This is a genomic window from Leclercia sp. UBA7405 (genome assembly GCF_037152215.1).
Classification (GTDB): domain Bacteria; phylum Pseudomonadota; class Gammaproteobacteria; order Enterobacterales; family Enterobacteriaceae; genus Enterobacter; species Enterobacter pneumoniae.
The window spans coordinates 2221125-2336467 of record NZ_JBBCMR010000001.1; the positions used below are offsets into that span (position 1 = coordinate 2221125).

Genomic DNA, 115343 nt, shown 5'->3' on the forward strand with positions numbered 1-115343 from the left:
GAAGATTACTTCATCGAAACCCAGGGAGTGGCTCCGCCGGACAGTCGTATAGAGCTAATTAGTGCGGTAAATACCGACTGGAACGCACTTCAGGCTAGTCTGTTGAAGCTTCGTTTAACTTCCGACAACTAACGTTGCCCGGACTTCTTAGCTTAGTAAACGATGATGAAAACACGATTCCCCCAGATAATACTGCTTAATGTCGCTGGCCTGGCGCTCTTCTTCTCATGGTACCTGCCGGTTAACCACGGCTTCTGGTTCCCGCTGGACAGTGGCATCTTCCACTTCTTTAACCATAAGCTGGTGGAGAGTCGTGCCTTCCTGTGGCTGGTCGCCATCACCAATAATCGTGCTTTTGACGGATGTTCGTTACTGGCGATGGGCTGTCTGCTTCTCTGGTTCTGGCGCCAGGCATCGGCAGAAGGACGTCGGCGCATTATTATTATCGGGTTGGTAATGTTATTGATCGCCGTGGTGCTGAATCAACTGGCATCTGCCCTTATTCCGGTGAAACGTTCGAGTCCTACGCTCTGGTTTTCTGATATTTATCGCGTTAGCGAATTGCTGCATATTTCAACGAAAGACGCCTCGAAAGACAGTTTCCCTGGCGATCACGGGATGATGCTGCTTATTTTTGCGGCAGTAGTATGGCGCTATTTCGGTCGTAAAGCCTTTATGGTTGCCCTGATTATCTTTATGGTCTTTGCTTTCCCGCGGGTCATGATTGGCGCCCACTGGTTCACCGATATTGCTGTCGGGTCGCTCTCTGTGGCGCTGATTGGTCTTCCCTGGTGTCTGATGACTCCATTAAGTGATAAATTAATCGCCGTGTTCGATCGTTATTTACCTCATAAATTCAACAAAAATAAAACAAATAACTAACCGAAATTATTAAGCGCCGTCAGGGATCGTTATCGATCCCTGACGATTTAACGGCTGCTTAATTTACATTATGTCATCATGCTGTAACATTAATCGGCTTACAAATGAATCAGTTGTGTGATTTTTAGCCTGATTTCTCCCCTCATTTCCCTTTCCCATCAGCCTGATTTGGCTATCACAAATACTTATAAAAAATTGGCTTTTTTTACTCGCAATGGGTTCGGCAATCGGTTACTCTCAGACTCGTTTTACCCAGCACCGTAATTATTTCTAATGCAGAAAAATTTGTGCGATTCGCCACAGATTTGACCATAAAGAATTGTCTCAAAGTGCGCAGGTAATTAGTCTCGTCACGTTTGGCATTTTTATAACGATATTGATCGTTAAGGACTTCAAGGGAAAATAAACAAAATGGTCAAATCTCAACCGATTTTGAGATATATCTTGCGGGGGATCCCGGCGATTGCAGTTGCGGTTCTGCTTTCTGCTTGTAGCACAACGAATACCGCGAAGAATATGCATCCTGAGACGCGTGTTGTGGGGTCAGAAGACGCCTCTTCACTGCAAGCCTCTCAGGATGAATTTGAGACAATGGTACGTAATCTGGATGTGAAATCCCGACTTATGGACCAGTATGCCAGCTGGAAAGGCGTTCGTTACCGCCTGGGTGGCAGCACCAAAAAAGGTATTGATTGTTCCGGTTTCGTACAGCGTACTTTCCGTGAGCAGTTTGGTTTAGAACTTCCGCGTTCAACCTATGAACAGCAGGAGATGGGCAAGTCGATTTCGCGTACCAGCTTACGCACCGGCGATTTAGTCCTGTTCCGCGCAGGTTCGACCGGCCGACACGTCGGCATCTATATCGGTAATGATCAGTTCGTCCACGCATCCACCAGCAACGGTGTGATGATCTCCAGTATGAACGAGCCTTACTGGAAGAAGCGCTACAATGAAGCGCGCCGTGTACTGACGCGGAGTTAATCGATGCGTGTTGTCCGTTACCCTTGGCTGACAACACGTTGAATAAAGCACTGCTACGGCGGTGCTTTTTTTGTTTCATCGCCAGGCAAGAGAGCGTAACCTTTCTCTGGCAAAGCCAATCCAGGCTATAGTCGTGTAACTGCATGAATTTAGCCGTCATGAAGACGGGGGCGGCAAATCAGGATCTGATGACATCAATGTTCACCCGCTACTTTTCATCCCGCCGTAAGGTGCTGATCATTAGCCTTCTTACCGGCCTGTTTATCGCCCTGCTCTGCGGCGGTTTGCAATTTTTTTCCAGTTACCATAAACGCGCGGTAAGGTTCGATAACCTGATTGTCGATCTTCGACTGTATATGGAGAGCTATTTCACCGAGCTGCGTACCTCTGTCGACCAGTTGCAACCCATGACTTTGAATAGATGTGAGGATGTGGGTTCAGAGCTGACCTCGCGCGCGGCCTTTAGCCTGAACGTTCGCGCATTTCTGCTGGTGAAAGACAAAATCGCTTTTTGCTCTTCGGCCACCGGGCCGATGAACACCCCCCTTGCGGATCTGGTTCCCGAAATTGATCTGAAAAAGCCAATCGATATGGCGCTGGTCCCCGGCACCCCAATGATGCCGAATAAATCCGCCATTGTGCTGTGGTACCGTAACCCGCTGGTAAACGATGGCGGCATTTTTACGTCAATTAACCTCAACCTGACCCCTTACCTTTTATATACCGCCCGTCAGGATGAGTTTGCGGCCATTGCGCTGGTGGTAGGAAACACCGCCTTTTCAACCTATGCCGATCACCTGCTGCATACCAACGAATTAACTACGCCACCCATACGGTCCACCCGCATTGAAGAGTTGCCGCTGCAAATAAATCTCTACGCCGAAGCCTGGACGCGAGAAGACTTGCTGTTTGCATTACTGTTTGGCGTGATTTGCGGCATCAGCAGTGCGGTTGTCTGCTACTACCTGTCGATGGCGCGGGCTAACCCAAGAAAAGAGATCCTGACGGCCATTAAGCAGGATCAGTTTTATGTGGTCTATCAGCCGGTTGTAGATGCCAACGATCTAAAAATGACTGGCGTAGAGGTACTCATGCGCTGGCGTCATCCGGGTGCCGGAGAGATCCCGCCTGATGCTTTTATCAACTTTGCTGAAGCACAAAAGTTGATCGTCCCGCTGACGCTTCACCTCTTTGACCTGATACTGCGCGATGCGCCAATGTTGAAAAAACGGCTACCGCCGGGTGCAAAACTGGGGATCAATATTGCTCCAGGCCACCTGCATGCCGAAAGTTTTAAAGAAGACATGCGCAAATTTGCCGCCTCGCTACCGCCGAATCACTTCCAGGTCGTGCTTGAAATTACCGAGCGCAATATGCTGCAACACAGCGAAGCGGCCCGGCTGTTCGACTGGCTTCATCATGAAGGCTTTGAAGTGGCGATTGATGACTTTGGTACCGGGCATAGCGCGCTCATCTATCTTGAGCGCTTCTCGATGGACTATCTCAAAATCGATCGTGGGTTCGTCAACACCATCGGTATGGAAACGGTTACCTCCCCCGTCCTCGACGCGGTCATTACCCTGGCGCGCCGGCTAAATATGGTCACCGTGGCGGAAGGGGTAGAAACAGTCGAGCAGGCAAAGTGGCTGCGGGAACATGGCGTCAATTTCTTACAAGGATACTGGATTAGTCGCCCTATGCCGCTGGACGCGCTGCTGACGTGGCAAGAAGATCCCGGGCTCAGTCGTGAATAATTGCACAACGGTCGCCTCGTCACTTATTATTCAATGATCATCGGGTGGCCAGTTAATAATAAGGAATGCGTAGCGGAATGATATTGCGCGTAATGATGCTACTGCTTGTAGCGCTGAGTGGATTCTGTCAGGCGCAGACCATCAAAGAGAGCTACGCGTTCGCCGTCATCGGCGAGCCGAAATACGCCATCAATTTCGATCACTACGATTACGTCAACCCGGCGGCGCCAAAAGGGGGAAAGGCTACCCTTTCCGTTATCGGTACCTTTGATAACTTCAACCGCTATGCTCTGCGCGGCGTGGCCGCCGAACGCACTGAATCACTTTACGATCCCCTCTTCACCACCTCCGACGATGAACCCGGCAGCTACTATCCTCTGGTCGCTGAGTTTGCACGCTACGCTGATGATTATTCCTGGGTGGAACTTACAATCAATCCGAAAGCGCGCTTTCATGATGGGACACCGGTCAGCGCCCGTGACGTCGAGTTTACCTTTCATAAATTTATGACTGAAGGGGTCCCCCAGTTCCGACTGGTCTATAAAGGCACCACCGTTAAAGCCATCGCGCCGCTTACGGTGCGTATTGAGCTGGCGAAGCCCAATAAAGAGGATATGCTGAGCCTCTTCTCCCTGCCGGTGATGCCAGAGAAATTCTGGAAAAATCATAAACTCAGCGATCCTATCTCCACGCCGCCGCTGGCCAGCGGCCCGTATCGCATTACCAGCTGGCGTATGGGGCAGTATGTCATCTGGTCACGGGTAAAAGATTACTGGGCCGCCGACCTGCCTGTTAACCGCGGCCGCTGGAACTTCGACACCCTGCGCTATGACTATTATCTGGACGATAATGTCGCCTTTGAGGCCTTCAAGGCCGGGGCATTTGATATGCGCCTTGAGAGCAGCGCCAAAAACTGGGCCACCCGCTACACCGGCAGAAATTTCGAGCGCGGCTATATCGTTAAAGATGAGTTTAAGAGCGATTCGGCGCAGGACACCCGCTGGCTGGCGTTTAATATCCAGCGTCCCGTCTTTACCGACCGACGCGTGCGCGAAGCCATTACCCTCGCCTTCGACTTTGAATGGATGAATAAAGCGCTCTTCTACGGTGCTTACAGCCGGGTGAACAGCTATTTTCAAAATACGGAGTACGCCGCAACAGGGTATCCGGACGCCGCTGAACTGACGCTGCTCGCTCCACTCAAGGGTGAAATCCCGGCCGAGGTCTTTACCTCCGTCTATCAGCCGCCGGTGTCAAAGGGCGACGGCTACGATCGTAACAACCTGCTTAAAGCCAGTAAATTGCTGGATGAGGCAGGCTGGACGCTGAAAAATCAGAAACGCGTTAATATCCAGACCGGGAAACCGCTCACCTTTGAGCTGCTCCTTCCCTCCGGCGGCAATAATCAGTGGGTGTTGCCGTTCCAGCACAATCTCGAACGCCTGGGCGTGACGATGACGATTCGCCAGGTCGATAATTCGCAAATCACTAACCGTATGCGTAGCCGCGATTACGATATGATGCCGCGCCTGTGGCGGGCGATGCCATGGCCAAGCTCCGATCTGCAGCTCTCCTGGGCTTCGGCATATATCGACTCCACCTATAACTCCCCGGGAGTAAAAAGCCCGGCCCTCGACGCGCTTATCGCCCGGATCGTTGACGCCCAGGGCGATAAAGAGAAATTGCTGCCGCTCGGGCGGGCGCTCGACCGGGTTCTGACCTGGAACTATTACATGCTGCCCATGTGGTATATGGCACAGGATCGTGTCGCCAGCTGGGATAAATTTTCTCACCCGGCGGTACGTCCGGTCTACGCCCTCGGTTTTGAAAACTGGTGGTATGACGTGAACAAAGCGGCGAAATTACCCGCCGAGCGACGGTAAGGAATGTTATGGGCGCTTATCTGATTCGTCGCTTATTACTGGTGATCCCCACCCTGTGGGCCATCATAACTATCAACTTTTTTATCGTGCAGATTGCCCCCGGTGGTCCGGTGGATCAGGCCATAGCCGCTATCGAAATGGGTAGCAGCAACAGCCTGCCCGGTGGGGGTGGCGAAGGGATGCGCGCCAGCCATGCCCGTACCGGCGTGGGTAATATCAGTGACAGTCACTATCGCGGCGGATGCGGCCTCGATCCGGAGGTGATCGCCGAGATCACTCAGCGCTACGGTTTCGATAAACCGCTGCATGAACGCTATTTCAAAATGTTGTGGGATTACGCGCGCTTCGATTTTGGTAATAGCCTGTTCCGCAGCGCCTCGGTATTGCAACTGATCAAGGAGAGTCTGCCCGTCTCCATCACCCTGGGGCTATGGGGTACCTTGATTATCTACCTGGTCTCTATCCCGCTGGGTATTCGCAAGGCGGTTTATAACGGCAGCCGTTTCGATACCTGGAGCAGTACCTTTATCATTATCGGCTATGCTATTCCGGCCTTCCTTTTCGCCGTAGTGTTGATCGTCCTCTGTGCCGGAGGCAGCTATTACGACCTTTTCCCGCTGCGCGGGCTGGTCTCGGCGGATTTTGACTCTCTGCCCTGGTACCAGAAAGTGACGGATTACCTCTGGCATATCACCTTGCCGGTGCTGGCCACGGTCATTGGCGGCTTCGCCGCGCTCACCATGCTGACCAAAAACTCGTTTCTTGATGAGATCCGCAAACAGTATGTGGTCACCGCCCGGGCGAAAGGGGTGAGCGAGCGCAAAATTCTGTGGCGGCATATATTTCGCAACGCCATGCTGCTGGTCATCGCCGGTTTTCCGGCCACCTTTATCAGCATGTTCTTCACCGGCTCGCTGCTCATAGAGGTGATGTTCTCCCTGAACGGCCTCGGCCTGCTGGGCTACGAAGCGACGCTCTCCCGTGACTACCCGGTGATGTTCGGCACGCTCTATATCTTCACCCTGATTGGCCTGCTGCTGAATATCATCAGTGATATCAGCTATACGCTGGTCGACCCACGCATCGATTTTGAGGGCCGCTGATGCTACGCCTAAGCCCCATAAACCAGGCCCGCTGGGCCCGTTTTCGCCACAACCGCCGCGGCTACTGGTCGCTGTGGATCTTTGCGGTGATCTTTATTCTGAGCCTGTTCTCTGAACTGGTGGCTAACGACAAGCCACTACTGGTCCATTTTAACGACCGCTGGTATCTGCCAGCGATAAATAACTACAGTGAGAGCGACTTCGGCGGCCCGTTCGCCACCCCGGCAGATTATCAGGATCCGTGGCTACGCGCGCAGCTCGATAACCACGGCTGGGCGCTGTGGGCGCCGGTTCGTTTTGGCGCCACCAGCATTAACTTTGCCACTACCCGTCCCTTTCCTTCTCCCCCCTCCAGTCAGAACTGGTTAGGCACCGATGCCAACGGCGGCGACGTACTGGCTCGCATTCTCTATGGCACCCGCATCTCGATTCTGTTCGGCCTGCTATTAACCCTTTTCTCTAGCGTTCTGGGGATACTGGCGGGCGCCCTTCAGGGCTATTACGGCGGCAAAATCGACCTCTGGGGACAGCGTTTTATTGAGGTGTGGTCGGGCATGCCGACCCTGTTTCTGATCATTCTGCTCTCAAGCGTAGTGCAGCCGAATTTCTGGTGGTTACTCGCCATCACCGTGCTGTTCGGCTGGATGGCGCTGGTCGGCGTAGTACGGGCTGAGTTTTTGCGTACCCGTAATTTTGATTATATCCGTGCCGCGCAGGCGCTGGGCGTGGGCGATCGGGGAATTATTTTCCGCCACATTCTGCCCAATGCGATGGTGGCTACCCTCACCTTCCTGCCGTTTATTATGTGCAGCTCCATCACTACCCTGACCTCTCTCGATTTTCTCGGTTTCGGCCTGCCGCTGGGATCGCCATCGCTGGGGGAACTGTTATTGCAGGGCAAAAATAACCTACAGGCGCCATGGCTTGGGATCACCGCGTTTATCTCGGTGGCATTGCTGCTGTCGTTACTGATCTTTATTGGCGAAGCGGTACGCGATGCCTTCGACCCCAACAAGGCGGTGTAACATGACGCAGCCCCTTCTGCATATTGATAACCTCTCCATCGCTTTTCGTCAGCAGGGCGAAACGCGTCCGGTAGTGAGCGATCTCTCGCTGCATATCGATCCGGGAGAAACGCTGGCGCTGGTGGGTGAGTCGGGCTCGGGGAAGAGCGTTACGGCCCTCTCAGTGCTGCGCCTGCTGCCTTCGCCACCGGCCATCTATCCCCAGGGCGATATCCTCTTTCAGGGGCAGTCACTGCTGCATGCCGATGAACGTACCCTGCGCGGCGTGCGAGGCAATAAAATCGCGATGATCTTCCAGGAGCCGATGGTCTCGCTCAACCCACTGCATACCCTTGAAAAACAGCTGTATGAAGTGCTCTCTCTGCATCGGGGGATGCGTAAAGAGGCCGCGCGCGGCGAGATGCTCGACTGTCTGGAGCGCACCGGCATTCGTCACGCGGCCAAACGGCTCTCTGACTTCCCGCATCAGCTCTCGGGAGGAGAGCGCCAGCGCGTCATGATTGCCATGGCCCTGCTCACCCGCCCTGAACTGCTGATTGCCGATGAACCCACCACGGCGCTGGACGTCACGGTACAGGCGCAGATCCTGCAACTGCTGCGGGAACTGCGCGACGAGCTGAACATGAGCTTGCTGTTTATCACCCACAATCTCAGCATCGTTAAAAAGCTTGCCGATAGGGTGGCGGTAATGCAAAGCGGGCGTTGCGTCGAGCAGAATAGCGCCCCTGCCCTGTTTAGTGCTCCGCAACATCCCTACACGCAGCGACTCCTTGATAGTGAACCCACCGGCGGCCCTGTTCCGCTGGCAGAAAATGCCCCGACGCTACTCACCGTGAATAATTTGTCGGTGGCCTTCCCGATACGTAAGGGTCTTTTACGCCGGGAGGTGGATAGCAAACGGGTGCTGAACAAGGTCAGCTTTACCCTACGTGCAGGTGAAACTCTGGGGCTGGTGGGGGAATCTGGTTCCGGTAAAAGCACCACCGGGCTGGCGCTACTGCGGCTGATTACGTCGCAAGGTGAGATGACTTTCGATGGTAAGACACTGCATGACCGCAATCGCCGTCAGATGCTTTCGTTGCGCCATCGAATGCAGGTGGTTTTCCAGGATCCCAACTCCTCACTCAACCCGCGACTCAATGTTCTGCAGATTATCGAAGAGGGGTTACGCGTACACCAGCCTGCGCTCACCCCGGCGCAGCGAGAAGCCGAGGTGATTCGGGTAATGGGCGAGGTGGGGCTGGATCCCGAAACCCGGCAACGTTATCCGGGGGCCTTTTCCGGCGGTCAACGACAGCGTATCGCCATTGCCCGCGCCTTGATCCTGCGACCGGAGCTGATCATCCTTGATGAACCGACGTCATCGCTGGATCGCACCGTGCAGGCGCAGATTCTGGCGTTACTGAAAGATCTTCAGCAGCAGTATCGGCTGGCGTATATCTTCATTAGCCATGACCTGCAGGTCGTGCAGACGCTTTGCCATCAGGTCATTGTTTTACGTCAGGGAGAGGTTGTCGAGCAGGGAGAGTGTCAGCGCGTGTTTGCCGCGCCGACGCAGGCATATACCCGCCAGCTGTTGGCGTTACGTTGACACTCAGAAAGGATTCTGGCCAGACACCGGCTCAGCAATGGCTACGCCGAAATTTTTCAGGCGGCAGGTGGCGGCAAATTCGTCCTGACTTTTCACGAACAGGCAGGGTTCGCCCTCGCACTCCAGCACGGAGCTGTCGAGTTCAATGTCAGTCAGCGCCTGGCTGAGCTTTTCCATTACCGGCCATGCGTTTTCGTCTTGCGGACTGAGCAATTTAAGCGCCACCAGGCAGTTATCGCAGTTCGTCCCGCTTTGCGGAATCGGTTCAACTTTCGAACCTGCGAAACCCGCCGACCAGCGATAGCTCTGCGGCAAGCGATGGACGATGGAGAGCTGTAATGTATCCACGTTTGTTCCCCGGAAGCAAAATATACTTCACAATCTATTTACATTTATAGTAACACATCATTACTCACCTGCCCTGTTTTTAGTGAGAAAGCGGTTACAGCCAGATATCATCGGCGTTAGCGTCTTATTTCTCAGGGCTTTTTGTATGAGTTTCAGGTTCGCAACGGCGCTATATGTACCCGTTTCTGCGATCTAACTCAACCTTTTTAACTACAACGATGTGACTTTTTACATAAATAGATTTTACATAAAAGAAACAAACAAGGAGACCGGGATGAACGTTTTGGTTGATATGTGTCAAAAAAGGGTTCCTGTGGAACCCTTTTTTGTGCGTCATTTAACCGTTTTTTTGGGTCGGCTGGCATAGAGGTAGAAAAGAATGGAGCCCGTCGCACAGAAAGCGATGGACCAGAGCATCGGCCAGGCACTGTTGAAGGTGGCCATCGACAGTAACGCACCGATAATGGCGCCAATGCCAAAGCGGAAGGTCCCGGCGAGCGACGACGCCGTGCCCGCCATGTGCGGGAACTCATCCAGAATGACCGCCATCGCGTTCGACGAGACCATGGAGACGCAACCGACAAACGCCGCCACGCCCACCACCAGCGACCAGAAGCCCACATCGAAGAATGCCGTCACCACCATCCAGATTGCCATGGCGAACTGGATCCACAGCCCGGCACGGAACATATTCAGCGCCCCAACGCGGCGGACAAAGCGGCTGTTGATCAGCGTCATCACAATCAGGAAGACGATGTTCAGTGCAAAGTAGTAGCCGAAATGCTGCGGTGAGACGTGGTTCAGTTCAATGTAAACAAAGGGCCCGGCGCTCAGGAATGAGAACATCCCCGCGAAGCTGAATCCGCTGGCCAGCATATAGCTCAGCACCCGCTTATGACGAAACAGCGATGCGAAGTTGCCGAGCGTGGTGCGGATGTGGAACTTTTGCCGACGTTCAGGCGGCAAGGTTTCCTTGATAAAGAAGAAGATCATTGCCGACGCCAGCAGCGCCGCAAGCGCCAGGATCCAGAAGATAGCGTGCCAGCTAAACCAGACCAGCACTGCCCCACCCGCCATCGGCGCTATCAACGGCGCCACGGTGGTGACCAGCATGACGAAGGACATCATGCGCGAGAACTCTTCTTTCGGGTAGATATCGCGCATTAGGGCATTAATCACCACGCTGGCAGCGGCGGCGGCCAGCCCGTGGAAGAAACGCATGACAATCAGGTGGTCAATGGTCTGTGCCAGCGCACAGGCAACAGCCGCACCGGCAAACACCAGGGTACCGCCGAGGATAACCGGTTTGCGCCCCAGGCTATCGGCCATCGGCCCGTAGAGCAACTGCCCCACGGCAAAGCCGAGAATATAGGTGCTGAGGGTCATTTGCGCGCTGCCTGCCGGTACGCCGAACTGCTCGGAAATGACCGGCAGTGCGGGCAGGTACATATCGATAGAGAGCGGCATCAGCATGGCCAGCAGGCCAAGGATAAAGACAATGCTAAATGACGAGTGTGGCCTGTTGGTCACAATAAACTCCTGGATTAGCGTGGAGCCAGGCCAACGCTGGCAATTTCTTCATCCGTTAACGGGCGGTATTCACCGGGTTCCAGATCATCATCAAGCTCGATGGCGCCGATACGCTCCCGGTGTAAACCAATCACGTGGTTACCCACCGCGGCGAACATACGTTTTACCTGATGGTAACGCCCTTCGCTGATGGTCAGGCGCACCTCGGTCGGTGTGATCACCTCGAGCGTGGCCGGCCTGGTCAGATCTTTTTCATTATGCAGCTGTACACCCTGCGCGAACTGTTCCGCCGTATTATCGCTCACCGGTGATTCCAGCATCACCCGATACGTTTTTTCACAATGATGGCGTGGTGAGGTAATGCGGTGCGACCACTGACCGTCGTCGGTCATCAGCACCAGTCCGGTAGTGTCGATATCCAGACGCCCGGCGGCGTGTAGCTTGTGCGCCATCGGCTCATCAAGGAAATAGAGAATGGTCGGATGATCCGGATCGTCGGTGGAGCAGACATAACCTTCCGGTTTATTGAGCATGAAATAGCGCGGGCCATTCTGCTGAGTCAGCGAATTACCGTCGTACTCAACCTGATGGTCAGGCTGGAGTTTGAACGCACTATCTTTCACAATATCGCCATCCACGGTAACGCGGCTGGCGCGAATTTCACGCCCGGCAATAGCGCGGCTTACGCCGAGTTGCTGAGCGATAAACTTATCAAGTCGCATGAAGTATTTTTAGCCTTAATGGTGCCAGGAGCCGGACAACACATCCGGAAAAGAGGCAGTCTGAAGAAGCCAGTATAACGGGCTATCTGCGCCACTCAAGGGAAAAAGTTTCGTGGCATACTATATGCGAGATAACCAAACTGAGATCCCATGACATTTACTCTTCGCCCCTATCAGCAGGAAGCGGTTGACGCGACCCTCGCCCACTTTCGCAAGCATAAAGAACCGGCGGCCATTGTGCTCCCTACCGGGGCCGGCAAGAGCCTGGTGATCGCCGAACTGGCCCGGCTGGCGCGCGGGCGCGTGCTGGTGCTGGCGCATGTGAAAGAGCTGGTGGCGCAGAACCATGCCAAGTACCTGGCCCTCGGCCTTGAGGCGGATATCTTTGCCGCCGGTCTGCAGCGTAAAGAGAGCCACGGCAAAGTGGTGTTTGGTAGCGTGCAGTCGGTGGCGCGTAATCTGGATCAGTTCCGCAGCGAATTTTCGCTGTTGATTGTGGACGAGTGTCATCGCATCAGCGATGACGACGACAGCCAGTATCAGCAGATCCTTGCCCATCTGAAAAGCGTTAACCCCTCGATTCGGCTGCTGGGATTAACTGCCACGCCGTTCCGTCTGGGCAAAGGCTGGATTTACCATTTCCACTATCACGGCATGGTGCGCGGCACAGACAAAGCGCTGTTTCGCGACTGTATATACGAGTTACCCCTGCGTTACATGATAAAGCACGGTTACCTCACCCCGCCTGAGCGGCTGGATATGCCGGTGGTGCAGTACGACTTTAGCCGCCTGCAGGTGCAGAGTAATGGCCTGTTTAGCGAAGCGGATCTTAATCGCGAACTCAAAAAACAGGATCGTATTACCCCGCACATCATCAGCCAGATAATGGAATTTGCCGAAACCCGCAAAGGGGTGATGATTTTTGCCGCCACCGTGGAACACGCCCGCGAAATCACCGGGTTGTTGCCCGCTGACGATGCGGCGCTGATCACCGGAGAAACGCCGGGCAGCGAACGCGATCGCTTAATTGAAGCCTTCAAAGCGCAGCAGTTTCGCTATCTGGTGAACGTAGCGGTCCTGACCACCGGTTTTGATGCTCCTCACGTGGATCTGATTGCGATTCTGCGCCCTACCGAATCGGTGAGCCTGTATCAGCAGATCGTCGGCAGGGGGTTGCGTCTGTCGCCGGGTAAAACCGACTGCCTGATTCTGGATTACGCCGGCAACCCCCACGACCTGTATACCCCGGAAGTGGGTACGCCAAAAGGCAAAAGTGACAACGTTCCGGTGCAGGTATTTTGCCCGGGATGCGGCTTCGCCAATACCTTCTGGGGAAAGACAACGGCCGACGGCACCCTTATTGAACATTTTGGCCGACGCTGTCAGGGCTGGCTGGAGGATGACGACGGCCATCGCGAGCAGTGCGATTATCGTTTCCGCTTCAAAAATTGTCCGCAATGCAATGCTGAAAACGACATTGCTGCCCGCCGCTGCCGCGAGTGCGATACGGTGCTGGTCGATCCGGACGATATGTTAAAAGCGGCGCTGAAGCTGAAAGATGCGCTGGTGTTGCGCTGTAGCGGCATGGTGCTGGCCCAGGGGGCGGATGAGAAAGGCGAGTGGTTAAAAATCACCTATTACGATGAAGACGGTGCCGATGTGAGTGAGCGCTTCCGTCTGCACACACCCGCCCAGCGTACCGCTTTCGAACAGCTGTTTATCCGTCCGCATACCCGTACGCCAGGGGTGCCCCTGCGCTGGATCACCGCCGGGGATATCCTTCATCAGCAGGCGTTGCTTCGCCATCCGGACTTTGTGGTGGCCCGCAAAAAAGGGCAGTTCTGGCAGGTGCGCGAGAAGGTGTTTGACTATGAGGGGCGTTACCGCCGGGCGAATGAATTGCGCGGCTAAAGGGAGTTTTCATTGATGTCAGCGCTGATTACGTATAAAATGCCGCCCGCCTCACATCCGTGAAGCAGAACACCTGCCTGCTGCTGGGTCGCCTGTAGCAGGATCTATATACAGAGAGAAATCAATGTTCACTATTAATGCAGAAGCACGTAAAGAGCAGGGTAAGGGTGCGAGCCGCCGCCTGCGCGCAGCTAACAAATTCCCGGCCATCATCTATGGCGGCGAAGCTGCTCCTGTCGCAATCGAACTGGACCACGACAAAGTGTGGAACATGCAGAACAAAGCTGAGTTCTACAGCGAAGTTCTGACTATCGTTGTTGACGGTAAAGAAGAGAAAGTTAAAGCTCAGGCGGTGCAGCGTCACCCGTTCAAGCCAAAACTGTCTCACATCGACTTCGTTCGCGCGTAATCGCTGACAAGTTGAATGAAAAAACCCCGCTCTGCGGGGTTTTTTTATGGCGCTTATTTGCCGCCGGAGGTGCGACGCTGGAGCTGGTCGCGCAGGTTTGGCGGAGTACCTTTGATCGTCAGGGTATCCGTGGCCGGGTCCCAGAAAATGCGCTCACCCAGCAGCAAGGCATCGAAGTTGATCGTCAGCCCGCCGCCGCTCCCGGCAAATTTGGTCAACTGACGCAGGGTGCTACGATCCGCCGGGAAGCTCTCTTCCAGCTCGTAACCTTTGTCAGCCGTAAATTCCTGGAAACTCACTTCACTGACGCCCGCCAGCTCTTTCGATAACGACTCAAGCTCGATCTCTTCCCCCGCCTGCAGCTGTTCGTTGCAGTAGGTGTACACCTGCTGACGCACGGTCTGACGCTCGGATTTATCGAGCTGCGCCTCTGCGGTAAAGTCGTCCACCGCCTGCAGCAAGCCTTTGTTTTGCGCTTTCGCGTTAAGCCCTTCGCTGGCGCCGAGGAAATCCATAAAGAAGTCGGCCACTTTGCGCCCTACCCGCCCTTTAAGGAAGGTGAGGTAGCGTGTGGATTCCGGATTGGTTTCCCACTCGGTAAGGTCAATACGCGCCACAATATCGGCGTGATTGATGTCCAGATAGTGGGTCGAGCTGATGTCCAGCTGCTCATTTACGCGCATGCTGCTTAAGTTGTTCAGCACCGTGACCAGCAGATACTCTACCGCCAGGTAGCGGTACTGACAGAACAGCACGATACCGCCGTCAGCAAAAGGATATTTTGCCAGCTCATCGCGCAGGCGTCCGGTCGCCGCCCGGCTAAAGGCGAGGAACTCCTCTTCGCCCTGACGCTGTAAGCGCAGGCTTTGCGCCAGTTCACTCTCTTCGTTGAACATGCCGTAAGCTTTATTTTTGGCGCTATAGACGCGGTGTAGCTCCGCCATCATGTCCACGACGGTTGGCGTCGGTTCAAGTAACGTATCGCGCAGCACCAGCTCAAGGGTTTGCTCATCACGCTTGATAAGCTGGTGCAGCGCAATCTGGTTGATATCCAGACTCATGATAAACTCTCCTGTTAGACCGGGCGGTATTCAACCATCCCCTGCGCATGTGCGCAATAGAAGATAAAAAAGGGGAAAAAATGCTGTTGCTACGGTACTATGTTGCCCTTTCATCAACGAAATGATTTTGATTTATGCCACAACATTCCCGCTACAGTGACGAACACGTAGAACAGCTTCTGAGTGAGCTGGTTAACGTACTGGAAAAACACAAAACGCCAACCGACCTTTCCCTGATGGTACTGGGGAATATGGTGACCAACCTGATTAATACCAGCGTTGCTCCGGCTCAACGTCAGGCCATTGCGAAATCCTTCGCACAGGCGTTGCAGTCCTCGGTTAACGACGACCCGGCACACTAAGGGAAACGAACGACAGCTTATGGTGACGAATCGTCAGCGCTACCGCGAAAAAGTGTCCCAGATGGTAAGCTGGGGGCACTGGTTTGCCCTGTTCAACATTCTGTTGGCGATGGTGCTTGGCAGCCGCTATCTGTTTGTAGCCGACTGGCCAACCACGCTGGCCGGGCGGATTTACTCCTGGATCAGCGTCATTGGCCATTTTAGCTTTCTGGTTTTCGCCACCTATCTGCTGATTCTGTTTCCACTGACCTTCGTTGTCATGTCGCAGCGGCTTATGCGGTTCATCTCCGCGATTCTGGCCACTGTAGGCATGACGCTGCTGTTAATCGACAGCGAAGTCTTTACCCGTTTCCATCTGCATCTCAATCCCATCGTCTGGGAACTGGTGATTAACCCCGACCAGAACGAAACCGCGCGTGACTGGCAGCTAATGTTTATCAGCGCGCCTATTATCCTGATGATTGAGATGCTTTTTGCCACCTGGAGCTGGCAAAAACTGCGTAGCCTGACGCGTCGCCGTCATTACGCCAAACCCATTGCGGCGCTCTTCTTCGTCGCTTTTATCAGCTCACACGTTATGTATATCTGGGCTGATGCCAACTTCTATCGTCCGGTCACGATGCAGCGCGCCAACCTGCCGCTCTCTTATCCGATGACCGCGCGACGCTTTCTGGAAAAACACGGTCTGCTGGATGCGCAGGAGTATCAGCGCCGTCTTGTCGAGCAGGGCAATCCGGAAGCGGTATCCGTGCAGTATCCACTCAGCCCGCTGCGTTTCCGCGATATGGGCCAGGGCCAGAACGTGCTGTTGATTACCGTCGACGGCCTGAACTACTCGCGCTTCGAAAAACAGATGCCGACGCTGGCCGAATTTGCGGATAAGAACATTAACTTTACGCAGCATATGAGTGCCGGTAATTCGACGGATGCGGGGATCTTTGGCCTGTTCTACGGGATTTCGCCTGCCTATATGGACGGCGTCCTGTCGGCGCGCATCCCTGCGGCCTTGATCACCGCGCTGAATCAGCAGGGCTATCAGCTGGGGCTCTTCTCTTCAGACGGCTTTAGCAGCCCGCTCTATCGCCAGGCGCTGTTGTCCGATTTCTCTCTGCCTACCGCCAAAACGCAAACTGATGCGCAAACCGCCGGGCAGTGGATTAACTGGCTGCAGCGTTATGCGCAGGAAGATAACCGCTGGTTCTCGTGGGTCGCCCTGAACGGCACCGCAATCGACGACAGTCAGCAGAAGGGCTTTAACCAGCGTTACGCGCGCGCGGCTGGTGAGGTCGATGCTCAAATTGCCCGCGTGCTGAACGCCTTACGCGAGTCTGGCAAGCTGGAAAACACCGTGGTGGTGATCACGGCGGGCCATGGCGTGGCGCTGGGTAGCGATCGCGACAGCATGGAGTGGTCTCGCCCTCGCCTGCAGGTACCGCTGGTTATCCACTGGCCGGGCACCCCTTCCCAGCGCATCAACAGGCTTACCGATCATAAAGATGTGATGACCACGCTGATGCAGCGCTTACTGCATGTGAATACGCCAGCTAACGAGTACTCACAGGGGCAGGATCTGTTCAGCGCGACGCGTCGTCATGACTGGGTAACCGCCGCAGACGGCAATACGCTGACCGTGATGACGCCAAATCTGTCGCTGGTGCTAAATAGCAACGGCACCTATAAGACCTATACCCTGAAGGGCGAAAGAATCAACGATCAGAAACCGCAGCTCAGCCTGCTGCTGCAGGTATTGACCGATGAGAAACGCTTCATCGCTAACTGATTAATATTAAATCAGTTAGCGGTCAGGGCGCTTGCAATAGACCGTAAATTGAGTAGTATTAGCTACCAGTGTCGGCACGTAGCGCAGCCTGGTAGCGCACTGTCATGGGGTGTCAGGGGTCGGAGGTTCAAATCCTCTCGTGCCGACCAAAAATTCCAAAGAAACCAACCTTCTACGGTTGGTTTTTTTATGCCTGTAATAAACCCTGGCGCCGATGACAGGAACTCCTCGCTCAGAGTGAGACCAATTCTGGCGGCCTACGCAGCAGGTAAACGAGCGTTACCAGCGCCCCGATCTGAAAGGTATACCCCGCCCCCCAGCTTTCCCGGATGACACCTGCGCCAGGGGACGACGCCGCCTACCAGAGTGAACAGGCCAAAATGGTGAAATTTGAAAACGCGACCGGGTATCGTTAATTCATCAGGCACGTTTTTCAGAGGTAAAAAAACCAGCCCGTGGGCTGGTCTGGGGTATTACCGTGCGGGGCTTACTGTTTATTACTGCCACCGAGGAAAAAAATCCCCAGCGGGATGGCCAGCAGCACGGTAAAGACGGTGCTGTAGACGAGGATCATGGCCGACTGCAAAACAAACATGCTGGTCGTCCACGAAGAGAGTGGGATATTGTACTGTTCAATGACACCAACGATGGTCGCGCGGCCGACGCAGGCCACCGCAATTGAAAATACCACCAACAATGCCAGAAGAAACTTTCTGCCCGACGGGGTGTTAAGCTTTGCGCGTACCATCGCTCTTTCCTTTACAGATGAATAACCATGATTGCCGCTAACCCTACCACGATCTTGCCGGTCACGCCATATCAGCATTTAACACTAAACAACAAGCAAACAACCAGCTAATTAAACCGGTTAAACAGAAAATTTAAGTAAATCCCCCTGCCAGTGAGGGTTCAATATGCTACGCTTGCCACGATCGTTGAACAAAAGGAATGATTGTGAAAAAAGTACCGAAGATTGCTATCGCCCTGCTGGCGGCCACCTGTACCAGCGCTTTTGCCAGCAATGATATTCTGACCCCTTTCCCGCAGGCCGAAAAAGGGATGAAACGTCAGGTGATCCAGCTGCCGGAGCAGAAGGATGAGGCGCAGTACAAAGTCGAACTGCTGATCGGTAAGACGCTGGAAGTGGACTGCAATCAGCACCGACTGGGCGGCGAGCTGTCCCAAAAAACGCTGGAAGGCTGGGGTTACGACTACTACCGCTTCGATAACGTTACTTCTCCGGTCTCAACGATGATGGCCTGTCCGGACGGCAAGAAAACCGAGAAATTTGTTACGGCATACCTCGGCGACCACAGCCTGCTGCGCTATAACAGCAAGCTGCCGATTGTGGTCTATACCCCGGAAAATATCGACGTGAAGTATCGCCTCTGGAAGGCAGACGAGAAAATCGACGACGCACAAGTGCGTTAAAGAGGCAATTTCAGGGTTCCAGCGCTCGCCTGGAACCCCCTCTCATCTAAATCTCTGGCGTGTGTTTAAAGCCTGTCAGCATCAGCACAAGGCTCTCTTTCGACGCAGCGGTGTTGAACTGATAATGGTTACCCTGCCGATCGCCGCCGATATACCAGGAGATCTCCGTTTTCCCTGCGGCCAGTGCTTTACGTACTGCGGTATCGACATCCACCATCCGGTATTCCCGGACATGATTGAGATAGAGCAACGCCTCTGAGCGATAACTGCAGGCCGGACGCCGTTTCCAGTTCACCGTGGCGGGATCCCAGTCATTGCTCGCCGGATAGAAGAAGATCTGATCGGCACCATTATTCTCTACCTTCCCGCCATAGAGGCGTATACGGTACTTAAACTGCGCAGGATCCTGCCCGGCCGGCAGCGGTGGGATGGCAAATTTCACCAGGCTCAGCGTTTCCGGGTTGCGGGTACGGCCCCCCTGTTTCCAGTTATCGCTAATCTGCAGCCCCTGCCCTGATGGAGTCTCGCTGCTGACAGTGACATTCGCCAGCGCCTTCGAATACCCGTAGGGCACGTTGGTACCGCAGTCCATCCCCTGGTTCATACAGAGATCGGTCATAAATTGCGCCCCCTCCTCTGTCCAGCCGTTCATAAAGTCGGCGTGGGCCGTATAGAGGCTCCCCCAGTGCTCCTCCCGCATGTCTCCATTCATCGTGGGATCGAGAGAAAGCTGCGCTTTTGCCGTATCCAGGGAGGTAATGCCCTTTAGCACATAGGCTACATTCATATTGACGGTCGGGATCTTCACTGGATACCCGGATGGACACTGCCCTTTCACGTCATAAACGGCATTTTTCATACCGTGCATCGGCTTAAGATGGATCCCATCCCAGCAGTTGGGAAACTGGATACCGATATTGAACTGCACCGCATCTTTGGCTTTACGCAGTCCACATACCTCACCCACCTTATTGCTATAACCTTTTCCGTTGGCGCATAAGAAGGTAATTCTGCCGTTAGGCTGCGTGCCATGGTGATCGCCCGCCAGCAGCGCCAGCCCCGCCGGAAAAGGGGTTAGTGGATATTGCGTAACATGCGAAGCCTGATAATAGGTTTTCTGATAAGCAGGCTGCACGACCGTACCATCCGGCAGACGCAGAGAAGGCGCCCAGTAAGCAGAGCTATCGGCTTTGTTATCGCAGGTGGTCTCAGGGCGCTGACGCAGCGATGAATAATCTGACCAGGCATCGGCATGGGTGTTGCCGAAAAAGTCATGCCACATGGCCTGATTGGGCATACCGTACATCATGATCGCGTCATCGCCACGCGTATGGCTCATGGCGCAAACCACGTGAGCCTGCGGGCCGGCGTGAGCAAAAAGGGAGGGAAGTAGCATGGCCGACGCCATCGCGGCAGAGAGGGTGGTCCTTTTCATTATTATCTCCTGATATGAAAGGCCACATTGGTATCAAAAGCGCGTGCGCACGCCTAAATATTGCCGGGGTACTTTTCCTCGCGGGTTTGCTTTACGCGTAAAAAAGGCCGGAAAAACCGGCCTTTTTCTCTCAGCGTGACATTACAGTGCGATATCTGCCACGGGCTTGTTAACTGCCGGCTGGGGCTTGCCCTGCGGCTCCGCTTTTGGTGCCACATCGGCCGCCTGCGGTTTTTCATATTTCAGCTGCAGAACGCGGCTGGTGTACTCCAGCTCCTGTTCAGTCGCTGCCACATTACCGTTCAGTTTGGTGCCGTAAGACGGAATAATGGTTTTCAGTTTCGCCTGCCATTCCGGCGTCGCGACTTTATCTTTGAACACTTTTTCCATCAGGTGCAGCATGATAGGTGCAGCGGTAGATGCGCCTGGAGAAGCGCCCAGCAGCGCCGCAATGGTGCCCTCTTTATCGCTCACCACTTCAGTGCCGAGACGCAGAACGCCGCCCTCTTTTTCATCACGTTTGATGATCTGCACGCGCTGACCTGCCTGCCACAGACGCCAATCCTCTTTTTTCGCCTGCGGATAGTACTCTTTCAGCGCCTCGAAACGCTCTTCATCAGAGAGCATGACCTGGCTAATCAGGTATTTCACCAGATCGAAGTTATCCAGCCCGACGTTCATCATCGGCACGATGTTTGAGGTGGTGGTGGAGCTCAGCAGATCCCACAGCGAACCGTTTTTCAGGAATTTCGTGGAGAAGGTCGCGAACGGCCCGAACAGCACGACGCGTTTGCCATCCAGCATACGGGTATCGATATGGGGAACAGACATTGGCGGTGCGCCCACAGAGGCCTGGCCATAAACTTTCGCCAGATGACGATTCACCACTTCCGGATTTTCAGAGACCAGGAACTGGCCGCCCACCGGGAAACCACCGTAGTTGTCGGCTTCCGGAATACCGGTCTCCTGCAGCAGTTTTAACGCTGCGCCGCCGGCACCGATGAAGACAAACTTCGCCTTAATGACGTGCTCTTCTTCATTGTGCTTCAGGTCGGCTACGGTCACGCTCCAGGAGTTATCAGCGTTACGCTTAAAGCCACGGACTTCGGTATTCAGCGCCAGGTTGAAGTGCTCTTTCTTCTGCAAAGCGCCCACCAGCTGACGGGTGATTTCACCGTAGTTTACATCGGTGCCGATTTCGGTACGGGTTGCAGCTACCTTCTGGTTGGGATCACGCCCTTCCATCACCAGCGGCGCCCACTCTTTGATCTGTGCATGATCTTCAGAGTATTTCATGCCGCGGAACAGGGTGCTCTGTTGCAGGGCGGCATAACGTCCACGCAGGAAGTTAACGTTGTCATCGCCCCAGACAAAACTCATGTGTGGCACGGTGTTAATGAAGCTGTGTGGGTCGTGCAGCACGCCGCTGTTCACCTGATGAGACCAGAACTGACGAGAAATCTGGAACGCTTCGTTAATCTCAACCGCTTTTTCGATACTGATGGAGCCGTCCTTCTTCTGCGGCGTATAGTTCAGCTCCATCAATGCCGAGTGGCCGGTACCGGCGTTGTTCCAGCCGTTCGAACTCTCTTTCGCCACCCCATCCAGGCGCTCAACCATGGTCATTGACCAGTCTGGCTGCAGTTCTTGCAGGTAGGTTCCGAGCGTTGCGCTCATGATCCCGCCACCAATTAAAAGGACATCCGTTTGCTGCTCTTTTGGTGCGTCAGCCTTCGCCGCCATCGAGACAGCGTTCAGCCCCACGGCCAGCGAAAAGAGCACGGCAGTCATTTTTTTCATCATTTATGCCTTAAGTTATACGTGGAAATTGCAGGTGAAATAAGCTGCGGGGCAACGGTAGCAACATTTAAATATTGTTTAAAGGTTACGAAATTATTGTAATTGTGAAATTTAATGGTGGATTGTTTATAGGGGAATGGCGCATCAGACTGGCAACGCGACCATTTTCTGGCTACTATGCTGCACTTTGTGATCGCGCGCACGGAAGCCCGCCCTGACCTGCGAAGCCTTATGTCTAAAATCCTGACCTCTCACCAGCCCGATGAGGGCCGTGTAGCGCATATCCTGCGCTCGCCGAATCTCTTTGTCCGCGAAATTCTGGCGGGTGTTATCACCGCCCTGGCGCTGATCCCGGAAGTGATCTCCTTCTCTGTGGTGGCCGGCGTCGACCCGAAAGTTAGCCTCTTTGCCTCGGTGGTACTCTGCCTGGGGCTCTCTGTGTTGGGCGGTCGCCCGGCGATGGTCACCGCCGCAGCCGGTTCGGTGGCGCTGGTGATTGGTCCGATGGTGGCACAGCATGGCGTGCAGTACATCCTGCCAGCGGTACTGCTCGCCGGGTTAATTCAGATCCTCTTCGGCGCGCTGGGGATGGCACGATTGATGCGTTTTATTCCCCAGTCGGTGATGACCGGGTTTGTTAACGCCCTTGGGATATTGATCTTCTTCGCGCAGGTTCCCCACTTCTGGAGCAAAAGCCCGCTGATTGTCGGTCTGTTTGTATTGACGATACTGATTGTGCTCTGGGTGCCACGCTACATTAAGAGCGTCCCCTCCCCGCTGATTGCCATTGTGCTGCTGACCCTGTTTACCGTCACCAGCGGACAGATCCTGCCGACCGTAGGCGATGAAGGTTCCATGGGCGGCGGACTGCCAGGGCTGACTGAACTGCTGGTGCCCTTAAACCTGAACACCCTTAGCATTATCTGGCCTTGTGCGCTCAGTATCGCCTTTGTCGGACTGATGGAGTCGTTACTGACGGCAAAACTGGTGGATGAGCTGACGGCAACCCCCTCCAGCAAGCGCCGGGAAAGCATCGGGCTCGGCGTCACCAATATCCTGGCTGGTTTTTTTGGTGGGATTGCCGGTTGCGCGATGATCGGGCAAACCATCGTGAACGTCGAGATGGGCAAAGGCCGCAGTCGCGTATCCACCTTCGCTGCCGGTCTGGTGCTCCTGCTCCTGGTGACCGCGCTGAGCGAAGTGATGGCCAAAATCCCGATGGCGGTGCTGGCGGGGATCATGGCCATCGTCGCGGTGAAAACCTTCAGCTGGCATAGCATCCAGCCCGGTACGGTGAAAGGTGCGCCGGTGGCTGAAACGCTGGTGATGCTGGTGACCGTTGCGGCGACCGTTTCAACCGGTAACCTGGCCATTGGCGTGGTAGCCGGGATTATCGCCATGGCGATCATCCCGGCCCGTCTTAAGCGCAAGCACGCCGCTACAGCAGAAACAGCGTCGCAAGCCCAAGAAAAATAAAGAAGCCCCCGGTATCGGTGATGGCGGTGATCATTACGCTCGACCCCACTGCGGGGTCGCGCCCGAGACGATTCATGGTCATTGGGATAATCACCCCCATCAGCGCCGCCACCAGCAGGTTGAGCACCATTGCCAGGGTCATGACCGCGCCCAGTGCCATATCATCGTACAACCACCAGGTCACTCCGCCCATAATCCCGCCCCACACCAGACCGTTGATAAGCGCCACGCCCAGTTCGCGGAAAATTAAGAAGGTGAAGTTGCCGGGCTGGATGTTCTGCAACGCCAGCGCACGGACAATCATGGTGATGGTCTGGTTACCGGTATTGCCGCCAATTCCCGCGACAATCGGCATCAGCGAGGCCAGGGCGACCAGCTGCGAGATGGTATGTTCGAAACCATCAATAACCCGCGAGGCGATAAAGGCGGTGCAAAGGTTGATGGCTAGCCACGCCCAGCGGGTTTTTACCGCTTTACTGACCGGCGCATAGACATCCTCTTCCGCGCTCAAGCCCCCCATGGCGCGCATATCGTTATCGGTCTCTTCATAGACCACATCAACGATTTCATCGATGGTCACACGTCCCATCAATTTGCCCGTCGAGTCCACGACGGCGGCGCTGAGCAGGTTGTCACGTTCGAAGGTGCGCGCCGCTTTTTCCGCGTCATCTTCCGGCATGAAGATCACCGGATCGGGCTCCATCACTTCACTCACTCGCCGCTTCGCGCCGTGCAGCAGAATGGTTTGCAGATCCAGCTCGCCCAGCAAGGTTTTATCCCGTGAAGTGACAAAGAGTTTGTCAGTGTTATTGGGCATTTTCCCCAGACGTCGCAGATAGCGCTGCACCGCGCCCAGAGTGACGTCCGGGCGCACGAGAATCACGCCAAACTCCATGATCGCGCCGACGCTGTTTTTCTCATAATGCATCACCTGGCGAACGCGGGCGCGTTCATCAGCCGGCATCGAGGCCAGCAGACGGCCCGTCAGATTACGCGGCAGATGCTGTACGAGGTAGATCTGCTCATCAATATCCAGGGTCCGGAGCGCGTCAAGGATAGCGTGATCGCTCATCTCCTCGATCAAGTCGTCCCAGACGTTCTCTGAGGCTTCAAGCAGCACCTGGCCGCGCTCGTGATCTTCCACCAGCCGCCACAGAGCGAGACGCTCTTCCCGGGGCAACGCTTCAAGGGTATCGGCAAGATCGGGCGGCGGCAGATGCGACACCAGTGCCCCTACCTCAGCAATATCGTCGGCTAAGGTGCCGACGTCATATTGCTCAGCCAGGGTCAGTTTACCCAGCAGCGTGGAGACCAGCGCTTTATCGGTGGTCATCAACCAGATCAGTCGCGCACGCTCTTCATCGCGCAGCCTTGCGCTGTTTTTGTTCTTTAACGGCATTGATCATAAATCCATGTAATGTGATGGCATTAAGAATAGCGGCAGGATATGTAAATAAGAATAAACGACGGGTGGAGATGAACAAAAAAAGAGCATAAAGAGGGAAAATACCCGGCCTTTGAAAGGGCCGGGCAAAGAAGTCAGGCTGTACGGGCAACCGCATCCCTGGAGGCAGCATCGCGCTCGGCACCGGTCAGCTCGCTCAGCTGGCCATTACGCATCTCCAGCAGCCGATCCGCATGAATAAAGTAGTGATCGTCATGGCTGATGGCAAAGATGGTTTTGCCCATCTGCTGCATCAGCGGTAGCAGCACCTGGTAGAAGTCGCGGCGGAAGTGGGGATCCTGATCTGCTGCCCACTCGTCGAGCAAAATGATGTCACGCTCTTCGGCCAGCGCCAGGAGTAGCGCCACGCGCTTCTTCTGCCCTTTCGACAGTTTCAGGTTGAGAATTTTGCCATTCTCCAGCTCAAGCTTATGCGACATTTGCAGATGGTCGAGCCACTTCGCGACCAGCGCCGAATCGGCCTGTTTGCCCTCTGGTCCCAGCAACTGGTCAAACAGCCAGACGTCGGTGAAGACCGCCGAGAAGAGCTTGCGGTAGTCTTCAGGCTGCTCAACGTTCATGGGTTTGCCGTCAAGGAGGATGTCGCCTGACTGAGGCTGGTAGAGGCCCGTTAACAGCATCGCCAGCGTTGATTTACCGCTACCGTTCCCGCCAATCAGAAACAGCAACTCACCGCGATGGATCGTTAAATTTACCGGCCCAATGGCGAAGGCGTTGTCCTGATAGTGGAACGTGACATTGCGTAACTCCAGGGTCTGCCAGTTCGGGAAGGCCTGTGGACGCGGGAACGCAGGCTTGTAGGGCGCCAGCGCAAATTTGTTAAGCTTATTAAATGCCACCTGCGCGCTCAGCAGGGTCGGCAACGCACCCACGGCGGAGAGCATCGGCGTACGCAGGAACAGCAGCGTCAACGAGTAGGTTGCCGCCACGTTGGTATCGGCCCAACCGAGGCTGTTCGCCATCCAGAACACCAGGCCGATAGCGCCCAGCATCATAATATTCGACCAGTTTACCGCGCTCAGATGAAAGGTATCGGCGCGAATAATATGGTGGCGATACTCGCGGGCATCCGGAACATAGAGATTATTGAAGATGTGTTCAGCGCGCTCGCGATTCAGGGTCAGCTCTTTGCGCCCTTCCAGCACGGTCTGATAATCGTTGTAGAGCTTATCTTCGGTTTCACGCAGCACGGCCATATGTTTGTAGACCCGCGCCACCAGCACGAACCCGCCCCAGATGGTGATCACAATCCACAGTGCGGTGATGGCCAGCATTTTGGTAGACAAGAATGCGAGATAGGCTGCCGATCCGAAGGTCAGAATAATCCCCTGCACCAGCTCCGGCAGACGCACAAAGGCAATGGTGATGGCACGCACATCGCTGGTCAGCCCGGCCAGCAACGAAGCGCTGCCTAACTGCTCGATGCGCTCTACATGGGTATCCAGAATACGCTTGATAAACTCGCTGCGCAGGCGATAAACGAAGTGGTGGCCCAGCGTGGTCAGCGCCAGCTGTGAGCCCAGCGTTACCGCCATCAGCAACAGCAGCAAGCCGAGAAATTCGGGTAGCACCGTCAGGGTGGTATCGACCGTTTCGATTAAACGCAGATTGATAAAGGCGATGAGCCCTATGCCCAGCGCGGCGCTGAGCAGGCTTAGCGCCATCACCGCAATAAAAGGCCAGCGATATTGTCGCCAGACCAGAAGAAGGAGTTCCATGCAGAGCTATCCGGACAAGAAAAAACAGCCAGCAGTTTAAACTGCCCGCCGCTTACATCAAGAATAATTCTTATTTTTATTCGCTCTTCGCTGCCTGGCGGAACGTAAGGTTGTAGCGATACTCGCCGGTCAGGGGATGTTCGCCTGGCTTGAGCGGTTGGATCCCGTGATAAAAGAGGCGCGATGCGCCGCCCCACACCACCACATCACCATGCTCCAGCAGCAGGCGTTGTAGGGGATCATTACGTTTCATTCCGCCAAACTGGAAGACGGCCGGCAATCCCAGCGAGACCGAAACAATCGGTGCCCGCAGGTCGGCTTCGTCTTTATCCTGATGCAGCGAGAGCTTTGCCCCTACGCCGTAGCGGTTGATCAGGCAGGCGTCGGGTTGAAAATCGGCGTAGCCTGCCGCGATAGCCGCCCGGTGGCAAAGCGTAGCAAAGGCGACAGGTAGCGGCGGCCAGCGATGACCGGTGAGCGGATCGTTGGGAGAGTATAGATAGCCGCGTTGGTCGGTCGTCCAGCCGAGCGGGCCGCAGTTGCTCATGGCCACTGACATGGTGTACCCGCCCGGGGTCACCATCTGGCGAAAGGGAGCGTGCGTCGCCACGTCGGCAATCGCCGCCATCAGGGCGGAGTCAGAGGCGAGCGCAAAGCGGCGCAAGATCACGGCCCCCGGCGCCAGCGGCTCTTCCCAGGGTTCGGCATCGGCAAAAAGATCGAGCATTACTCCTCCTCATTTCCGGCTTCACGGCGCAGAAGCGCCGCTTTTCGCGCTATTCCCCAGCGGTACCCTGAAAGCCCACCGTCGTTTCGCACTACCCGGTGACACGGAATGATAATGGCGAGCCGGTTGGCCGCGCAGGCACGGGCCACTGCCCGCACCGCATTCGGTTTACCGAGGCGGGTAGCCACCTGCTGATAACTGACGGTTTCCCCGGCCGGAATAGTGCGTAATGCTTGCCAGACCTGCTGCTGGAAGGCGGTACCGCGAATATCCAGCGGCAGCGTCAGGCTCAGGGTATGGTTATCAATGCTGGCGATAACCTGCTGCACGCGTGCGGCAAATCCGGTATCTGCCTGCTCGTGGCGGGCGTGCGGGAACAACGTCTGCAGTTCGTTCAGCAACGCCGCGTCGTCATCTCCGGGCAGTATGGCACAGATCCCGCGCTCGCTCTCCGCGACCAGACAGCGGCCCAGCGCGCAGTCGCTGAGCGCGTAACGGACAGTTGTCTTATCGCCGCCCCGGCGAAACTGCTTCGCGGTCATGCCAAGCGCGGCGTCTGCGTTACGGTAGTAGCTGCTGCTGTCCGGGAAACCGGCCGCCAGCAACGAATCGGTAATCTTTTCGCCCTGCGCTAACCGGCTACGGAGACGCGCCGCGCGGGCGGCCTGCTGCCAGGCTTTGGGCGTCATCCCGGTGGCGGATTTGAACAGACGGTGCAGATGATAAGGGCTTACCGCCACCTGCTGCGCCAGTGCATCCAGCGTGAGGGGCTCTTCCTGCTCCAGCAGGCGGCAGGCTTTGTCGATAAGCAATACGCACCGCGCCTGCGGATCATGTTCATCGGGGCGACAACGCTTACAGGGACGAAAGCCGGCCTGAAGGGCGGTATCAGCATCGTCAAAGAAACGGACATTCTGGCGTAAGGCGTGGCGCGCCCGACACGACGGGCGGCAAAAGATACCGGTGGTTTGCACGGCAAAGACGAACTGGCCGTCAGCGGCGGTGTCGCGAGACAACACCGCCTGCCAGCGTGGGTCATCGTTAATCAGGGTCGTTTTGTTCATCATGCGCTCCTTCAGTAAGCATACTCCTACCCTGCCTGAGCGCCAGAGAACAAAAACCCGTAACCTTGCTTTTTAATTTTTTCCGTTAACCAGATAACCGCTGAACTGCGGTGACATCCAGGTTTTGAACCCGTTACCTTCACGGGTGATCATATAGACCGCCAGCCCTTCCCGGCGCACAACTTCCTTCGCTTTTTCCGTCCCCAGCACCATCAGACCTGTATCCCAGGCATCGGCCTCCAGCGCCGTGGGGGCTATCACCGTCACGGACACCAGATTATGGGTGATAGGTCGCCCGGTCTGAGGGTCGATCGCGTGAGAGATGCGCTTGCCGTCCAACTCATAATAGTTACGATAGCTGCCCGCCGTACTAATGCCGTGGCCGTTGATGTCAACGATCGCCTGTACGGCATTCTGCTCATCGGTAGGTTTTTGGATCGCCACGCGCCACGGTTTATCGCTGGCATTCATCCCCCGACTGACCAGCGCGCCCCCTACCGACACCAGATAGCGAGGGATCCCCTCTTCGGCCATCAGCGCGGCCAGGTGATCGGCGGCATAGCCTTCGCCAACGGTAGAAAGATCAACAAACAGGTCGGGGATATTTTTTTCCAGATACTGCTGACCGTACTGGTACAACACCGACAGATGGTGCAGTCCGGTTTGTCCTCGCGCATCATCAATTTGTTGCTGGGTGGGTGTTTTTACGGGCTGTTTGTCGGGACCAAATCCCCACAGGTTAACCAGCGGCCCCACGGTGATATCCATCGCCCCCTGGGTTTTGTAGCCCACGCGCAGGGATTCAGTCACGATATCTGCCATCGCCTCGCTAACGGGCCACGGAGAGGTGCTTTTTGAGTGATTAAAGCGCATCAGCGCGGAGTCGTTTTTCCAGGTAGAAAGGAGCTGATCGTCGGCATCCAGCTGCGTCTGGATCTTACCGCGTAGTGCTTCAGCCCTGGCTTTATCAACGTTGATAACGCTAACGCGCCAGAAGGTGCCCATGGTTTTACCTTCTAACACCGTTGCCACTGCGGCATTTTCACTTTTTTCTGGCGTTTTTGGGGCATCGCACGCTGTTAACATAAAAAGTGCCGACAAGACGCCGACACGAAGAAAAGTCATATCCATTATTTATTATCCTCTGGCCTGAGCCCGGCAAGAGTACACCAAAAACAGGGATTTGTAAGAGCCGATTACAGGAACAAAAAAGGGGCCATCAGGCCCCTTATCTGACACGCTATGCGTCTTAGAACTGGTAAACCAGACCCAGCGCGACGATGTCGTCAGTGCTGATGCCAGCCTGTTCGGTGAATTCGTTTTTATCCAGCAGGTTGATTTTGTAATCAACGTAGGTGGACATGTTTTTGTTGAAGTAGTAAGTCGCGCCAACATCAACATACTTCAGCAAATCCTGATCGCCGAAGTTGGTGGTGTTGTTACGGATGTCTTTCCCTTTAGACTGCAGGTACGCCACGGACGGACGCAGACCGAAGTCGAACTGGTACTGTGCGACCACTTCGAAGTTCTGCGCTTTATCAGCGAAACCGTAGGCATCGGTGATGCTGCTGCCGTTAGAAGAACCAAAACGGGTCGCGTTATAGGTCTGGGAGTATTGTGCTGCCAGGTAAACATTGTTCGCGTCATATTTCAGGCCGCCGCTGTATACGTTAGCGCGATCGCCGTCGCCGTAGACATCTGCTGCGTTCTGGTCAGCGGTACGTTTAGAGGAGGCCAGAGCGGCACCCGCACTGAAACCTTCGCCCAGATCGTAAGTCAGAGACGCGCCATAGCCATCACCGTTCTGTTTCAGCAGGCTACGACCGCCGGCAGAGTCATTCTCGCCGCTTACGTTGTCGTTCGCGCCCTGGTACTGCAGCGCGAAGTTCAGGCCTTCAACCAGACCGAAGAAGTCCTGGTTACGGTAGGTCGCAACACCATTAGCACGGGATTGCATGAAGTTATCAGCACCGTAGGTGTCGCCGCCGAATTCTGGCAGAACGTCAGTCCAGGAGGTGACGTCGTAGATAATGCCGTAGTTACGACCGTAATCGAAAGAGCCTGCGTCGCCGAATTTCAGACCTGCAAATGCCACACGGGTCCAGGACTGGTTATCGCTTTCAGAGGTGTTGCCCTGAATCTGGTATTCCCACTGGCCGTACCCGGTCAGTTGGTCATTAACCTGCGTTTCGCCTTTAAAGCCGATACGCATATAGGTCTGATCGCCATCGCTACCGTCGTCATCAGAGAAATAGTGCAGGCCATCAACTTTACCGAAGAGATCTAATTTGTTGCCGTCTTTGTTATAAATTTCAGCCGCATTCGCTGCGCCCGCTACCAGCAGTGCTGGTACCAGGAGGGAAAGTACTTTAACTTTCATTTTTATACCCTCTGTTATATGCCTTATTTTTATTACCACTGCTTACTGATTAACCCTCTTAACCAGTCGGCAACTTCATTCTCCGCAAAAATACAGAATAATCCAACGGGAATATGATACGAAAACTTTGAAGATGTTTCACTTTTCGACCAGGATGTTTCATTTTGTAAAAACCAGGGAACTTTCTGACAGCACAAATAGTTAAAAAACAAACACACCATACAGCGCATTCAAATAAAAACTATAAATATCAATGATATATTCAAGGCTGCGTTATAGCACTGATTGACAAAACAATTTCTTATCTCCCGTCTAAAATAACTCTCGCTATCATCATTAACTTTATTTATTACCGTCATTCAGTTTTGAATGTCTGTTTATCCCAAATTGAGCCGAATGCCCTGCATTCGGTTTTTTTTTACACTTCCCTACACAAATAGTCATTATTTGTGCTACCGCCCTGAAACTATAACGACTATTAATTAATTGCCATTGTGCTGAAAATTAGACAGCAAAAATGAGCGGCAAATATAATTGTTTGTTTGATTGTGCTATTTTCTTTAATTATCGCTAATAATTTGTACAATACATTTCATGGTGTACAAATTTTCGCCAGATGAATGGGCGGGGTTTTCTGACGTAAAAAGTCAGCTCATCAAGTAGCGTGACGCTGGAAATTCGATTATTACCCTTTATACTGCCCTTTCCGCCTGCAGCGCAGCCATAACGGGTTAAACATAGCAATGAGTCAGTCTGAAACCACAGCCGCCAGTAAATTTTCACTGCTTCCGGGCAGCATTACCCGTTTCTTTCTTCTATTGATCGTTGTGCTGTTAGTCACTCTGGGCGTGATGGTGCAGAGTGCAGTAAATGCCTGGCTAAAGGATCGCAGTTATCAGGTTGTGGATATCACCCATGCCCTTCATAAACGCATTGATACCTGGCGCTATGCCACCTGGCAGATTTACGACAATATCGCTGCAACGCCTGGTAACTCTTCGGGAGAAGGCTTGCAGGAAACCCGCCTTAAACAAGACGTTTACTATCTTGAGAAGACGCGTCGGAAAACCGAAGCCCTGATTTTTGGCTCTCACGACAGCGCCACCCTTGAGATGACGCAGCGTATCTCTACCTATCTTGATACCTTGTGGGGCGCCGAAACTATTCCCTGGTCGATGTACTACCTGAACGGCCAGGATAACAGCATGATTTTAATCTCTACCCTGCCGCTGAAAGACCTCTCCTCCGGGTTTAAAGAGACCACGGTCGGCAATATCGTTGACTCGCGTCGGGCAGAGATGTTGCAGCAGGCCAATGCGCTGGATGAGCGTGAAAGTTTCTCTTCTCTGCGCCGCCTGGCATGGCAGAACGGGCATTACTTCACGCTACGCACCACCTTTAACCAACCGGGGCATCTGGCAACGGTAGTGGCGTTCGACCTGCCGATAAACGATTTGATCCCACCGGATATGCCGCTGGATAGTTTCCGCCTCGATCCGGATACTGCCTCGCAAAATCTGCGTTCATCACAAGATAAAGAGAGCCCGGACAGCGTAAGCATCTCTTTCAACGGCTCGAAGATCGAGATCGCCTCTTCCCTGAACAGTACCGGGATGCGACTGGTCTGGCAGGTGCCTTTTGGTACCCTGCTGCTCGATACGCTGCAAAATATTCTATTGCCACTGTTGCTGAACATTGGCCTGTTGGCTCTGGCGCTGTTTGGTTTCAGTACATTCCGTACGCAGTCCGGGCGTCAGAGCGATGTCCCGGTCAATACCGGAAGCAGCAATGAGCTTCGCGTCCTGCGCGCCCTGAATGAAGAAATTGTCTCGGTATTGCCCCTTGGTCTGCTGGTGCATGATCAGGAAGCAAACCGCACTATTATCAGCAATAAGATCGCCGATCACCTGCTACCGCACCTCAATTTGCAAAACATCACCACGATGGCCGATCAGCATCAGGGTGTGATTCAGGCCACCATTAATAATGAGCTGTATGAAATTCGTCAGTTCCGCAGCCAGGTGGCTTCGCGTACCCAGATCTTTATTATCCGCGACCAGGATCGTGAAGTGCTGGTGAACAAAAAGCTCAAGCAGGCACAACGGCTGTATGAAAAGAATCAACAGGGCCGGGCGGCCTTTATGCAGAACATTGGTGAGGCGTTTAAACAGCCTCTGAAGACGTTGGCCGATGAGGCTGCACATCTCAACGGCGCGGACAGTCTGCAGCTTGCCAGACACGCCGATACGCTGGTAAGGCTGGTGGACGAGATTCAGCTGGCAAATATGCTGGAGAATGATAGCTGGAAGAGCAACGCAGAGTTGTTTTCTATTCAGGATCTGATTGATGAAGTCGTGCCGGAGGTACTGCCGGTTGTTAAGCGCAAGGGTCTGCAGCTTCTTATTAACAACCCGCTGCCGGCTAACGATAAACGTCACGGGGATCGCGAAGCGCTGCGCCGGATCTTGCTGCTGCTGATTCAGTATGCCGTCACCACCACCCAGATCGGTAAGATCACCCTTGAAGTGAGCAATGACGAATCGGCAGACGATCGCTTGACCTTCCGTATTCTGGATACCGGTGAAGGGGTCACGCTGAGCGAAATCGATAATCTCCACTTCCCGTTCCTGAACGAGACCCAGGGGGATAGTTACGGTAAAGCCAACCCCCTCACCTTCTGGCTCTGCGATCAGCTCGCCCGTAAGCTTGGCGGTCATCTGAATATTAAAGCCCGCGAATCGCTGGGAACCCGTTACTCTCTGCACGTAAAAATGGCGGCGACGGCACAAGAAGCTGAAGATGATGAACGTCTGCTCGATGACGTGGTAGCCATGATTGACGTCACCTCTAATGAGATTCGTAATATCGTGGTTCGTCAGCTGGAAAACTGGGGTGCAAGCTGCATCACGCCTGACGAAAGGCTGGTAAGTCAAGAATATGATCTGTTTTTAACTGATAATCCGTCTAATCTTACTGCCTCCGGCTTGCTTTTAAGCGATGATGAGCCAGGCGTGCGAAATATCGGCCCCGGGCAGATGCGCGTCAACTTTAATATGAGCAATGCTATGCAGGAAGCTGTACTACAACTAATAGAAGAGCAGCTGGCCCAGGAAACAATCCCGGACTCCCCGCTTGGCGGTAATGAAAATGCCGAGCTTCAGGCCAGCGGTTATTATTCGCTCTTTGTAGACACAGTACCAGATGATGTTAAGAGGCTGTATACTGAATCCGCCGCGAGCGATTTTGCGGCGCTGGCTCAGACAGCACACCGACTAAAAGGGGTGTTTGCCATGCTTAATCTGGTTCCAGGCAAGCAATTATGTGAAACGCTGGAACATCTTATTCGTGAGAAAGATGCCGCCAGCATAGAAAAATACATCAGCGACATTGACGCCTACGTCAAAAGCTTGCTGTAGCAAGGTAGCCCTATACATGAACAATATGAACGTAATTATTGCCGATGACCATCCGATTGTACTGTTCGGTATTCGCAAATCACTTGAACAGATCGAGTGGGTGAATGTTGTTGGCGAATTTGAAGACTCCACAGCACTGATTAATAACCTCCCGAAACTTGATGCGCACGTGCTCATCACCGACCTTTCCATGCCTGGAGATAAGTACGGTGACGGCATTACGCTTATCAAATACATCAAGCGCCATTTCCCAAGCCTGTCGATTATTGTTCTGACCATGAACAATAACCCGGCGATCTTAAGCGCCGTGCTGGATCTCGACATTGAAGGGATTGTCCTGAAACAGGGTGCGCCAACCGATCTGCCGAAAGCGCTGGCCGCACTGCAGAAAGGGAAGAAGTTTACCCCGGAGAGCGTCTCTCGCCTGCTGGAGAAAATCAGCGCAGGTGGCTATGGCGACAAACGTCTGTCACCGAAAGAGAGCGAAGTTCTGCGTCTGTTCGCCGAAGGTTTCCTCGTTACCGAGATCGCCAAAAAGCTGAACCGCAGTATCAAGACCATCAGTAGCCAGAAGAAATCAGCGATGATGAAACTGGGCGTGGAAAATGATATCGCACTGCTTAACTACCTCTCTTCCGTGACCCTGAGCCCGGCGGATAAAGATTAACCCCGTAAAAAAACCGGGCTACGCTTACGCGTGCCCGGCTTCTCAATAACGCCTGCGGGCGTTTTTTTATACCCGCGCTTTTCTCACCCGATCCGCATAGACCGCCAGCGTCTGTTTTAACACATCCAGCGTGACCGGCTTGGAGAGACAGCTATCCATTCCCGACTCCAGACAGCGCTGCTTCTCTTCCGCCAGCGCGTTGGCCGTTACGCCTACGACCGGGAGCGTGAGGCCAAGCTGACGGATCCGCTGCGTGAGGCGATAACCGTCCATATTCGGCATGTTGACATCACTCAGCACGATATCAATGTGGTTTTTGCTCAGGACATTAAGGGCATCCACGCCGTCGTTCGCGGTTTTACATTGATAGCCCAGCGAGCCGAGCTGATCGGCCAGCAGACGGCGGTTGATAGGATGATCGTCCACCACCAGAATCATCATATCGTCGTTCAACTGCGCCGTTTCCGGTGACGGCAGCGCCGCCGTACCGTCGCTGGTCTCAAGCTCTACGCGCCAAATACGCGCCAGCAGCGCAATCAGCTCATGAGGAGAGGCCACGCTGTTTACCCACACGCCGTGCGCACGCTCAAGCGGAATACCAATATGACGACGGCAGAAGAGTACTGACGCCTTGCCCTGCCACGGCTGTGCCAGTTCATCATCGGTGAGCAGCACATCTTCCGCATCCGGCGTTTGCCCCTGATAGCGCGCCACGCGGATACCGCTGCGGGTCAGCAGGGATTCAAGATAGCTGTGCAGTGAGGCGTTATTAACCGCCAGCCAGCAGCGTTTGTCACTCAACCCTTTCACCACCACGCTGGACGGCGACTGGGCAGCATAGAGAGGAATACGAATAGTAAACTGGCTGCCCATGCCCGGTTCGGTATCTACCGAGATATCCCCGTCCATCATGCTGATCAGTTTTTCACAGATCGCCAGCCCCAGTCCGGTGCCCTGGAAGTTACGTTGCACCCCGGTCCCCACCTGGAAGAACGGGTCGAAAAGCTTCACCACCTCTTTGGCCGGGATCCCTACCCCGGTGTCGCGCACGCGGATACTCAGATAATCACCGGCCCGGGTGACATGCAGGACGATGCAGCCGATATCGGTGAATTTAATAGCGTTACTCAACAGGTTAGAGATGACCTGCTGCAGGCGCATCGGGTCGCCCTGCAGGGTAACTGGCACATCAGGTTCGATAAAGCAGTACAGTCCCAGCTGTTTGCGCACCACCAGAGGCAGGTAGTTAGCGCTGATATGGTTCATCACCTCACGGGGAGAGAACTCACGCGGCTCAATCTTCAGCTGTTCCGACTCGATTTTAGAGAAGTCGAGAATGTCGCTGATGATTTTTAGCAGCAGGCTGGAGGAGTTGTTCATCGCCGTCACCAGACGGTCTACACCCCGCGGCAGCTCTTTGGTTTGCAGCAGATCCAGGTTGCCGATGATGCCGTATAGCGGGGTACGCAACTCATGGCTTACGGTGGCAAGGAACATCGATTTCGACTGGCTCGCCTGCTCTGCCGACTGGGCCATGTCCTGCAACGACTCTTCCATTTTGACGCGGGCCGAGACGTCGACCAGCACGCAGATCGCCACGTTTTCATTACGGTAGCGCGAGTGGACAAAGCTAATCTGCAGATTGGTGTTATTGCTGGTGAGCACGTCCACAAAGTTAACCTGCTGTCCGCAGATAATCTGCGTCAGCCGCTGCCGGTCTTCGTGGGTGAGCATGTTCAGATAGTTATGCGCCAGCTCGTTACTCAGTATGTTAGTGCCATCGACCGTACGCAGAATGCAGATCCCCACCGGCGCCGAAGCGACGATCTTGCGGTTGAACTGCTCGTGCTCTTCAAGACGCTGGGCGTCGGCTTCTGCCGGAATAAAAATTTTGCGTTCGTACATCCGCGCGAGGGTAAAGAGGGCAATCCCCACCAGCACGTTCAGTAGCACCGAGTTCAGGATTAACATGCGGATCCGCTCAAGCACCATATCCACCGGCACCGAATAGACGATGCTCAGCGAGGACGGCGGTAAGCTTTTCTTCAGCACCAGGTCACGGAAACCGGAGGTATAGCCAAACCATGAACGCTCCTGCATCCAGCGCGGATCGATCTTGATGCGATTTTCCGGTCCGGTCAGGGAAATAAGGGGATGACCGTTTTCGTCCAGAATGGTCACCCCAATTGGTAAGGTACCCGGGGTAAAGAAGTTCTCCATCCGGATAGTCTGTTCAATACCCAGCAGCGCCTGCAGGCGGTTCGCCAGATATACCGGGGTCAGGGAATAGAAGTACCCTATCCCCGGACGCGGCCCCTGGCTAATCCAGAAGATGTTATTGCCCCGCTCATCCTGCGGCGCATTGCGGTATTTGACGATGCGCTCATGCAGGCTCTTCAGCGCATCATCGCGCTCGACCGGTACGTCACGCAGGCCAAAATCGGCCATACAGAGATTGTCACTGCCAATTAAGAAGACACGATTAAGATCGTAGGCGGCGGAGAAGTTATCGCGCCAGTAGCGCATAAACCAGGCCAGCGACTCCAGCGAACCGCGCCATGCACTGCCCATCGTAGAACAGTCGGAATCCGGGAAAAGCGGTTCGAAATCGGGCACTTCGGCTTTGCTATCACGCCCACGGCTGGCCATGATGCCGTTTTCTGCCGTCAGGCGGTTTTCCGCGATGTATTTCAGCTCTTTCATCACGTCTGAGGTGCGCTGAATATAACGCTGAGCCTGATCGGAGCTAAGATTGAACTCCTGACGAATCTCCGACTCCTTCTGATGCAGCGCGTTCACGATGTAAAACACCGAGAAAAGTGCGATCAATAGCCAGAGTAGCAGTGCCAGCGCCCGAAACAGATAGCGGGAGACTTTTAGCGTAGTTCGAAAGGAGACGAGGTATTTCAAGGGGGCGAGGCTCCGCCATCGGGGTAAAAAAGAATGTGGTTAAGGTAGCGGTAAACGCGCCGGGTCGCAACGTTCACTTGTCTGCTTGTGCAAAAGAAAAGGGCCGGAAACCGGCCCTTTTGCAACAGGGAGACATTACTCGTCAGCGTCGTCCGCTGCATCGTCGTCTACGTCTGCTTCCGGCGCGATTTCATCATCGCCTTCCGCTACGGTACCGTCGATAGAATCAAGCTCTTCATCATCTACCGGTTCGGCAACACGCTGCAGACCCACTACGTTTTCGTCTTCCGCAGTACGGATGAGGATCACGCCCTGCGTATTACGGCCGACAATGCTGATCTCGGAAACGCGTGTACGCACCAGCGTACCGGCATCGGTGATCATCATAATCTGGTCAGCATCATCTACCTGTACCGCGCCAACAACGGAACCGTTGCGCTCGGTCACTTTGATAGAGATAACGCCCTGGGTGCCGCGAGACTTGGTTGGATACTCGCTTTCCGCCGTACGTTTACCATAGCCGTTCTGGGTAACGGTCAGGATTGCTCCTTCGCCACGTGGAACGATCAGGGAGACAACGGCATCTTCGCCCGCCAGTTTGATACCGCGAACGCCGGTCGCCGTACGACCCATTGCGCGCACCGCGTTCTCTTTAAAGCGCACCACTTTACCGGCAGCAGAGAAGAGCATGACTTCATCAGAACCAGAGGTCAGATCCACGCCAATCAGTTCGTCGCCTTCGTTGAGGTTCACCGCAATAATACCGGCAGAACGCGGACGGCTGAATTCGGTCAGCGCGGTTTTCTTCACGGTACCGCTGGCGGTCGCCATAAAGACGTTCACGCCCTCTTCATACTCACGCACCGGCAGGATAGCGGTAATACGCTCGTTCGCTTCCAGCGGCAGCAGGTTGACGATTGGACGACCACGCGCGCCACGGCTCGCTTCCGGCAGCTGATAGACTTTCATCCAGTAGAGACGACCGCGGCTTGAGAAGCAGAGGATCGTGTCATGGGTGTTCGCCACCAGCAGGCGGTCGATAAAATCTTCTTCTTTAATACGTGCGGCAGATTTGCCTTTACCGCCACGACGCTGAGCTTCGTAGTCGGTGAGCGGCTGATACTTCACATAGCCCTGGTGAGACAGGGTGACCACCACATCTTCGCGGTTGATCAGATCTTCGATGTTGATATCAGAGCTGTTAGCGGTGATTTCAGTACGACGCGCATCGCCAAACTGATCGCGGACCAGCTCCAGCTCTTCGCGGATCACTTCCATCAGACGCTCGGCGCTGCCCAGGATGTGCAGCAGCTCAGCAATCTGTTCCAGCAGCTCTTTGTACTCGTCGAGCAGTTTTTCATGCTCAAGGCCGGTCAGTTTCTGCAGACGCAGATCCAGAATCGCCTGGGCCTGCTGCTCAGTCAGATAGTACTGACCATCGCGCACGCCGAATTCAGGATCCAGCCACTCAGGACGTGCAGCGTCATCACCCGCACGTTCGAGCATGGCAGAGACGTTACCCAGCGCCCATGGCTGAGAGACTAACGCCGCTTTCGCTTCCGCAGGGGTTGGCGCACGACGAATCAATTCAATAATCGGTTCGATGTTTGCCAGGGCCACGGCCAGCGCTTCAAGGATGTGCGCACGGTCGCGCGCTTTGCGCAGTTCGAAAATAGTACGACGCGTTACCACTTCACGGCGGTGACGCACGAACGCGCTCAGAATCTCTTTCAGGTTCATGATCTTCGGCTGGCCATGGTGCAGCGCAACCATGTTGATACCGAAGGAGACCTGCAGCTGAGTCTGGGAGTAGAGGTTGTTAAGAACCACTTCACCCACCGCGTCGCGTTTGATCTCAATCACGATGCGCATCCCGTCTTTATCGGACTCGTCACGCAGCGCGCTGATACCTTCAACACGTTTCTCTTTTACCAGCTCGGCGATTTTTTCAATCAGACGCGCTTTGTTCACCTGATACGGGATCTCGTGAACAATGATGGTTTCACGGCCGGTTTTGGCGTCCGCTTCCACTTCCGCACGGGCACGGATATAAATCTTGCCGCGACCGGTGCGATACGCTTCTTCAATACCACGACGACCATTGATGATCGCCGCTGTCGGGAAATCCGGGCCCGGGATGTGTTCCATCAGCCCTTCAATGCTGATCTCTTCATCGTCGATATAGGCCAGGCAGCCGTTGATGACTTCGGTAATATTGTGTGGCGGAATGTTGGTTGCCATACCTACGGCGATACCGGACGACCCGTTAACGAGCAGGTTCGGGATCTTGGTAGGCATAACATCTGGGATTCGCTCGGTACCGTCGTAGTTATCGACGAAATCAACGGTCTCTTTTTCCAGGTCGGCCATCAGCTCATGGGCGATTTTCGACATACGGATTTCCGTATAACGCATCGCCGCTGCGGAGTCGCCGTCAACAGAACCAAAGTTACCCTGACCATCTACCAGCATGTAACGCAAGGAGAATGGCTGCGCCATACGGACGATGGTGTCATATACGGCGGTATCACCATGGGGGTGGTATTTACCGATTACGTCACCAACGACACGGGCAGATTTTTTGTAGGCTTTATTCCAGTCATTGCCCAATACGTTCATGGCGTATAGTACGCGACGGTGTACCGGTTTAAGTCCATCGCGGACATCCGGCAGCGCACGGCCAACAATGACCGACATCGCATAGTCCAGATAGGAGCTCTTCAGCTCTTCCTCGATGTTAACCGGTGTAATTTCTCTCGCAAGGTCGCTCATCTAACCGCTATCCCTCTACTGTATCCCGGATTCAAAGGTCGCAAATTATAACACAGCCGCGGTGTAAGAGGTAAACCAATACGGTTTATTCATCCCCTTCACCTGATATACTTCCGGGTCTGACCACAAAAGGAGTAAAAGCGCCCATGAATGCCGAAAAAACGTCGGTGGGTCACAACGTTGACCATGAAGAGATCGCCAAATTCGAAGCCGTCGCCTCGCGCTGGTGGGACCTTGAAGGCGAGTTTAAACCGCTGCATCGTATTAACCCGCTACGTCTGGGCTACATCGCCGAGCGCTCCGGTGGCCTGTTTGGCAAAAAGGTGCTTGATGTCGGCTGCGGCGGCGGAATTCTGGCAGAAAGCATGGCGCGCGAAGGCGCGAACGTTACCGGGCTGGATATGGGCTTCGAGCCACTGCAGGTAGCACGGCTGCATGCGCTGGAATCGGGTGTACAGGTTGAGTATGTTCAAGAGACCGTGGAAGAGCACGCCGCTAAGTATGCCCATCAGTATGACGTAGTGACCTGCATGGAGATGCTCGAACACGTTCCTGATCCGCAGTCGGTGGTGAGCGCCTGTGCAAAACTGGTTAAGCCCGGCGGTCAGGTCTTCTTCTCTACCATCAACCGTAACGGCAAGGCCTGGCTGATGGCGGTGGTCGGGGCTGAATATGTCCTGCGCATGGTGCCGAAAGGGACCCACGACGTGAAGAAATTTATTAAGCCTGCCGAGTTACTGAGCTGGGTTGACCAGACGGGGCTTAAAGAGCAGCACATGACCGGTCTCCACTACAATCCTGTTCTGGATAAATTCAAGCTTGGGCCGGGCGTTGATGTTAATTATATGTTGCATACAACGGCAAAAAAAGACTAACGACATCACGAATTCTTATAAACAATGCGCAACCCTGTGTTGCGCAATTTTGCCCGTCGTTGAAGAAATCAGCACTTGATCAAAATTTGGATTTTTTTTCTAGATTATTGACACGGGGTCCAGGCCTTATAGCACGAGGACTTACGCTTTTTTACCCTTTCACAACCTCAAATTAACGTCAAAATCAACCCTTGTACTGAAATGATTCGATACTAGAATACTCACCATATAGCGTTTCTCTTATCGCAAACCCCCTATATGTAGTATTTATCCACAGAGTTAGTCACAAGGCGAATCTGTGGATAAGCGGGGGATATTTTTTTATTTCACGGACAGGTAAAAACCCACATGAATCAGAGTCTGCTGGTGACAAAGCGCGACGGTGCAACCGAGCGTATCAATCTGGACAAAATCCATCGTGTTCTCGACTGGGCAGCAGAAGGACTGAATAACGTATCAATCTCCCAGGTCGAACTGCGATCGCACATCCAGTTCTACGATGGCATCAAAACCTCTGATATCCACGAGACCATCATCAAAGCCGCGGCAGATTTGATCTCCCGCGAAGCGCCGGATTATCAGTACCTGGCGGCACGTCTGGCCATCTTCCATCTGCGCAAAAAAGCCTACGGTCAGTTTGAACCGCCAGCCCTGTACGATCACGTCGTGAAAATGGTCGAGCTGGGCAAGTACGACACGCATCTGCTGGAAGACTATACGGAAGAAGAGTTCAAGCAGATGGACGGGTTTATCGACCACTGGCGCGACATGAACTTCTCCTATGCTGCCGTTAAGCAGCTGGAAGGCAAATACCTGGTGCAGAACCGCGTGACCGGTGAGATCTACGAAAGCGCACAGTTCCTCTATATTCTGGTTGCCGCTTGCCTGTTCTCTAACTATCCGCGTGACACCCGTCTGGAATACGTGAAGCGTTTCTATGATGCGGTCTCCACCTTTAAAATTTCGCTGCCTACGCCAATCATGTCTGGCGTGCGTACCCCAACGCGTCAGTTCAGCTCTTGCGTACTGATCGAATGCGGTGACAGCCTGGATTCCATTAACGCCACCTCCAGCGCCATTGTGAAATATGTCTCCCAGCGTGCCGGCATCGGTATCAACGCGGGCCGTATTCGTGCGCTGGGTAGCCCTATTCGCGGCGGTGAAGCGTTCCACACCGGCTGTATTCCGTTCTATAAACATTTCCAGACTGCCGTGAAGTCCTGCTCTCAGGGCGGCGTGCGCGGCGGTGCGGCTACCCTCTTCTACCCAATGTGGCATCTGGAAGTGGAAAGCCTGCTGGTACTGAAAAATAACCGTGGCGTGGAAGGCAACCGCGTGCGTCACATGGACTACGGCGTACAGATCAACAAACTGATGTACACCCGTCTGCTGAAGGGCGAAGACATCACCCTGTTTAGCCCGTCCGACGTACCGGGCCTGTACGACGCTTTCTTTGCCGATCAGGACGAGTTTGAGCGTCTGTACACCAAATACGAAAAAGATGACAGCATTCGTAAGCAGCGCGTGAAAGCGGTCGATCTCTTCTCCCTGATGATGCAGGAACGTGCTTCGACTGGCCGTATCTACATTCAGAACGTTGACCACTGCAACACCCACAGCCCGTTCGATCCGGCGATTGCCCCGGTGCGTCAGTCTAACCTGTGCCTGGAAATCGCGCTGCCGACCAAACCGCTGGACGATGTGAACGACGAAAACGGCGAGATCGCGCTCTGTACGCTCTCCGCGTTTAACCTGGGCGCGATCAAGAGCCTGTCCGAGCTGGAAGAGCTAGCGGTACTGGCGGTTCGCGCGCTCGACGCCCTGCTGGATTACCAGGATTATCCAATCCCGGCGGCCAAACGCGGTGCAATGGGTCGTCGTACCCTGGGTATTGGTGTCATCAACTTCGCCTACTGGCTGGCGAAGAACGGTAAGCGTTACTCCGATGGCAGCGCCAACAACCTGACCCATGAGACGTTTGAAGCCATTCAGTACTACTTGCTGAAAGCCTCTAACGAACTGGCGAAAGAGCAAGGTGCTTGCCCGTGGTTCAATGAAACCACCTATGCAAAAGGCATTATGCCAATCGACACCTACAAGAAAGACCTGGATGCGATTGTCAGCGAGCCGCTGCACCTGGACTGGGACGCGCTTCGTGAGTCCATCAAGACCCACGGCCTGCGTAACTCTACGCTCTCTGCCCTGATGCCGTCCGAGACCTCTTCGCAGATCTCTAACGCCACTAACGGCATTGAGCCGCCGCGCGGCCACGTGAGCATTAAGGCGTCGAAAGATGGCATCCTGCGCCAGGTGGTGCCGGATTATGAACTGCTGAAAAACAACTACGAACTGCTGTGGGAAATGCCGAACAACGACGGCTACCTGCAACTGGTGGGTATCATGCAGAAGTTCATCGATCAGGCGATCTCGGCGAATACTAACTATGACCCGTCACGTTTCCCGTCCGGAAAAGTGCCGATGCAGCAGTTGCTGAAAGACCTGCTTACCGCTTACAAATTTGGCGTGAAAACCCTGTACTATCAAAACACCCGTGACGGTGCAGAAGATGCACAGGATGACCTGGCTCCTTCTATCCAGGATGATGGCTGCGAAAGCGGCGCATGTAAGATCTAATAAATCCCCTCACCCTAACCCTCTCTTACAAGGAGAGGGAACTCTTTCCCCCTCTCCCTGTGGGAGAGGGCCGGGGTGAGGGAAATAACACCACAGGACACATTCATGGCATACACCACCTTTTCACAGACGAAAAATGACCAGCTCAAAGAGCCGATGTTTTTCGGCCAGCCGGTCAACGTGGCACGCTACGATCAGCAAAAATATGACATCTTCGAAAAGCTGATTGAAAAGCAACTCTCCTTCTTCTGGCGTCCGGAAGAAGTGGACGTTTCACGCGATCGCATCGATTTCCAGGCATTGCCAGAGCATGAGAAGCATATCTTCCTCAGCAACCTGAAATACCAGACGCTGCTGGACTCTATTCAGGGACGTAGCCCGAACGTGGCGCTGCTGCCGTTGATCTCTATTCCGGAGCTGGAAACCTGGGTTGAGACCTGGGCGTTTTCCGAGACGATCCACTCACGCTCCTATACCCATATCATCCGTAATATCGTTAACGATCCGGCGATTGTGTTTGATGATATCGTGACGAACGACCAGATCCTGAAGCGCGCAGAGGGCATCTCTCACTTCTACGACGATCTGATTGAGATGACCAGCTACTGGCATCTGCTGGGCGAAGGTACGCACACCGTTAACGGTAAAACCGTCACCGTAAGCCTGCGCGAGCTGAAGAAAAAACTGTACCTGTGCCTGATGAGCGTGAACGCGCTGGAAGCGATCCGCTTCTACGTCAGTTTCGCCTGCTCCTTCGCCTTTGCTGAACGTGAGCTGATGGAAGGCAACGCCAAAATCATCCGCCTGATTGCCCGTGACGAAGCCCTGCATTTGACAGGTACTCAGCATATGCTGAACCTGCTGCGCAGCGGTGTAGACGATCCGGAAATGGCCGAGATCGCAGAAGAGTGTAAACAGGAGAGCTACGACCTGTTCGTTCAGGCTGCAGTGCAGGAAAAAGAGTGGGCAGAGTATCTGTTCCAGGGCGGCTCTATGATTGGCCTGAACAAAGATATTCTCTGCCAGTACGTCGAGTACATTACCAATATCCGTATGCAGGCGGTGGGCCTTGACCTGCCGTTCCAGACGCGCTCCAACCCGATTCCGTGGATCAATACCTGGCTGGTCTCTGACAATGTGCAGGTTGCGCCGCAGGAAGTGGAGGTGAGCTCTTACCTGGTCGGTCAGATTGACTCTGAAGTGAATACCGACGACCTGAGCGACTTCCAGCTCTGATGAGCCGCGTGACGCTTCGCCTTTCCGGCACAGAGGTTATGTGCCGGGATGAGCACCCCTCCCTGCTGATTGCTCTTGAGTCGCATCAGGTTGAAGTAGAATACCAGTGTCGTGAAGGTTACTGCGGCTCTTGCCGCTGTCGCCTGGTATCCGGTCAGGTAGACTGGATTGCCGAACCGCTGGCCTTCATCAGCGAAGGGGAAATTTTGCCCTGCTGCTGCAGGGCTAAAGGGGATATTGAGATCGAGATGTAACAGCGATTACATCGCGTAGTAATACGCTTTGACCTGTTCCCAGTCACGCTTCGGAATCGGATCCAGATATTTTTCCAGCTGCCGGAAGTCGTGATTCGCAGCCTTATGGCGGCGCAGACGACGGCGGCTCTTCTCAAGATCGAGAAATCCTGCCTCGACCACCCCTTCGGTCTTCACATAGATATGACGTACATAGCAGCAACCATGCTGGCGGTTAACGCTATGCATTTTTTTGAACGCCAGGGCGACCGCTTTTAGCATGGCGTCACGCACCTCGTCCGGGAACGGCGTAATTGCGTGCTGATGATACCAGTCAGCAATACTGATAAATCCTGCCATATCTTCGGTGACCAGCAGGGCACGCCATTCACCCTCGACCTTCATCGCTTTGCCATAAACGATCTTAGGAACGATCACACCCGCTTTTTCCAGATCGTGGATAACGCTGATCTCACGAACAATGGTGGGGCGGCCAAAAGGGTAACGTAAGGAGTGGAACAGATGGTGCGTCATGCGTTTGACATACAGCTTTTTGCCGTCACGCTCGACACATTGCACGCCGCTCATTCCCTTACGCCGAAAGTTCGGTTCTTCAACCCAGTCGCCTTCTGTGGCCCACCAATGGCTAAATTCTTTATCTTTTGCAGCCATGTTCATGCTGTACCATCCGTTACTATTCACAGGTAAATAATCAGCCTTATGATAACCAGGATGATTAGGAAAAATCTCAACAATTTGTGTCGGGAAGCAGACAACGTCCCACTTAATAAAGGCTTTATTCATGGCAGGCAGGATAGGCGAACGGAGTGAGGCTGCGTAAAGGGTTAGTGGCGAGGGTTCGGCGGTCCCGGCCTGCGAAATCGCAGGCCGGATGAGGTTACGTCTGTCATTAACGCTTGTGGTTCAAAAATTCCACAGCCTTATCGGGGAAGTCCGTAAACAGCCCATCTACGTCTGCCTGGTTGTACAGCACGTTGTAAAGCTGGTTCACGTCCGTCGCATAATCAGGCAGCTGGTCGGCTCGCACCGTAAAAGGATGGACCTGCATATGGTTCGCATGCGCCTCTTTGACCATTGCCGTCAGCTTTATGTGACCCGGCGTTGAGCCCTCCGCCACCAGCATGTGGTAATCCGGCCCGATGCCGTCGGCGTATTGGGCAATCTGCTTCATCGCGCCCGGCTTAAACATCCAGTCGTAGTTGTAGTTAACCCACTTGCCGTCCGGCTGTTTCTCCTGCGTTTCATTCCAGTCGGTATAGGCAATCAGCTGCACCAGGTTGAGATCCATCCCCCGCTTCGGTTCCAGCTCGGTTTTAATGCGCTTGAGTTCAGCCGCATCAAAGCACTGGAGGTAGACCTTATCCTTCTTACTGGTGTAGCCGTACTGCTTCAGCACATCCAGCGTTTTCGCCGCAATGTCCTTCCCTTCCTGATGATGGAACCACGGCGCTTTGATCTCCGGGTAGATGCCGATGTTTTTACCGGTAGAGTGGTTCAGCCCCTGCACAAACTCGATTTCCTCTTCAAAGGTATGAATGCGGAAGTCGGATTTGCCCATCGGGAAACGCCCCGGATAGACCTGTACCTTCTTGCCGTTTTCAATCTCGAAGCCTTCGGTAAATTTCAGCGAGCGGATCTCGGCAAGCGTGAAGTCGATGGCGTAATAACGGCCGTCCTTGCGGGCACGGTCGGGAAAACGGTCGGCGACATCGGTAACGCGGTCAAGATAGTGGTCATGCAGGACGACCAGATGGTCGTCCCGGGTCATCACCAGATCCTGCTCAAGATAATCCGCCCCCTGCGCGTAAGCCATCGCTTTCGCTGGCAGCGTATGCTCGGGCAGATAGCCGCTGGCGCCGCGGTGAGCAATGACAATCTTGTCTGCCGCCAGCGCCGAGCCTGTCATGGCACTGGCCAGCAGCAGGCCGGTCGCTAGTTGAGTCAGTTTCATCGTAATGCTCCTTATTGACGACGTGCCTGTATTTCGGCGTGATGACGTTTTTCACCAATCATGACAACAATCAGCAGCAGTACCGCCAGTACGCTACCGCCAATCATCACCATGAAGCCGCCATCCCAGCCGAAGAAGTCGACGGTATAGCCGACAATGGCGCTTGCGGCGACCGAGCCGCCAAGGTAGCCAAACAGGCCGGTAAAGCCTGCCGCCGTCCCTGCTGCTTTCTTCGGTGCCAGCTCAAGGGCATGCAGGCCAATCAGCATCACCGGGCCGTAGATCAGGAAGCCGATCACAATCATACAGGCCATGTCCACGCCCGGGTTGCCCGGTGGGTTAAGCCAGTAAACGACGGTGGCGATGGTCACCAGGGTCATAAAGAAGACACCCGTTGCACCACGGTTGCCGCGGAAGACCTTGTCCGACATCCAGCCACAAATCAGCGTGCCCGGGATACCCGCGTATTCATACAGGAAGTAGGCCCAGGAGGATTTATCCAGCGCGAAGTGTTTCACCTCTTTCAGGTAGGTTGGCGACCAGTCGAGGATGCCGTAGCGCAGCAGGTAAACAAAGACGTTAGCGACCGCGATATACCACAGCAGTTTGTTGGGCAGCACGTATTTCATGAAGATCTGTTTGGCCGTCAGCTCCTCTTCATGCTGTTCGCTATAGTCGTCCGGATAGTCGTTTTTATACTCTTCGATTGGCGGCAGGCCGCAGGACTGCGGCGTATCGCGCATCAGGGCGAAGGCGATAATCGCTACCACGATCGCGCCAAACGCCGGCATGTAAAGCGCGGCTTTCCAGTCGTTGAACCATGCCATCCCGAGCAGGAACAGCAGCGGAGGGATACCGCCGCCCACGTTATGCGCGCAGTTCCAGACCGACACAATTCCGCCACGCTCTTTCTGCGACCACCAGTGCACCATGGTGCGTCCGCACGGCGGCCAGCCCATCCCCTGGAACCAGCCGCAGAGGAACAGCAGCACAAACATAATCGCGATACTGGAGGTCGCCCAGGGCACAAAGCCCATAAACAACATCACTGCGGCCGCCAGAATCAAACCGGCTGGCAGGAACACGCGCGGGTTCGAGCGATCCGACACCGACCCCATAATGAACTTGGAAAACCCGTAGGCGATCGAGATCCCCGAGAGCGCAAACCCTAAATCACCGCGCGAGAAGCCCTGCTCCACCAGATACGGCATGGCGAGCGCGAAGTTTTTACGTACCAGATAATATGCCGCGTACCCGAAGAAAATCCCCAGGAAGATTTGCCAACGCAGACGGCGGTAAAGCGGATCTATCTCTGCCTCTGGCAGACGCGCCCGATGCGGCGCAGGTTTAAAGATACTGAGCATGACAGCCTCCGTGGCCTTGTGATGAATGAGAAGGTGCTTCGCACCCGATTCCAGAGGCGGGGATGTTAAGAAATCACGGTGATTGTTACTGTGAATCAACGCACAGATTGTTACAGAAATATGACAGAATGCGCAAAATAGCGCATGAAATCACGTTTCACTTTCGAATAACGCGCGTTTATGTTCGAAATCAAACAAACCACATTTTTAGTGTGGCTAAATGATAAAAAAACGAACATAGAGGGAAGACAATGACGGTTCTCGATCCTCGCTACAGCGATGTGATAATCATTGGCGGCGGCGCAACCGGGGCCGGCATCGCCCGCGACTGTGCCTTACGTGGCCTGAGCGTGACCCTGCTGGAGCGCCATGATATTGCGACAGGTGCCACAGGCCGCAACCACGGCCTGCTGCACAGCGGCGCGCGGTACGCGGTAACCGACGGCGAGTCGGCGCGGGAGTGCATTACGGAAAACCAGATCCTGAAACGCATCGCCCGCCACTGCGTCGAGCCGACCAACGGACTGTTCATTACCCTCCCCGAAGACGATCTCGCGTTTCAGCAAACCTTTATCACCGCCTGTACGGCCGCAGGGATCCAGGCCGAGGCCATCGACCCGGCACTGGCGCGTCGGCTGGAGCCGTCTGTCAACCCGGCCCTCACCGGTGCGGTGAAAGTCCCCGACGGCACGGTCGATCCGTTTCGCCTGACCGCCGCCAATATGCTGGACGCACGGGAACACGGCGCGCGCATTCTGACCGGGCATGAAGTCACCGGGCTTATCCGCGACGGCAACACTGTGCGCGGCGTGCGGGTGTTCGACCCGCAATATAACGAGCGCAGCGAACTGTACGCCGCCGTGGTTATCAATGCGGCGGGGATCTGGGGGCAGCGCATCGCGGAATACGCCGACTTATCCCTCCGCATGTTCCCGGCGAAAGGTTCGCTGCTGATCCTCGACCATCGCATCAACAACCACGTCATCAACCGCTGTCGTAAGCCTTCCGACGCCGATATTCTGGTCCCGGGCGATACCATTTCGCTTATCGGCACCACCTCTACCCACGTCGATTACAGCGAGATTGACGTTAACCGGGTGACGGCCGAAGAGGTGGATATTCTGCTGCGCGAAGGCGAGAAACTGGCTCCGGTGATGGCGCAAACCCGCATTTTGCGCGCCTATGCGGGCGTGCGGCCGCTGGTTGCCAGCGATAACGACCCCAGCGGGCGCAACGTCAGCCGGGGAATTGTCCTGCTCGATCATGCCCAACGTGACGGCATGGAGGGCTTTATCACCATCACCGGCGGCAAGCTCATGACCTATCGCCTGATGGCGGAGTGGGCCGCGGATGCGGTCTGCCGCAAACTCGGTAACACAACGCCGTGCGTCACGGCAGAACAGCCCCTGCCCGGATCGCGTCAGTCCACCGAGAAAACGCTGCAGAAAATCATCTCTCTGCCCGCTCCGCTGCGCGGCTCCGCCGTTTATCGCCACGGCGACAGAACCCCGCAGTGGCTTGGCGAGGGGCGGCTTAGCCGCAGCCTGGTGTGCGAGTGCGAAGCGGTGACCGCAGGCGAGGTGCAATATGCCGTCGAGAACCTGACGGTCAATACGCTGCTCGATCTTCGCCGCCGCACGCGCGTCGGCATGGGTACCTGTCAGGGCGAGCTTTGCGCCTGTCGCGCCGCCGGGCTGCTGCAACGCTTTCACGCCACCACCTCAACGCAGTCCCTGACCCAGCTCAACGATTTCCTCAATGAACGCTGGAAAGGCATTCAGCCCGTTGCCTGGGGCGATGCCCTGCGTGAAAGCGAGTTTACCCGCTGGGTTTATCAGGGACTTTGCGGCCTGGAGAAGGAGCCACACCATGAAATTTAATACCGTCATTGTCGGCGGCGGGCTGGCAGGGCTGCTGTGCGGGATCACGCTCACGCAACGTGGTCTGCGCTGCGCCATCGTCACCCGCGGGCAGAGCGCTTTGCACTTCTCTTCCGGATCGCTGGATCTCCTCGACGATGCCTGTCGCGGCGCACTTGCCCCTGAGCATCCCTATAGCCTGATCGGCGAGCACAACATTGCCCGCCTGGCGCAGGAAACCGAAAGGCTGCTGAGCGCCTGTGGCACGCGGATGCAGGGCAGCGCTGAGAAAAATCACCAGCGCGTGACGCCGCTCGGCACCCTGCGTTCCGCGTGGCTCAGCCCGGAAGAAGTTCCTGTTGCCCCATTCAGCGCAGAACGCGTGATAGTGGTGGGAATTGGCGGTTTTCTTGATTTTCAGCCGCACCTGGCGGCGGCCTCGCTCTTTCAGCGCGGCATTAACGCGACGGCGGCGGAAATAGACCTGCCCGAACTGGACGTGCTGCGCGAAAACCCCAGCGAGTTTCGGGCAGTGAATATCGCGCGGCTGCTGGATAACGACGATAACTGGCCGCTGCTGTATGACGCGCTCAGGCCGCTCGCTGAACAGTGTGATGCCCTAATGATGCCTGCGTGCTTTGGCCTCACTGACAATCGACTCTGGCGCTGGCTGTCGGACCGCCTGCCGTGCACGCTCGGCTTGCTGCCTACCCTTCCCCCTTCCGTACCGGGTATTCGGCTGCACACGCAGCTTAAGCAAAAATTTATTGCCCAGGGCGGCGTGTGGATGGCGGGTGACGAGGTGAAAAAGATCACGCTATCTGATAACGACGTCAGCGAGGTGTGGACGCGAAACCACGGTGACATTCCGCTGCGCGCGCGCGCCGTGGTACTGGCCAGCGGCAGCTTTTTCAGTAACGGGTTACTGAGTACCCGCGAGGGGATCCGCGAAGCCATTCTGGGGCTGGATGTCCGGCAGAGCGCCTCCCGTTCGGACTGGTATCAGAGTGATTTCTTTACGCCGCAGCCCTGGCAGCAGTTTGGCGTGATTGTTGATCACCACCTGCACCCGCAGCTCAATGGCCAGTCGCTTAACGGCCTCTACGCCATCGGCTCGATTCTGGGCGGCTACGATCCGATTGCCCAGGGCTGCGGCGGCGGCGTGTGTGCTATCACGGCGTTTCATGCCGCAGAGCAGATTATTCAACGCACGGAGGCAGAACAATGAGCGATAGCCGTTTCGAAAGCTGCATAAAATGCACGGTGTGCACCACGGTCTGCCCGGTCAGCGGTGTGAACCCGCGTTATCCTGGCCCAAAACAGGCCGGGCCTGACGGCGAGCGCCTGCGTCTGAAAGACGCCGCACTCTACGATGATGCGCTGAAATACTGCATTAACTGCAAGCGCTGCGAGGTGGCCTGTCCGTCAGACGTCAAAATCGGCGACATCATCCAGCGCGCCCGGGCGCATTACAGCAGGCAAAAACCGACGCTACGCGATGCGATCCTCAGCCATACCGACCTGATGGGCAGCGTTTCCACGCCCTTCGCGCCGCTGGTGAATGCCGCCACCTCTCTGAAACCGGTACGCCGGCTGCTCGACGCGACGCTGAAAATTGACCACCACCGCAGCCTGCCGAAATACTCCCACGGCACCTTCCGTCGCTGGTACAAATCGATGGCGGCAGAACAGGCCCGCTTTGCCGATCAGGTGGCGTTCTTCCATGGCTGCTACGTGAATTACAACCACCCGCAGTTGGGAAAAGACCTGCTGAAAGTGCTGAACGCGATGGGTACGGGTGTACAGCTCCTCAGCAAGGAAAAGTGCTGCGGCGTGCCGCTGATTGCCAACGGCTTTACGGACAAAGCGCGCAGGCAAGCCCGCAGCAATGTCACCTCCCTGCGTGATGCGATCGTCGGGAAAGGGATACCGGTCCTGGCTACCTCGTCTACCTGCACCTTCACCCTTCGCGATGAGTACCCCCACCTGCTGGACGTGGATAACACCGATCTGCGCGACCATATTGAACTGGCAACGCGGTTTCTGTGGCGCATGCTGGACAGCGGGAAGACCTTACCGCTGGGCACCCTGCAGCTGAAGGTGGTGTATCACACCCCATGTCATATGGAAAAGATGGGCTGGTCGCTGTATACGCTGGAGCTGCTGCGGCTGATCCCCGGGCTGGAGCTGACGGTGCTGGATTCGCGCTGCTGCGGGATAGCGGGCACCTACGGTTTTAAGCGTGAAAACTACGACACGTCGCAGGCAATTGGCGCGCCGCTGTTCAGGCAGATAGAGGAGAGCGGCGCCGATCTGGTGGTAACCGACTGCGAAACCTGCAAATGGCAGATTGAAATGTCCACCAGCAAACGCTGCGAACATCCCATCACCCTGCTGGCAAAGGCGCTGGGCTAAGCGTTGCCGGGGCGGTTCGCCCCGGCACATCCGTTACTCAACAAACAGCGAATCAACCACATTGATCCAGCCATGCTCGCTGGCGACCGGTTTGCCGTTCAGCCAGCGCCGCAGCATGTTGAGCGCCATCATCGCACATACCTCCTGACGCACCGCCTGGCTGTGGCGGGTGATACTCATTTTTACCTGCAGCGCATGGGTCCCTTCCGGCGTCGCGAGAGCAAAATTAAGATGCTCGTCATCCACGCCGCCGACGGCCAGCGCCAGCCCGGCGAAATGCTTAACCCTGCGCTCGGCCGCCCAGCGCGCGGTCTGTGCCAGCGTTTCCTGCTGGAACGGCACCACTTCACTGGCCAGCAGCGGCGCATCCGCCCGAGAAAGCTGCAGCGCCAGCAACCCGCCGGTGAACTGTTCGCTCAGCGTGACGCTCAGCTGGCGAGCTTTCAGGGTGCGGGCAATCTGCGCAGGCAGCCCTTCCGTTCCCTCAAAGATCAGGCTCTCTCCCGCCACGCGCTGCACCTCAGGCCATAGCGCCAGCATGGCCTCCTTTTGCGTCGCCGGGCCGGTCAGCTTCAGTTCAATAATCGGCATGGAGGAGCGGTAGCCCATCGAGACGCCTGGCGGCAGCGGCAGGCTGTCGAGGCGCTGGGCAAGATCGCTTTCAGAGCGGCCAAAGGTGGTCAGACGCAGACACAGCGGCGGCTCAGGCAGAGTGAAACGCGCGCGCAGGCGCGGCAGAATTTGCTGCTCGACCATCACTTTAAATTCAGACGGCACGCCCGGGGTGAAGAACATCAGGCAGCGGTTAAGTTTAATGGCAAAGCCACAGGCGGTGCCGACGGGGTTATCCACCAGCTCGGCGCTGGCCGGGATTTCGGCCTGCTTGCGGTTGCTGGGGGCCATGACGCGACCGCGATCCGTGAAAAAGCGCTCCATCTGCGCCAGCCACGCTTCGTGGAGGACCAGCCCTTCGCCTTTCGCCGTGGCGGCGGCCAGTGCGCTAAGATCGTCCCCGGTTGGGCCAAGGCCGCCGTTCACAATCAGCACGTCAGCGTGCTCGCTGCGTTCGCGCAGAATATTCACCAGCGACTCAAGGTCGTCGCCTACCGTATTGCGGCGCGTTAACGGTAATCCCTGCTCAAAGAATAAATCGGCGAGCCAGGCCGCATTGGTATCGATAATTTGACCATGCAGCACTTCATCGCCGGTGGATAACATCTCCACGTTAATCATTGTCTTCTCCCGCTTTAATAGTCAAAACACTATAGCGCAATTGGGAGAGGGGGGAAGCGATAAACTGGCGCGGCAGGCCGCCGCGCCGGGGGGATTAGAAGCCTGCGCTCACGCCCACGTATGGACCGTCGGCCAGGGCGTTGTCGCGGTTGCCGTTTTTACCGGCCAGGTTCAGATAGCGGTAGCCTGCTTCGATGGTAACAGGACGCATGATGGTCCAGCGCGCACCGGCGTTAGCTTCCTGATAGCTGTCGATACCGCTGGAGAGCGAGTCCGGAGAGTAGTAGTACTCGCCGAACAGGCCGAAGCTGTCGCCAATTTTCCACTGCAGCCCGCCGCCAACGGCCGCCGCGTACCCTTCGTCACCGTCGTTCGGGTTGGTGTAGATACCTTTACCGCCCACGGTTGCCAGGAATGGCCCCAGCGGAACGTTAAGGCCAAGGCCGAGGCTTGCCGCATCGCCGTCGTCGTCGTTATGCGTCCAGCCGCCCGTCATCGCCGGGCCGGAGGTTTCCGTCCCCAGGCCAAAGCCCAGATGGGTGTACTCTTTACCCGCCGAGCCGTTAAAGGAAATTGCGTTTGCTGCTACTGAAACAAACATCAGGCCTGCGCCCAAAAATGCCACTTTTTTCATTGTCGTGTCCCGCACGTAATAATTAGAGATCTCCCAAAACCGCGAGATTTTAACCTGCGTGTCTTTGGGATCAAGCACTCTGTGTGCGTCAGGCAATTAGTTTGTAACGGTTTGATAATTTCGGTATTTACAGCATCAATAAAAAGCGCATTTTCACTGCGCGTTAACTGAAGGTGGGCGCGCTAATCTTCTTCAACATCTCACCGGGTCTGGCGATGTACACCGAACAGCCGGATTTCGGCTAACTATCTTCTCAGCAGGGCATTGACCCACTGTTTTAACGCCTGGCGGGAGATCTTTATCCCGCCATTTTTCAGCTCTGGCGGCAGCGCCAGCCAGTGGACCGGCTGCTCAAAGCGCGCCAGCTTACCCTTAACCCACTCCGGTAATTCCGTGATGTCCGTGCCCGGCTCACATTCCACCACCGCGACCGGGCGCTGCCCGAACTCAGCGTCGTCCAGCGGGACGATAAACACCTGGTTTACCTGCGGATGGGTGACGATGATGCGCTCCAGCGATTCCGGCTGGATCCCCTCTCCCCCACTGAAAAAGAGATTGTCCATACGGCCCAGAATGGTCAGGCGGCCGTTGTGCCACTCACCGCGATCGCGGGTGGCAAACCAGCCCTGCTCGTTGACCAGCGGCAAGAGTGCGCCGTCTCGCCAGTAGCCCGCCGCCATGCTCTGCGCCCTGATCCAGACTTCACCGTTCACCACCTGCACCTCTCTGCCCGGGAGCGCGCTACCCACGTCCGGCGCGCCGTCAGCCTCTTTGGCGCAGACGGTGGAGGCAAACTCGGTCAGTCCATAGCCGCAAAAAGTCCGAATACCTGCTTCGCGTGCCCGTGCAGTCAGTTCAACGGGGATTTCCGCCCCGCCAAGCAGCACGGCTTTCAGTGCGATGCGGCACTCACCATTAAGCAGTCGCCACAGCTGTGTTGGCACCAGCGAGGCGTGGGTGCAGCCCTGTAGCGCCTGCTCCAGAGGCTGCTTCTCACGCACCGTTAGACGCGCCCCGGCCTGGAGCCAGCGCCACAAAATCCCCTGGCCGGAGACGTGAAACAGCGGCAGGGAGAGCAGCCAGTCGTCGTCATCGCCGTAAGGCATCAGCGACAACACGCCTGCCGCGCTGGCAAGATGCGCCGCACAGGTGTGTACCGCCGCCTTGGGTAAGCCGGTAGAGCCGGAAGTGAGCGTCATCGACGCCAGACGCTCCGGCTGCCACGGGGCGGCATAATCACCGGGTTGGTCATCAAGTGTGAGCCGCGAAAGCCCGTCAAACGCGCCGTCAAGCAGCAGCGCGAAGCGCAGCGTCATCTGCGGGATCAGGACGTCAAGCAGAGGGCGCGGAAGCTGCGGATTGACCGGAAGAATACGCGCGCCGCACTGCAACAGCGCCAGCCACGCCAGCAGCGTCTGAGGATGGTTATGGGCGAGCAGCATCACGCCGTCGCCCTCACCAAGCCCCTGACGGTGGAAGCCTGTCGCCAGCCTGTCCACCCGCTCGCACAGCTGCTGCCAGCTCAGCGTGGTGTCGTTTAACCGCAGCGCGGGTTTATCCGCACGCTGCGCGCGCCAGTGTCGCCACGGCCAGTCAGTAAAGATCATAGCAACGGCTCCAGCGCCTCGGCCCCGAGGCACGGCAGGGCACTGTCCGGCCACGTGCGGATCAGCTGCGCCTGCATCAGGTTCAGCGTGTCGAGACCCGGGAGGGTGTCGGGCGTTAACCACGCGGCGAGGCGCGCCAGTTGGGTCAGCCCGAGGCTGGATTCAATGGATGAACTGATCACCGCCGTCAGCTCTAAGGCATGGGCTGCCGCGACCTGCTCGCGCACTTTCTCCAGGCTGCCGGTGAGCGTGGGTTTGATCACCACCGCGCTCACGCCAGGCTCGGCGATGAATGCAAAATCCGCCTCGCGCAGGCTTTCATCCCACGCAATCGCAATGCCCGTTTCACGGGCAAAGGCGCGGGAGTCATCGCGGGTTTTGCAGGGCTCTTCAAGGAAGGCGATACGGTTGCGGTATGCGGGATTAACGTACTTCGCAAACTGCTGAGCCTTGAGCGGCGTCCAGGCGCGGTTGGCGTCCAGACGCAGATGCAAATCGGGGATCGCTTCGAGCAGCAGATTCGCCACCATGCCGTCGCGCACCGCTTCGTACAGTCCGACCTTAATTTTCGCCACTTTTTCGCCGGGCATGGCGGAGAGCAGCGCAAATAGCTCATCCGGATCGCCGGTGCAGAGCGGTGCGGCGCGATAGTTCGCCGCGTCGCGCAAGCGGCCCTCAAGCTCGGCCAGCGCGCAGCTGACACCGAAGGCAGCGGAGGGGATGTCCGGCAGTGCCGGTTCAGCCCCCTCGCGCCATTCGCGCGCCCAGGCAAGCACTGCAGCCTGCGCCTCCTCCAGCGACTCCTGGCTAAAGCCCGGAAGGGGCGAAACCTCGCCCCACCCTTCGCGCTCGCCCTGCCGGAGATGCACGAACAGCCCGTCACGGGTTTTTAACCGCCGTTCACGCAGCACCACGCCCGCGTCCATGGGTATCTGCCAGCGGTAAACCTGCGCGCGACGCATTACGGGTTCCGTTTGTATTTGCTGAAGTCTGGCTGACGTTTTTCGTTGAACGCGTTGCGTCCTTCCTGACCCTCTTCGGTCATATAGAACAGCATGGTGGCGTTACCCGCCAGCTCCTGCAGACCCGCCTGGCCATCGCAGTCGGCATTGAGTGCCGCCTTCAGGCAGCGCAGCGCCATGGGGCTGTTTTGCAGCATTTCGCGACACCAGCGGACGGTCTCTTTTTCGAGATCGGCGATAGGTACCACGGTGTTCACCAGTCCCATATCCAGCGCTTCCTGAGCGTTGTACTGACGGCACAGGAACCAGATTTCGCGCGCTTTTTTCTGACCCACAATGCGAGCCATGTAGGAGGCGCCCCAGCCGCCGTCGAACGAGCCGACTTTCGGGCCGGTCTGGCCGAAGATGGCGTTTTCAGCGGCAATGGTCAGGTCACACATCATGTGCAGCACGTGGCCGCCGCCGATGGAGTAGCCCGCGACCATGGCAACAACCGGTTTTGGACAGGTGCGGATCTGGCGCTGGAAATCGAGCACGTTCAGGTGGTGCGTACCGGCATCATCCTGGTATCCGCCGTAATCGCCACGCACTTTCTGGTCACCGCCGGAGCAGAAAGCTTTGTCACCTTCACCGGTCAGGACGATGACGCCGATATTGTCGTCATAGCGTGCATCCGCCAGCGCCTGAATCATCTCTTTTACGGTCAGCGGGCGAAACGCGTTGCGCACCTGCGGGCGGTTGATAGTGATTTTGGCAATGCCATCAGCCGATTTGTGATAGCGAATATCGGTATAGCCTTCGGAGCAGTCTTGCCATTCAACCGGTGCGTAGAGCATGTTTTCATCAGGATAGATCATAGCGTTTCCTTAACGGGAAGTCGGAGTATCTGATACAGCCGGGCAGTCACCGCAGCGGGGTTATCCCGATGGGCGTTGTGTCCGGCATGAGGAATTGCGAAACAGGTGGCGGCAAGTTCACCAGCGATGTGAGCGAATTTGTTATCCCGCTCGCCAAAGAGATAATAAAAAGGGAAAGCGGGCTGGCTGAGGCCCGAACGCAGGTCCGGCTGCTCTGCCAGCGAAGTGGCCTGTAACATGGCGGCCAGCGTGCGGCCATTGTTCTTACTACGCAGGGCAATGAGCTGTTGGCGCAGCCCCGCCGTGAGCGAGGCAAAAACGGGCTGCTGATACCAGTCGGCAAAGACTTCCGGCAGAGGTTCATGGCGAAACCGCTCCGCCCAGCCGGCATCCGACACCCTGCGCTGGTGACGTTCGTCAGGGTGGCTCAGGCCCGGATGCGCGCCTTCGACAATCAGGCCCCGCAGCCCTTTCGGCCCCTGACAGGCATGATACATTGCAATGCGGCCGCCGAGAGAGTACCCCACCAGCCAGTAATCTAGTATGTTGTAACTAATTAGCGTAGCACGCAGTAGCGCATCGACCTGGGCGAAATCCGCGACCGCAATATCGGCCGACCCGCCATGGCCCGGGAGGTCAAGATAGAGCCGGGGCATAGCGCTAAGTTGCTCGCCCACCGGCTGCCACTCGACAGCATCGCCGGAAAAACCATGCAGAAATACCAGCCAGGGTTGGCCGACTGTGCCCGCCTGCACTTCTCCGGCGAGGATCACAGGTGGCTTACCTGTGCGAGCATGTTCTGCAGCATCTGCGCGCCGTCGCTGTCATTAACAATAACCTCGATTAGCGTGGCGCCCGGCTTACTCCAGGCACTGTTAAGCGCCATATCAAGCTCGGCCCAGCTTTGTGGGCGCTGGTATTTAAGGCTAAACATGGCCGCCGCATGTTCAAAGTTTATGTTCTGCGGCATAAGGTAGAACTGCTCGCGTTCGCGCGGCGGTGTGGGTAACAGAGAGAAAATTTGCCCGCCATTATTATTCACCACCAGCAGCACAAAAGGTGCCGAAGCCTGGCGCAGCAGCGCCAGCGCATTCAAATCGTATAACGCAGAGAGATCGCCCACGATGGCCAGCGTGGCTTTGGCGGTCGCACGCTGCACCCCTGCAGCGGTCGAGATCAAGCCGTCGATGCCGCTTGCTCCCCGATTACTGTAAACCGGATAGCCCACCGGCAACCGGGAAAAGGCGTCGATCAGGCGGACAACAAGGCTATTACCGACAAAGAGCTGCCCCTGCTCGGGCAGACAGTGCCGGATACGGTGCGCCAGCTGCGCTTCACCAAACTGCTCGCTATGTTGCTCGACGAGCGCCCAGGCCTGGCGGGAGAGTTCAGGAATGGCCGTCGCCCAGGGTTTACGCTTTTCAGCCGGATGCAGGTCGAGCCACTCCGCAACCCCCGATACCAGGCGGCGCCCGCGGTGGTGGGCCGGATCGAGCCGCCCTTCGCGGTTTTCGACCAGCCAGTACTCTTCGGGTTCGCAGGTGGCCTGCCACTGCAGCAGCCGTTTGCCCGTCAGACTACTGCCCAACTGTACGACGATTTGCGCCTGCTGGAGTTCGGTCACCGCGCGGGCGTTTCCGAGCCAGAGGTCGGCGCAGGGTAACGGCTGCCCGGTCTGGGATAACACATCGCCAATCAGCGGCCAACCCAGAGTCTGGGCCCATTCGGCCACCCGCTTTCCTTCGGCGGCGCTCATTCTGCCTGCCACGATCACCCCGCGTTTCTGGCGCCAGAAGAACCAGTCGCGCTGTTTCGGGCTGACAAGCTCAGCGGGGGCGCGCAGCCAGGGTTTATCGCTCTGCCACCAGTCGCCCAGCGCCTGCTGCCAGTCAAGATCGGCATTATCCATTTCGCCATACAAAGGCTCGGCGAAAGGACAGTTAATGTGCAGTGCGCCCTGACGCAGTGATCCCACGGCGTTATCGACCGTGGATACCAGCCAGCGCGCGGGGATATCCCGCGTTGGCCGAGGAAGTGAGAGCGTTTGTGAGGGGTGGGTAGCGAACATAGCCTGCTGGCGGATGGCCTGATTCGCGCCGCAGTCGATCAACTCCGGAGGACGGTCAGCGGTCAGCAGGATCAGTTTTTCCCCCGTCAGCCCCGCCTCAATCAGTGCCGGATAAAGGTTAGCCACCGCCGTGCCGGAGGTCACAATTACCGCCACCGGCTCGCGGCTCGCTTTTGCCAGCCCAAGCGCCAGATGTCCCAGACCACGCTCATCAAAATGGGTGTGATGTATAAAAGCCGGGTTGTCGGCAGCGGCCAGCGTCAGCGGCGTAGAGCGGGAACCCGGTGCGATACAAATATGCCTGACGCCATGGCGAGTCAGGGCTTCAAGAATGACCGTCGCCCAGCGCCGGTTAAAAGAACTTACTGACATGAGGTTGTCCGGTATCAAATATGCGACACAGTATAAATAATAGAAAAAATCGTAATTTTGATATGAATCGGTATTGCGCGACTTTGACTTAATCCCTAAGGAGCAAAGAGCGCAACCCTGCGGCTTTGTTTTCTATCTCTTGCCACTCCTGTTCGGGATCGGAGCCGCTAACTATCCCCGCTCCGGCGTACAGACGGACACGGTTTGCCGTCACCCGCGCTGAACGCAGCGACACGCAAAACTCGCTCTGCTCCAGGCTGAGATACCCGGCGGAACCGGCATACCACTCCCGGTCAAAAGATTCATGACGGGCGATAAAGTCCCAGGCCGCCTGACGCGGCAACCCCGCAACGGCGGCGGTCGGCTGTAACAACATCAGGCACTGTTCATCATCCGGCTGCCGCAGTGCGGTCCAGATGCAGCGACGCAGATGCTGCACTTTACGCAGGCGCACAACCTGCGGGGGCAGCACCTCCAGCGGCTGGGTGTGATGCTGCAAGCGTTGACAGATATCTTCGACCACCAGCATATTTTCACGCTGGTTCTTGTCGTCGTTCATCAGCCAGTCGGCCAGGCGGCCCGCGCGATAATCATCGCTGTGGCTGGCAACGGTGCCTGCCAGTGCCTCGGTGCGCAGTAACTCGCCCCTGCGCCGCCACAGACGTTCAGGCGTAGAGCCGAGAAAGGCGTTATCAGCATCAAGCTGCATAAAGAAGTGGAAGCAGCGTAAGTTAACGCGCCGACTGGCAGCCATCAGGGCCGCAGGATTGACCGGGCGGTTAAACTGCAGGTCGGTGGCCCGCGCCAGCACCACTTTGTCAAAATCATGGCGGGCGATAGCCTCTGTGGCGCTGGTTACCAGCGCTAACCATGCGGCCTTGTCAGGGAGATGCGTTTCGCTCACGCTGTGCAGGGAGAGCGGAACAATCGGCCTGGCGACATTTAGCGAAAGTAAAAATGCGCGGGCGGTTTTAGCGTCGTCATGCAGAGAAGTGTCGCTCCAGAGCAGCAGGCGAAGAGTGGCGCGCCCGCCATGCCGCTGCCAGCTCAGCCGCGGCAGGAAGAGCTCGCCCTGATGCGGATCGAAGGCGTTTAAGCCGACAATGCGGGTAGCCGGGCTGTCGGGAAACAGATGTAAAAACTGCCGGGCGGCCGCCAGCGATGAAAAACGTTTAATAGCCCCCAGCGCCGCCAGCTCTTCATCGCCGTTGCGCTGCTGCCAGTAGAATTGCGGGTAATATTGCTGCGCGTTGAGCCACGCGAGCGGGTCGAAGGCATCATTAAGCGGGAAGGTGACGTCATATTGGCGTAAGCCTGGCGTCGCGGGAATATCCTGGTCAAGCTGGCTGCAGAGTCCCTGCAGCGCGGTAGTCATTGAATGCACGCAAACCTCTCCCTGCTAAAACCCTACATTATACGGGGTACTAGCATTAAAAGGCAGTACCCCCGATTTAGCAGGGAGAAGGATGAGTGCGATTAGCGGCGAGCGAGCAGGAGACCCAGAACCAGACCTGCGGCCGCGCCGACGCCAACGCCTTGCCACGGTTTTTCATGCACATAGTCATCTGCGCGATAAACCGCCTGTTTCGCCCGATAGTAATAGTTATCGGAGGCATTACTGACGCGAGCCTTCACTTCGTGCAGCGCCTGCTCGGCGCGCGCTTTAAGCTCAATGTATTTTTGATCGGCCGGATCGCCAGAAGAGCGCAGTACCTCTTCCAGCGTTTCGCTTAACAGCGCCAGATCGTCATCGACACGAGAATCCCAGGATTGATATGACATAGTTATCTCCATGTAGTTGTACCAGTTCGCTAACTATAGACAATGCCTGGCGATTTCGCCTGTTACGCTTCCTTCGCCATACCGACGTGAGGAATGCCATCTTCGTCATAGATTTCGGTCACCGGGCGGAAGCCAAAGTGAGCATAGAACGGCTGAAGATGTGCCTGCGCCCCCAGATATAACGCCTTGTCAGGCCACTGTTTTTGACACGCAGCCAGCGTTTGCTCCATCAGTTGATATCCCATTTTTTCGCCCCGCGCTTTGCTGCTGACGATCACCCGCCCGATGGCCACCGGCTCCAGATCATCCTCACTTTTCAGAATCCTCGTATACGCCACCAGTTCGTTATCTCTCCAGCCCAAAATGTGGCGGTTCTCCCCCACCAGATCGTCACCGTCAATATCCAGATAGGGGCAGGTTTGCTCAACGACGAACACTTCACAGCGCAGTTTAAGCAGGGCATAGAGGGTCGAAACGGTAAGCTCGCGATGGTGTAAATCTTGCCACTGAATCATGTCAGGCTCCTTATGGGTTATCATCCCGTTATACTAAATGCTTTCGGTTCGGCAAAGGGTGTTACCGCGTTATGGAACTGCTTTTTCTGGGTACGTCTGCAGGCGTACCGACACGACAACGAAATGTGACGGCCATGCTGCTCGATTTACAGCATCCTACCCATGCAGGTTTGTGGTTATTCGACTGCGGCGAAGGCACCCAGCATCAACTGCTTGAAACGGCTTATCATCCGGGCAAACTCGATAAGATTTTTATTACCCACCTGCACGGCGATCATCTTTTCGGCCTGCCGGGTTTGCTGTGCAGTCGCTCGATGGCAGGCAATGCCCGGCCGCTGACCCTCTACGGCCCGGTGGGCATTCGCGAATTTGTCGATACCACGCTGCGTCTGAGCGGCTCCTGGACGGACTACCCTCTTGAGATCGTCGAGATAGGCGAAGGGATCGTTCTGGATGATGGGCTGTACCGCGTTACTGCCCTGCCGCTTAATCATCCCGTCGAGTGCTATGGCTACCGCATAGAGGAGCAAGATAAACCGGGCGCGCTGGATGCGGCCGCCCTGGTCGCCGAGGGTATTGTGCCCGGCCCCTTATTCCAGCGCCTGAAACGTGGCGAAACCGTGACGATGGAGGACGGGCGCGTCATTAATGGGCAGGATTATCTCTCTGCCCCACTGCCCGGGAAGAAACTGGCCATTTTCGGGGATACCGCCCCCTGCCCTGCCGCCCATCTGCTGGCAGAGAACGTCGATTTGCTGGTGCACGAGGCCACGCTGGAAACGGCGATGGAGGAGAAAGCCAACAGTCGCGGGCACAGCTCTACCCGTCAGGCGGCGCAATTAGCGCGTCAGGCTGGGGTGAAAAAGCTGATGGTGACCCACGTCAGCTCACGCTATGACGCTCAGGGTTGCCAGGCGCTACTGGCAGAGTGTCGTGAATACTTTGCGAATACCGAGTTAGCCGACGATTTCACTCAAGTCAGCGTTTAGTCCTTCACTTTTCCCTCCGCGTGCCGATAACGATTATAAGGCAGGCATTTCACTTGAGGGTAAAATGGATAATTTCCAGAAAGACATTGATGACAGGGCGAATCTCACCCTGTCGAACCGATTTGAGCTATTGCTGTTCCGTCTCGGCACCTCGATGCACGAAAACAAGTCCGAGCTGTTTGGCATTAACGTATTTAAGCTGCGTGAAATTGTGCCGATGCCGGAGTTCACCAAACCTGCGGGCATGAAGTCACCGCTGATGGGGATGGTGAATATTCGCGACCAGGTGATCCCGGTTATCGACCTGGCCGCCGTGGCTGGCTGTAAACCCTCTACCGGCCTCAATATCCTGCTGATTACCGAATACGCCCGTAGCGTACAGGCATTTGCGGTTGAGTCCGTCGAGAACATTATGCGTCTGGACTGGAAGCAGGTTCATGCTGCCGAAACCGCCGTCAGCGGCCGTTACATTACCAGTATTGCCTGCCTGGACGAGCAGACGGACACCAACGATCTGGCGATGGTGCTGGATGTGGAACAGATCCTGTACGATATCACCCCGGCCAATCACGATCTGCATGCTACCAACCTGAAAACCACCAAGTTCAATATCAAACCTGGTGCGGTGGCCATCGTGGCGGAAGATTCGAAGGTTGCGCGCTCAATGCTGGAGAAGGGTCTGCAGGCGATGGCGATCCCGGCACAGCTGCATATCACCGGGAAAGAGGCCTGGGAAAAAATTGGCGTGCTGGCGGCTCAGGCGCAGGCAGAAGGGGTGCCGATTACCGACAAGATCTCGCTGGTGCTGACCGACCTGGAAATGCCCGAGATGGACGGCTTTACGCTGACGCGTAAGATTAAAACCGACCCGGTGCTGAAGGACATTCCGGTGGTGATCCACTCTTCACTGTCAGGAAATGCTAACGAAGATCATATTCGTAAAGTGAAGGCCGACGGATATGTGGCGAAGTTCGAGCTGAATGAACTGTCGTCGGTGATTGAAGAGGTGCTGGACCGTTCAATGAAGAGAATTGACGGGCCGCTGATCAGCCGTAAGCAGCTGGCGTAAGATCGGTGCGGGCTGATGCCCTCACCCCGACCCTCTCCCACGGGGAGAGGGAGTAAACATCAAAAACCCGCCGAGGCGGGTTTTTATTTGGTGCGGGTCTGGTGCCCTTTCCGCGGCGAGAGGGTGTAAACATAAAAAAACCCGCCGGAGCGGGTTTTTGTTTTTTGCTTGCTTACATCAGCGGCATCGCGTGTTGCACGATGGTGATAAGCGGCTGCGGCCAGATACCAAAGATCAGCACCAGCAGCGCGGAGATGAGCACCACGATACCACCGGCGCTGTACTGCCAGTTAGACGGCGCATCGCGGTTGAGTTGCTGAGGCGCGCTCAGGTAGAGGCTCACGGCAACGCGCAGGTAGTAGTACAGACCAATCGCGGAACCGATAACCACACCGGCGGTCAGCCACCACAGGCCAGCCTGCACACCGACGGCCAGCACGTAGAACTTACCGATAAAGCCCAGGGTCATCGGAATACCTGCCAGGGACAGCATCATCACCGTCATCACCGCAGACAGAATCGGACGGTGCCAGAACAGACCACGGTAGGAGAACAGTGAGTCGGCATCCGGGCCACGGTACGGGCTGGACATCAGGCTCACCACGCCGAACGCGCCGAGGCTGCTGAACAGATAACCGGCCAGATAGACGCCTACGGTCTCCATCGACATTTCACCGCTCTGCAGCGCAATCAGCGCCACCAGCAGATAACCCAGATGGGAAATAGACGAGTAGCCCAGCAGACGCTTGATATTGGTCTGGCTCAGCGCCATCAGGTTACCGAAGATAATGGAGACGAACGCAATAATGCCCAGCACCACGCGTACCGCTTCGCTATCACCCACCGGTGCGTACAGGAACAGACGCATGACCACACCGAAGATAGCGATTTTGCTCGCCGTCGCCAGGAAGGTCGATACCGGTGCCGGAGCACCCTGGTAAACGTCTGGCGTCCACAGGTGGAACGGAACCAGAGAGAGCTTGAAGCCCAGGCCAACAATCATCATACCCAGGCCTGCCAACAGCAGCGGCTCATGCAGCATACCGTCGCCCAGGCTCTTGCCGATAGCCAGGAAGGAGAGGTTACCCGTCTGTGCGTACAGCAGTGCGATACCGAACAGCAGGAACGACGACGCGGCAGCGGACAAGATCGTGTACTTGATCGCCGCTTCCAGCGAGCGTTTCTGACGGAAGGCATAACCAATCAGACCGAACAGCGGCAATGAGATCAGCTCAATACCGAGGAACAGCGCGGCCAGGTGGTTCGCATTCGCCAGCAGAATGCCGCCCAGTGCGGCAATCAGTACCAGCAGGTAAAACTCTTCTTTGTTGTCCTTGTAACCTTCCAGCCATGGATAAGCAAAGGTACAGGTCGCCAGGCTCGCCAGCAGAACCAGACCGGTGTACAGCATGGCGTAGCCGTCAACGCGCATTAGCGGCGTGACATCCATCGCGCCCGCCTGGCCAACAAACCAGAGGGAAACCAACGCAGCGTTCATACCCAGAACCGACAGGGTCGCATTCAGGAAGTGATTGCGTCGCCACGCAATGGAGAGCATCACAACCACCACCGTCAATCCGACGATCAGCAGCGGTAGCAGCGCAATCAGTTGTTGTGGAGTTATTGTCATGGCGATTTACGGCCTTGTAGTAGAAGCAGAATTAACAAACCACTGCTGGATGTTACCCATCGCGCTGTGCGAGGTATCCAGAATCGGCTGCGGGAAGAAGCCCAACAGCACCAGCAGTACGACCAGCAGCAGGATGATGAACAGCTCACGCAGCGACATCCCCGGCAGCTCTTTGGCAGCGATTTCACTCTTCGCTTTACCGAAATAGGCGCGGTGCAGCATCGCCAGGGAGTAGACGGAAGCGAACACCAGACCAAAGGTAGAGATCACGGTAATAACCGGCACCACTTTGAAGCTGCCGAACAGAATCATAAATTCGCCGACGAAGTTACCGGTGCCAGGCATCCCCAGCGTCGCCACCGCGAAGAACATCGACATCGCCGGCAGCCACTTAATTTTGCTCCACAGACCGCCCATCTGACGCATGTCGCGGGTGTGCAGACGTTCGTACAGCTGGCCACACAGGATGAAGAGACCGGCCGCAGAGAGACCGTGCGCAATCATCTGAATCACCGCCCCCTGGTACGCCAGCTGGCTGCCAGTGTAGATAGCAATCAGCACGAAGCCCATGTGGGAGACAGAGGTGTAAGCAATCAGACGCTTGATGTCGTACTGCGTGAAAGCCATCCACGCGCCGTAGAAGATACCGATCACACCGAGCCACATCGCAATCGGCGCAAATTCAGCAGAGGCGTTCGGGAACAGCGGCAGTGCGAAACGCAGCAGACCATAGGCCGCGGTTTTCAGCAGGATGCCTGCCAGGTCAACGGAACCTGCCGTCGGTGCCTGAGAGTGCGCATCCGGCAGCCAGCCGTGCAGAGGAACCACCGGCATTTTCACCGCGAAGGCAATGAAGAAGCCCAGCATCAGCAGATATTCAACACCGTGAGACATTGGCGTCTTCAGCAGATCCTGGTAGTTGAAGGTCCAGACACCGGTCGCGTTGTAGTGCACGAATACCAGCGCCAGAATCGCAATCAACATCACCAGACCGCTCGCCTGGGTATAGATGAAGAATTTGGTAGCCGCCGTGATACGCGTTTTACCGTCGGATGCCTTATGGCCCCACAGCGCGATCAGGAAGTACATCGGCACCAGCATCATCTCCCAGAAGAAGAAGAACAGGAACATGTCGATGGCAAGGAACACGCCGATAACGCCGCCCAGGATCCACATCAGGTTCAGGTGGAAGAAGCCCTGATATTTTTCGATTTCTCGCCAGGAGCAGAGCACCGCCAGAACACCGAGCAGACCCGTCAACACCACCATCAGCAGCGACAGGCCGTCAATAGCCAGGTGAATGGTTATGCCAAAGCGTGGGATCCACGGCAGAATAAACTCCGACTGCCACTGCGGAATGCCCGCAGACTGCGTCAGGGAGTAGCCACCCTGCAACCACAGTTGCAGGCCAAGCGCGAGCGTCAATCCCATGGTAATCAGCGCAATCCAGCGCGGCATCTTCACGCCAAAGCGTTCAGTCTGCCAGCACAGGAAGCCGCCGATGAAGGGAATTAATATTAGCCAGGGTAGTAACATGGCGATTTGCATTCCTTTTTAAGGCCCCCAGCAGGGGCCTGATTTTCAACGAATTCGAATAAAATTCACTTAACGATCAACGCAATACCATCAGCAGCGCCAGCACGACAACCGCACCGATGCTCATGGACGCCACATACCAGCGCAGATAACCGTTCTCGCTGAACAGCAGGCCTTTACCTGCAAAGCGAGAGAGGATTGCCGGAATGTTCATCAGTGAGTTCAGTGGATCGCGCTTAATCAGCCACGCAATGCCGAGGAACGGTTTCACGAAGATCATGTCGTACAGCCAGTCGAAGCCCCACGCGTTGTACCACCAGGTCCCCAGCAGACGGCCCGGCGCGCTGTTAGCAACCGCAGTCACCAACGTACGTTTGCCCAGCCACAGCCATGCCGCAATCAGGATGCCCGCAATCGCGACCACACCGGAGGTGATTTCGAGGGTCAGAACGCGACCGTGCTCAAGCTCGGTGGTTGCCGGCAGTACGCCCTGCAGCGGTGGCACGATCATCGCGCCAACGAAGGTGGACAGTACCAGCAGTACAATCAGCGGCAGGTGGTGGGTAATCCCCTTCCCTGCGTGAGCGTGAATTTGTTCTTTACCGTGGAAGACGATGAAAATCATACGGAAGGTGTACAGGGAGGTCATGAATGCACCGACCAGACCCGCAACCATCAGATTGATATGACCATTCGCCATGGCGCCCGCAAGGATTTCGTCCTTACTGAAGAAGCCCGCGGTGATCAGCGGCAGTGCCGCCAGCGCCGCGCCGCCCACCAGGAAGCAAGCGTAAACCAGCGGGATGGACTTACGCAGTCCGCCCATTTTGAAGATATTTTGCTCGTGGTGGCAGGCCAGAATCACCGAACCGGATGAGAGGAACAGCAGCGCTTTAAAGAACGCGTGAGTCATCAGGTGGAAAATGGCCGCGTCCCACGCCTGAACGCCCAGCGCCAGGAACATGTAGCCGATCTGGCTCATGGTGGAATACGCGAGAACACGCTTGATGTCGGTCTGCACCAGTGCGGCGAAACCTGCCAGCACCAGCGTTACGGCACCCACGATACCCACCAGATGCAGAATTTCCGGGGTCATCAGGAACAGACCATGGGTACGCGCAATCAGATAAACCCCTGCGGTCACCATGGTTGCGGCGTGGATCAGCGCGGAGACAGGCGTCGGGCCCGCCATCGCGTCGGCCAGCCATGTCTGCAGCGGCAGCTGTGCGGATTTACCCACAGCACCACCCAGCAGCATCAGCGTCGCCCACCACAGCATGTTATTACCTGCCTCGAAGTGCGCCGGCGCCAGTTCCACCATTTCGCGGAAGTTCAGCGTGCCCAGTTCGTTGTAGAGAATGAACAGCGCGAAGGCGAGGAAGACGTCACCCACGCGGGTTACGACAAACGCTTTCATGGCCGCTGCGCCATTCTTCGGATCGGTGTAGTAGAAACCGATCAGCAGGTAAGAGCAGAGACCCACCCCTTCCCAGCCGAGATACATCAGCAGCAGGTTATCGGCCAGCACCAGGACAACCATGCTGGCGATAAACAGGTTGGTGTAGGCGAAGAAGCGGGAGTAACCCTCTTCACCGCGCATATACCAGGAGGCGAACATGTGGATCAGGAAGCCCACGCCGGTGACCACAGAGAGCATGGTCAGCGACAGTCCGTCCAGCACCAGATTAAAGCCGATGTTGAAATCGCCTACCGACATCCAGGTCCACAGTGGAACGCTAAAGGCCTGACGCCCGTTATTAAAGAAGTCGATACCCGCATACGCCGTGACCAGCGCAGCCAGACCGACAGACCCCATACCAACGGTGGCAGAGAGATTCTCAGACCAGCGGCCGCGTGAGAACGACAGCAGCAGGAAGCCAATCAGCGGAAAAATAATGGTTAAGGCAAGCATGTTCATCCACGCAACTCACTTACTGAATCGATGTTCAGGTTCTGGCGGCGACGATGGAGCTGCAGCAACAGCGCCAGGCCAATACTCGCTTCGGCAGCCGCGAGGCTGATAGCAAGAATGTACATCACCTGACCATCGGCCTGGCCCCAGTAGCTCCCGGCGACCACGAAGGCCAGCGCCGAAGCGTTAATCATGATTTCCAGTCCAATCAGCATAAACAGCAGATTGCGGCGGATAACCAGACAGGTTAAGCCCAGGACGAACAAAATCGCAGCGAGGATCAGTCCATGTGTTAAGGGGATCATGCGCGCTCCTCCGTTTTTCTTTTCGCGCGGTCGTCAGTGCGGTTGCTCAGCACCTCGCCGACGCGCTCTTCGCGACCAACGTGGAAGGCAACAACCAGGCCCGCCAGCAGCAGCATTGAGGCCAGCTCAACCGCCAGAACGTACGGGCCAAACAGGGCAATACCCACGGTTTTGGCGCTGATCGGCGTGCCGTCGATGCCCTGATCGTTCACGCCCAGAATGGCGTAAACAATCACCGCCAGCATGATGGCCGACAGAATCGCCGGGCCAATCCACACCTGCGGTTTTAACCACTGACGTTCCTGCTCAATTTCGGAGCCGCCCAGGTTCAGCATCATCACCACGAAGACGAACAGCACCATAATGGCACCGGCGTAAACGATGATTTCCAGCGCACCGGCGAAGTGCGCGCCCAGCGCAAAGAACACCCCGGAAATAGCCAGCAGCGAGATGATTAAATAGAGCAGCGCATGCACCGGGTTGGTGTGCGTAATCACTCGCAGCGTAGCCAGGATGGCGATAAGGCCACAGATATAAAAAGCGAATTCCATTGCCCTCTCCTTACGGTAACAGGCTCTTGACGTCGATAGGCTTAGCTTCGTTCTCTGCTTCGCCCTTATCTTTGCCGTCGATTGCCATACCCGCCATCCGGTAGAAGTTATATTCCGGGTATTTGCCCGGACCGGAAATCAGCAGATCCTCTTTCTCGTACACCAGATCCTGACGCTTGTACTCACCCAGCTCGAAGTCTGGAGTCAGCTGAATCGCCGTGGTTGGGCACGCTTCTTCACACAGACCGCAGAAGATGCAGCGTGAGAAGTTGATGCGGAAAAACTCCGGGTACCAGCGGCCATCGACCGTCTCTGCTTTCTGCAGAGAGATACAGCCTACCGGACAGGCTACCGCACACAGGTTACAGGCTACGCAGCGCTCTGAACCGTCCGGATCGCGCGTCAGCACGATACGGCCACGGTAGCGCGGCGGCAGATATACCGGCTCTTCCGGGTACATCCGGGTTTCGCGTTTTGCAAACGCGTGCAGGCCGATCATCCAGATACTGCGTACCTGGGTGCCGAAACCTACCAATAATTCTTTTAAGGTCATGGTCTAAAGCCCCTTATGGCTGCTGCCAGAGAATGACAGCTGCCGTTACCAATAAATTGACGAGCGTCAGCGGCAGGCACACTTTCCAGCCGAAGGACATTACCTGGTCATAACGAGGACGCGGTAACGCTGCGCGAATCAAAATAAACATCATCATAAAGAACGCGGTTTTCAGCGCGAACCAGATGAATGGCGGTAAGAACGGGCCATGCCAGCCACCAAAGAACAGCGTTACCATCAACGCGGAAATGGTGACGATACCGATGTACTCGCCCACGAAGAACAGACCGAACTTCATACCGGAATATTCAATGTGGTAACCGTCGGCCAGTTCCTGTTCGGCTTCTGGCTGGTCAAACGGGTGACGGTGACACACCGCCACGCCTGCGATAGCAAAGGTAACAAAACCAAAGAACTGCGGGATAACGTTCCAGATGTCGGCCTGGTTGTTGACGATGTCGGTCATGTTGAATGAACCGGCCTGCGCCACCACGCCCATCAGGGAGAGCCCAAGGAACACCTCGTAGCTCAGGGTCTGCGCGGAAGCACGCATCGCACCCAGCAGTGAGTATTTGTTGTTACTGGACCAGCCTGCGAACAGTACCGCGTAAACCGCGAGGCCTGCCATCATCAGGAAGAACAGGATGCCGATGTTCAGGTCAGCCACAACCCAGGTCGGGCTGACGGGAACGATAGCAAACGCCAGCAGCAGCGAGGTAAAGGCGATCATTGGGGCCAGCGTAAAGATGACGCGATCCGAGAATTTCGGGATCCAGTCCTCTTTAAAGAACATCTTGATCATGTCCGCGACCAGCTGGAGTGACCCCCCCCAGCCCACGCGGTTCGGCCCGTAACGGTTCTGGAACAGACCGAGCAGGCGACGTTCACCAAAGCTCATGAATGCACCGCAGGTGACCACCACCAGCAGAATCACAACCGCCTTCAGAATGCTCAGCAGGATGTCGATAAGATCCGGCGTTAACCAACTCATGCTTTTGCCTCCTGCAGGTTATCAAGACGCGCACCCGCCAGAACTGGCGCGATGCCAGGCATACCCATCGGCAGACCCACCTGGCCGGCGGTCAAACCTTCGGAGATAATCAGCGGCAGGCTGATCGTCTGGCCATCGTAGCTGAAAGCGATGTTCGCACCCGCGTTAACGCCAAGCTTCGCGGCGTCCGCCGGATTGAGCTTGATGTACGGCTGCGGCATACGGGTCTGGAAGACCGGAGAGCGCTGGGACATTTCATCGCTACCGAACAGATGGTAGTAAGGTGCAATACGCCAGTTACCCTCTTCCGCCTGGAAGCTCGCCGGCACGGTCGTGAAGAAGTCCAGACCGGTTTCAGAGGCTTCAATCAGGCGTACGCCCGGATCGCCGTGGCGCAGGGAGCCGCCCACTTCAGCCTGGAACTTGTTCCATGCCTGCGGTGAGTTCCAGCCCGGAGCCCATGCGAACGGAATCTGTGAACGCGGTGCAGACGGCTGGTTGTTCCCTTCCATCGAGAAGGCAAACATCGTGTCTTTGTCCTGCGGCTGACGAGGCTCATGCACGCTGATGTTGGCACGCATCGCGGTACGGCCGCTGTAGCGGTGCGGCTCACGCGCCAGTTTCTGACCGCGAATACGGAAGCTCGCTTCCGGCGCCGCGTCTTTGATACCGGCCAGTTGAGGCAGTTTTTCGACTACCGCATCAATAACGTGGTCGAGCTGCGTCCAGTCCACTTCACGGCTGAGCAGGGTGCTGTGCAGCGAGTGCAGCCAGCGCCAGCTTTCCAGCATGATAATGTTGTTGTCGTAGTAGGCCGGGTCGTAAACCTGGAAGAAGCGCTGTGCGCGTCCTTCGTTGTTGATGACCGTACCGTCGCTTTCGGCGAAACTTGCCGCAGAGAGCACCAGGTGCGCTTTGTCCATAATCGCGGTGCGCTGATGGTCAATGACCATCACCAGCGGCGCTTTTGAAAGCGCTGCGTCAACGCGAGCGGCAGAGGCGTGGCGATGCAGGTCGTTTTCCAACACCACAACGGCGTCAGCAGAACCGGATTCCAGTTCGCTTAACGCGTCTTCCAGCGAGCCGCCGCCAATCATACCCAGACCGATGCTGTTCACCGCACGGGCAATCATGGTGATACCCACGTCCGCGCCGCGGCCTTTCAGGGCTTTAGCAACGTTCGCTGCCGCCTGAATGATTTCGGCACTACCGGCGTTGGTGCCGGAAATAATCAGCGGTTTCTTCGCGCCCGCCAGGGCCTGAACAATTACGTCAACCTTGTTTTGCAGGTCTCGATCCAGTTCAACGGCCGGAGAGTTACTATCGAGCGCATGCGCGATGGCGAAGCCCAGGCGTGCCTGATCTTCCACCGGTGCACAGTAGGTCCACGCGGCGATGTCGTCCAGACGGGTATTGTCGACGTTGGTTACAAACAGCGGATGCTTCGCGCGCTGACCGATGTTCAGGATCGCCGCAATCTGCCAGTCAGCCACTTTCTGGGCCGCTGCCATTTCACGCGCTTTACCTTTCACCGCCTGACGAACCGCCAGAGCCGCACGTGCGCCGGTCTGAGTCAGATCTTCACCCAGCACCAGCACCGCGTCATAAGATTCAATTTCGCGCAGCGCAGGGGTGTGAACGCCACCTTCACGCAGCACTTTCAGTACCAGCTGCAGACGTTCCTGCTCTGACTTCGCGATACCGGTATAGAAGTTTTCTGCCCCAACCAGCTCGCGCAGCGCGAAGTTGCTTTCGATGCTGGCGCGCGGGGAGCCGATACCGATCACCTTCTTCGACTGACGCAAAATATCAGCCGCGCCCTGCATCGCCTGCTCGGCGTTCAGGGTGATGACGTCATCGCCACGGCGCTGAACCGGCTGACGCGGACGGTCTTTCAGGTTCACGTAGCCATAGCCGAAACGACCGCGGTCGCAGAGGAAGTAGTGGTTAACGGTACCGTTGTAACGGTTTTCGATACGACGCAGTTCGCCGTAACGCTCACCCGGGCTGGTGTTACAGCCGAGGGAACACTGCTGGCAGATGCTTGGTGCAAACTGCATGTCCCATTTACGGTTGTAGCGCTCGGAGTGCGTTTTATCTGTGAATACGCCGGTCGGGCAGATTTCTACCAGGTTACCGGAGAATTCGCTTTCCAGCACGCCATCTTCCGGACGACCGAAGTAGACGTTGTCATGCGCGCCATACACGCCCAGATCCTGACCGTCTGCGTAATCTTTGTAGTAACGCACGCAGCGGTAGCAGGCGATGCAGCGGTTCATTTCGTGAGAGATGAACGGCCCCAGGTCCTGGTTACGGTGGGTACGCTTAGTAAAGCGATAGCGACGGAAGCTGTGACCGGTCATGACGGTCATATCCTGAAGGTGGCAGTTACCGCCCTCTTCACACACCGGACAGTCGTGCGGGTGGTTGGTCATCAACCACTCCACCACGCTTTCGCGGAACTGTTTGGCTTCTTCGTCATCAATCGAAATAAACGTGCCTTCGGTGGCCGGCGTCATACAGGACATCACCAGGCGACCACGCGTGTCTTCCGCGTTTTGATATTGCTTTACCGCACACTGGCGGCAAGCACCGACGCTGCCCAGCGCCGGATGCCAGCAAAAGTACGGAATATCGAGGCCAAGAGACAGACAAGCTTCTAGCAGGTTGTCCGCCCCGTTGACTTCGTATTCTTTGCCGTCTACATGAATCGTAGCCATTAGCATGCTTCCAGTTGGCTCGAATTGCTTCGAGCGTTAATCAAAATTCTTTTTATCACCCTTACCCTACCCCTCTCCCTGAAGGAGAGGATAGAGCCCGGTTTTCTCCCTCTCCCTTGAGGAAGAGGTCCGGGGCAAGGGGGAATTACCAGCGTGCTTTGAGCAGGTTCGGCTGAATACCATTGATCGAATGGGTATTGCTGAACGGCTGCTTGATGCCCGCTTCGAATTCTTCGCGGAAATATTTAATCGCGCTCTGCAGCGGCTCGACGGCACCCGGTGCGTGGGCACAGAAGGTTTTACCTGGGCCCAGGAATCGACACAGTTGCTCAAGTGTCTCGATATCACCAGGCTGACCTTCGCCACGTTCGATAGCACGCAGAATTTTCACGCTCCACGGCAGTCCGTCACGGCATGGCGTACACCAGCCGCAGGACTCGCGGGCAAAGAACTCTTCCAGGTTACGCACCAGCGGAACCATGCCGATCTCGTGGTCGACGGCCATCGCCAGCGCCGTACCCAGACGGCTACCCGCTTTACCAATGCTTTCAAATTCCATCGGCAGGTCGAGGTGAGCTTCGGTCAGGAAGTCTGTTCCTGCTCCACCCGGCTGCCAGGCTTTGAACTTCAGGCCATCACGCATGCCGCCCGCGTAGTCTTCAAGAATCTCACGCGCGGTGGTACCGAACGGCAGTTCCCAGACGCCAGGATTCTTCACGCGGCCGGAGAAGCCCATCAGCTTGGTGCCGGCATCTTTGCTTGAAGAGATGCCCTGATACCACTCCACGCCATTGGCGAGGATCGCCGGAACGTTACACAGGGTTTCGACGTTGTTAACGCAGGTCGGTTTACCCCACACGCCGGAGCTGGCCGGGAACGGCGGCTTGGAACGTGGGTTCGCACGGCGACCTTCCAGGGAGTTAATCAGCGCGGTCTCTTCACCGCAGATATAACGCCCTGCCCCGGTGTGCACGAACAGTTCGAAGTCAAAACCGGTGCCCAGAATGTTTTTACCGAGCAGACCGGCTTCGGTCGCTTCGGCAATCGCGCGACGCAGGTTTTCTGCCGCTTCGATATACTCGCCGCGCAGGAAGATGTAGCCACGGTAGGCTTTCAGCGCAAACGCGGAGATCAGCATGCCTTCCACCAGCAGGTGCGGCAGCTGCTCCATCAGCAGGCGGTCTTTATAGGTACCTGGCTCCATTTCATCAGCGTTACACAGCAGGTAACGGATGTTCATGGATTCGTCTTTTGGCATCAGGCTCCACTTCAGACCGGTGGAGAAGCCCGCGCCGCCGCGCCCTTTCAGGCCAGCATCTTTAACCGCATTGACGATCTCATCCGGGGCCATACCGCCGAGCGCCTTGCGCGCGCCAGCATAGCCGTTTTTCGCCTGATACTCTTCCAGCCACACCGGCTGCTTGTCGTCGCGAAGACGCCAGGTCAGCGGATGGGTTTCGGGAGTCAGAATAATATTTTTCATTATTTATACTGCTCCAGCAGGTCAGGAATCGCTTCCGGCGTCAGATGGCTGTGAGTGTCCTCATCAATCATCATGGTCGGCCCCTTGTCGCAGTTACCCAGGCAGCAGGTTGGCAGCAGGGTAAAGCGACCATCAAAGGTTGTCTGGCCCGGCTTGATATTGAGTTTCTTCTCAATGGCGGCCTGAATGCCCTGATAGCCCGTGATGTGACAAACAACGCTGTCACAGTAGCGGATCACATGGCGGCCTACCGGCTGACGGAAGATCTGGCTGTAGAACGTGGCTACGCCTTCAACGTCACTTGCCGGAATACCCAGCACTTTTGCAATCTCATAGATCGCCCCATCCGGCACCCAGCCACGCTGTTTCTGAACGATTTTCAGCGCTTCAATGGACGCCGCACGCGGGTCTTCGTAGTGGTGCATCTCGTGCTCAATGGCGGCACGCTCTGCTTCACTCAGCTCAAAAGCCTCGGTCTGTGGTTGTTGATTCTCGTGCATAATTAGCGGTCCACATCTGACATAACAAAATCGATACTACCCAGATAAACAATCAGGTCGGAGACCAGACTGCCGCGAATGGCGGCCGGGATCTGTTGCAGGTGCGCAAAACTTGGCGTACGCACGCGGGTACGGTAGCTCATGGTGCTGCCGTCGCTGGTCAGGTAGTAACTGTTGATACCCTTGGTCGCTTCAATCATCTGGAAGGATTCTTGCGCCGGCATGACCGGACCCCAGGAAACCTGCAGGAAGTGGGTGATCAGGGTTTCGATATGTTGCAGCGTGCGCTCTTTCGGCGGTGGCGTGGTCAGCGGGTGATCCGCTTTAAACGGCCCTTCCGGCATGTTGTTGAGGCACTGCTCAAGGATGCGCAGACTCTGACGCAGCTCTTCCACTTTCAGCATCACGCGGGTATAGCAGTCGGAAACACCACCGCCAACCGGGATTTCAAAGTCGAAGTTCTCGTAGCCAGAGTATGGACGGGCTTTACGCACGTCGAAATCGATACCGGTAGCGCGCAGACCTGCACCTGTTGTGCCCCACTCAAGCGCTTCTTTCGCGCCATAGGCAGCAACGCCCTGAGAGCGGCCTTTCAGAATGGAGTTGCGTAGCGCAGCTTTCTCGTAGGAGGCGAGACGTTTCGGCATCCAGTCGAGGAACTCACGCAGCAGACGGTCCCAGCCGCGCGGCAGGTCGTGTGCGACGCCGCCAATACGGAACCAGGCCGGGTGCATACGGAAACCGGTGATTGCTTCCACCAGATCGTAAATTTTCTGACGGTCGGTAAAGGCGAAGAAGACCGGGGTCATCGCACCGACGTCCTGAATGAACGTGGAGATGTACAGCAGATGGCTGTTGATACGGAACAGTTCAGACAGCATAACGCGGATTACGTTAACGCGATCCGGCGTGGTGATCCCTGCCAGTTTCTCAACGGCCAGCACGTATGGCATTTCGTTAACGCAGCCGCCCAGATACTCGATACGGTCGGTATACGGAATATAGCTGTGCCAGGACTGACGCTCGCCCATCTTCTCAGCACCACGGTGGTGGTAACCGATGTCCGGAACACAGTCGACAATCTCTTCGCCATCAAGCTGAAGAATAATACGGAAGGCACCGTGCGCAGACGGGTGGTTTGGACCGAGGTTGAGGAACATGAAGTCCTCGTTATCGGTACCGCGCTTCATGCCCCAGTCTTCCGGCTTGAAGGTCAGCGCTTCCATCTCCAGATCCTGCTTGGCTTTGGTCAGCTCAAACGGGTCGAATTCGGTCGCACGGGCCGGATAGTCTTTACGCAGCGGGTGGCCGGTCCAGGTCTGCGGCATCATGATGCGCGTCAGATTTGGGTGGCCATCGAAAGTCATACCAAACATTTCCCAGGTTTCACGCTCATACCAGTTCGCGTTCGGGAAAATTTTGGTGATCGTCGGCAGATGCATGTCGTTTTCAGACAAGGCCACCTTGAGCATGATATCCGTGTTGCGGTCTATTGAGATCAGGTGGTAGAAAACGGAAAAATCCGCCGCGGGTAACCCGTGACGGTGCGTACGCAGACGTTCATCCATGCCGTGTAAGTCAAACAGCATGACGTAAGGTTTTGGCAATTTCTTGAGGAAATCGACAACTTCCAGTAATTGCTCACGCTTCACCCAAACAACGGGTACCCCGGTGCGGGTGGCCTGAACAGTAAAGGCATCCGGCCCAAAACGGTTGCGCAGTTCGCCAATGACCGGGTCATCCAGGTGATCCCGTGTTTGCCATGCGGCGTCTTGCGCGGTTAAGTCGGTCATATTGTTCACCATTGCAAATGGTCCGTGGTGACTGCCAGGCGGGGCTTCGCGCTATTTGAATAGTGATGTACGAAGCTTTTCTCCACCGCCCGCAGGCGCAAATTAAATTTCGTCAGGCGTACGCAGGTTGGTCACTGCAATACGTTCGCCGCGTTTACGCTCGCGCTCAGACTGCATGTTCGCGCGATAGACACCCTGGTCGCCTACCACCCAGGAGAGCGGACGGCGTTCTTTGCCAATCGACTCCTGCAGCAGCATCAGCGCCTGCATGTAAGCTTCCGGGCGCGGCGGGCAACCTGGGATGTACACATCAACCGGGATGAACTTATCTACGCCCTGGACAACGGAGTAAATGTCGTACATTCCGCCTGAGTTTGCACAAGCGCCCATGGAAATAACCCATTTTGGCTCGAGCATCTGGTCGTACAGACGCTGAATGACCGGTGCCATTTTGGTAAAGCAGGTACCGGCCACCACCATCAGGTCAGCCTGACGCGGAGAGGCACGCAGTACTTCTGCACCAAAACGCGCAACGTCATGCACCGCAGTGAATGACGTCACCATTTCAACGTAGCAGCAAGAAAGACCAAAGTTATACGGCCAGATGGAGTTTTTACGACCCCAGTTGACCATATCGTGCATGGCATTTTCGAGTTTGCCCATGTACACGCTTTTATTGACTTCTTGCTCCAGGGGGTCGGTTACGATCTCCTGTTTTTGCAGGGGGTAACGGTCATTCTCACCGTTAGGATCTATGCGGGTGAGCGTATAATCCATCTTATTGCCTCGCTGTTACTGCTGACGATTAGAGATACTGTTTTCCGGGTTGATACGTTCACGACGTGAACGTGCAGGTGTCCAGTCCAGCGCGCCAATACGCACCAGATAAACCAGACCGGCCAGTAACACTAAAATGAAAATTGCGGCCTCGACAAAGCCCACCCAACCACTTTCACGAATGGAGGTAGACCATGCGAAAAGATAGAGCGCTTCAACGTCGAAGATGACGAAGAACATGGCTACCAGATAGAACTTGGCAGACAGGCGTAAGCGAGCAGTACCTACAGAATCAATACCTGATTCAAAAGGTGTGTTTTTGTGCCTTGCGCGGGCGCGACCGCCCAGGAACCAGCCGCCGACTAACATCAGGCAGCACAGGCCAATGGCTACAATAAGAAAGATTGCGAATGCCCAGTGATGAGCGATGACTTCTGTGGATGTTGACATACTCATTGCTTACTCATCAAAAGTGATACCGACGACACTGCTCTTGCTGGCAGATGGGCATCACATCGATTCATGGGGAGGAACAAATAACCTTACACCAACTGTCAGAAATGAGACATAGACAGCAAAATGATGTGGTTTTTTACTCCTTTCTATAACCTTTTGTCAACTTTAACAAAGGTTTCTTCACATTAAATTACATCGAACGATTCTCGTTAACATTTAATGCCCTTTAACCCTGGCGGGAACATGACATTTGGTCAACTGCATACTGTTGAATCGTGTCCGTTTTGATGTAAAAAAAAGATTACCCTCCTATTTTGACAGGATTTGTCGCTGATTCCTCCCCCCAAAGAGGAGTATTTTCTTGATCTGAGACACGCTTTTGTTAATTCAATCAAAAAAACGGCAACATCTTCGCTGTTTTTTTAACATGCAAATTGACAACCATAAGCTGTAAGAATGGGAGTAACGAATACAGCGCGTAATCCATATAATGTTGATAAGCAATAAAATTAACTTTACTTAACAAAAACTTTTCAAATCGAATTGCAAAAAAAGAACCACAGCGCGCGAAAGTGGCGTCAGTGGCTCTTTTTTAACACTTACATTTTGTTACGAGGAAATTGCCGAACTTTTATTCAAAATCTCCTTCGATGACGAGAGAGTCATCCCCTCCTTCCGGGGTAACATTATTGTACTGCCATGGATTCTGATAATTTTCCATTGCCGAGAAGATGGTTTGCGCTAACTCGTTCTGACTAGTCGCGTTATGACACAGCAAATATTCCGTATCGGGCAGCATCGGCAGCCCGTCTGATTTGCCTAATACTCGTAAATCCGGGCTCATCATCTCAACCGGGCGCGCGGTGACCCCCAGTCCAGCTTTCACCGCCGCACGGACGGCTGGCAGGGTTGTCGCTACGTAGGCGAGACGCCAGGGAATATTAGCGGCATTTAATGTGGCCAGAACCATGTCGCGGAACGGGCTGGGGTCATCCATCAGTACCAGCGGGATGGGCTCGCCGCGCTGCAGTTGATACTCGGCTGCACAATACCAGTGAGTAGGTGACGTACGGAGCGTCAGGCAACTGAAATGCTCCATTCGTTGGGTTGTGACGACCAGGTCTACTTCCTGCTCCTGCAGCATCTCCATCATAAACGCATTGCGTTTAACCCTGACGTCCAACGCAATCTTCGGATAAACCGAACTAATACGATTAAGCAGGAAAGGCAAAATAGTATCAGCCGACTCATCAGACGCCCCTACGGTTAAGACACCCTGTAGGTTACTAAACATTAGCGACGTGCAGGCTTCATCGTTGAAGCGAAGTATTTTTCTGGCATAGCCCAGCAGCTGAATACCATGTTCAGTCAGAAGTTTATTGCGGCCGTGGCGGGCAAAAAGCTCTTTTCCGACCAGTTGTTCCAGTCGTTGCATTTGTTGGCTAACAGCCGATTGGGTACGGCAGACTGCCGCAGCCGCAGCTGCAAATGTATTCAGATCGGCGACTGCAACAAAAGTTCTCAGCAGATCGAGATCGAGGTTCAGTATCGGACGATTTGCATTCATCATATCTTTTCACTTACAGGTGGCTCATGCGGAGCTGCCTCGGGTAGAAGCTGTGTGCGTAAAAGTAAAACAGGTCCTTCTGAACAAGAATCCTTGTAATCCCGACCGGCAGACTGCCAGACAGAAAGTTGAAGTCCAGGTATATCCGTCGTCAAACACAACGTATCTGACGATATTTTTATTGGCTTTACGTTCAGTAAATATAAATTTTTACCGGATTAGGTAATGCACGAAAGGCAGTGGCGCTTCAGGCTCAACTTTATCGTAGTCAAGCTAAAGCAGCAATGGGCGTCGCTTCGCTTCTCCGGGTAAAGATAAATCTATTAATAACAATATGCTATTAATGGAGGCACAACTAAGATTTACAACAAGCCGCAATCGCGTACTGCAGGCCTGTTGCATCATCTTAACCTAAATCCATTTTATTTATAAGTCTTATTGCATCCCGGATGATTTAACCCTGTTGATAAGAGTCTAAATTATTTTTATTAATATTAACGAAAGTTACGATTTCACCCTTATTTTGAAATACACAATAATTTAAAAAAAGATTATTCATTAATTATACTTAACATTATATTCACATGATCAACGTTTATATAAAGCGGGATTTGAATTGTGATAATCGCAATTAATTCAGCATTTACGAAAAATTGCCAGGGGAAACCTCTGTATATCGGTCTGCGAAGCTAATGCCGATTGATCCGTTAGCGTAAAATCCAGTAAAAGATGTCACTTGCAAAACTTTACACCAGATTATAACGAACCCGTGGCAGGTCTTATTCGTCATAACGCAAATAGTAGATTAAAATTTTAATGATAGTTTTTCTTAATTAGCAAAATCTTCTTCTGCTCATGCTTTAAAAAAGGCCTTTCAAGGAGTACATTGTTTCGTGCTGACTTCCACGGCAGGGAGTGGCAATAACAGTTAAAAGGTCAAAGGTTCATGTCCCCTATCGAAAAATCCAGTAAATTAGATAACGTCTGTTATGACATCCGCGGGCCCGTTCTTAAAGAGGCCAAACGCCTCGAAGAAGAAGGCAATAAAGTTCTCAAGCTCAATATCGGTAACCCGGCGCCATTTGGTTTCGATGCCCCGGATGAAATACTGGTTGATGTGATCCGAAACCTGCCTACCGCACAGGGCTACTGTGATTCGAAAGGGCTTTACTCCGCCCGTAAAGCCATTATGCAGCACTACCAGGCTCGCGGGATGCGCGATGTTACGGTAGAAGATATCTATATTGGCAACGGCGTATCAGAGCTGATCGTGCAGGCCATGCAGGCGCTGCTCAACAGCGGTGACGAAATGCTGGTGCCCGCGCCGGATTACCCACTCTGGACCGCCGCTGTCTCGCTTTCCAGTGGTAAAGCGGTGCATTACCTCTGTGATGAGTCATCCGACTGGTTCCCTGATCTGGACGATATCCGCGCTAAAATTACCCCTCGCACCCGCGGCATCGTGATCATCAACCCGAACAACCCAACGGGTGCGGTCTATTCAAAAGAGCTCTTGATGGAGATCGTTGAGATCGCCCGTCAGCATAACCTGATCATCTTCGCCGACGAAATTTACGACAAGATCCTTTACGACGAAGCGCAACACCACTCTATCGCCGCGATGGCTCCCGATCTGCTGACCGTCACGTTCAACGGCCTGTCTAAAACCTACCGCGTCGCCGGTTTCCGTCAGGGCTGGATGGTTCTGAACGGCCCGAAAAAGCACGCCAAAGGCTATATCGAAGGGCTGGAAATGTTGGCCTCGATGCGCCTGTGCGCCAACGTACCAGCCCAGCACGCTATTCAGACGGCGCTGGGTGGTTATCAGAGCATTAGCGAATTTATCGTGCCAGGCGGTCGCCTGTATGAGCAACGTAATCGCGCATGGGAGCTGATTAATGACATTCCGGGCGTCTCCTGCGTGAAGCCAAAAGGCGCGCTCTATATGTTCCCGAAAATCGACATCAAACGCTTTAACATCTTTGACGATCAAAAAATGGTGCTCGACTTCCTGCTGCAAGAAAAAGTGCTGCTGGTCCAGGGGACGGCGTTCAACTGGCCATGGCCGGATCATGTGCGCATTGTTACCCTGCCGCGTGAGGATGAACTTGAGATGGCGGTCAGTCGTTTTGGTCGATTCCTCTCTGGGTATCATCAGTAAACCTTCCGGGCTGCCAACGGCAGCCCGATTTGCATCTGCCCGCCCCTCCCCTCACAATGAAGTCTGTCGCCGTGTTAGACAAAAGGTACCCTATGAGTGAGAGTCATTTCTTTGCCCACCTTTCCCGCCTGAAACTGATTAACCGCTGGCCGCTGATGCGCAACGTGCGGACCGAGAACGTCTCAGAGCATAGTCTGCAGGTCGCCATGGTTGCCCATGCGCTGGCCGCCATTAAAAACCGCAAATTCAACGGACAGGTGAACGCAGAGCGAATCGCACTGCTGGCGATGTATCATGATGCTTCTGAAGTGCTGACAGGGGATCTGCCCACGCCGGTGAAGTATTTCAATTCGCAGATTGCTCAGGAGTACAAAGCGATTGAAAAAATAGCTCAGCAGAAACTGGTCGACATGGTGCCTGAAGAGCTGCGCGATATTTTTGCCCCCCTGATCGACGAACACCAATACAGCGAGGAAGAGAAGTCTCTGGTTAAGCAGGCAGATGCGCTCTGTGCTTATCTGAAATGCCTTGAGGAGCTCTCGGCCGGCAATCACGAATTCTTGCTGGCGAAAACGCGCCTGGAAAAGACGCTGGAAGCCCGTCGCAGTGACGAAATGGATTACTTTATGCAGGTATTTGTCCCGAGCTTCCACCTGTCGCTGGATGAGATTAGCCAGGATTCCCCACTGTAATTTCCGGGCCGGGTGGCGCTGTCGCCACCCGAATTACGTGCGGTATTAAAATGGAAACAGCACCGGGATCATAATGACGCACACCACCATAACCAGCACGGTAAAAGGCACGCCCAATTTTACGAAATCGCTAAACCGGTAGTTCCCGGGCCCCAGTACCAGCGTGTTAACCGGAGAAGAGACCGGGGTCATAAAGGCGGCTGAAGCGGCCATCGCCACCATCATTGCAAACGGGTAAGGCGAGACCCCCATCGATTTCGCCATCGCCAGCGCAATGGGCGCCATCAGCACAGCCGTGGCGGTATTGGAGATAAACAGACCAATGGTGGCGCACATTACAAACAGGCAGATTAGCATCATGTAAGGCCCATATCCGCCGCCGAGTTCCATCAATCCTTTAACCACCAAATCTACCCCGCCCGTTTTTTGCAGCGCCAGCGCAAACGGCATCATCCCGACGATGAGTATGATGCTCGGCCAGTGGATTGCCTTATAGGCGCTTTGTGCATCAATACAGCGGAATTTCCCCATCAGCAGGCAGGCGATAATCGCCGCAATCGGGTTAGGGATCTCATCCGTTAACATCAGCGCGACCATCAGCACCAGACAGAAAATAGCATGTGGTGCCTGGCTGTGAGCCGGTGAGGCATCACTCACCTCAACGGGCAGGTTCATGACCACAAAGTCGCGTCCGCGCTGGCCGAGCTGAGTGATGAGTTTCCAGTTCCCCACCACCAGGAAAATGTCGCCCAGCTGTAAGGGTTCATCCACCACGGCGCCATCCATTGCCACGCCGTCACGCTTCAATCCCACTACATTGAGCCCATAGCGCGTACGAAAACCGATCTCGCGCATGGTCTTGCCCAGCAGCTCCGATTCGGGAATCAGCGAAATTTCTGCCATCCCCACGTCCAGCGCCTGATCGGAGAAATACTCTCCCCGCAGCACCATCGGCTCCAGCAACTGCTCACTGCAAAATTCACGCAGATCGACATCGGCAGAGGACATGTCGATAAGTAATACGTCACGGGCGCGGAATTCAGATACACCGTTAACATTCACGATCACCCGCCGAAAACGGCGCCAGCGCTCTACCCCAATCACGTTCGCGCCGTATCGTTCACGCAGTTTAAGATCGTCCAGCCGTTGACCAATCAGGGGGGAGCCTGGGCGGATAGCCAGACGACGGGCCCGCCCGGTCAGGCGATACTCTTTGATCAAATCGCGAAATGTGCGGCGCTTCCAGCCGTCCCGGGATTTATCCTGCGTTTCGCTCTTCAGGACAAAGCGAGTCAGCAGCATGTAGGCAATACCCAGCACCAGAATCACCAACCCCAGCGGCGTGACGCTAAAAAAGCTAAATCCCTGCAGCCCTTCGCGCAAAAGTTCGCTGTTAACCACCAGGTTGGGTGGCGTTGCTACCAGCGTCATCATGCCGCTGATAAGCCCGGCGAAGCTGAGCGGCATCATCAGGCGTGATGGCGGGATCTGCATCCTCATGCAGACGCTTAACACCACCGGGATAAAGATGGCCACTACGCCGGTAGAGCTCATAAAGGCTCCCAGTCCGGCCACGGTCAGCATCAGCAGGATAAGCATTTTGGTTTCGCTGCTGCCTGCGGCGTTCACCAGCCAGGAGCCCATACTGGTGGCGACGCCGGTGCGTACCAGCCCATCACCAATAATAAAGAGTGCGGCAATCAAAATAACGTTCGGATCGCTAAAGCCCGATAACGCTTCGGGGAGCGTGAGGGTGCCGCTTAGCACGAACGCCACTATCACCAGTAATGCCACGGCATCCATGCGCACTTTACCGGTAGCAAAGAGAATGATGGCGAAGACCAGCAGGCTCAATACCCAGATTAATTCACCGTTCACAACAGGTCCTTGTCAGAAAAGAGTGACAGCATACTGCCATAAAAAAGCCCCACAGTTGTGGGGCTAAATCATGGGATTACATTTTCTGCGTCACGGTTACCGTTCCGTCGGCCGTTTTGCTGACCTCAATGGCTGCCAGCGAAGTCAGCACAAAACCGGCTTCATTCAGGCGCGGCGCCGTGGCAGGTACATTCACGGCGATGACATGACACCCCGCCGCCAGCCCGGCAAGGACGCCGGCAGCTGCATCTTCCACCACCACGCACTGTTCTGGTGCCAGCCCTAGCAGCTCGGCGCCCAGCAAAAAGGCGTCGGGCTCCGGCTTGCCGCGAGCGACACGCTCGGCGGTGACAAAGACTTCAGGCGTTGGCAAACCCGCCGCTTTATGGCGGGCGTGCGCCACCGGAACCGAGCCGGAGGTGACGATAGCCCACGGAATCTGTGATTCATTCAGGTGACGAAGCAGCGCATGCGCGCCTGGTAGCGCGACTATGCCGTCGGTATCCTTCGCCTCTAGCTGCTCCAGCCAGCGAAACTCGGCCTGAATTTCTTCTTCAGTGCTGCCCGCCATAAAGTGACGTAAAGAGGTAATGGCCTGTTTGCCATGGATGAAATGGAGGACTTCATCATGGCTAATACCGTGCCTGTCGGCCCAGCGGCACCATGAGCGCTCAACCACCGGTAAGGAATCCACCAGCGTACCGTCCAGATCAAACAGAAAACCTTTACACTGCACATCGACCTCCGTCAGGCATTAATGATTTGTTGAATTTCGTTGCTGCTCAGATGGTACTGGCGCGGGCAGGCGTGCCAGACGCTCAGCATACGTTGATATTTGTCCCACATCGGGGTCTGGGCATTAAAGCCATGCGTACCGGCATCGAAGTGGGTGTAACGCCCTTCGGTGTTAACCATAAAGCGGACGTAGCTCAGGTAACGCGCTTCGGTGGCAGCATCAAAACCGAGGAAGGTCACACGACGCTCATCAATTATCTGCGCGTCTTTCAGGTTAGCCCATGAGACGTGCAATGCGTGATACATCTCCATGATGTCAATGACAATGCGGCAGGTCTCTTCCTTTAATTCGCCAAACTCGCGATCCAGTTCGCGCATCTGCAGGCCAAAGCCACGTTCGACGATAGTCTGCAGGCGGCGATAGCGCTCTGCGTTGTCGGGATCAAGCATGGTCATCATTTTGTACTGATTAGACAAAATCAGACGTTGAGCATTAGTCATTTCCATCATTCGACTCCTGTTGCGCGAAGCAACCTAAAAAAAAGACACGGTAACTAAGGGTTACTGTGCCTTCTTTTAATGATCGTTTCGATGATCAATCACAAATCATCCAGGAATGTTTTATCAAGTTGTTTAAATGCTTTCTTTAGCGTGTCGGCCAGCGCCTGGTAATCGGGCTTGCCCTCAACGGGGGCCAGGGCCTGTCCCGCCTCCTGCAACTTGCCGCGCACTTCATAGAACCACTGCAGCACGGACGGGGGGAGTGGCGTAACGGAGCGTTTACCTAACCACCAGAGCCCCTGCATCGGCAGGCTAAGCGCAAACAGCGCGGTGGCGACGGCCGGTCCAAGCTGGCCGCCAAGCGCTATCTGCCAGCAGAGGGTGAAAATGGCAATCGGGGGCATCAGGCGAATGGCGTGACGGGTAGCACGGATCACACGGTTCTCGATAAAGACAGGCGCAAGGCGTTTTTCCAGCGGCCACGTCTTCGAATAGTGCTGTCCCCGGCGAAACAGACTAAAAAAGTTCACTGAGGGGGTTTCGGGTGTCGACATGGCTTTACCTCAACTTCACATATAAAAATTAAAAAATTCGTGCAAATCCCCAACTGGTCATGACATCGTTCAAAAACTTTTGTCTTAACTACCCAGTATCAGGTATCCTGTGCCGGCCTGAAAAGGCCCTGGACGATAATCGTAAATTCGTCAAGTTTAAGCACATTATGCCATTGCCGGAAAAATGCGCAAAATGGCATAAAATCTTATGTATTCCTTTCGTCATGCCAAAAAGTACTTTCGGCATGATGTTAATCATAAATGTCAGCGGATTCTTGCGCTACGCTACGATTCTCACTGACGTTTTTTTAGCCACGTATCAATAATAGGTACTTCCATGTCGAGTAAGTTAGTACTGGTTCTGAACTGCGGTAGCTCCTCACTGAAATTCGCCATCATCGATGCGCTCAACGGTGACGAGTACCTCTCTGGTTTGGCCGAATGTTTCCATCTGCCTGAAGCGCGTATCAAGTGGAAGATGGACGGCAGCAAACAAGAAGCGGCTTTAGGTGCAGGCGCCGCTCACAGTGAAGCGCTGAACTTTATCGTTAACACTATTCTGGCACAAAAACCAGAACTGTCTGCTCAGCTGACGGCAATCGGTCACCGTATCGTCCACGGCGGCGAAAAATACACCAGCTCTGTTGTGATCGACGACTCTGTCATCCAGGGCATCAAAGATTCCGCCTCTTTCGCGCCACTGCATAACCCGGCTCACCTGATCGGTATCGCTGAAGCACTGAAATCCTTCCCGCAGCTGAAAGACAAAAACGTGGCTGTATTTGACACGGCGTTCCATCAGACCATGCCGGAAGAGTCTTACCTGTATGCCCTGCCGTACAAACTGTACAAAGAGCATGGCGTACGTCGTTACGGCGCACACGGCACCAGCCACTTCTATGTTACTCAGGAAGCGGCAAAAGTCCTGAACAAGCCGGTAGAAGAAGTGAACATCATCACTTGCCACCTGGGCAACGGCGGTTCTGTTTCTGCTATCCGTAACGGTAAATGTGTTGATACCTCCATGGGTCTGACCCCGCTGGAAGGTCTGGTGATGGGTACCCGTTCTGGTGACATCGACCCGGCGATTATCTTCCACCTGCACGACACCCTGGGCATGAGCGTTGATGACATCAACAAAATGCTGACCAAAGAGTCTGGCCTGCTGGGTCTGACCGAAGTCACCAGCGACTGCCGTTATGTTGAAGATAACTACGAAGCCAAAGAAGATGCTAAACGTGCTATGGACGTTTACTGCCACCGTCTGGCGAAATACATCGGTTCTTACACTGCACTGATGGACGGTCGTCTGGACGCGGTTATCTTCACCGGTGGTATCGGTGAAAACGCAGCAATGGTTCGTGAACTGTCCCTGGGTAAACTGGGCGTTCTGGGCTTCGAAGTTGATCACGAGCGTAACCTGGCTGCCCGCTTCGGCAAGTCTGGCTTCATCAACAAAGAAGGCACCCGCCCTGCTATCGTTATCCCAACTAACGAAGAGCTGGTCATCGCGCAAGACGCGAACCGTCTGACTGCCTGATTCCACACCGCCAGCCTAGCTGGCGGTGCTGTTTTGAAACCCGCCTGACTTCGGCGGTAGCCAAAAGAGGATAAACCGTGTCCCGTACAATTATGCTGATCCCTACCGGAACCAGCGTCGGCCTGACCAGCGTCAGCCTCGGCGTCATCCGTGCTATGGAACGCAAAGGCGTTCGTCTGAGCGTCTTTAAACCTATCGCCCAGCCACGTGCCGGTGGCGATGCGCCAGACCAGACCACCAGCATTGTTCGTAAGAACTCTAATCTGCCCGCCGCAGAGCCGCTGAAAATGTCCCACGTTGAGTCTCTGCTCTCCAGCAATCAGAAAGACGTGCTGATGGAAGAGATCATCGCTAACTATCACGCGAACGCGCAGGACGCGGAAGTGGTACTGGTTGAAGGTTTGGTTCCGACCCGCAAACATCAGTTTGCCCAGTCGCTGAACTTTGAAATCGCCAAAACGCTGAACGCCGAGATCGTCTTCGTGATGTCTCAGGGTACCGATACCCAGGAGCAGCTGAAAGAGCGTATCGAACTGACCCGCAGCAGCTTCGGCGGCGCGAAAAACACCAGCATCACCGGCGTTATCATCAACAAGCTGAACGCACCGGTTGATGAACAAGGTCGTACCCGTCCTGACCTGTCCGAAATTTTCGATGACTCTTCCAAAGCGAAAGTCGTGAAAATCGACCCGGCAAAACTGCAGGAAACCAGCCCGCTTCCAGTGCTGGGCGCGGTGCCATGGAGCTTTGATCTGATCGCGACCCGTGCCATCGACATGGCGCGTCACCTGAACGCCACCGTGATCAACGAAGGCGACATCAATACCCGTCGCGTGAAGTCTGTCACCTTCTGTGCGCGTAGCATTCCGCACATGCTGGAACACTTCCGTGCAGGTTCCCTGCTGGTCACCTCCGCTGACCGTCCTGACGTGCTGGTTGCTGCCTGCCTGGCCGCAATGAACGGCGTTGAAATCGGCGCTATCCTGCTGACCGGTGCTTACGAGATGGACCCACGCGTAAGCAAACTGTGCGAGCGCGCCTTTGCGACTGGCCTGCCGGTATTCATGGTGAACACCAACACCTGGCAGACCTCTCTGAGCCTGCAGAGCTTCAACCTCGAAGTGCCGGTTGATGACCACGAGCGTATCGAGAAAGTTCAGGAATACGTGGCAGGTTATGTGAACGCAGACTGGATCGAATCCCTGACTGCGACCTCCGAGCGCAGCCGCCGTCTGTCTCCTCCAGCCTTCCGCTATCAGCTCACCGAGCTGGCGCGTAAAGCGGGTAAACGCGTTGTTCTGCCAGAAGGCGACGAACCACGTACCGTTAAAGCAGCCGCCATCTGTGCAGAGCGCGGTATCGCGACCTGTGTGCTGCTGGGTAACCCGGACGAGATCACCCGCGTAGCGGCATCTCAGGGCGTTGAACTGGGTGCGGGCATCGAAATCGTTGACCCGGAAGTGGTACGTGAAAGCTACGTTGCACGTCTGGTTGAGCTGCGTAAGAGCAAAGGCATGACCGAAGCCGTTGCGCGCGAACAGCTGGAAGACAACGTGGTTCTCGGTACCCTGATGCTGGAACAGGACGAAGTTGACGGTCTGGTTTCCGGTGCTGTTCACACCACCGCGAACACCATCCGTCCACCGCTGCAGCTGATCAAAACCGCCCCAGGTAGCTCTCTGGTCTCTTCCGTGTTCTTCATGCTGCTGCCTGAACAGGTTTACGTTTACGGCGACTGTGCGATCAACCCGGATCCAACCGCAGAGCAGCTGGCTGAAATCGCTATCCAGTCCGCAGACTCCGCTATTGCCTTCGGTATCGAACCGCGCGTAGCCATGCTCTCCTACTCCACCGGCACCTCTGGTGCAGGTAGCGACGTAGAGAAAGTACGTGAAGCGACCCGTATTGCGCAGGAAAAACGCCCAGATCTGATGATCGACGGCCCGCTGCAGTACGATGCCGCCGTGATGGCAGACGTGGCGAAATCCAAAGCACCGAACTCGCCGGTTGCAGGTCGCGCTACCGTGTTCATCTTCCCGGATCTGAACACCGGTAACACCACCTACAAAGCGGTACAGCGTTCTGCAGACCTGATCTCTATCGGGCCAATGCTGCAGGGTATGCGCAAGCCGGTGAATGACCTGTCTCGTGGCGCGCTGGTAGACGACATCGTCTACACCATCGCCCTGACCGCGATCCAGTCTTCACAGCAGCAGCAGTAACTTTTAGCTGCATTAAAAAGGCGACCCGATGGTCGCCTTTTTTATTTACAGCAGTTCTCTTGCCGCCGACACAATGTCGTGCGCCGTCAGGCCGTACTCGCGTTGCAGGAAGTCCTGCGTGCCTACCTGGCCGTAGCGTTCTTTTACCCCCACCCGCCGCATCGGCACCGGGCACGTTTCCACTAACACTTCTGCCACCGCCGATCCCAGGCCATTGTGAATACTGTGATTTTCACAGGTAACGATACGTCCGGTTTTCTCGGCATAATTTTTCACCAGCATCCGGTCGATAGGCTTCAGGGTGAACATATCGATCACCGCCGCGCTGACGCCCTCCTGTTCAAGCTGCCGCGCCGCCTCCAGCGCCTCTGCGACCATGATGCCGTTAGCTATCAGGGTAATATCGTCTCCTTCGCGTAGCACGTTGCCCTTGCCGATGGTAAAGGTCGAGCCGGGGGCGTAGATGCTCGGGGCTTGCTTACGGATAGTTCGCACCCAGTAAAAGCCCTCAAGGTCAATCAACTGGCGCAGGACATCCTCAAACATGACCGCGTCGGTCACTTCCAGCACCACCGAATGAGCCAGCCCGCGCACAATGCCCATATCTTCAAACGACATATGCGTACCGCCGTTGTGACAAGCGGTAACGCCCGCATCCGAGGCGATGACCTTCACGTTGTTACGCTGATAATCCAGCGACATAAACAGCTGGTCGAAGCAGCGGCGGCTGGCGAAGGCGGTAAAGGTGTGCACAAACGGCTTACGCCCGGTCAGCGACAACCCCGCTGCGGTACCGATGACATTGGCCTCCATGATCCCGCAGTTGATGACGTGCTGGGGATAATCGCGCGCCACGCCGTCCATCGCCATGGAGCTCATCAGATCCGCTTCCAGGGCGATAATTTCACTCCCCGCTTCAATCTGGCTCGCGACGAATCCGGCATAGACTTTGCGCATCTCGACGGCATCTTTTTGTCCTGTGGGTGCAAGCTTAATCATGTGTGGCCTCCAGCTGGCGAATCGTCTCGGTAAGGGCGGCTTTAACGTCATCAGTCAGTCGCAAATGGTGGGAGTTACTGAGCTGCTCCAGATACGGCACCCCCTGCCCTTTGATGCTGTCCAGGATCACGACCAGCGGTCGAGCATCCGCTTCAGGGATGAGCGACGTCACCTCAAGCAGCCCCGGAATGTCGTCCCCTTTGACCTTAACCACGTCATAGCCAAAAGCGCGGAATTTTCCTTCCAGGTCGAAGGCGCAGATGATCTCATCCAGCTCACCGTCCAGCTGTTGTTTATTCCAGTCCACGAAGACCGTCAGGTTATTCAGGCGATGGTGAGCGATAAACTGAAACGCCTCCCAGCACTGCCCTTCGTTCAACTCACCATCGCCCACGATGCAGAAGACGCGATTCGCGCGCCCCGCCAGTTTGTGCGACAGCGCCATACCGCCGGCAATGGAGATCCCCTGCCCCAGCGATCCCGTGGTGGCATCCACGCCACGCGTTTTTAGCCTGTCCGGATGGCTTGGCAGCCGCGTTCCGTTCTGGTTCAGGGTGCTGAGTTCCTCAATCGGAAAGTAGCCTTTGATTGCCAGGGTGCTGTAGAGCGCCGGGCCCGCATGGCCTTTGGATAACACAAAATAGTCACGCTCAGGCCAGTCGGGATCGGCAGGATCAATCTTCATTACCGCGCCGTACAGCACCGCCAGCGTCTCTACCACCGACATACTGCCACCATAGTGCCCGAATCCCAGCTGAGTGAGCGATTTCAGGGTGGCAATACGGATTTCGCGTGCCAGTTGGGTCACTTCATTAACATTCATGATTTGGCTCCGGTATTTTCTTGCGCGCTATTACCCGCACTTTTGTTTTTAGCGAAGAGGTTCCAGGCCACCAGCAGCGCGAACACCGCCACAACCAGACCCGTAATAGCCATTGGCGACAGGTAGCGTGCCAGGTTACCCAGCACAATGCCGATGGCGCCAAAGTCCGCATCAGAGAAAGTGGTGTTGGCGAATCCAATCGCACCCAGCACAGGCAGCAGCAACACCGGCAGGAAGGTAATCAATAAACCATTGGCAAAGGCGCCTATCATTGCCCCGCGACGTCCGCCCGTGGCGTTGCCAAACACGCCTGCGGTCGCACCGGTGAAGAAGTGCGGCACGACGCCCGGCAGGATCAGCACCCAGCTAAACTGCCCGCAGATAAAGAGTCCAACCAGACCGCCGAGGAAGCTAAACAGGAAGCCAATCAGCACGGCATTAGGGGCATACGGGTAGACCACCGGGCAGTCCAGCGCAGGACGCGCGTTGGGCACCAGTTTTTCGGAGAAGCCGGTAAAAGCCGGAACGATTTCCGCCAGAATCAGGCGAACACCCTGCAGGATGATAAATACCCCCGCCGCGAAGGTAATGGCCATGATGATGGCGTAGACCAGATAGTTCTGTCCACCGCTGAAGGTGGCCTCCACGTACTCACGTCCGGCACTCACCGCCATGATCAGATAGATAATCATCATGGTCAGGGAGATGGAGATAGAGCTGTCGCGCAGGAAGCTTAAATTCTTCGGCAGGTTCATCTCTTCGGTGGAGCGAGAGCCTTTGCCCACCTTGCTGCCAATCCAGCCTGAGAGCACATAGCCGAGGGTACCGAAGTGGCCAAAGGCGATGTCATCATTACCGGTGATGCGCTTCATATAGCGCTGGGCAATGGCCGGGAAGAAGGCCATCACCAGCCCAAGGATCAACGAACCGGTGAAGACCAGTCCCACCCCTTCAAAGTCTGCCACCGTCAGGATCACGCCAATCATGCACGCCATATAAAACGTATGGTGCCCGGTCAGGAAGATGTATTTCAGGCGGGTAAAGCGGGCGACAATAATATTCGCCACCATACCGAAGGCCATGATCAGAGCCGTAGAGGCGCCATATTTTTCCAGCGCAATAGAGACAATTGCTTCGTTATTCGGAATGATGCCCTGAATATTAAAGGCATGTTCAAACATACCGCCTAACGGATTAAGCGATCCCACCAGCACGGTGGCTCCGCCACCCAGCACAATAAAACCCAGAATGGTTTTAATCGTGCCTTTCACCACATCCGAAAACCCTTTTTTCTGCGCCACCAGGCCGATTAATGCAATTAAGCCCACCAGCACCGAGGGTACTTTTAAAATATCAACAACGAAGTTCAGCGATTCAAGGATAAACATATCCACCTCGTCACAGTCAGGGTTAGTGTTTCGCGAACCAGGCGCTAAGCTGCGCTTCAAGTTCGTTGATATCAATGATGTTCTGGATCACCACTAGCTGGCTCTCCGGCACGCTGGCGCTGGCCGCGATATCTTTGGCCATCACGAACAGGTCGGCCGCGCCAGGGGTGGCTGAAGAGAGATCAGAATGCTCCACCTCGGCATCGATATTGAGTTTTTTGAGGACTTTTTTAATGTTCATTTCGACCATAAAACTACTGCCCAGCCCGGAGCCGCAAATCGCCATAATTTTCATTGTTATGCCCTTTTTTGAGTAGAGTACGTCCCCATCACGCTCGAGCGTAATGTGGTTAAAAACGATGTCGGAATTAAAACTAGAAGCGTTCGATAATGGCTTTTATTTCCTCCCGGGTCGTTGCGACATGTAATTGCGCCATATCCTCATCGCTCGAAAATAATTCTGCCAGCGCGGAGATCATTTCGATGTGGCTATGTTTGTCTGGTGCCGCGAGCATGACGATCACATCTACCGGATCAAACTCACCTGCACCAAACGAAATTCCCTCTTTCAACTTCAGCAGCGAAAGACCTAACCCTTTTGCCCCCTCTTCCGGGCGTGCATGCGGCATTGCCAGCCCAGGCGCCAGCACATAGTAGGGGCCAAGCTTCTGGTGTTGCTGGACAATCGCCGTAATGTACTCCGGCGCAATAACGTTCATCTCCAGCAGCGGACGCGCGCAAATTTCAAGCGCCTGCGGCCAGTTTTCCACGCTGTCATGAAGCTGGATCGTCTGTTCAAAAATCCACTTATTGAGCACGCTTGTTCCTCGTTTCAGGGGCTAAGATGGGCAAACTTTATGCAAGCCTACCCAAATTGGCTGCGATCAGGATCACAAAGATAGCGCTACCAATCGTTAACATTCATAAATGTGATAGCGCTATCAAAATGCAATCAGCGCAGCAAATCACAACCAGAAAACGGGATTTAAGGCGTATACTTCGAGCACAGCACGTGACGAACGATAAGAAAAACGTGTGCCAACATGTTGTAAAACAGCAGGAATCTGTATGTCTCTGACCAGAAAAAGGCGAAGTACCGGCAAAGTCACTATTGCAGACGTGGCGCAGCTGGCAGGGGTCGGTACCATGACGGTATCGCGGGCGCTGCGTACCCCTGAACAAGTGTCTGATAAATTGCGTGAAAAGATCGACGCTGCGGTTCATGAGCTGGGCTATATGCCCAACCTGGCCGCCAGCGCGCTGGCATCGGCCTCTTCGTGGACGATCGCTATGGTGGTGCCAAACCTTGCCGAGGCGGGGTGTTCCGAAATGTTTGCCGGCCTGCAGCAAGTGCTCCAGCCTGCCGGATATCAGATCATGCTGGCGGAATCACAGCATCGACTTGAGCAGGAAGAAAAATTGCTCGAGACGCTGCTGGCATCGAACATTGCCGCCGCGATTTTACTCAGCGTGGAGCACAGCGAAACGGTGCGCCACTGGCTGCAGCATCGCTCTATTCCGGTGGTAGAGATGGGGGCGATGCGCGCCGACCCTATCGATATGAATATCGGTATTGATAACGTTGCCGCCATGTATGAGCTCACCGAGATGGTAATTCAGCGTGGCTATCAGAATATCGGCCTGCTGTGCGCTAACCAGGAGCAGTGGATTTTCCAGCAGCATTTGCAGGGCTGGTACAAAGCGATGCTGCGTCACCACCTGGCGCCAAACCGGGTTATCAACGCGGCGCTGCCTCCCAGTTTCTCGACCGGAGCATCACAGCTACCGGAGTTTCTCCTGGCCTGGCCAGAGCTGGATGCGCTGGTCTGCGTTTCTGATGAGCTGGCCTGCGGGGTGCTTTATGAGTGCCAACGCCGGCGAATTAAAGTGCCGGACGATCTCGCCGTTGTCGGTTTTGGCGATAGCGATGTGAGCCGCGTGTGCGTGCCGCCGTTGACCACCATGGCGGTACCGCATCGTAAAATCGGGGTTGAAGCCGGGAAAGCGTTACTGGAACGTCTGAATGACGGAGACTGGCGCGACCATAAACCTATCGCGTCCAGCCTGTGCTTGCGGGAAAGTTGCTGAGGCTTATTCCGCCTCTTCCTCTTTTTCCGGTTTAGAGGATTCGTTTTTGGCGTTGCGGGTCATCCACAGCGCCAGCGCTTTTAATGAATCCGGCGTGAACTCATCGCAACGCGCGGTGATCTCTTCCGGCGTCATCCAACTGACTTCACTCACCTCTTCTTCCTGAAGCGCAAACGGCCCGTGAGAGACGCAGCTGAACAGCCCACCCCAGACGCGGCAGTTGTCGTCTTCGAAGTAGAACTGGCCATGCTCGGCGAAGGGCACGCCGGCAATACCTAACTCCTCTTCCGCTTCACGACGTGCGGAGTCGAGCAGCACTTCATCGGCCTGAACCACGCCACCGGCGGTCGCATCAAGCATACCCGGCATAAAATCTTTCGTTTCGGTACGGCGCTGGACCAGAATTTTACCCATCCCATCATGCACGACGATGTAGGTTGCGCGATGACGCAAGCGCTGCGCCCGCATCTGTTCGCGGCTCGCCTGTGCTATCACCTCATTGTCTTCGCTGACAATATCAACCCACTCTGTACTTGCCAAATGACTCTGCTCCACCATCGGGGAAACCTTCTCTTCATAGCGCTCTCGCGGCGCGTTTACGGTTGAGGTGTAAATTACGGATTAATCGTTGTCTGCGCAATAACCTGACCATTATTCAGCGCCATAACGCACAAATGGTCTCCTTCAAGCCAGCCATAGCTCGCCGGGAATCCCCCTTTCGGGATACTAACGGAGCCGGGATTGAAATGGATGATATCCTCCCGCGCCTCCGCCACTGGAATATGAGTATGACCATAAACCAGCACATCGCCAGCGTTCAGCGGCGGCTGTTTATCGGGGCCAAAAAGGTGACCGTGGGTCAAAAACAGACGGCGATTTTCCAGCAAAATTTGCTGCCACGGGGCGGTGATGGGGAACTGGAGCAACATCTGATCGACTTCGCTGTCGCAATTGCCGCGTACGGCAATAATGCGCGAGGCAAACGCGTTCAGACGTTCGGCGACCTGCGCCGGGGCATAGCCTTCCGGCAGCGCGTTGCGCGGACCGTGGTTAAGCACATCACCCAGGATAATCAACCAGTTCGCCCCGCTTTGTGTGAAACGTTCAAGGATCTGTTCGGTTGCGGGCAGCGAGCCGTGGATATCTGAGGCAAACATCAGCTTCATTGATAACTCCTTCTAAAAACCACGGCCTATCTTACCTTATTCAGCCAGCCTTATCAGCCCGGACGCTTCGCGGAAAGGGCCACATAACGCTGCACGGACGCGCGCTGCCACTGGAACGCGGCATAGTCAGCCAGACGCGGCGGCACCTCATCACCATTCAGTATCAGACGGTTAAGCATCAGCGCCAGATCGGTATCCGCAATACACCATTCGCCAAACAAATTCTGATGCCCCTGAGCCAACAAGGTGCTCGCGGTATCGATAAGTTTACCCGCCGCGCTTTGCGCCCCGGTGCTCAGCGGCGGTTTCTTGGCACCGGCGAACACCACATCGGTGGCGCGCTCTTCGCGTATTGGACCGAGATCGCTACGTAACCAGGCTTGAATTTGCCGCGCCCGGGCGCGTTTTTGCAGATCATGAGGATAGATTCGCTCCCACTCCGGCGGGGCAAATCGTTCCTCAAGGTATTCATCAATGGCCGACGACTCGCTCAGCTCAAAACCGTCGATCTCCAGCACGGGTACCCGGCGGGTTAACGCATAGCCCTGCCACCGGGGATTTAAGTGCTCCCCCTTATCGAGACTCACGGTCTTCAGGGTAAACGGCAGCCCTTTCTCTGCCAGCGCAACGTAAACGCTCATCACGTAAGGGGAAAAGAAATCCGCATCGGACCACAAAGTAATTGCAGGTTGATTCATAGGATGCTCACTGGCTGTAGGGTTTTCATCCAACATATAGTCTGTCGGCCTCTCTGTCACCTGATGAAAAATCACGATGTAGCATCACCACCTATACTCGATCCAGTGCCGTAAAAATGTAGCGACAGGAGTGGAGATGATTGACCTCTATTACGCCCCGACCCCTAACGGACATAAGATCACCCTTTTTCTGGAAGAGGCGCAGCTAGATTACCAATTGATTCGGGTGGATATCAGCCGGGGAGAGCAGTTTCGCCCTGAGTTTCTGGCCCTCTCACCCAACAATAAAATCCCCGCCATCGTGGATAACGATCCCGAGGATGGTGGCCAGCCGTTAAGCCTGTTTGAATCGGGAGCGATCCTGCTTTATCTGGCAGAAAAGTCAGGCACGTTATTGAGCGGGGAGTTGCGCGAGCGGCATGTTACCTTGCAGTGGCTTTTCTGGCAGATGAGCGGATTAGGGCCGATGCTGGGACAAAACCACCATTTCAACTACCATGCACCGCAGCCGATCCCCTATGCCATCGAGCGTTATCAGGTGGAAACGCAGCGGCTTTATAACGTGCTTAACAAGCGGCTGGAAAAAACACCGTGGCTGGCGGGCGATCACTATAGCATCGCCGATATCGCCTGTTGGCCCTGGGTGAACGAGCACGTACGTCAGCGCGTAGACCTGGCGACATGGCCTGCGGTCAACAACTGGTTCGAACGCATACGTACGCGCCCGGCAACCCAACGCGCCCTGTTAAAAGCGTAATAGAAGCAGGCGTTTTCCGATGAATCCTCATGTATCATGTTGCGGAAAATGACACGGAGGAAGCCTGCAATGTCCCAACACGACGCAATAATCAGAATCAAAAATTTACGCCTGCGTACCTATATTGGTATTAAAGAGGAAGAGCGCGCTAATCGTCAGGATATCGTCATCAATGTGACCATTCACTATCCTGCCGATAAAGCGCGCGCCAGCGAAGATATTAACGACGCGCTGAACTACCGCACCATTACCAAGAGCATCATTCAGCTGGTCGAGAATAACCGCTTCTCATTGCTCGAAAAATTAACTCAGGATGTGCTCGATCTCGCACGCGAACATCACTGGGTCACCTATGCTGAAGTCGAAATCGATAAACTTCATGCGCTGCGCTACGCCGACTCCGTCTCTATGACGTTAAGCTGGCAACGCTAAGCGCAACCCTGGAGGTTGTATGCAGATTCTGTTAACCGGCGGAACCGGCCTGATTGGCCGTCATCTGATCCCCCGCTTGCGCCAGCTGGGCCATGAGATCACGGTGGTGACGCGCAGCCCGGAAAAAGCACGGCAGGTACTGGGTAGCGATATTACCCTCTGGAAAGGGCTGGCTGAACGGCAGAATCTCGACGGCTTCGACGCCGTCATCAACCTCGCGGGTGAGCCTATCGCCGACAAACGCTGGACTGAACAGCAGAAGCAGCGTTTATGTAACAGTCGCTGGCAAATTACCCAGCGGCTGGTTGACCTGTTCAAGGCCAGCAATACACCGCCGTCGGTCCTGATTTCCGGGTCGGCGACGGGCTATTATGGCGATTTGGGTGAAGTGGTCGTTACCGAAGAAGAGCCCCCGCATAACGAATTTACCCACAAACTTTGCGCCCGCTGGGAACAGATAGCCTGCGGTGCGCAAAGCGATTCCACCCGCGTCTGCCTGCTTCGCACCGGCGTGGTCCTGGCCCCGAAGGGCGGGATCCTGGCGAAAATGCTGCCGGTATTTAAGCTCGGCCTCGGCGGGCCGATTGGCAATGGACGGCAGTATCTGGCGTGGATCCACGTCGATGATATGGTCAACGGTATTCTGTGGCTGCTGGATAACGATCTGCGCGGCCCGTTCAATATGGTCTCGCCTTACCCGGTGCGTAATGAGCAGTTTGCCCACGCGCTCGGTCATGCGCTGCATCGCCCGGCGGTGGTTCGCGCTCCGGCCACGGCGGTGCGCCTGATGATGGGAGAGTCCGCTGTGCTGGTATTAGGCGGCCAGCGCGCTCTGCCGAAGCGGCTGGAGGCGGCTGGCTTTGCGTTCCGTTGGTTTGACTTAGAAGATGCGCTGGGAGATGTGGTAGGTTAAGCGTAGCGGCCGGTTATGGTACTGTTATTCGCCTGTTTCCCTGCAAGGGCATGACTATGGCGATCATTACCACTCCCCGGCTCTCCCTCTCCCCGTTCGAACCCTCTGACTGGCCCTTTTTTCGCGCCCTGCGTGAAGATCCGGCGATAATGCGCTACATGGCCGCCATTGCCCCTGAGAAAGAGACGCAGCGCCTGTTTGCGCTGCGCCTGACATCGAAACATCTCTTTGTGATTCGCCGCCATGACGATCCCACCCCGCTGGGGGACATCGGCCTGCAAATCAGCGACCACCATCCTGAAGAGGCGGATATCGGTTATACCATCGTGCCCCAGGCGCAAGGCCAGGGCTACGCCAGCGAGGCGCTTCAGGCGGTGTGTGACTATGGGTTTACCCAGGCCGGCGTGAAGGCGGTCAATGCTTATGTACTGGCGGATAACGGCGGTTCAGTGCGGGTGCTTGAGAAAGCCGGGTTTGTCCGTACCCAGGTGCTGGAAAAAGCTTACGAGATTGATGGCGTGCGGTATGACGATTGGGTGTATCGGCTGGAGCCTGATGCGGCCAATTCCCCTCTCCCGTAAAGAGAGAGGGGAAAGCAAAAGGCTACTTCAACGAGCCCTTCAGGAACTGCTGCAAGCGGGCGCTCTGGGGGTTACCTAATACCTCGTCCGGATGCCCCTGCTCTTCGATCTTTCCCTGATGCAGGAAGATAACGTGGTTAGAGACGTTACGCGCAAAGCCCATCTCGTGCGTCACCACCACCATCGTTTTTCCCTCTTCGGCAAGCTGCTGCATAATACGCAGCACTTCGCCTACCAGCTCCGGATCCAGCGCGGAGGTGGGTTCATCGAACAGCAGCACTTCCGGTTCCATCGCCAGCGCGCGGGCAATAGAGACACGCTGCTGTTGGCCCCCTGACAGATGTACCGGGTATTTAATTTGCTGGCGCTCGTCGATCCCCACCTTTGCGAGGTATTTCTCCGCACGCTTGCGCGCGTCTTGTTTGCTTAAGCCCAGCACCTGAATCGGCGCTTCCATCACGTTCTCGAGCACCGTCATGTGGCTCCAGAGGTTAAAGTGCTGGAACACCATCGTCAGGCGCGTACGCAGCATCCGCAGCTGATGCTTATCCGCCACCTTCAGCTGGCCGTCTTTATCACGTACCAGGTTGATGTTCTCGCCGCTGACCACAATAGAGCCTTCGCTCGGCTTTTCGAGGAAGTTGATGCAGCGCAGGAAGGTACTTTTACCCGAGCCGGATGAGCCGATAATGCTAATTACATCGCCGGCATTCGCCTGGAGCGATACCCCTTTCAGCACTTCATGTTCGCCGTAGCGTTTGTGCAAATCGGTAACGTTTAATTTGTTCTCAGCCATCATGTTCTCAGTGCGTCGAAGTAGGTTTGATATGCTGTAACCAGCGCTTCTCCGCCTTGCGGAAGAGGCTAATCAGGACATACGAAATCATCAGATACAACACGGCCGCGATGCCGAACGCGGTAAAGGGCTGATAGGTCGCTGAGTTAATATCCCGGGCGATTTTCAGCAGATCCGGTACGGTGGCAGTAAATGCCAGTGCGGTGGAATGCAGCATCAGGATCACTTCGTTGCTGTAGGCAGGCAGCGCGATACGCAGGGCCGACGGCAGAATAATGCAGCGATAAAGTTTCACCGAGGAGAAGCCGTAAGCCCGCGCCGCCTCGATTTCACCATGGGGCACCGAACGGATGGCACCGGCAAAGATCTCGGTGGTGTAGGCACAGGTATTCAGCGTCAACGCCAGTACCGTACAGTTCAGGCCGCTACGGAAAAAGGCGTTTAACATTTCGGTGCCTTTTACAATCTCCAGCGTATACATGCCGGAGTAGAACACCAGCAGCTGCACGTACAGCGGCGTACCACGAAAAATGTAGGTAAACAGCCAGATCGGGAAGCGGATGAATTTATTGTTTGATACCCGGCCAATGGCGAGAAACACCGCCAGGATACCGCCCATCACCACGGATGAAATCAGCAGCCACAGAGTGATGGCCACGCCGGTAAAGCGATAGCCATCGGTCCAGAGCAGCGATTTCCAGTACTCCTGAATAATCTCGATCACAGGTCAGCCCTCTTCACACCCACGGAGTAGCGACGTTCGAGCAGCAGCAGTACACCATTGGAGACGGTGGTAAAAACCAGATAGATAACGCCACAAACAATGGCGAAGTAGAACGGCTCCCAGGTGCTTTTGCCGGCCAGCTGAGTGGCTTTCACAACGTCTTCCAGACCCAGCAACGAGACCAGCGCCGTGGCTTTGAGGATCACCTGCCAGTTGTTGCCGATGCCCGGCAGCGCAAAGCGCATCATGGCCGGAAACATAATGCGACGGAAGGTCTGAGAGGAGGTAAAACCGAAGGCGGTGGCCGCCTCGATATGGCCTTTGGGTACCGCGAGATAGGCGCCGCGGAACGTTTCCGTAAAATAAGCACCGTAAATGAAACCGAGGGTGATGATACCCGCCACCATAGGATCAATATCGATCTGCCCCATGCCAATGGCATCGGTCACGCCGTTTAGCGCAATCTGCAGGCCGTAGAAAATCAACAGCATCAGTACGAGGTCAGGTACACCGCGAATAAGTGTGGTATAGCCTTCGAAAATCAACGCCAGCGCGCGATTTGCCGAAAGTTTTGCCCCCGCGCCCGCCAGGCCTATCAGCACGGCCAGCACCACGGAACTGAGAGCCAGTTCCAGGGTGACCAGCGCGCCTTGTAGAATAACGCCAGAAAATCCGTACAGCATACAGCCTGCCCTGTCGTGAGTGTGGTCAACCGTGTCTTTTCCCCTCCCGAAGCGGGAGGGGGCGCACGTTATTTAGCGGGGCTTAACCGCCGTATACGTCGAAATCAAAGTACTTTTTGGCGAGTTTTTCATAGGTGCCGTCGGCACGCATCTCTGCAAAGGCTTTGTTCAGCGCTTCACGCAGCTCGTTATCTTCTTTGCGCAGCCCCATACCGGTGCCGACGCCGAAGAGCTTCTCGTCCTTAATAGACGGGCCGCCGAACTTATATTCTTTTCCGACCGGCTGCTTCAGGAAACCTTCGCTGGCCGCAACTTCATCCTGGAAGGCGGCATCGATACGGCCCGCAGTCAGGTCGGCGTAGATGTTCTCCTGGCCCTGATACGAGACGATTTCAATCCCTTTTGGTGCCCAATGTTCGTTACCGTAGGTCTCCTGAGTGGTCCCCTGCAGCACACCTACGCGTTTACCTTTCAGTGACTCAACGGTTGGCTGGATATCGGAGGATTTGGCCACCACCAGACGGGAGTCGGCTGCATAGAGTTTGTCGGTAAAGGCAATCTCTTGCTGACGTTTTTCGGTGATGGAGAGCGACGACATGATGACGTCGATTTTTTTCGCTTTCAGCGACGGAATCAGCGCATCCAGAGGGTTTTCAACATAAGAACATTGTGCTTTGATCCGTTTGCACAGCTCATTCGCCAGATCGATGTCAAAACCGACCAGTTCACCCTTCGCATTCTTCGATTCGAACGGGGCATAAGTTGGGTCAGTACCGATACGAATTTTTTGCGGAATTGCTGCAAATGCCGCGGTGGCGCTGGAAAAGGCCAGAACCAGAGAAAGTGACAATACCAATTTTTTCATATCTATCCTCAACAAACTGTCTTCTTACGGGTTTTCTACGTCGACGGGGTGTAAGTAATGTGCCATTAATCCACGCGACAAGGCAAAAGAATATGCTCGCCTTGCGCCAAAAAGTGCATCATTACTGCTTAATTATTCACTTTATAACCAGCCGGGCACATGATGTGCACTCTTCTGGTTCACGCTCACCCGCCATGCACCATAATGACCCACCATTATGGTGCATTCGCTTAAAGCCGATTAATCACCGTAGACATTGAAGTCGAAGTATTTTTTCGCCAGTTTGTCGTAAGTCCCATCTTTGCGCAGGTCGTCGAAGGCTTTATCGAAGGCCGCTTTCAGCTCAGTATCGTCCTTACGCAGGCCAATACCGGTACCGTCACCAAAGTATTTTTTGTCTTTAACCGATGGGCCTGCAAAAGCAAACTCTTTGCCCGCTGGCTGTTTCAGGAAGCCTTCGCTGGCCGCAACTTCATCCTGGAATGCCGCATCAAGACGGCCCGCCGACAGGTCAGAGTAAATCAGATCCTGGTTCTGGTAGGCCACTACATCGACCCCCTTCTCACGCCAGTTGGCATTAGCGTAACCTTCCTGCGTCGAGCCCTGCAGCACGCCCACATGCTTGCCTTTCAGCGAGTCGATGGTCGGCTGTACGGGGGAGCCTTTTGCGGCAATCAGACGCGAATCTGCTGCGTAGAGTTTTTCAGAAAACGCGATCTCCTGCTGGCGCTTCTCAGTAATGGAGAGCGACGAGATAATCGCGTCAATTTTCTTGGCTTTGAGGGACGGGATCAGCGCATCGAAATCGCTGCCTACCCAGGTACATTTCACAGACATGCGTTTGCACATCTCATTCCCCAGATCGATATCAAACCCGACGAACTCCCCTTTCGCATCTTTAGATGAGAATGGCGCATAGGTCGCATCGGTACCGATACGTACGGTTTGCGGAAGCGCTGCGTAGCTCCCTGCGGCCGCGCTTAATCCCACCAGTAAAGACAGAGCCAGAACCGTCTTCTTCATACATTTACCCTCAAGTATCGTGATTTTATTATCTGTTGTGTTGTGTGTTGCAGGCATTGTCTTGCAGGTCTTATGCCATTTTGACGTCGGTATGAAAATTCAACGTTTAATATGTTAATGAAAGGTTGCAAGAATGCCTTAATGGTGAAAGATAGCAGGTCTGCCAAACGAACCGCAGCGAGGAGAGGGCAAAAAAGGAATTAAATGTTGAGGATATGATCGCTGTTGCATAATTGCCCTGAAACAGGGCAACACGGTGTTTTATCGCACTCAGCCAGTGCACATTTTTAGCTACCCTGCCAGCGGGTAAAAAGATCGGCAGGCAGTTCAATGTCGAACTGATCGATCACGCGATTAACCGTTTGATTGATCACGTCATCCAGACTTTGTGGGCGATGGTAGAACGCCGGCACCGGCGGCATAATCACCGCGCCCAGTTCTGCCGCCTGAGTCATCAGACGCAGATGCCCCAGATGCAGCGGCGTTTCACGCACGCACAACACCAGCGGACGACGTTCTTTTAGCACTACATCGGCCGCACGGGTTACCAGAGTGTCGGTGTAGCTGTTCACGATGCCAGACAAGGTCTTAATCGAACAGGGCAGTATGACCATTCCCGATGTTTTAAACGAGCCGGAAGAGATGGTAGCGGCGATATCACGGGCGTCATGAATAACGTCGGCCAAAGACTGAACGTCGCGCAGAGAGAGGTCTGTTTCAAGGGAGAGGGTTTGGCGCGCCGCCTGGCTCATTACCAGATGGGTTTCCACGTCCGGCACGTTACGCAGCACCTGCAGTAAACGCACACCGTATATGGCACCGCTGGCACCTGAGATCCCTACTATCAGTCGTTTCATGATTTTCGCCCTTTCCAGTTCAGGGCTGACTGTGCAGGATTTTGCGAGGAGTTGCAAGCGAGGGCCACTGCCCTCGCTTGCTTCGGCGATTAGCCTTCGTTGTGCATCTCTAAGCTTTCAAGATCGTTCTGCATCTGAACCGCTTTCGCGTCGTCATTTCGCAGGGAATCGAGATAGTCGAGATACTGCTGATCGACATCTTTTGTGACGTAAATACCGTTAAATACTGAGCATTCAAACTGCTGAATATCCGGATTTTCCGCACGCACCGCCTCGATGAGATCGTTGAGATCCTGGAAAATCAGGCCGTCCGCGCCAATGATCTGGCGAATCTCGTCCACTTCACGACCGTGGGCAATCAGCTCGTTCGCTGTTGGCATGTCGATACCGTAGACGTTCGGGAAGCGGATTTCCGGCGCTGCAGAGGCCAGATAGACCTTCTTCGCTCCGGCTTCACGGGCCATCTCGATAATCTGCTCAGAGGTCGTGCCGCGTACAATAGAGTCATCAACCAGCAGCACGTTTTTATCGCGGAACTCAGCGCGGTTGGCGTTGAGCTTACGGCGCACAGATTTACGGCGCAGATGCTGGCCTGGCATGATAAAGGTACGACCCACGTAGCGGTTTTTCACAAAACCCTGACGATAGGGTTTACCCAGAATACGTGCCATCTCCAGTGCGATATCGCAGGAGGTCTCCGGGATGGGGATCACCACGTCAATATCCAGGTCTTCCCACTCACGCGCAATCTTCTCGCCGAGCTTGGTTCCCATATTCACACGGGCGCTGTAGACGGAGATTTTATCGATGAAGGAGTCTGGACGTGCGAAGTAAACATACTCGAACAGACACGGATTGCTGACCGGATTATCCGCACACATGCGGGTGAACAGCTGCCCTTTCTCGGTGATGTAAATCGCTTCGCCTGGCGCGACATCGCGCAGGAATTCAAAGCCCAGGGTATCCAGCGCCACGCTCTCAGAGGCCACCATGTATTCGGTACGGCCGTCGCCCATGTCACGTTTACCCAGCACCAGCGGGCGGATACCGTTCGGGTCGCGGAAGGCAACCATACCGTGGCCGATAATCATCGCTACGCAGGCATAAGCACCACGGATCAGACGGTTAGTGGCAGCCACGGCAGCAAAAATGTTATCTGCTTCAAGCGGATAGTGACGAAAGTTGTCCAGTTCACTGGCAAAAATATTCAGCAGAATTTCAGAATCAGAAGTGGTGTTAATGTGGCGACGCTTCTCTTCGAACAGCTTCTGGCGTAACTCGTGCGCGTTGGTCAGGTTGCCGTTGTGAGCAAGCGTGATGCCATACGGGGAGTTTACATAGAAAGGCTGTGCTTCAGAGGCGCTGGAACTACCAGCGGTAGGATAACGAACGTGACCAATCCCCATATTACCTTGCAGACGCTGCATATGGCGGGCTTCAAACACATCGCTTACCAGGCCATTCGCCTTACGTAAACGGAAGCAGTTATTTGCATCAATGGTGATGATACCCGCAGCATCCTGCCCACGGTGCTGAAGCACCGTTAACGCGTCATAAATCGACTGGTTTACCGGCATGAAACCGGCGATACCGACAATACCGCACATTCGTCTTTTCCTCGTTAAGCCACATCTCAGAACCGATCAGGTTCTGGGCAAGAAACTCGACGAGCTTTGCAGATAGTCAAAGAACCATCTGATGATGAAACTGAATTGTGGAATCAGCTGCGATTTCTGCCAGTCTTCACTTTTTGAGAACCCGGTAAAGGTATCAAGGAAGAACAGTATCGCCGCCACAATCAGCGCGCCTCGCAATGCCCCAAAACAGATGCCGAGCACCCTGTCCGTACCTGACAGACCGGTTTTCTCGACCAACTGACCTATCACATAATTGACGATAGCGCCGACAATCAACGTCGCGATAAACAGTACCGCGATGGCGATTCCGTTTCGGACCAGTTCATCTTCAAAGCCCGTGAACCAGACAGACAGGTAAGTGTAGTAATGACTGGCAACGAAGAAGGCACAGCCCCAGGTTACCAGCGATAACGCTTCACGAACAAAGCCACGGATCAGGCTAACCAGACAGGAAAAACCAATCACCGCAATGATGGCGTAATCAATCCAGACCATATATGTCCCACGATTTAACGCCCTGTCATCCAGTTCGGGGCGAATTCTAACAGAAAAAGAAAACGTTTGCGTAGGGATTTCCTTCCCATGCGTAAATAAAAAAGGCGTTGAAAAAATAGTCAACGCCTGTGGCGGGTTACGTCTCTGCGGACGGATGCCCCGGCCCTTATCGGTTAAGAAACGGGCCTATAGCGCGCATCAGTTCGCGCTATAATTCATCACCACACCGCTCAACCCTGAGAGCTGATTGAGTTCCCCCAGCGAGCCTTTTAGCTTCTCTTTTGAGGCATCAGGCCCGACGAGAATACGGGTGATTTTACCTTGTACCGGTGTACCAGGTGAAGTGTAAGCGCGATACCCCGCGCCACGGAGTTTGGCAACGATCTCGTTAACCTTATCCGCATTTTTCAGCGCGCCGAGTTGCACCACATATGCTTTGCCAGTCGGTGCGGGCTTCTCTTCCGCTGCCGGTTTCGCTGGAGGCATTTCCGTGGCTGCGGCCAGTTGGTCGCGAGTATTATCACGCTGCGGCTTCGGCTGCGGTTTCTCGGCAGGCTTCGGTTTTTGTACCGACTTTGGCGCAGGCTGTTCAGCCTGTACCGGCACGGGATCCAGTTCGCCATTATTACTGGCGGCCATGCGCGCAGGATCTATTGACGGCGCAGCGGCATCGCCCGCCTGCACCTCTTCTGCGGCGCCTTCAGGCGGCTGAGCAGGCAGGGCCTGCGTCGCGGCAGGCAGCATATCCGGCTCATCACGGTCGCCAGGTTTTGGTACCAGCGGGATCGCCGCGAACTCATCCTGATAATGTTTTTTCTGCCCGTCGAGCAGCCCCGGGAGGATGATCACCCCCAGCGCTACCAGCACAATGGTTCCTGCTAAACGGTTCTGAAACTTACTTGCCACCGGTTCTCCCCGCGTCCATCACTTCCATGACATGTGCCACCGTGTGGAACGAGCCACACACCAGCACGGTATCTTCTGGTCTGGCATCGGCCATGGCTGCATGCCAGGCCTGCTCCACGCTATCAAAGCGTTTGCCTTCGCCGAGGTGTTCCGTCAGCTGTTCGGCAGACGCGCCGCGTGGACCTTCCAGAGGAGCACAATACCAGCTATCGACCGCACTCTCCATGCAGGCCAGCGTCCCCGCAATGTCTTTATCATGAAGCATACCGATAACCGCCAGGACACGCCCGGTTTTTGGCAAGCTTTTGAGACGTCCTGCAAGGTACGCCGCAGCGTGGGGGTTATGGGCGACGTCAAGTATCACGCGCGGTGCGTCACTGACAATCTGAAAACGTCCCGGCAGTATGGCATGCTGAACGCCCTCCCGAATCGCCTGCTCGCTAACGGCCAACCCACTGGCTCGCAGTGCAGCAAGCGCGGTGGCGGCGTTCGGCTGCGGCACCTGCGGTAGCGGCAAGTTTTCGAGCACGCCCTTCGCGTCGCTAAAGCGCCAGTCGTGTTCGCTCACGGCATAATGCCAGTCAACGTCACGGCGCAGAAGCGTGGCGCCCTTCTCCTGAGCCACATCGGCGATGGTATGCGGCATATCGGGCTCCCCCACTACGGCAGGTTTGCCGGCGCGGAAGATTCCCGCTTTTTCGCGGCCAATGCTTTCGCGATCCGGACCAAGCCAGTCGACATGGTCCAGCGCGATGCTGGTCACCACGGCCACATCCGCATCCACCATATTGGTGGCATCCAGACGGCCGCCGAGACCCACTTCCAGAATGACGACGTCAAGCTGCGCCTGCTTAAACAGCCACAGGGCCGAGAGCGTTCCGTACTCGAAGTAGGTTAATGAGATATCACCGCGCGCAGCCTCGATCTCGGCAAATGAAGCGGTGTGGGCTGCTTCAGTGAGCTCCTGATTCTGTACGCGCACGCGCTCTGTGTAACGTACCAGGTGCGGGGAGCTGTACACCCCCACTTTGTAGCCGGCGGCCATCAGCACCGATTCCAGCGTACGGCAGGTCGTGCCCTTACCGTTAGTACCTGCGACGGTAAAGACAAAAGGGGCCGGTTTCAGAACATCAAGGCGCGCCGCCACCTGACTCACACGGGCAAGGCCCATGTCGATGGTTTTACTGTGCAGGTTTTCCAGATAAGAAAGCCACGCGGCCAGAGGCGACGTGGCTTGAGGGATTGGGTTCTTTTCCATGATGCGCACTTTTCAGTTACGGTGAGAAAGCAAAAGGGCAGCGCCATCTGGCCCTGCCCTTTGCAGTTATCAGGCCTCGGGTTCCTGATGCGGTACGACCACGCCTTCGCGCGGCTCATCCGGAGACGGCGATGGCAGATTCATCAGCTTCGCCAGGATGCTTGCCAGTTTCAGGCGCATTTCCGGGCGGCGGACGATCATGTCGATAGCGCCTTTCTCGATAAGGAATTCACTGCGCTGGAAGCCCGGCGGCAGTTTTTCACGTACCGTTTGTTCGATAACACGCGGACCGGCAAAACCGATCAGCGCTTTAGGTTCAGCCACGTTCAGGTCGCCCAGCATTGCAAAGCTCGCTGATACGCCGCCCATGGTAGGGTCAGTCAGGACGGAGATGTACGGCAGCCCACGCTCCTGCATTTTAGCCAGTGCCGCAGAGGTTTTCGCCATCTGCATCAGTGACATCAGTGCTTCCTGCATACGCGCCCCGCCGGAGGCGGAGAAGCAGATCAGCGGGCAGTTGTCTTCCAGCGCCTGCTCAACGGCACGCACGAAGCGCGCGCCCACGACAGAACCCATCGAGCCGCCCATAAAGGCGAACTCAAACGCCGCCGCGACAACCGGCATCTCGTGCAGCGTGCCTTTCATCACAACCAGGGCGTCTTTCTCGCCGGTCTCTTTCTGTGCAGAGGCCAGACGATCTTTGTATTTCTTGGAGTCACGGAACTTCAGCACGTCTTTCGGCTCAAGTTCGCTACCCAGTTCTACCAGAGATCCCTCATCCAGCAAGCTATGCAGGCGGTTACGCGCCGACATACGCATGTGATGGTCGCACTTCGGACAGACCTCAAGATTACGCTCGAGCTCGGCGCGGTACAGGACCTGACCGCAGCTGTCACACTTGGTCCACACCCCTTCAGGAATACTCGCCTTGCGGGTGGGGGTTATGTTGCTTTTAATTCGTTCAATCCAGCTCATTGATAACCTTTCTGCCTGAACCTGGTTCTATGCCAGTTTTGCTGTAAGGGGCGCATAATGCCATTTTTGCCCCCAACAGACCATGAATGTTGCACATTAAAACATAACAGCCCGAAACTTTGGACAAAAAAGTGGTCGAACCGCTAATGCGCCTTTACTTCGCTTGCTTTGCCGCCGCGCGTCGGTGACGAATAATCTCAATCACGCCCGGCAGGATGGACACCACAATTATCCCAACGATCAGGAGCTTAAGGTTTTCCTGAATCATCGGAATGGTGCCAAAGAAATAACCCGCGTAAGTAAAGCTGAGCACCCACAACAGGGCCCCCGTCACGTTATAGAGGGCAAAATGACGGTAGGACATATGCCCCATCCCCGCAACAAAGGGCGCAAACGTCCTGACGATAGGCACGAATCGCGCGAGGATAATGGTTTTTCCGCCGTGCTTCTCGTAAAACGCGTGGGTTTTATCCAGATAGCTGCGACGGAAAATTTTCGAGTTCGGGTTACTGAATAACCGCTCGCCGAACAACCGCCCTATAGTGTAGTTCACCGCATCGCCGACGATAGCGGCAATCAGCATTAGCACCACCATCAGGTGAACGTTCAGATCGTTGGTCTCAAGCGACGCCAGCGCGCCCGCGACAAACAGCAGCGAATCGCCCGGTAAAAACGGCGTCACCACCAGCCCGGTTTCACAAAACAGGATCACAAACAGAATGGCATACACCCAGACGCCGTATTGCGCCACCAGTTCAGCCAGGTGAACATCAATATGCAGAATGAAATCAATCAGAAAGCGAATTAAATCCATATTGTCTTAGCCTTAATTGCACATGCGCTTAGTCCGCTAAAAACAGCGGTCCCATTGGCGGCTTCGGTAGGTCAAAATGGTCCGGATAATCCACAGAGACCAGATACAGCCCTTCCGCTTTCGCCGTTGCTGCCGCCAGCGTTCTGTCCTTTGCCGCTAACAGCTCTGCAATCCAGCTCTCCGGCTGGTGTCCGGCACCCACTTCCATCAGGCTGCCTGTAATATTCCGCACCATATGATGTACAAAGGCATTGGCTTTGATGTCCACCACCACATACGCGCCATAACGACTGACGTTAATGTGCATCACGTTACGCCACGGTGTGCGCGACTGGCACTGCACCGCACGGAACGAGGTAAAATCATTTTCACCCAGCAGACTCTGGGCCGCGCGATGCATACGATCGGCATCCAGCGGCTCATAGTAATGGGTCACCCCCTGGCCTAAGACCGCGGGGCGAAGACGCTGATTGTAGATGATGTAGCGATAACGGCGCGCGGTGGCGCTAAAGCGCGCGTGAAAATCATCCGGCACATCTTTCACCCAACGCACCGCGATGTCACCAGGTAAATTCGCATTTACACCCAGCGTCCATGCCGCGTCTTTACGCACCGCAGTAGTGGTGAAATGCACTACCTGGCCCGTGCCATGCACCCCCGCATCGGTACGACCGGCACAGAAGACGCTGATGGGTTCATTCGCCACCTGAGAGAGCGCTTTTTCCAGTTTTTCCTGGACGCTGCGCACCTCATTCTGGCGCTGCCAGCCATAATATTTACTGCCATCGTACTCAATGCCGAGGGCAATCTTATGTACTGGCTTGTGTTCCACTTCTGACATCAGTACAGATACTCCTGCACCAGTTTTTCGGCGATCTTCACCGCCATCAGCGCGCCGCCGAAACGGACGTTATCGGCAACCGACCAGAACTGTACCTGTTCCGGCATACCGTAATCGTTACGCACACAGCCTACGGAAAGATGCCCGTTGCCCGTCGCGTCGCCGACCTGCGTCGGGAACTCACTCTCTTCGCTCAGAACAATATCCTCGCCGCGCGCAAAGGCATCGCGGGCCTCTTCTGCCGCCAGCGGGCGCAGCGCTTCGAAATTCACCATCTGAGCGTGGCCGTAGAAGACTGGCGACTGCACGCAGCTGGCGGAGATCATCAGCCCTTCGTCCTGCATAATTTTGCGGGTTTCATCGACAATACGGCGCTCATCAGCCACGCTACCTTCCCGATCCGGCAGGAGTGGCAACATATTGAAAGCCAGCTGACGTCCAAAGAAATCGTCTTCGTCGACAGGAATACCGTTCAGTAGCTTCGCGCTCTGCCCCGCCAGGGCATCCACCGCTTTTTTACCCCGCGCGGAGGCGGAGAGCAGGCTGGTAACAGTGATGCGCGATAAGCCGCCATCGTCGATCAGCGGTTTCAGCGCGGTAAGTAGCTGGCTGGTGAGGCTGTTCGGCACGGCAATGATGTTGCGATTGCGATAGTCGGCCAGCACAAAGGGGTTAACATCCGGCACGACCAGCGGGACATCGGGTTCAAGGGCAAACAGACCGCTCAGGTCAATGACCAGACAGCCCGCATTGGTCGCCTCTTCGGCATAGGCTGCGCTGGCTTCAACGCCCGCGGCGAAGAAGGCCAGTTGGGCCTGGGTCCAGTCGAACTGTGCGGCATCCTGTACCATCACCGATTTACCGGCAAAGCGCAGATACTCCCCCGCGCTCTCGGTACGCGCCAGGGCAAAGATCTCACCCACTGAGAACTGACGCTCGGCAAGCGTTTCAAGCAGGGCTTCGCCCACGGCACCCGTGGCGCCCAGTATGGCAATGTTCCAGCCTTCAGACATGGTGGTTTACTCCAGAAAAAAGCGTCCCTGCCGGGATCGCCGACAGGGAGCATAAAGAAGATATTAACGTACCGGATGATGAACGGCGTTGAAACCCAGCTTATGCAGCATGGACGCGGCATTGGCGTCATCACACATGATATACAGGGAAGACCATTCGCGACGCTCATGGTAATGCTTGCGCAGCTTGTCAAATTCACCCGGAATACCCGCCACTTTACGCAGCAGCGCGTCATCGCGGCGCACATCATACACTAAATGGACCAGCCTTTTTA

General features: G+C 55.4%; 103 protein-coding genes and 1 tRNA gene (2 of these 104 cut by a window edge). 35 read left to right on the plus strand and 69 right to left on the minus strand.

The window, feature by feature from the left end; all coding sequences use genetic code 11:
- The 8 genes from WFN75_RS10910 to yejF form a co-directional block, all read left to right on the plus strand.
- Window positions 1-132 carry the end of a CobW family GTP-binding protein gene (locus WFN75_RS10910; RefSeq protein WP_336996151.1) on the plus strand. Its footprint begins 855 nt before the window's first position, so the window shows 132 of its 987 coding nt (coding positions 856-987); the start codon falls outside the window, past its left edge; its stop codon occupies window positions 130-132.
- Between the two features lie 33 nt (window positions 133-165).
- A complete protein-coding gene (locus WFN75_RS10915) occupies window positions 166-882 on the plus strand; it encodes a phosphatase PAP2 family protein (protein ID WP_212477817.1) in 717 nt (238 codons plus the stop codon).
- A 411-nt stretch (window positions 883-1293) separates the two neighbouring features.
- Window positions 1294-1863, plus strand: a complete 570-nt coding sequence (mepS, locus tag WFN75_RS10920; protein WP_040074767.1) for a bifunctional murein DD-endopeptidase/murein LD-carboxypeptidase — start codon at window positions 1294-1296, stop codon at window positions 1861-1863.
- 197 nt (window positions 1864-2060) lie between these two features.
- A complete protein-coding gene (locus WFN75_RS10925; protein ID WP_336996255.1) occupies window positions 2061-3617 on the plus strand; it encodes a cyclic di-GMP phosphodiesterase in 1557 nt (518 codons plus the stop codon).
- 77 nt (window positions 3618-3694) lie between these two features.
- The gene (locus WFN75_RS10930) at window positions 3695-5500 is read left to right on the plus strand and encodes an extracellular solute-binding protein (protein WP_336996152.1); all 1806 of its coding nucleotides are present in this window, start codon (window positions 3695-3697) and stop codon (window positions 5498-5500) included.
- 8 nt (window positions 5501-5508) lie between these two features.
- Window positions 5509-6603, plus strand: coding sequence for a microcin C ABC transporter permease YejB (locus WFN75_RS10935; protein WP_336996153.1), 1095 nt, complete (start codon window positions 5509-5511; stop codon window positions 6601-6603).
- A complete protein-coding gene (locus tag WFN75_RS10940; protein ID WP_046884719.1) occupies window positions 6603-7628 on the plus strand; it encodes an ABC transporter permease in 1026 nt (341 codons plus the stop codon). Before WFN75_RS10935 ends, WFN75_RS10940 begins: the two co-directional genes overlap by 1 nt.
- A 1-nt stretch (window position 7629) precedes the next feature.
- A complete protein-coding gene (gene yejF, locus WFN75_RS10945) occupies window positions 7630-9219 on the plus strand; it encodes a microcin C ABC transporter ATP-binding protein YejF (protein ID WP_336996154.1) in 1590 nt (529 codons plus the stop codon).
- Window positions 9220-9222: 3 nt separating this feature from the next.
- On the opposite strand, the gene WFN75_RS10950 is transcribed toward yejF, so the two are convergent.
- The 3 genes from WFN75_RS10950 to rsuA all read right to left on the minus strand — a co-directional run bounded on the left by WFN75_RS10950 (window position 9223) and on the right by rsuA (window position 11819).
- Window positions 9223-9567, minus strand: a complete 345-nt coding sequence (locus tag WFN75_RS10950; protein WP_040074760.1) for a YejG family protein — start codon at window positions 9565-9567, stop codon at window positions 9223-9225.
- 333 nt (window positions 9568-9900) lie between these two features.
- A complete protein-coding gene (locus WFN75_RS10955) occupies window positions 9901-11097 on the minus strand; it encodes a Bcr/CflA family multidrug efflux MFS transporter (RefSeq protein ID WP_046884717.1) in 1197 nt (398 codons plus the stop codon).
- A 14-nt stretch (window positions 11098-11111) separates the two neighbouring features.
- Window positions 11112-11819, minus strand: coding sequence for a 16S rRNA pseudouridine(516) synthase RsuA (gene rsuA / locus WFN75_RS10960; RefSeq protein ID WP_040074757.1), 708 nt, complete (start codon window positions 11817-11819; stop codon window positions 11112-11114).
- A 150-nt stretch (window positions 11820-11969) separates the two neighbouring features.
- Here rsuA and WFN75_RS10965 point away from each other — a divergent pair, with 150 nt between their 5' ends.
- Together WFN75_RS10965 and rplY are read left to right on the plus strand one after the other, a co-directional pair.
- Window positions 11970-13730 (plus strand): DEAD/DEAH box helicase, encoded by a 1761-nt coding sequence (locus WFN75_RS10965; protein WP_336996155.1) that lies wholly within the window; start codon window positions 11970-11972, stop codon window positions 13728-13730.
- Between the two features lie 124 nt (window positions 13731-13854).
- A complete protein-coding gene (gene rplY / locus WFN75_RS10970) occupies window positions 13855-14139 on the plus strand; it encodes a 50S ribosomal protein L25 (protein WP_040074755.1) in 285 nt (94 codons plus the stop codon).
- Window positions 14140-14192: 53 nt separating this feature from the next.
- On the opposite strand, the gene yejK is transcribed toward rplY, so the two are convergent.
- The gene (gene yejK / locus WFN75_RS10975) at window positions 14193-15200 is read right to left on the minus strand and encodes a nucleoid-associated protein YejK (protein WP_040074754.1); all 1008 of its coding nucleotides are present in this window, start codon (window positions 15198-15200) and stop codon (window positions 14193-14195) included.
- Window positions 15201-15334: 134 nt separating this feature from the next.
- On the opposite strand from yejK, the gene WFN75_RS10980 reads away from it, so the two are divergent.
- The 3 genes from WFN75_RS10980 to WFN75_RS10990 all read left to right on the plus strand — a co-directional run bounded on the left by WFN75_RS10980 (window position 15335) and on the right by WFN75_RS10990 (window position 17491).
- Window positions 15335-15562: a YejL family protein gene (locus tag WFN75_RS10980; RefSeq protein ID WP_040074752.1), complete on the plus strand. Its 228-nt coding sequence runs from the start codon at window positions 15335-15337 to the stop codon at window positions 15560-15562.
- Window positions 15563-15581: 19 nt separating this feature from the next.
- A complete protein-coding gene (gene yejM, locus WFN75_RS10985; RefSeq protein WP_040074751.1) occupies window positions 15582-17342 on the plus strand; it encodes an LPS biosynthesis-modulating metalloenzyme YejM in 1761 nt (586 codons plus the stop codon).
- A gap of 72 nt (window positions 17343-17414) precedes the next feature.
- Window positions 17415-17491, plus strand: a tRNA-Pro gene (locus WFN75_RS10990).
- A 338-nt stretch (window positions 17492-17829) separates the two neighbouring features.
- Here WFN75_RS10990 and WFN75_RS10995 read toward each other — a convergent pair.
- Window positions 17830-18090, minus strand: coding sequence for a DUF2534 family protein (locus tag WFN75_RS10995; RefSeq protein ID WP_040074749.1), 261 nt, complete (start codon window positions 18088-18090; stop codon window positions 17830-17832).
- A gap of 206 nt (window positions 18091-18296) precedes the next feature.
- On the opposite strand from WFN75_RS10995, the gene eco reads away from it, so the two are divergent.
- A complete protein-coding gene (gene eco / locus WFN75_RS11000; protein WP_253274036.1) occupies window positions 18297-18773 on the plus strand; it encodes a serine protease inhibitor ecotin in 477 nt (158 codons plus the stop codon).
- Window positions 18774-18819: 46 nt separating this feature from the next.
- On the opposite strand, the gene WFN75_RS11005 is transcribed toward eco, so the two are convergent.
- Window positions 18820-20208 carry a DUF1996 domain-containing protein gene (locus tag WFN75_RS11005; RefSeq protein WP_336996156.1) on the minus strand — a complete coding sequence of 463 codons (1389 nt, stop codon included), beginning with the start codon at window positions 20206-20208 and terminating at the stop codon, window positions 18820-18822.
- 141 nt (window positions 20209-20349) lie between these two features.
- Window positions 20350-22008, minus strand: a complete 1659-nt coding sequence (gene mqo / locus WFN75_RS11010; RefSeq protein ID WP_046884713.1) for a malate dehydrogenase (quinone) — start codon at window positions 22006-22008, stop codon at window positions 20350-20352.
- A gap of 177 nt (window positions 22009-22185) precedes the next feature.
- Here mqo and WFN75_RS11015 point away from each other — a divergent pair, with 177 nt between their 5' ends.
- Window positions 22186-23484 carry a SulP family inorganic anion transporter gene (locus WFN75_RS11015; RefSeq protein WP_336996157.1) on the plus strand — a complete coding sequence of 433 codons (1299 nt, stop codon included), beginning with the start codon at window positions 22186-22188 and terminating at the stop codon, window positions 23482-23484.
- Here WFN75_RS11015 and mgtE read toward each other — a convergent pair.
- From mgtE to WFN75_RS11045, 6 genes are all read right to left on the minus strand, one after another.
- Window positions 23447-24883 carry a magnesium transporter gene (mgtE, locus tag WFN75_RS11020; protein ID WP_207292126.1) on the minus strand — a complete coding sequence of 479 codons (1437 nt, stop codon included), beginning with the start codon at window positions 24881-24883 and terminating at the stop codon, window positions 23447-23449. The genes WFN75_RS11015 and mgtE overlap by 38 nt on opposite strands.
- Window positions 24884-25023: 140 nt before the next feature.
- Window positions 25024-26667, minus strand: coding sequence for a multidrug ABC transporter permease/ATP-binding protein (locus WFN75_RS11025; RefSeq protein WP_207292127.1), 1644 nt, complete (start codon window positions 26665-26667; stop codon window positions 25024-25026).
- Window positions 26668-26743: 76 nt separating this feature from the next.
- Window positions 26744-27394, minus strand: coding sequence for a DNA oxidative demethylase AlkB (gene alkB, locus WFN75_RS11030; RefSeq protein ID WP_336996158.1), 651 nt, complete (start codon window positions 27392-27394; stop codon window positions 26744-26746).
- On the minus strand, window positions 27394-28458 hold the full coding sequence (gene ada / locus WFN75_RS11035) for a bifunctional DNA-binding transcriptional regulator/O6-methylguanine-DNA methyltransferase Ada (protein ID WP_336996256.1): 1065 nt from the start codon (window positions 28456-28458) through the stop codon (window positions 27394-27396). The genes alkB and ada overlap by 1 nt, the downstream gene beginning before the upstream one ends.
- Before the next feature lie 72 nt (window positions 28459-28530).
- Window positions 28531-29589, minus strand: a complete 1059-nt coding sequence (apbE, locus tag WFN75_RS11040; RefSeq protein WP_046884708.1) for an FAD:protein FMN transferase ApbE — start codon at window positions 29587-29589, stop codon at window positions 28531-28533.
- A gap of 118 nt (window positions 29590-29707) precedes the next feature.
- Window positions 29708-30838 (minus strand): porin OmpC, encoded by a 1131-nt coding sequence (locus WFN75_RS11045; RefSeq protein WP_046884707.1) that lies wholly within the window; start codon window positions 30836-30838, stop codon window positions 29708-29710.
- 743 nt (window positions 30839-31581) lie between these two features.
- Here WFN75_RS11045 and rcsD point away from each other — a divergent pair.
- Together rcsD and rcsB are read left to right on the plus strand one after the other, a co-directional pair.
- Window positions 31582-34254 (plus strand): phosphotransferase RcsD, encoded by a 2673-nt coding sequence (gene rcsD / locus WFN75_RS11050; protein ID WP_046884706.1) that lies wholly within the window; start codon window positions 31582-31584, stop codon window positions 34252-34254.
- Between the two features lie 16 nt (window positions 34255-34270).
- Entirely contained in the window at window positions 34271-34921 is a 651-nt protein-coding gene (gene rcsB / locus WFN75_RS11055; protein WP_001061917.1) for a response regulator transcription factor RcsB, read from the plus strand.
- A 66-nt stretch (window positions 34922-34987) separates the two neighbouring features.
- Here the strand turns inward: rcsB and rcsC are convergent, their stop codons facing one another.
- On the minus strand, window positions 34988-37831 hold the full coding sequence (rcsC, locus tag WFN75_RS11060; protein ID WP_040074731.1) for a two-component system sensor histidine kinase RcsC: 2844 nt from the start codon (window positions 37829-37831) through the stop codon (window positions 34988-34990).
- 135 nt (window positions 37832-37966) lie between these two features.
- Complete coding sequence (gene gyrA, locus WFN75_RS11065; RefSeq protein WP_046884705.1) at window positions 37967-40603, minus strand: DNA topoisomerase (ATP-hydrolyzing) subunit A; 2637 nt, start codon at window positions 40601-40603, stop codon at window positions 37967-37969.
- A 146-nt stretch (window positions 40604-40749) separates the two neighbouring features.
- On the opposite strand from gyrA, the gene ubiG reads away from it, so the two are divergent.
- The 4 genes from ubiG (at window position 40750) to yfaE (ending at window position 45602) form a co-directional block, all read left to right on the plus strand.
- Window positions 40750-41478: a bifunctional 2-polyprenyl-6-hydroxyphenol methylase/3-demethylubiquinol 3-O-methyltransferase UbiG gene (ubiG, locus tag WFN75_RS11070; protein WP_046884704.1), complete on the plus strand. Its 729-nt coding sequence runs from the start codon at window positions 40750-40752 to the stop codon at window positions 41476-41478.
- A 348-nt stretch (window positions 41479-41826) separates the two neighbouring features.
- Complete coding sequence (gene nrdA / locus WFN75_RS11075; protein WP_040074725.1) at window positions 41827-44112, plus strand: class 1a ribonucleoside-diphosphate reductase subunit alpha; 2286 nt, start codon at window positions 41827-41829, stop codon at window positions 44110-44112.
- A gap of 105 nt (window positions 44113-44217) precedes the next feature.
- On the plus strand, window positions 44218-45348 hold the full coding sequence (gene nrdB, locus WFN75_RS11080; RefSeq protein ID WP_040074723.1) for a class Ia ribonucleoside-diphosphate reductase subunit beta: 1131 nt from the start codon (window positions 44218-44220) through the stop codon (window positions 45346-45348).
- Complete coding sequence (gene yfaE, locus WFN75_RS11085; RefSeq protein ID WP_040074722.1) at window positions 45348-45602, plus strand: class I ribonucleotide reductase maintenance protein YfaE; 255 nt, start codon at window positions 45348-45350, stop codon at window positions 45600-45602. The genes nrdB and yfaE overlap by 1 nt, the downstream gene beginning before the upstream one ends.
- A gap of 6 nt (window positions 45603-45608) precedes the next feature.
- On the opposite strand, the gene inaA is transcribed toward yfaE, so the two are convergent.
- From inaA to glpT, 3 genes are all read right to left on the minus strand, one after another.
- Window positions 45609-46259: a lipopolysaccharide kinase InaA gene (gene inaA, locus WFN75_RS11090; RefSeq protein WP_046884703.1), complete on the minus strand. Its 651-nt coding sequence runs from the start codon at window positions 46257-46259 to the stop codon at window positions 45609-45611.
- A 232-nt stretch (window positions 46260-46491) separates the two neighbouring features.
- Window positions 46492-47553 (minus strand): glycerophosphodiester phosphodiesterase, encoded by a 1062-nt coding sequence (glpQ, locus tag WFN75_RS11095; protein ID WP_336996159.1) that lies wholly within the window; start codon window positions 47551-47553, stop codon window positions 46492-46494.
- Between the two features lie 11 nt (window positions 47554-47564).
- A complete protein-coding gene (gene glpT, locus WFN75_RS11100) occupies window positions 47565-48917 on the minus strand; it encodes a glycerol-3-phosphate transporter (protein ID WP_006176478.1) in 1353 nt (450 codons plus the stop codon).
- Between the two features lie 251 nt (window positions 48918-49168).
- Here glpT and glpA point away from each other — a divergent pair, with 251 nt between their 5' ends.
- The 3 genes from glpA to glpC are packed head-to-tail and all read left to right on the plus strand — an operon-like array spanning window position 49169 to window position 53191.
- Window positions 49169-50797 (plus strand): anaerobic glycerol-3-phosphate dehydrogenase subunit A, encoded by a 1629-nt coding sequence (gene glpA, locus WFN75_RS11105; RefSeq protein WP_336996160.1) that lies wholly within the window; start codon window positions 49169-49171, stop codon window positions 50795-50797.
- Window positions 50787-52004, plus strand: a complete 1218-nt coding sequence (gene glpB, locus WFN75_RS11110) for a glycerol-3-phosphate dehydrogenase subunit GlpB (protein WP_336996161.1) — start codon at window positions 50787-50789, stop codon at window positions 52002-52004. Before glpA ends, glpB begins: the two co-directional genes overlap by 11 nt.
- Window positions 52001-53191: an anaerobic glycerol-3-phosphate dehydrogenase subunit GlpC gene (glpC, locus tag WFN75_RS11115; RefSeq protein WP_336996162.1), complete on the plus strand. Its 1191-nt coding sequence runs from the start codon at window positions 52001-52003 to the stop codon at window positions 53189-53191. The genes glpB and glpC overlap by 4 nt, the downstream gene beginning before the upstream one ends.
- A 33-nt stretch (window positions 53192-53224) precedes the next feature.
- Here the strand turns inward: glpC and WFN75_RS11120 are convergent, their stop codons facing one another.
- The 10 genes from WFN75_RS11120 to WFN75_RS11165 all read right to left on the minus strand — a co-directional run bounded on the left by WFN75_RS11120 (window position 53225) and on the right by WFN75_RS11165 (window position 63221).
- A complete protein-coding gene (locus tag WFN75_RS11120) occupies window positions 53225-54424 on the minus strand; it encodes a nicotinamide mononucleotide deamidase-related protein YfaY (RefSeq protein WP_336996163.1) in 1200 nt (399 codons plus the stop codon).
- A 94-nt stretch (window positions 54425-54518) separates the two neighbouring features.
- Window positions 54519-55058, minus strand: a complete 540-nt coding sequence (locus WFN75_RS11125) for a YfaZ family outer membrane protein (RefSeq protein ID WP_336996164.1) — start codon at window positions 55056-55058, stop codon at window positions 54519-54521.
- 245 nt (window positions 55059-55303) lie between these two features.
- Window positions 55304-56665 (minus strand): o-succinylbenzoate--CoA ligase, encoded by a 1362-nt coding sequence (menE, locus tag WFN75_RS11130; protein ID WP_336996165.1) that lies wholly within the window; start codon window positions 56663-56665, stop codon window positions 55304-55306.
- Window positions 56662-57627 (minus strand): o-succinylbenzoate synthase, encoded by a 966-nt coding sequence (gene menC / locus WFN75_RS11135; RefSeq protein ID WP_336996166.1) that lies wholly within the window; start codon window positions 57625-57627, stop codon window positions 56662-56664. Before menC ends, menE begins: the two co-directional genes overlap by 4 nt.
- Window positions 57627-58484 (minus strand): 1,4-dihydroxy-2-naphthoyl-CoA synthase, encoded by an 858-nt coding sequence (menB, locus tag WFN75_RS11140; protein WP_029740930.1) that lies wholly within the window; start codon window positions 58482-58484, stop codon window positions 57627-57629. The genes menC and menB overlap by 1 nt, the downstream gene beginning before the upstream one ends.
- Window positions 58481-59257, minus strand: a complete 777-nt coding sequence (menH, locus tag WFN75_RS11145; protein ID WP_336996167.1) for a 2-succinyl-6-hydroxy-2,4-cyclohexadiene-1-carboxylate synthase — start codon at window positions 59255-59257, stop codon at window positions 58481-58483. The genes menB and menH overlap by 4 nt, the downstream gene beginning before the upstream one ends.
- Entirely contained in the window at window positions 59254-60924 is a 1671-nt protein-coding gene (gene menD / locus WFN75_RS11150; RefSeq protein ID WP_336996168.1) for a 2-succinyl-5-enolpyruvyl-6-hydroxy-3-cyclohexene-1-carboxylic-acid synthase, read from the minus strand. Before menD ends, menH begins: the two co-directional genes overlap by 4 nt.
- A gap of 88 nt (window positions 60925-61012) precedes the next feature.
- Complete coding sequence (gene menF / locus WFN75_RS11155; RefSeq protein WP_046884692.1) at window positions 61013-62308, minus strand: isochorismate synthase MenF; 1296 nt, start codon at window positions 62306-62308, stop codon at window positions 61013-61015.
- Window positions 62309-62400: 92 nt separating this feature from the next.
- Window positions 62401-62706: a stress response protein ElaB gene (elaB, locus tag WFN75_RS11160; protein WP_040074693.1), complete on the minus strand. Its 306-nt coding sequence runs from the start codon at window positions 62704-62706 to the stop codon at window positions 62401-62403.
- 62 nt (window positions 62707-62768) lie between these two features.
- Window positions 62769-63221, minus strand: coding sequence for a GNAT family N-acetyltransferase (locus WFN75_RS11165; protein WP_336996169.1), 453 nt, complete (start codon window positions 63219-63221; stop codon window positions 62769-62771).
- A 71-nt stretch (window positions 63222-63292) separates the two neighbouring features.
- Here WFN75_RS11165 and rnz point away from each other — a divergent pair, with 71 nt between their 5' ends.
- Together rnz and WFN75_RS11175 are read left to right on the plus strand one after the other, a co-directional pair.
- A complete protein-coding gene (rnz, locus tag WFN75_RS11170) occupies window positions 63293-64210 on the plus strand; it encodes a ribonuclease Z (RefSeq protein ID WP_336996170.1) in 918 nt (305 codons plus the stop codon).
- A 64-nt stretch (window positions 64211-64274) separates the two neighbouring features.
- Complete coding sequence (locus tag WFN75_RS11175; protein ID WP_040074689.1) at window positions 64275-65279, plus strand: chemotaxis protein; 1005 nt, start codon at window positions 64275-64277, stop codon at window positions 65277-65279.
- Window positions 65280-65451: 172 nt separating this feature from the next.
- Here WFN75_RS11175 and nuoN read toward each other — a convergent pair whose 3' ends face one another.
- The 14 genes from nuoN to lrhA form a co-directional block, all read right to left on the minus strand.
- Entirely contained in the window at window positions 65452-66909 is a 1458-nt protein-coding gene (gene nuoN / locus WFN75_RS11180) for an NADH-quinone oxidoreductase subunit NuoN (RefSeq protein WP_046884689.1), read from the minus strand.
- 6 nt (window positions 66910-66915) lie between these two features.
- Window positions 66916-68445, minus strand: a complete 1530-nt coding sequence (nuoM, locus tag WFN75_RS11185) for an NADH-quinone oxidoreductase subunit M (RefSeq protein ID WP_040074686.1) — start codon at window positions 68443-68445, stop codon at window positions 66916-66918.
- Window positions 68446-68521: 76 nt separating this feature from the next.
- Entirely contained in the window at window positions 68522-70363 is a 1842-nt protein-coding gene (nuoL, locus tag WFN75_RS11190) for an NADH-quinone oxidoreductase subunit L (RefSeq protein WP_040074685.1), read from the minus strand.
- Complete coding sequence (nuoK, locus tag WFN75_RS11195; RefSeq protein WP_040074684.1) at window positions 70360-70662, minus strand: NADH-quinone oxidoreductase subunit NuoK; 303 nt, start codon at window positions 70660-70662, stop codon at window positions 70360-70362. Before nuoK ends, nuoL begins: the two co-directional genes overlap by 4 nt.
- Window positions 70659-71213: an NADH-quinone oxidoreductase subunit J gene (gene nuoJ, locus WFN75_RS11200; protein WP_040074683.1), complete on the minus strand. Its 555-nt coding sequence runs from the start codon at window positions 71211-71213 to the stop codon at window positions 70659-70661. Before nuoJ ends, nuoK begins: the two co-directional genes overlap by 4 nt.
- Window positions 71214-71223: 10 nt before the next feature.
- Window positions 71224-71766, minus strand: a complete 543-nt coding sequence (gene nuoI / locus WFN75_RS11205) for an NADH-quinone oxidoreductase subunit NuoI (RefSeq protein ID WP_003861491.1) — start codon at window positions 71764-71766, stop codon at window positions 71224-71226.
- 13 nt (window positions 71767-71779) lie between these two features.
- Window positions 71780-72757 carry an NADH-quinone oxidoreductase subunit NuoH gene (gene nuoH, locus WFN75_RS11210; RefSeq protein ID WP_040074682.1) on the minus strand — a complete coding sequence of 326 codons (978 nt, stop codon included), beginning with the start codon at window positions 72755-72757 and terminating at the stop codon, window positions 71780-71782.
- Window positions 72754-75477: an NADH-quinone oxidoreductase subunit NuoG gene (nuoG, locus tag WFN75_RS11215; RefSeq protein ID WP_212477681.1), complete on the minus strand. Its 2724-nt coding sequence runs from the start codon at window positions 75475-75477 to the stop codon at window positions 72754-72756. The genes nuoH and nuoG overlap by 4 nt, the downstream gene beginning before the upstream one ends.
- Window positions 75478-75622: 145 nt before the next feature.
- Complete coding sequence (gene nuoF / locus WFN75_RS11220) at window positions 75623-76960, minus strand: NADH-quinone oxidoreductase subunit NuoF (protein ID WP_046884688.1); 1338 nt, start codon at window positions 76958-76960, stop codon at window positions 75623-75625.
- Entirely contained in the window at window positions 76960-77460 is a 501-nt protein-coding gene (nuoE, locus tag WFN75_RS11225; protein ID WP_006176513.1) for an NADH-quinone oxidoreductase subunit NuoE, read from the minus strand. Before nuoE ends, nuoF begins: the two co-directional genes overlap by 1 nt.
- A 2-nt stretch (window positions 77461-77462) precedes the next feature.
- Window positions 77463-79265, minus strand: coding sequence for an NADH-quinone oxidoreductase subunit C/D (gene nuoC, locus WFN75_RS11230; RefSeq protein ID WP_154298765.1), 1803 nt, complete (start codon window positions 79263-79265; stop codon window positions 77463-77465).
- A 90-nt stretch (window positions 79266-79355) separates the two neighbouring features.
- Complete coding sequence (nuoB, locus tag WFN75_RS11235) at window positions 79356-80030, minus strand: NADH-quinone oxidoreductase subunit NuoB (RefSeq protein WP_032612787.1); 675 nt, start codon at window positions 80028-80030, stop codon at window positions 79356-79358.
- A gap of 15 nt (window positions 80031-80045) precedes the next feature.
- Complete coding sequence (gene nuoA, locus WFN75_RS11240) at window positions 80046-80486, minus strand: NADH-quinone oxidoreductase subunit NuoA (protein WP_032612789.1); 441 nt, start codon at window positions 80484-80486, stop codon at window positions 80046-80048.
- Between the two features lie 631 nt (window positions 80487-81117).
- Window positions 81118-82056 carry a transcriptional regulator LrhA gene (gene lrhA, locus WFN75_RS11245; RefSeq protein ID WP_046884687.1) on the minus strand — a complete coding sequence of 313 codons (939 nt, stop codon included), beginning with the start codon at window positions 82054-82056 and terminating at the stop codon, window positions 81118-81120.
- Window positions 82057-82999: 943 nt separating this feature from the next.
- On the opposite strand from lrhA, the gene alaA reads away from it, so the two are divergent.
- Together alaA and yfbR are read left to right on the plus strand one after the other, a co-directional pair.
- The gene (gene alaA, locus WFN75_RS11250) at window positions 83000-84214 is read left to right on the plus strand and encodes an alanine transaminase AlaA (RefSeq protein WP_046884686.1); all 1215 of its coding nucleotides are present in this window, start codon (window positions 83000-83002) and stop codon (window positions 84212-84214) included.
- Window positions 84215-84306: 92 nt separating this feature from the next.
- Entirely contained in the window at window positions 84307-84906 is a 600-nt protein-coding gene (yfbR, locus tag WFN75_RS11255) for a 5'-deoxynucleotidase (RefSeq protein WP_040074673.1), read from the plus strand.
- A gap of 45 nt (window positions 84907-84951) precedes the next feature.
- Here yfbR and WFN75_RS11260 read toward each other — a convergent pair whose 3' ends face one another.
- The 4 genes from WFN75_RS11260 to yfbV all read right to left on the minus strand — a co-directional run bounded on the left by WFN75_RS11260 (window position 84952) and on the right by yfbV (window position 88574).
- Window positions 84952-86784, minus strand: coding sequence for an SLC13 family permease (locus WFN75_RS11260; RefSeq protein WP_336996171.1), 1833 nt, complete (start codon window positions 86782-86784; stop codon window positions 84952-84954).
- 76 nt (window positions 86785-86860) lie between these two features.
- Window positions 86861-87520, minus strand: coding sequence for a sugar phosphatase (locus WFN75_RS11265; protein WP_046884683.1), 660 nt, complete (start codon window positions 87518-87520; stop codon window positions 86861-86863).
- 11 nt (window positions 87521-87531) lie between these two features.
- The gene (locus WFN75_RS11270) at window positions 87532-88026 is read right to left on the minus strand and encodes a YfbU family protein (RefSeq protein WP_040074667.1); all 495 of its coding nucleotides are present in this window, start codon (window positions 88024-88026) and stop codon (window positions 87532-87534) included.
- 92 nt (window positions 88027-88118) lie between these two features.
- Window positions 88119-88574: a terminus macrodomain insulation protein YfbV gene (yfbV, locus tag WFN75_RS11275; protein WP_040074666.1), complete on the minus strand. Its 456-nt coding sequence runs from the start codon at window positions 88572-88574 to the stop codon at window positions 88119-88121.
- Window positions 88575-88911: 337 nt separating this feature from the next.
- On the opposite strand from yfbV, the gene ackA reads away from it, so the two are divergent.
- Entirely contained in the window at window positions 88912-90114 is a 1203-nt protein-coding gene (ackA, locus tag WFN75_RS11280) for an acetate kinase (protein WP_207292150.1), read from the plus strand.
- 77 nt (window positions 90115-90191) lie between these two features.
- On the plus strand, window positions 90192-92336 hold the full coding sequence (pta, locus tag WFN75_RS11285; protein ID WP_040074663.1) for a phosphate acetyltransferase: 2145 nt from the start codon (window positions 90192-90194) through the stop codon (window positions 92334-92336).
- 45 nt (window positions 92337-92381) lie between these two features.
- On the opposite strand, the gene WFN75_RS11290 is transcribed toward pta, so the two are convergent.
- The 5 genes from WFN75_RS11290 to WFN75_RS11310 all read right to left on the minus strand — a co-directional run bounded on the left by WFN75_RS11290 (window position 92382) and on the right by WFN75_RS11310 (window position 96364).
- Entirely contained in the window at window positions 92382-93335 is a 954-nt protein-coding gene (locus WFN75_RS11290; protein WP_040074662.1) for a transketolase family protein, read from the minus strand.
- Window positions 93328-94158 (minus strand): transketolase, encoded by an 831-nt coding sequence (locus tag WFN75_RS11295; protein WP_212477673.1) that lies wholly within the window; start codon window positions 94156-94158, stop codon window positions 93328-93330. The genes WFN75_RS11290 and WFN75_RS11295 overlap by 8 nt, the downstream gene beginning before the upstream one ends.
- Window positions 94155-95546: a PTS ascorbate transporter subunit IIC gene (locus tag WFN75_RS11300; RefSeq protein ID WP_336996172.1), complete on the minus strand. Its 1392-nt coding sequence runs from the start codon at window positions 95544-95546 to the stop codon at window positions 94155-94157. The genes WFN75_RS11295 and WFN75_RS11300 overlap by 4 nt, the downstream gene beginning before the upstream one ends.
- Before the next feature lie 22 nt (window positions 95547-95568).
- On the minus strand, window positions 95569-95841 hold the full coding sequence (locus tag WFN75_RS11305) for a PTS sugar transporter subunit IIB (RefSeq protein WP_040074658.1): 273 nt from the start codon (window positions 95839-95841) through the stop codon (window positions 95569-95571).
- 79 nt (window positions 95842-95920) lie between these two features.
- On the minus strand, window positions 95921-96364 hold the full coding sequence (locus WFN75_RS11310) for a PTS sugar transporter subunit IIA (protein WP_336996173.1): 444 nt from the start codon (window positions 96362-96364) through the stop codon (window positions 95921-95923).
- A gap of 250 nt (window positions 96365-96614) precedes the next feature.
- On the opposite strand from WFN75_RS11310, the gene WFN75_RS11315 reads away from it, so the two are divergent.
- Window positions 96615-97634, plus strand: coding sequence for a LacI family DNA-binding transcriptional regulator (locus WFN75_RS11315; RefSeq protein ID WP_040074654.1), 1020 nt, complete (start codon window positions 96615-96617; stop codon window positions 97632-97634).
- A gap of 3 nt (window positions 97635-97637) precedes the next feature.
- Here the strand turns inward: WFN75_RS11315 and yfcD are convergent, their stop codons facing one another.
- The 3 genes from yfcD to yfcF are packed head-to-tail and all read right to left on the minus strand — an operon-like array spanning window position 97638 to window position 99498.
- Entirely contained in the window at window positions 97638-98192 is a 555-nt protein-coding gene (gene yfcD, locus WFN75_RS11320) for an NUDIX hydrolase YfcD (protein ID WP_336996174.1), read from the minus strand.
- Between the two features lie 56 nt (window positions 98193-98248).
- Window positions 98249-98800, minus strand: coding sequence for a phosphodiesterase (gene yfcE / locus WFN75_RS11325; protein WP_046884678.1), 552 nt, complete (start codon window positions 98798-98800; stop codon window positions 98249-98251).
- 53 nt (window positions 98801-98853) lie between these two features.
- Window positions 98854-99498 (minus strand): glutathione transferase, encoded by a 645-nt coding sequence (gene yfcF / locus WFN75_RS11330; RefSeq protein WP_046884921.1) that lies wholly within the window; start codon window positions 99496-99498, stop codon window positions 98854-98856.
- Between the two features lie 136 nt (window positions 99499-99634).
- On the opposite strand from yfcF, the gene yfcG reads away from it, so the two are divergent.
- The 4 genes from yfcG to WFN75_RS11350 all read left to right on the plus strand — a co-directional run bounded on the left by yfcG (window position 99635) and on the right by WFN75_RS11350 (window position 102181).
- Window positions 99635-100255 carry a GSH-dependent disulfide bond oxidoreductase gene (gene yfcG / locus WFN75_RS11335; RefSeq protein WP_046884677.1) on the plus strand — a complete coding sequence of 207 codons (621 nt, stop codon included), beginning with the start codon at window positions 99635-99637 and terminating at the stop codon, window positions 100253-100255.
- A gap of 69 nt (window positions 100256-100324) precedes the next feature.
- Window positions 100325-100687 carry a dihydroneopterin triphosphate 2'-epimerase gene (gene folX / locus WFN75_RS11340; protein WP_040074650.1) on the plus strand — a complete coding sequence of 121 codons (363 nt, stop codon included), beginning with the start codon at window positions 100325-100327 and terminating at the stop codon, window positions 100685-100687.
- A 19-nt stretch (window positions 100688-100706) separates the two neighbouring features.
- A complete protein-coding gene (locus tag WFN75_RS11345) occupies window positions 100707-101600 on the plus strand; it encodes a TIGR01777 family oxidoreductase (protein WP_046884676.1) in 894 nt (297 codons plus the stop codon).
- A gap of 56 nt (window positions 101601-101656) precedes the next feature.
- Window positions 101657-102181, plus strand: a complete 525-nt coding sequence (locus WFN75_RS11350) for a GNAT family N-acetyltransferase (RefSeq protein ID WP_046884675.1) — start codon at window positions 101657-101659, stop codon at window positions 102179-102181.
- Window positions 102182-102203: 22 nt separating this feature from the next.
- On the opposite strand, the gene hisP is transcribed toward WFN75_RS11350, so the two are convergent.
- The 15 genes from hisP to pdxB all read right to left on the minus strand — a co-directional run.
- Window positions 102204-102977 (minus strand): histidine ABC transporter ATP-binding protein HisP, encoded by a 774-nt coding sequence (gene hisP, locus WFN75_RS11355; protein ID WP_040074647.1) that lies wholly within the window; start codon window positions 102975-102977, stop codon window positions 102204-102206.
- 7 nt (window positions 102978-102984) lie between these two features.
- The gene (gene hisM / locus WFN75_RS11360) at window positions 102985-103701 is read right to left on the minus strand and encodes a histidine ABC transporter permease HisM (protein WP_040074646.1); all 717 of its coding nucleotides are present in this window, start codon (window positions 103699-103701) and stop codon (window positions 102985-102987) included.
- A complete protein-coding gene (locus WFN75_RS11365) occupies window positions 103698-104384 on the minus strand; it encodes a histidine ABC transporter permease HisQ (protein WP_040074645.1) in 687 nt (228 codons plus the stop codon). The genes hisM and WFN75_RS11365 overlap by 4 nt, the downstream gene beginning before the upstream one ends.
- 82 nt (window positions 104385-104466) lie before the next feature.
- Entirely contained in the window at window positions 104467-105249 is a 783-nt protein-coding gene (gene hisJ, locus WFN75_RS11370) for a histidine ABC transporter substrate-binding protein HisJ (RefSeq protein ID WP_207292154.1), read from the minus strand.
- Between the two features lie 240 nt (window positions 105250-105489).
- Window positions 105490-106272, minus strand: a complete 783-nt coding sequence (gene argT / locus WFN75_RS11375) for a lysine/arginine/ornithine ABC transporter substrate-binding protein ArgT (protein WP_040074643.1) — start codon at window positions 106270-106272, stop codon at window positions 105490-105492.
- A 287-nt stretch (window positions 106273-106559) separates the two neighbouring features.
- Entirely contained in the window at window positions 106560-107129 is a 570-nt protein-coding gene (locus tag WFN75_RS11380) for a UbiX family flavin prenyltransferase (RefSeq protein WP_040074642.1), read from the minus strand.
- Window positions 107130-107218: 89 nt separating this feature from the next.
- The gene (gene purF, locus WFN75_RS11385) at window positions 107219-108736 is read right to left on the minus strand and encodes an amidophosphoribosyltransferase (RefSeq protein ID WP_040074641.1); all 1518 of its coding nucleotides are present in this window, start codon (window positions 108734-108736) and stop codon (window positions 107219-107221) included.
- 36 nt (window positions 108737-108772) lie between these two features.
- Window positions 108773-109261, minus strand: coding sequence for a colicin V production protein (cvpA, locus tag WFN75_RS11390; protein WP_040074640.1), 489 nt, complete (start codon window positions 109259-109261; stop codon window positions 108773-108775).
- Window positions 109262-109459: 198 nt separating this feature from the next.
- The gene (dedD, locus tag WFN75_RS11395; RefSeq protein WP_336996175.1) at window positions 109460-110167 is read right to left on the minus strand and encodes a cell division protein DedD; all 708 of its coding nucleotides are present in this window, start codon (window positions 110165-110167) and stop codon (window positions 109460-109462) included.
- Window positions 110157-111425, minus strand: coding sequence for a bifunctional tetrahydrofolate synthase/dihydrofolate synthase (gene folC / locus WFN75_RS11400; protein ID WP_336996176.1), 1269 nt, complete (start codon window positions 111423-111425; stop codon window positions 110157-110159). Before folC ends, dedD begins: the two co-directional genes overlap by 11 nt.
- Before the next feature lie 69 nt (window positions 111426-111494).
- Window positions 111495-112400, minus strand: a complete 906-nt coding sequence (gene accD / locus WFN75_RS11405; RefSeq protein ID WP_040074637.1) for an acetyl-CoA carboxylase, carboxyltransferase subunit beta — start codon at window positions 112398-112400, stop codon at window positions 111495-111497.
- A gap of 154 nt (window positions 112401-112554) precedes the next feature.
- Window positions 112555-113214 (minus strand): DedA family protein, encoded by a 660-nt coding sequence (locus tag WFN75_RS11410; protein WP_040074636.1) that lies wholly within the window; start codon window positions 113212-113214, stop codon window positions 112555-112557.
- 28 nt (window positions 113215-113242) lie between these two features.
- Window positions 113243-114055 carry a tRNA pseudouridine(38-40) synthase TruA gene (gene truA, locus WFN75_RS11415; RefSeq protein ID WP_046884671.1) on the minus strand — a complete coding sequence of 271 codons (813 nt, stop codon included), beginning with the start codon at window positions 114053-114055 and terminating at the stop codon, window positions 113243-113245.
- A complete protein-coding gene (locus WFN75_RS11420; RefSeq protein WP_040074633.1) occupies window positions 114055-115068 on the minus strand; it encodes an aspartate-semialdehyde dehydrogenase in 1014 nt (337 codons plus the stop codon). The genes truA and WFN75_RS11420 overlap by 1 nt, the downstream gene beginning before the upstream one ends.
- Window positions 115069-115131: 63 nt before the next feature.
- Window positions 115132-115343, minus strand: the final stretch of a protein-coding gene (pdxB, locus tag WFN75_RS11425) for a 4-phosphoerythronate dehydrogenase PdxB (RefSeq protein WP_336996177.1). It continues 925 nt past the right edge of the window; the window shows 212 of its 1137 coding nt (coding positions 926-1137); its start codon lies beyond the right edge, outside the window — the gene reads right to left on this strand; the stop codon is at window positions 115132-115134.

Excerpts from the sequence above, each read along its gene's own strand:
- nuoJ (WP_040074683.1), bottom strand. The coding sequence starts at position 71,213 with ATGGAATTCGCTTTTTATATCTGTGGCCTTATCGCCATCCTGGCTACG.
- rplY (WP_040074755.1), top strand. The coding sequence starts at position 13,855 with ATGTTCACTATTAATGCAGAAGCACGTAAAGAGCAGGGTAAGGGTGCG.
- nuoM (WP_040074686.1), bottom strand. The coding sequence starts at position 68,445 with ATGTTACTACCCTGGCTAATATTAATTCCCTTCATCGGCGGCTTCCTG.
- rcsD (WP_046884706.1), top strand. The coding sequence starts at position 31,582 with ATGAGTCAGTCTGAAACCACAGCCGCCAGTAAATTTTCACTGCTTCCG.
- alkB (WP_336996158.1), bottom strand. The coding sequence starts at position 27,394 with ATGCTCGATCTTTTTGCCGATGCCGAACCCTGGGAAGAGCCGCTGGCG.
- rsuA (WP_040074757.1), bottom strand. The coding sequence starts at position 11,819 with ATGCGACTTGATAAGTTTATCGCTCAGCAACTCGGCGTAAGCCGCGCT.
- WFN75_RS10940 (WP_046884719.1), top strand. The coding sequence starts at position 6,603 with ATGCTACGCCTAAGCCCCATAAACCAGGCCCGCTGGGCCCGTTTTCGC.
- alaA (WP_046884686.1), top strand. The coding sequence starts at position 83,000 with ATGTCCCCTATCGAAAAATCCAGTAAATTAGATAACGTCTGTTATGAC.
- glpC (WP_336996162.1), top strand. The coding sequence starts at position 52,001 with ATGAGCGATAGCCGTTTCGAAAGCTGCATAAAATGCACGGTGTGCACC.
- nuoI (WP_003861491.1), bottom strand. The coding sequence starts at position 71,766 with ATGACCTTAAAAGAATTATTGGTAGGTTTCGGCACCCAGGTACGCAGT.
- mepS (WP_040074767.1), top strand. The coding sequence starts at position 1,294 with ATGGTCAAATCTCAACCGATTTTGAGATATATCTTGCGGGGGATCCCG.
- menC (WP_336996166.1), bottom strand. The coding sequence starts at position 57,627 with ATGCGTCGCGCGCAGGTTTACCGCTGGCAGATACCCATGGACGCGGGC.
- yfcD (WP_336996174.1), bottom strand. The coding sequence starts at position 98,192 with ATGGTGGAGCAGAGTCATTTGGCAAGTACAGAGTGGGTTGATATTGTC.
- WFN75_RS10995 (WP_040074749.1), bottom strand. The coding sequence starts at position 18,090 with ATGGTACGCGCAAAGCTTAACACCCCGTCGGGCAGAAAGTTTCTTCTG.
- ackA (WP_207292150.1), top strand. The coding sequence starts at position 88,912 with ATGTCGAGTAAGTTAGTACTGGTTCTGAACTGCGGTAGCTCCTCACTG.
- yejF (WP_336996154.1), top strand. The coding sequence starts at position 7,630 with ATGACGCAGCCCCTTCTGCATATTGATAACCTCTCCATCGCTTTTCGT.
- nuoB (WP_032612787.1), bottom strand. The coding sequence starts at position 80,030 with ATGGATTATACGCTCACCCGCATAGATCCTAACGGTGAGAATGACCGT.
- yejM (WP_040074751.1), top strand. The coding sequence starts at position 15,582 with ATGGTGACGAATCGTCAGCGCTACCGCGAAAAAGTGTCCCAGATGGTA.
- WFN75_RS11345 (WP_046884676.1), top strand. The coding sequence starts at position 100,707 with ATGCAGATTCTGTTAACCGGCGGAACCGGCCTGATTGGCCGTCATCTG.
- nuoF (WP_046884688.1), bottom strand. The coding sequence starts at position 76,960 with ATGAAAAATATTATTCTGACTCCCGAAACCCATCCGCTGACCTGGCGT.
- rcsB (WP_001061917.1), top strand. The coding sequence starts at position 34,271 with ATGAACAATATGAACGTAATTATTGCCGATGACCATCCGATTGTACTG.
- nuoN (WP_046884689.1), bottom strand. The coding sequence starts at position 66,909 with ATGACAATAACTCCACAACAACTGATTGCGCTGCTACCGCTGCTGATC.
- WFN75_RS11165 (WP_336996169.1), bottom strand. The coding sequence starts at position 63,221 with ATGATTCAGTGGCAAGATTTACACCATCGCGAGCTTACCGTTTCGACC.
- WFN75_RS10930 (WP_336996152.1), top strand. The coding sequence starts at position 3,695 with ATGATATTGCGCGTAATGATGCTACTGCTTGTAGCGCTGAGTGGATTC.
- WFN75_RS11015 (WP_336996157.1), top strand. The coding sequence starts at position 22,186 with ATGCTGCACTTTGTGATCGCGCGCACGGAAGCCCGCCCTGACCTGCGA.
- lrhA (WP_046884687.1), bottom strand. The coding sequence starts at position 82,056 with ATGATGAATGCAAATCGTCCGATACTGAACCTCGATCTCGATCTGCTG.
- mqo (WP_046884713.1), bottom strand. The coding sequence starts at position 22,008 with ATGAAAAAAATGACTGCCGTGCTCTTTTCGCTGGCCGTGGGGCTGAAC.
- WFN75_RS10915 (WP_212477817.1), top strand. The coding sequence starts at position 166 with ATGAAAACACGATTCCCCCAGATAATACTGCTTAATGTCGCTGGCCTG.
- WFN75_RS11305 (WP_040074658.1), bottom strand. The coding sequence starts at position 95,841 with ATGAAAATTATGGCGATTTGCGGCTCCGGGCTGGGCAGTAGTTTTATG.
- WFN75_RS11300 (WP_336996172.1), bottom strand. The coding sequence starts at position 95,546 with ATGTTTATCCTTGAATCGCTGAACTTCGTTGTTGATATTTTAAAAGTA.
- nrdB (WP_040074723.1), top strand. The coding sequence starts at position 44,218 with ATGGCATACACCACCTTTTCACAGACGAAAAATGACCAGCTCAAAGAG.
- yfcG (WP_046884677.1), top strand. The coding sequence starts at position 99,635 with ATGATTGACCTCTATTACGCCCCGACCCCTAACGGACATAAGATCACC.
- hisP (WP_040074647.1), bottom strand. The coding sequence starts at position 102,977 with ATGGCTGAGAACAAATTAAACGTTACCGATTTGCACAAACGCTACGGC.
- menD (WP_336996168.1), bottom strand. The coding sequence starts at position 60,924 with ATGTCAGTAAGTTCTTTTAACCGGCGCTGGGCGACGGTCATTCTTGAA.
- WFN75_RS11125 (WP_336996164.1), bottom strand. The coding sequence starts at position 55,058 with ATGAAAAAAGTGGCATTTTTGGGCGCAGGCCTGATGTTTGTTTCAGTA.
- glpB (WP_336996161.1), top strand. The coding sequence starts at position 50,787 with ATGAAATTTAATACCGTCATTGTCGGCGGCGGGCTGGCAGGGCTGCTG.
- mgtE (WP_207292126.1), bottom strand. The coding sequence starts at position 24,883 with ATGCCGTTAAAGAACAAAAACAGCGCAAGGCTGCGCGATGAAGAGCGT.
- WFN75_RS11410 (WP_040074636.1), bottom strand. The coding sequence starts at position 113,214 with ATGGATTTAATTCGCTTTCTGATTGATTTCATTCTGCATATTGATGTT.
- WFN75_RS11045 (WP_046884707.1), bottom strand. The coding sequence starts at position 30,838 with ATGAAAGTTAAAGTACTTTCCCTCCTGGTACCAGCACTGCTGGTAGCG.
- purF (WP_040074641.1), bottom strand. The coding sequence starts at position 108,736 with ATGTGCGGTATTGTCGGTATCGCCGGTTTCATGCCGGTAAACCAGTCG.
- inaA (WP_046884703.1), bottom strand. The coding sequence starts at position 46,259 with ATGAACATGGCTGCAAAAGATAAAGAATTTAGCCATTGGTGGGCCACA.
- WFN75_RS11025 (WP_207292127.1), bottom strand. The coding sequence starts at position 26,667 with ATGGAACTCCTTCTTCTGGTCTGGCGACAATATCGCTGGCCTTTTATT.
- truA (WP_046884671.1), bottom strand. The coding sequence starts at position 114,055 with ATGTCAGAAGTGGAACACAAGCCAGTACATAAGATTGCCCTCGGCATT.
- WFN75_RS11420 (WP_040074633.1), bottom strand. The coding sequence starts at position 115,068 with ATGTCTGAAGGCTGGAACATTGCCATACTGGGCGCCACGGGTGCCGTG.
- nuoL (WP_040074685.1), bottom strand. The coding sequence starts at position 70,363 with ATGAACATGCTTGCCTTAACCATTATTTTTCCGCTGATTGGCTTCCTG.
- WFN75_RS10925 (WP_336996255.1), top strand. The coding sequence starts at position 2,061 with ATGTTCACCCGCTACTTTTCATCCCGCCGTAAGGTGCTGATCATTAGC.
- hisJ (WP_207292154.1), bottom strand. The coding sequence starts at position 105,249 with ATGAAAAAATTGGTATTGTCACTTTCTCTGGTTCTGGCCTTTTCCAGC.
- yfcE (WP_046884678.1), bottom strand. The coding sequence starts at position 98,800 with ATGAAGCTGATGTTTGCCTCAGATATCCACGGCTCGCTGCCCGCAACC.
- ada (WP_336996256.1), bottom strand. The coding sequence starts at position 28,458 with ATGAACAAAACGACCCTGATTAACGATGACCCACGCTGGCAGGCGGTG.
- yfcF (WP_046884921.1), bottom strand. The coding sequence starts at position 99,498 with ATGAATCAACCTGCAATTACTTTGTGGTCCGATGCGGATTTCTTTTCC.
- WFN75_RS11290 (WP_040074662.1), bottom strand. The coding sequence starts at position 93,335 with ATGATTAAGCTTGCACCCACAGGACAAAAAGATGCCGTCGAGATGCGC.
- glpA (WP_336996160.1), top strand. The coding sequence starts at position 49,169 with ATGACGGTTCTCGATCCTCGCTACAGCGATGTGATAATCATTGGCGGC.
- WFN75_RS11295 (WP_212477673.1), bottom strand. The coding sequence starts at position 94,158 with ATGAATGTTAATGAAGTGACCCAACTGGCACGCGAAATCCGTATTGCC.
- WFN75_RS11270 (WP_040074667.1), bottom strand. The coding sequence starts at position 88,026 with ATGGAAATGACTAATGCTCAACGTCTGATTTTGTCTAATCAGTACAAA.
- WFN75_RS11350 (WP_046884675.1), top strand. The coding sequence starts at position 101,657 with ATGGCGATCATTACCACTCCCCGGCTCTCCCTCTCCCCGTTCGAACCC.
- apbE (WP_046884708.1), bottom strand. The coding sequence starts at position 29,589 with ATGGATATGACTTTTCTTCGTGTCGGCGTCTTGTCGGCACTTTTTATG.
- nuoE (WP_006176513.1), bottom strand. The coding sequence starts at position 77,460 with ATGCACGAGAATCAACAACCACAGACCGAGGCTTTTGAGCTGAGTGAA.
- nuoK (WP_040074684.1), bottom strand. The coding sequence starts at position 70,662 with ATGATCCCCTTAACACATGGACTGATCCTCGCTGCGATTTTGTTCGTC.
- glpT (WP_006176478.1), bottom strand. The coding sequence starts at position 48,917 with ATGCTCAGTATCTTTAAACCTGCGCCGCATCGGGCGCGTCTGCCAGAG.
- menB (WP_029740930.1), bottom strand. The coding sequence starts at position 58,484 with ATGATCTATCCTGATGAAAACATGCTCTACGCACCGGTTGAATGGCAA.
- nuoC (WP_154298765.1), bottom strand. The coding sequence starts at position 79,265 with ATGGTGAACAATATGACCGACTTAACCGCGCAAGACGCCGCATGGCAA.
- argT (WP_040074643.1), bottom strand. The coding sequence starts at position 106,272 with ATGAAGAAGACGGTTCTGGCTCTGTCTTTACTGGTGGGATTAAGCGCG.
- nuoA (WP_032612789.1), bottom strand. The coding sequence starts at position 80,486 with ATGAGTATGTCAACATCCACAGAAGTCATCGCTCATCACTGGGCATTC.
- yfaE (WP_040074722.1), top strand. The coding sequence starts at position 45,348 with ATGAGCCGCGTGACGCTTCGCCTTTCCGGCACAGAGGTTATGTGCCGG.
- WFN75_RS11175 (WP_040074689.1), top strand. The coding sequence starts at position 64,275 with ATGGATAATTTCCAGAAAGACATTGATGACAGGGCGAATCTCACCCTG.
- menE (WP_336996165.1), bottom strand. The coding sequence starts at position 56,665 with ATGATCTTTACTGACTGGCCGTGGCGACACTGGCGCGCGCAGCGTGCG.
- folC (WP_336996176.1), bottom strand. The coding sequence starts at position 111,425 with ATGGAAAAGAACCCAATCCCTCAAGCCACGTCGCCTCTGGCCGCGTGG.
- nuoH (WP_040074682.1), bottom strand. The coding sequence starts at position 72,757 with ATGAGTTGGTTAACGCCGGATCTTATCGACATCCTGCTGAGCATTCTG.
- WFN75_RS10965 (WP_336996155.1), top strand. The coding sequence starts at position 11,970 with ATGACATTTACTCTTCGCCCCTATCAGCAGGAAGCGGTTGACGCGACC.
- nrdA (WP_040074725.1), top strand. The coding sequence starts at position 41,827 with ATGAATCAGAGTCTGCTGGTGACAAAGCGCGACGGTGCAACCGAGCGT.
- glpQ (WP_336996159.1), bottom strand. The coding sequence starts at position 47,553 with ATGAAACTGACTCAACTAGCGACCGGCCTGCTGCTGGCCAGTGCCATG.
- rnz (WP_336996170.1), top strand. The coding sequence starts at position 63,293 with ATGGAACTGCTTTTTCTGGGTACGTCTGCAGGCGTACCGACACGACAA.
- ubiG (WP_046884704.1), top strand. The coding sequence starts at position 40,750 with ATGAATGCCGAAAAAACGTCGGTGGGTCACAACGTTGACCATGAAGAG.
- WFN75_RS11005 (WP_336996156.1), bottom strand. The coding sequence starts at position 20,208 with ATGAAAAGGACCACCCTCTCTGCCGCGATGGCGTCGGCCATGCTACTT.
- nuoG (WP_212477681.1), bottom strand. The coding sequence starts at position 75,477 with ATGGCTACGATTCATGTAGACGGCAAAGAATACGAAGTCAACGGGGCG.
- WFN75_RS11120 (WP_336996163.1), bottom strand. The coding sequence starts at position 54,424 with ATGATTAACGTGGAGATGTTATCCACCGGCGATGAAGTGCTGCATGGT.
- WFN75_RS10935 (WP_336996153.1), top strand. The coding sequence starts at position 5,509 with ATGGGCGCTTATCTGATTCGTCGCTTATTACTGGTGATCCCCACCCTG.
- elaB (WP_040074693.1), bottom strand. The coding sequence starts at position 62,706 with ATGTCATATCAATCCTGGGATTCTCGTGTCGATGACGATCTGGCGCTG.
- WFN75_RS10980 (WP_040074752.1), top strand. The coding sequence starts at position 15,335 with ATGCCACAACATTCCCGCTACAGTGACGAACACGTAGAACAGCTTCTG.
- WFN75_RS11365 (WP_040074645.1), bottom strand. The coding sequence starts at position 104,384 with ATGCTGTACGGATTTTCTGGCGTTATTCTACAAGGCGCGCTGGTCACC.
- gyrA (WP_046884705.1), bottom strand. The coding sequence starts at position 40,603 with ATGAGCGACCTTGCGAGAGAAATTACACCGGTTAACATCGAGGAAGAG.
- yfbV (WP_040074666.1), bottom strand. The coding sequence starts at position 88,574 with ATGTCGACACCCGAAACCCCCTCAGTGAACTTTTTTAGTCTGTTTCGC.
- cvpA (WP_040074640.1), bottom strand. The coding sequence starts at position 109,261 with ATGGTCTGGATTGATTACGCCATCATTGCGGTGATTGGTTTTTCCTGT.
- yejK (WP_040074754.1), bottom strand. The coding sequence starts at position 15,200 with ATGAGTCTGGATATCAACCAGATTGCGCTGCACCAGCTTATCAAGCGT.
- WFN75_RS11315 (WP_040074654.1), top strand. The coding sequence starts at position 96,615 with ATGTCTCTGACCAGAAAAAGGCGAAGTACCGGCAAAGTCACTATTGCA.
- accD (WP_040074637.1), bottom strand. The coding sequence starts at position 112,400 with ATGAGCTGGATTGAACGAATTAAAAGCAACATAACCCCCACCCGCAAG.
- WFN75_RS11380 (WP_040074642.1), bottom strand. The coding sequence starts at position 107,129 with ATGAAACGACTGATAGTAGGGATCTCAGGTGCCAGCGGTGCCATATAC.
- folX (WP_040074650.1), top strand. The coding sequence starts at position 100,325 with ATGTCCCAACACGACGCAATAATCAGAATCAAAAATTTACGCCTGCGT.
- yfbR (WP_040074673.1), top strand. The coding sequence starts at position 84,307 with ATGAGTGAGAGTCATTTCTTTGCCCACCTTTCCCGCCTGAAACTGATT.